This window comes from Enterobacter soli ATCC BAA-2102 (genome assembly GCF_001654845.1).
Lineage (GTDB): Bacteria > Pseudomonadota > Gammaproteobacteria > Enterobacterales > Enterobacteriaceae > Enterobacter > Enterobacter soli.
This window is the reverse complement of sequence record NZ_LXES01000048.1, coordinates 57,672-158,297: the sequence shown is the minus strand read 5'-3', so window position 1 is coordinate 158,297 and position 100,626 is coordinate 57,672. Positions and strand designations below refer to the sequence as shown.

Annotated in this window: 108 protein-coding genes, 3 tRNA genes and 1 pseudogene (1 of these 112 cut by a window edge); 74 read left to right on the top strand and 38 right to left on the bottom strand. The window is 50.6% G+C overall.

Translation table 11 applies throughout. The annotated features are described in order from the left end of the window. Window positions 1-102: 102 nt before the first annotated feature. From M987_RS19560 to M987_RS19480, 15 genes are all read left to right on the top strand, one after another. The gene (locus M987_RS19560) at window positions 103-483 is read left to right on the top strand and encodes a DUF7370 family protein (protein WP_014070796.1); all 381 of its coding nucleotides are present in this window, start codon (window positions 103-105) and stop codon (window positions 481-483) included. Beyond that, complete coding sequence (locus M987_RS19555; protein WP_014070795.1) at window positions 483-761, top strand: hypothetical protein; 279 nt, start codon at window positions 483-485, stop codon at window positions 759-761. Before M987_RS19560 ends, M987_RS19555 begins: the two co-directional genes overlap by 1 nt. A gap of 103 nt (window positions 762-864) precedes the next feature. Then, the gene (locus tag M987_RS19545) at window positions 865-1,260 is read left to right on the top strand and encodes a ubiquitination-like system serine protease family protein (protein ID WP_245551551.1); all 396 of its coding nucleotides are present in this window, start codon (window positions 865-867) and stop codon (window positions 1,258-1,260) included. Further along, window positions 1,253-1,600 carry a hypothetical protein gene (locus tag M987_RS19540; RefSeq protein ID WP_014070792.1) on the top strand — a complete coding sequence of 116 codons (348 nt, stop codon included), beginning with the start codon at window positions 1,253-1,255 and terminating at the stop codon, window positions 1,598-1,600. Before M987_RS19545 ends, M987_RS19540 begins: the two co-directional genes overlap by 8 nt. A 397-nt stretch (window positions 1,601-1,997) precedes the next feature. After that, on the top strand, window positions 1,998-2,366 hold the full coding sequence (locus M987_RS19530; protein WP_014070790.1) for a hypothetical protein: 369 nt from the start codon (window positions 1,998-2,000) through the stop codon (window positions 2,364-2,366). Beyond that, complete coding sequence (locus M987_RS19525; protein WP_014070789.1) at window positions 2,363-2,746, top strand: phage tail termination protein; 384 nt, start codon at window positions 2,363-2,365, stop codon at window positions 2,744-2,746. The genes M987_RS19530 and M987_RS19525 overlap by 4 nt, the downstream gene beginning before the upstream one ends. 59 nt (window positions 2,747-2,805) lie before the next feature. Continuing rightward, window positions 2,806-3,561 (top strand): Ig-like domain-containing protein, encoded by a 756-nt coding sequence (locus M987_RS19520; RefSeq protein WP_014070788.1) that lies wholly within the window; start codon window positions 2,806-2,808, stop codon window positions 3,559-3,561. A gap of 50 nt (window positions 3,562-3,611) precedes the next feature. Then, window positions 3,612-4,355, top strand: coding sequence for a DUF6246 family protein (locus M987_RS19515; RefSeq protein ID WP_014070787.1), 744 nt, complete (start codon window positions 3,612-3,614; stop codon window positions 4,353-4,355). A 72-nt stretch (window positions 4,356-4,427) separates the two neighbouring features. Next, window positions 4,428-4,802: a hypothetical protein gene (locus M987_RS19510; protein WP_014070786.1), complete on the top strand. Its 375-nt coding sequence runs from the start codon at window positions 4,428-4,430 to the stop codon at window positions 4,800-4,802. 57 nt (window positions 4,803-4,859) lie between these two features. After that, entirely contained in the window at window positions 4,860-7,193 is a 2,334-nt protein-coding gene (locus tag M987_RS19505; protein ID WP_014070785.1) for a tape measure protein, read from the top strand. Continuing rightward, window positions 7,193-7,690: a hypothetical protein gene (locus tag M987_RS19500; RefSeq protein ID WP_014070784.1), complete on the top strand. Its 498-nt coding sequence runs from the start codon at window positions 7,193-7,195 to the stop codon at window positions 7,688-7,690. Before M987_RS19505 ends, M987_RS19500 begins: the two co-directional genes overlap by 1 nt. Further along, complete coding sequence (locus tag M987_RS19495; protein ID WP_014070783.1) at window positions 7,690-8,160, top strand: hypothetical protein; 471 nt, start codon at window positions 7,690-7,692, stop codon at window positions 8,158-8,160. The genes M987_RS19500 and M987_RS19495 overlap by 1 nt, the downstream gene beginning before the upstream one ends. Next, window positions 8,123-8,539, top strand: a complete 417-nt coding sequence (locus tag M987_RS19490; RefSeq protein ID WP_014070782.1) for an NlpC/P60 family protein — start codon at window positions 8,123-8,125, stop codon at window positions 8,537-8,539. Before M987_RS19495 ends, M987_RS19490 begins: the two co-directional genes overlap by 38 nt. Beyond that, window positions 8,526-11,003, top strand: coding sequence for a host specificity factor TipJ family phage tail protein (locus M987_RS19485; protein ID WP_014070781.1), 2,478 nt, complete (start codon window positions 8,526-8,528; stop codon window positions 11,001-11,003). The genes M987_RS19490 and M987_RS19485 overlap by 14 nt, the downstream gene beginning before the upstream one ends. Window positions 11,004-11,061: 58 nt before the next feature. Next, entirely contained in the window at window positions 11,062-13,224 is a 2,163-nt protein-coding gene (locus tag M987_RS19480) for a tail fiber/spike domain-containing protein (protein WP_014070780.1), read from the top strand. Window positions 13,225-13,258: 34 nt separating this feature from the next. Here the strand turns inward: M987_RS19480 and M987_RS19475 are convergent, their stop codons facing one another. Then, complete coding sequence (locus M987_RS19475) at window positions 13,259-15,088, bottom strand: acyltransferase family protein (protein ID WP_014070779.1); 1,830 nt, start codon at window positions 15,086-15,088, stop codon at window positions 13,259-13,261. A 204-nt stretch (window positions 15,089-15,292) separates the two neighbouring features. On the opposite strand from M987_RS19475, the gene M987_RS19470 reads away from it, so the two are divergent. From M987_RS19470 to M987_RS25330, 3 genes and pseudogenes are all read left to right on the top strand, one after another. Beyond that, window positions 15,293-15,532 carry a hypothetical protein gene (locus M987_RS19470; protein WP_014070778.1) on the top strand — a complete coding sequence of 80 codons (240 nt, stop codon included), beginning with the start codon at window positions 15,293-15,295 and terminating at the stop codon, window positions 15,530-15,532. Further along, the gene (locus tag M987_RS19465; RefSeq protein WP_014070777.1) at window positions 15,532-15,849 is read left to right on the top strand and encodes a S24/S26 family peptidase; all 318 of its coding nucleotides are present in this window, start codon (window positions 15,532-15,534) and stop codon (window positions 15,847-15,849) included. The genes M987_RS19470 and M987_RS19465 overlap by 1 nt, the downstream gene beginning before the upstream one ends. Before the next feature lie 1,213 nt (window positions 15,850-17,062). Next, window positions 17,063-17,491, top strand: a pseudogene (locus tag M987_RS25330) (hypothetical protein); the annotation flags it as partial. A 916-nt stretch (window positions 17,492-18,407) separates the two neighbouring features. On the opposite strand, the gene M987_RS19460 reads toward M987_RS25330, so the two are convergent. The 5 genes from M987_RS19460 to M987_RS19440 form a co-directional block, all read right to left on the bottom strand. Next, the gene (locus tag M987_RS19460; protein WP_014070775.1) at window positions 18,408-19,511 is read right to left on the bottom strand and encodes an acyltransferase family protein; all 1,104 of its coding nucleotides are present in this window, start codon (window positions 19,509-19,511) and stop codon (window positions 18,408-18,410) included. A 416-nt stretch (window positions 19,512-19,927) separates the two neighbouring features. Further along, on the bottom strand, window positions 19,928-21,538 hold the full coding sequence (locus M987_RS19455) for a glycosyltransferase family protein (RefSeq protein WP_014070774.1): 1,611 nt from the start codon (window positions 21,536-21,538) through the stop codon (window positions 19,928-19,930). 183 nt (window positions 21,539-21,721) lie between these two features. After that, window positions 21,722-23,200 (bottom strand): glucosyltransferase domain-containing protein, encoded by a 1,479-nt coding sequence (locus M987_RS19450; protein ID WP_014070773.1) that lies wholly within the window; start codon window positions 23,198-23,200, stop codon window positions 21,722-21,724. Beyond that, window positions 23,193-24,116, bottom strand: a complete 924-nt coding sequence (locus M987_RS19445; protein WP_014070772.1) for a glycosyltransferase family 2 protein — start codon at window positions 24,114-24,116, stop codon at window positions 23,193-23,195. The genes M987_RS19450 and M987_RS19445 overlap by 8 nt, the downstream gene beginning before the upstream one ends. Beyond that, on the bottom strand, window positions 24,113-24,475 hold the full coding sequence (locus tag M987_RS19440; RefSeq protein ID WP_014070771.1) for a GtrA family protein: 363 nt from the start codon (window positions 24,473-24,475) through the stop codon (window positions 24,113-24,115). The genes M987_RS19445 and M987_RS19440 overlap by 4 nt, the downstream gene beginning before the upstream one ends. A 190-nt stretch (window positions 24,476-24,665) precedes the next feature. On the opposite strand from M987_RS19440, the gene yedD reads away from it, so the two are divergent. Continuing rightward, window positions 24,666-25,079 carry a lipoprotein YedD gene (yedD, locus tag M987_RS19435; protein WP_014070770.1) on the top strand — a complete coding sequence of 138 codons (414 nt, stop codon included), beginning with the start codon at window positions 24,666-24,668 and terminating at the stop codon, window positions 25,077-25,079. A 43-nt stretch (window positions 25,080-25,122) separates the two neighbouring features. Here yedD and amyA read toward each other — a convergent pair whose 3' ends face one another. The 4 genes from amyA to fliD form a co-directional block, all read right to left on the bottom strand. Then, window positions 25,123-26,610 (bottom strand): alpha-amylase, encoded by a 1,488-nt coding sequence (gene amyA / locus M987_RS19430; protein ID WP_014070769.1) that lies wholly within the window; start codon window positions 26,608-26,610, stop codon window positions 25,123-25,125. A 66-nt stretch (window positions 26,611-26,676) separates the two neighbouring features. Then, the gene (gene fliT, locus M987_RS19425) at window positions 26,677-27,039 is read right to left on the bottom strand and encodes a flagella biosynthesis regulatory protein FliT (protein ID WP_014070768.1); all 363 of its coding nucleotides are present in this window, start codon (window positions 27,037-27,039) and stop codon (window positions 26,677-26,679) included. Beyond that, window positions 27,039-27,449 (bottom strand): flagellar export chaperone FliS, encoded by a 411-nt coding sequence (fliS, locus tag M987_RS19420; protein ID WP_014070767.1) that lies wholly within the window; start codon window positions 27,447-27,449, stop codon window positions 27,039-27,041. Before fliS ends, fliT begins: the two co-directional genes overlap by 1 nt. A 9-nt stretch (window positions 27,450-27,458) precedes the next feature. Further along, window positions 27,459-28,895, bottom strand: a complete 1,437-nt coding sequence (gene fliD, locus M987_RS19415) for a flagellar filament capping protein FliD (protein WP_014070766.1) — start codon at window positions 28,893-28,895, stop codon at window positions 27,459-27,461. Between the two features lie 336 nt (window positions 28,896-29,231). Here fliD and M987_RS19410 point away from each other — a divergent pair, with 336 nt between their 5' ends. The 7 genes from M987_RS19410 to M987_RS19380 all read left to right on the top strand — a co-directional run bounded on the left by M987_RS19410 (window position 29,232) and on the right by M987_RS19380 (window position 38,474). Then, window positions 29,232-30,104, top strand: a complete 873-nt coding sequence (locus M987_RS19410) for a flagellin N-terminal helical domain-containing protein (protein WP_014070765.1) — start codon at window positions 29,232-29,234, stop codon at window positions 30,102-30,104. Window positions 30,105-30,303: 199 nt separating this feature from the next. Continuing rightward, window positions 30,304-31,008, top strand: a complete 705-nt coding sequence (locus M987_RS19405; protein ID WP_014070764.1) for a WbqC family protein — start codon at window positions 30,304-30,306, stop codon at window positions 31,006-31,008. Window positions 31,009-31,184: 176 nt separating this feature from the next. Next, window positions 31,185-32,003 carry a hypothetical protein gene (locus M987_RS19400; protein ID WP_162271227.1) on the top strand — a complete coding sequence of 273 codons (819 nt, stop codon included), beginning with the start codon at window positions 31,185-31,187 and terminating at the stop codon, window positions 32,001-32,003. Further along, window positions 31,991-33,277: an ATP-grasp domain-containing protein gene (locus tag M987_RS19395; RefSeq protein WP_014070762.1), complete on the top strand. Its 1,287-nt coding sequence runs from the start codon at window positions 31,991-31,993 to the stop codon at window positions 33,275-33,277. The genes M987_RS19400 and M987_RS19395 overlap by 13 nt, the downstream gene beginning before the upstream one ends. A gap of 193 nt (window positions 33,278-33,470) precedes the next feature. Continuing rightward, window positions 33,471-36,902, top strand: a complete 3,432-nt coding sequence (locus M987_RS19390; RefSeq protein WP_014070761.1) for an O-linked N-acetylglucosamine transferase family protein — start codon at window positions 33,471-33,473, stop codon at window positions 36,900-36,902. Window positions 36,903-36,913: 11 nt separating this feature from the next. After that, window positions 36,914-38,068 carry a DegT/DnrJ/EryC1/StrS family aminotransferase gene (locus M987_RS19385; protein ID WP_014070760.1) on the top strand — a complete coding sequence of 385 codons (1,155 nt, stop codon included), beginning with the start codon at window positions 36,914-36,916 and terminating at the stop codon, window positions 38,066-38,068. Window positions 38,069-38,081: 13 nt separating this feature from the next. Beyond that, window positions 38,082-38,474, top strand: a complete 393-nt coding sequence (locus M987_RS19380) for an FAD synthase family protein (protein ID WP_014070759.1) — start codon at window positions 38,082-38,084, stop codon at window positions 38,472-38,474. Between the two features lie 34 nt (window positions 38,475-38,508). Here M987_RS19380 and M987_RS19375 read toward each other — a convergent pair whose 3' ends face one another. After that, a complete protein-coding gene (locus M987_RS19375) occupies window positions 38,509-39,705 on the bottom strand; it encodes a sulfatase-like hydrolase/transferase (RefSeq protein WP_041162083.1) in 1,197 nt (398 codons plus the stop codon). Between the two features lie 268 nt (window positions 39,706-39,973). Here M987_RS19375 and M987_RS19370 point away from each other — a divergent pair, with 268 nt between their 5' ends. From M987_RS19370 to sdiA, 7 genes are all read left to right on the top strand, one after another. After that, a complete protein-coding gene (locus tag M987_RS19370; protein ID WP_014070758.1) occupies window positions 39,974-40,693 on the top strand; it encodes an RNA polymerase sigma factor FliA in 720 nt (239 codons plus the stop codon). 53 nt (window positions 40,694-40,746) lie between these two features. After that, window positions 40,747-41,298, top strand: a complete 552-nt coding sequence (gene fliZ, locus M987_RS19365; RefSeq protein WP_014070757.1) for a flagella biosynthesis regulatory protein FliZ — start codon at window positions 40,747-40,749, stop codon at window positions 41,296-41,298. A gap of 86 nt (window positions 41,299-41,384) precedes the next feature. Continuing rightward, the gene (tcyJ, locus tag M987_RS19360; protein WP_014070756.1) at window positions 41,385-42,185 is read left to right on the top strand and encodes a cystine ABC transporter substrate-binding protein; all 801 of its coding nucleotides are present in this window, start codon (window positions 41,385-41,387) and stop codon (window positions 42,183-42,185) included. Between the two features lie 107 nt (window positions 42,186-42,292). After that, window positions 42,293-43,279, top strand: coding sequence for a D-cysteine desulfhydrase (gene dcyD, locus M987_RS19355; RefSeq protein WP_014070755.1), 987 nt, complete (start codon window positions 42,293-42,295; stop codon window positions 43,277-43,279). Between the two features lie 21 nt (window positions 43,280-43,300). Then, on the top strand, window positions 43,301-43,969 hold the full coding sequence (tcyL, locus tag M987_RS19350) for a cystine ABC transporter permease (RefSeq protein WP_014070754.1): 669 nt from the start codon (window positions 43,301-43,303) through the stop codon (window positions 43,967-43,969). Then, window positions 43,966-44,718: an L-cystine ABC transporter ATP-binding protein TcyN gene (gene tcyN, locus M987_RS19345; protein ID WP_014070753.1), complete on the top strand. Its 753-nt coding sequence runs from the start codon at window positions 43,966-43,968 to the stop codon at window positions 44,716-44,718. Before tcyL ends, tcyN begins: the two co-directional genes overlap by 4 nt. 222 nt (window positions 44,719-44,940) lie before the next feature. Next, a complete protein-coding gene (sdiA, locus tag M987_RS19340; RefSeq protein WP_014070752.1) occupies window positions 44,941-45,663 on the top strand; it encodes a quorum-sensing transcriptional regulator SdiA in 723 nt (240 codons plus the stop codon). A gap of 66 nt (window positions 45,664-45,729) precedes the next feature. On the opposite strand, the gene M987_RS19335 is transcribed toward sdiA, so the two are convergent. Both M987_RS19335 and M987_RS25325 read right to left on the bottom strand, forming a co-directional pair. Next, window positions 45,730-45,954: a DUF2594 family protein gene (locus M987_RS19335; RefSeq protein ID WP_014070751.1), complete on the bottom strand. Its 225-nt coding sequence runs from the start codon at window positions 45,952-45,954 to the stop codon at window positions 45,730-45,732. Beyond that, complete coding sequence (locus M987_RS25325; RefSeq protein ID WP_420712946.1) at window positions 45,941-46,021, bottom strand: hypothetical protein; 81 nt, start codon at window positions 46,019-46,021, stop codon at window positions 45,941-45,943. The genes M987_RS19335 and M987_RS25325 overlap by 14 nt, the downstream gene beginning before the upstream one ends. A gap of 400 nt (window positions 46,022-46,421) precedes the next feature. Between M987_RS25325 and uvrY the strand changes: the two genes are divergently transcribed. From uvrY to M987_RS19305, 6 genes are all read left to right on the top strand, one after another. Next, complete coding sequence (uvrY, locus tag M987_RS19330) at window positions 46,422-47,078, top strand: UvrY/SirA/GacA family response regulator transcription factor (RefSeq protein WP_014070750.1); 657 nt, start codon at window positions 46,422-46,424, stop codon at window positions 47,076-47,078. Further along, window positions 47,075-48,907, top strand: a complete 1,833-nt coding sequence (gene uvrC / locus M987_RS19325) for an excinuclease ABC subunit UvrC (RefSeq protein WP_014070749.1) — start codon at window positions 47,075-47,077, stop codon at window positions 48,905-48,907. The genes uvrY and uvrC overlap by 4 nt, the downstream gene beginning before the upstream one ends. 56 nt (window positions 48,908-48,963) lie before the next feature. Continuing rightward, window positions 48,964-49,512, top strand: a complete 549-nt coding sequence (gene pgsA, locus M987_RS19320; RefSeq protein ID WP_014070748.1) for a CDP-diacylglycerol--glycerol-3-phosphate 3-phosphatidyltransferase — start codon at window positions 48,964-48,966, stop codon at window positions 49,510-49,512. 152 nt (window positions 49,513-49,664) lie between these two features. Next, a tRNA-Gly gene (locus M987_RS19315) sits at window positions 49,665-49,740 on the top strand. Between the two features lie 51 nt (window positions 49,741-49,791). Beyond that, window positions 49,792-49,865, top strand: a tRNA-Cys gene (locus M987_RS19310). A gap of 11 nt (window positions 49,866-49,876) precedes the next feature. Then, window positions 49,877-49,963, top strand: a tRNA-Leu gene (locus M987_RS19305). A gap of 120 nt (window positions 49,964-50,083) precedes the next feature. On the opposite strand, the gene M987_RS19300 is transcribed toward M987_RS19305, so the two are convergent. From M987_RS19300 to M987_RS19285, 4 genes are read right to left on the bottom strand one after another with little or no spacing between them, the layout of a single operon-like run. After that, window positions 50,084-51,091, bottom strand: a complete 1,008-nt coding sequence (locus M987_RS19300; protein ID WP_014072497.1) for a phage integrase — start codon at window positions 51,089-51,091, stop codon at window positions 50,084-50,086. After that, a complete protein-coding gene (locus M987_RS19295; protein WP_014072496.1) occupies window positions 51,088-51,954 on the bottom strand; it encodes a BRCT domain-containing protein in 867 nt (288 codons plus the stop codon). The genes M987_RS19300 and M987_RS19295 overlap by 4 nt, the downstream gene beginning before the upstream one ends. A 16-nt stretch (window positions 51,955-51,970) precedes the next feature. Beyond that, window positions 51,971-52,600, bottom strand: coding sequence for a membrane protein (locus M987_RS19290; RefSeq protein WP_014072495.1), 630 nt, complete (start codon window positions 52,598-52,600; stop codon window positions 51,971-51,973). A gap of 9 nt (window positions 52,601-52,609) precedes the next feature. Beyond that, a complete protein-coding gene (locus tag M987_RS19285) occupies window positions 52,610-52,993 on the bottom strand; it encodes a helix-turn-helix domain-containing protein (RefSeq protein ID WP_014072494.1) in 384 nt (127 codons plus the stop codon). 310 nt (window positions 52,994-53,303) lie between these two features. Here M987_RS19285 and M987_RS19280 point away from each other — a divergent pair, with 310 nt between their 5' ends. The 9 genes from M987_RS19280 to M987_RS19250 all read left to right on the top strand — a co-directional run bounded on the left by M987_RS19280 (window position 53,304) and on the right by M987_RS19250 (window position 60,712). Further along, window positions 53,304-53,507 carry a hypothetical protein gene (locus M987_RS19280; protein ID WP_014072492.1) on the top strand — a complete coding sequence of 68 codons (204 nt, stop codon included), beginning with the start codon at window positions 53,304-53,306 and terminating at the stop codon, window positions 53,505-53,507. After that, window positions 53,488-53,718 (top strand): DUF4761 family protein, encoded by a 231-nt coding sequence (locus M987_RS25225; protein WP_342626527.1) that lies wholly within the window; start codon window positions 53,488-53,490, stop codon window positions 53,716-53,718. Before M987_RS19280 ends, M987_RS25225 begins: the two co-directional genes overlap by 20 nt. Next, window positions 53,708-53,938 carry a phage filamentation protein Fil family protein gene (locus tag M987_RS19275; protein WP_041162342.1) on the top strand — a complete coding sequence of 77 codons (231 nt, stop codon included), beginning with the start codon at window positions 53,708-53,710 and terminating at the stop codon, window positions 53,936-53,938. The genes M987_RS25225 and M987_RS19275 overlap by 11 nt, the downstream gene beginning before the upstream one ends. An 85-nt stretch (window positions 53,939-54,023) precedes the next feature. After that, a complete protein-coding gene (locus M987_RS24170) occupies window positions 54,024-54,236 on the top strand; it encodes a hypothetical protein (RefSeq protein WP_014072489.1) in 213 nt (70 codons plus the stop codon). A gap of 1 nt (window position 54,237) precedes the next feature. Then, window positions 54,238-55,209: a DNA adenine methylase gene (locus M987_RS19270; protein ID WP_014072488.1), complete on the top strand. Its 972-nt coding sequence runs from the start codon at window positions 54,238-54,240 to the stop codon at window positions 55,207-55,209. After that, complete coding sequence (locus M987_RS19265; RefSeq protein ID WP_014072487.1) at window positions 55,209-56,510, top strand: phosphoadenosine phosphosulfate reductase family protein; 1,302 nt, start codon at window positions 55,209-55,211, stop codon at window positions 56,508-56,510. Before M987_RS19270 ends, M987_RS19265 begins: the two co-directional genes overlap by 1 nt. Window positions 56,511-56,513: 3 nt before the next feature. After that, window positions 56,514-58,913, top strand: coding sequence for a replication endonuclease (locus M987_RS19260; protein ID WP_014072486.1), 2,400 nt, complete (start codon window positions 56,514-56,516; stop codon window positions 58,911-58,913). Window positions 58,914-59,071: 158 nt separating this feature from the next. Further along, on the top strand, window positions 59,072-60,070 hold the full coding sequence (locus M987_RS19255) for an ImmA/IrrE family metallo-endopeptidase (RefSeq protein ID WP_014072485.1): 999 nt from the start codon (window positions 59,072-59,074) through the stop codon (window positions 60,068-60,070). A gap of 3 nt (window positions 60,071-60,073) precedes the next feature. Continuing rightward, window positions 60,074-60,712: a hypothetical protein gene (locus tag M987_RS19250; RefSeq protein ID WP_014072484.1), complete on the top strand. Its 639-nt coding sequence runs from the start codon at window positions 60,074-60,076 to the stop codon at window positions 60,710-60,712. A gap of 436 nt (window positions 60,713-61,148) precedes the next feature. On the opposite strand, the gene M987_RS19245 is transcribed toward M987_RS19250, so the two are convergent. Next, entirely contained in the window at window positions 61,149-62,207 is a 1,059-nt protein-coding gene (locus M987_RS19245) for a phage portal protein (RefSeq protein ID WP_014072483.1), read from the bottom strand. Further along, window positions 62,207-63,937 (bottom strand): terminase large subunit domain-containing protein, encoded by a 1,731-nt coding sequence (locus M987_RS19240; RefSeq protein WP_014072482.1) that lies wholly within the window; start codon window positions 63,935-63,937, stop codon window positions 62,207-62,209. The genes M987_RS19245 and M987_RS19240 overlap by 1 nt, the downstream gene beginning before the upstream one ends. Before the next feature lie 159 nt (window positions 63,938-64,096). Between M987_RS19240 and M987_RS19235 the strand changes: the two genes are divergently transcribed. The 16 genes from M987_RS19235 to M987_RS19160 all read left to right on the top strand — a co-directional run bounded on the left by M987_RS19235 (window position 64,097) and on the right by M987_RS19160 (window position 74,959). Next, window positions 64,097-64,933, top strand: coding sequence for a GPO family capsid scaffolding protein (locus M987_RS19235; RefSeq protein WP_014072481.1), 837 nt, complete (start codon window positions 64,097-64,099; stop codon window positions 64,931-64,933). A gap of 23 nt (window positions 64,934-64,956) precedes the next feature. Continuing rightward, window positions 64,957-66,006 (top strand): phage major capsid protein, P2 family, encoded by a 1,050-nt coding sequence (locus tag M987_RS19230; RefSeq protein WP_014072480.1) that lies wholly within the window; start codon window positions 64,957-64,959, stop codon window positions 66,004-66,006. Between the two features lie 45 nt (window positions 66,007-66,051). Further along, a complete protein-coding gene (gene gpM, locus M987_RS19225) occupies window positions 66,052-66,909 on the top strand; it encodes a phage terminase small subunit (RefSeq protein ID WP_014072479.1) in 858 nt (285 codons plus the stop codon). 98 nt (window positions 66,910-67,007) lie between these two features. Further along, the gene (locus M987_RS19220; protein WP_014072478.1) at window positions 67,008-67,532 is read left to right on the top strand and encodes a head completion/stabilization protein; all 525 of its coding nucleotides are present in this window, start codon (window positions 67,008-67,010) and stop codon (window positions 67,530-67,532) included. After that, window positions 67,532-67,732, top strand: coding sequence for a tail protein X (locus M987_RS19215; RefSeq protein ID WP_014072477.1), 201 nt, complete (start codon window positions 67,532-67,534; stop codon window positions 67,730-67,732). Before M987_RS19220 ends, M987_RS19215 begins: the two co-directional genes overlap by 1 nt. A 9-nt stretch (window positions 67,733-67,741) precedes the next feature. Then, window positions 67,742-68,074: a phage holin, lambda family gene (locus M987_RS19210; RefSeq protein ID WP_014072476.1), complete on the top strand. Its 333-nt coding sequence runs from the start codon at window positions 67,742-67,744 to the stop codon at window positions 68,072-68,074. Further along, on the top strand, window positions 68,061-68,501 hold the full coding sequence (locus M987_RS19205; protein ID WP_014072475.1) for a lysozyme: 441 nt from the start codon (window positions 68,061-68,063) through the stop codon (window positions 68,499-68,501). Before M987_RS19210 ends, M987_RS19205 begins: the two co-directional genes overlap by 14 nt. Next, window positions 68,498-69,034, top strand: a complete 537-nt coding sequence (locus tag M987_RS19200) for a DUF2514 family protein (protein ID WP_014072474.1) — start codon at window positions 68,498-68,500, stop codon at window positions 69,032-69,034. Before M987_RS19205 ends, M987_RS19200 begins: the two co-directional genes overlap by 4 nt. A 4-nt stretch (window positions 69,035-69,038) precedes the next feature. Further along, window positions 69,039-69,524 carry a phage tail protein gene (locus M987_RS19195; protein WP_014072473.1) on the top strand — a complete coding sequence of 162 codons (486 nt, stop codon included), beginning with the start codon at window positions 69,039-69,041 and terminating at the stop codon, window positions 69,522-69,524. After that, window positions 69,502-70,140 carry a phage virion morphogenesis protein gene (locus M987_RS19190; RefSeq protein WP_014072472.1) on the top strand — a complete coding sequence of 213 codons (639 nt, stop codon included), beginning with the start codon at window positions 69,502-69,504 and terminating at the stop codon, window positions 70,138-70,140. The genes M987_RS19195 and M987_RS19190 overlap by 23 nt, the downstream gene beginning before the upstream one ends. Continuing rightward, window positions 70,137-70,712 carry a phage baseplate assembly protein V gene (locus M987_RS19185; RefSeq protein ID WP_014072471.1) on the top strand — a complete coding sequence of 192 codons (576 nt, stop codon included), beginning with the start codon at window positions 70,137-70,139 and terminating at the stop codon, window positions 70,710-70,712. The genes M987_RS19190 and M987_RS19185 overlap by 4 nt, the downstream gene beginning before the upstream one ends. Then, entirely contained in the window at window positions 70,709-71,077 is a 369-nt protein-coding gene (locus M987_RS19180; RefSeq protein ID WP_014072470.1) for a GPW/gp25 family protein, read from the top strand. Before M987_RS19185 ends, M987_RS19180 begins: the two co-directional genes overlap by 4 nt. Next, window positions 71,064-71,960, top strand: coding sequence for a baseplate assembly protein (locus tag M987_RS19175; protein ID WP_014072469.1), 897 nt, complete (start codon window positions 71,064-71,066; stop codon window positions 71,958-71,960). The genes M987_RS19180 and M987_RS19175 overlap by 14 nt, the downstream gene beginning before the upstream one ends. Continuing rightward, window positions 71,953-72,480 (top strand): phage tail protein I, encoded by a 528-nt coding sequence (locus tag M987_RS19170; protein WP_014072468.1) that lies wholly within the window; start codon window positions 71,953-71,955, stop codon window positions 72,478-72,480. Before M987_RS19175 ends, M987_RS19170 begins: the two co-directional genes overlap by 8 nt. 11 nt (window positions 72,481-72,491) lie before the next feature. Further along, the gene (locus M987_RS19165) at window positions 72,492-74,543 is read left to right on the top strand and encodes a phage tail protein (protein ID WP_064555893.1); all 2,052 of its coding nucleotides are present in this window, start codon (window positions 72,492-72,494) and stop codon (window positions 74,541-74,543) included. 11 nt (window positions 74,544-74,554) lie between these two features. Beyond that, entirely contained in the window at window positions 74,555-74,959 is a 405-nt protein-coding gene (locus tag M987_RS19160) for a tail fiber assembly protein (protein WP_014072466.1), read from the top strand. Between the two features lie 153 nt (window positions 74,960-75,112). Here the strand turns inward: M987_RS19160 and M987_RS19155 are convergent, their stop codons facing one another. The 6 genes from M987_RS19155 to M987_RS19135 are packed head-to-tail and all read right to left on the bottom strand — an operon-like array spanning window position 75,113 to window position 80,794. Continuing rightward, window positions 75,113-75,601 carry a phage tail protein gene (locus tag M987_RS19155; RefSeq protein ID WP_014072465.1) on the bottom strand — a complete coding sequence of 163 codons (489 nt, stop codon included), beginning with the start codon at window positions 75,599-75,601 and terminating at the stop codon, window positions 75,113-75,115. Window positions 75,602-75,615: 14 nt separating this feature from the next. Continuing rightward, complete coding sequence (locus M987_RS19150; RefSeq protein WP_014072464.1) at window positions 75,616-78,582, bottom strand: phage tail tape measure protein; 2,967 nt, start codon at window positions 78,580-78,582, stop codon at window positions 75,616-75,618. Further along, the gene (locus tag M987_RS24160) at window positions 78,569-78,724 is read right to left on the bottom strand and encodes a GpE family phage tail protein (protein WP_032424037.1); all 156 of its coding nucleotides are present in this window, start codon (window positions 78,722-78,724) and stop codon (window positions 78,569-78,571) included. The genes M987_RS19150 and M987_RS24160 overlap by 14 nt, the downstream gene beginning before the upstream one ends. Before the next feature lie 5 nt (window positions 78,725-78,729). Further along, a complete protein-coding gene (locus M987_RS19145; RefSeq protein ID WP_014072463.1) occupies window positions 78,730-79,047 on the bottom strand; it encodes a phage tail assembly protein in 318 nt (105 codons plus the stop codon). 52 nt (window positions 79,048-79,099) lie between these two features. Continuing rightward, a complete protein-coding gene (locus M987_RS19140) occupies window positions 79,100-79,612 on the bottom strand; it encodes a phage major tail tube protein (RefSeq protein ID WP_014072462.1) in 513 nt (170 codons plus the stop codon). Next, a complete protein-coding gene (locus tag M987_RS19135; RefSeq protein ID WP_041162341.1) occupies window positions 79,613-80,794 on the bottom strand; it encodes a phage tail sheath subtilisin-like domain-containing protein in 1,182 nt (393 codons plus the stop codon). Between the two features lie 153 nt (window positions 80,795-80,947). Here M987_RS19135 and M987_RS19130 point away from each other — a divergent pair, with 153 nt between their 5' ends. Further along, the gene (locus M987_RS19130) at window positions 80,948-82,084 is read left to right on the top strand and encodes a phage late control D family protein (protein WP_014072460.1); all 1,137 of its coding nucleotides are present in this window, start codon (window positions 80,948-80,950) and stop codon (window positions 82,082-82,084) included. 39 nt (window positions 82,085-82,123) lie between these two features. Further along, window positions 82,124-82,378 carry an ogr/Delta-like zinc finger family protein gene (locus M987_RS24155; RefSeq protein ID WP_014072459.1) on the top strand — a complete coding sequence of 85 codons (255 nt, stop codon included), beginning with the start codon at window positions 82,124-82,126 and terminating at the stop codon, window positions 82,376-82,378. Between the two features lie 288 nt (window positions 82,379-82,666). Here M987_RS24155 and M987_RS19125 read toward each other — a convergent pair whose 3' ends face one another. The 7 genes from M987_RS19125 to M987_RS19095 form a co-directional block, all read right to left on the bottom strand. Next, window positions 82,667-83,545, bottom strand: coding sequence for an N-acetylmuramoyl-L-alanine amidase (locus M987_RS19125; RefSeq protein ID WP_014070747.1), 879 nt, complete (start codon window positions 83,543-83,545; stop codon window positions 82,667-82,669). Window positions 83,546-83,564: 19 nt separating this feature from the next. Further along, the gene (locus M987_RS19120; RefSeq protein WP_014070746.1) at window positions 83,565-84,590 is read right to left on the bottom strand and encodes a patatin-like phospholipase family protein; all 1,026 of its coding nucleotides are present in this window, start codon (window positions 84,588-84,590) and stop codon (window positions 83,565-83,567) included. Window positions 84,591-84,680: 90 nt separating this feature from the next. Then, window positions 84,681-85,400 (bottom strand): ABC transporter ATP-binding protein, encoded by a 720-nt coding sequence (locus tag M987_RS19115; protein WP_014070745.1) that lies wholly within the window; start codon window positions 85,398-85,400, stop codon window positions 84,681-84,683. After that, the gene (locus M987_RS19110) at window positions 85,397-86,272 is read right to left on the bottom strand and encodes an ATP-binding cassette domain-containing protein (RefSeq protein WP_014070744.1); all 876 of its coding nucleotides are present in this window, start codon (window positions 86,270-86,272) and stop codon (window positions 85,397-85,399) included. Before M987_RS19110 ends, M987_RS19115 begins: the two co-directional genes overlap by 4 nt. Further along, a complete protein-coding gene (livM, locus tag M987_RS19105; protein WP_014070743.1) occupies window positions 86,269-87,558 on the bottom strand; it encodes a high-affinity branched-chain amino acid ABC transporter permease LivM in 1,290 nt (429 codons plus the stop codon). The genes M987_RS19110 and livM overlap by 4 nt, the downstream gene beginning before the upstream one ends. A gap of 11 nt (window positions 87,559-87,569) precedes the next feature. After that, window positions 87,570-88,484, bottom strand: a complete 915-nt coding sequence (locus M987_RS19100) for an ABC transporter permease subunit (RefSeq protein ID WP_014070742.1) — start codon at window positions 88,482-88,484, stop codon at window positions 87,570-87,572. Between the two features lie 98 nt (window positions 88,485-88,582). Continuing rightward, window positions 88,583-89,704, bottom strand: coding sequence for a branched-chain amino acid ABC transporter substrate-binding protein (locus tag M987_RS19095; RefSeq protein WP_014070741.1), 1,122 nt, complete (start codon window positions 89,702-89,704; stop codon window positions 88,583-88,585). A gap of 418 nt (window positions 89,705-90,122) precedes the next feature. On the opposite strand from M987_RS19095, the gene M987_RS19090 reads away from it, so the two are divergent. After that, window positions 90,123-90,791 carry a YecA/YgfB family protein gene (locus M987_RS19090; RefSeq protein ID WP_014070740.1) on the top strand — a complete coding sequence of 223 codons (669 nt, stop codon included), beginning with the start codon at window positions 90,123-90,125 and terminating at the stop codon, window positions 90,789-90,791. A 34-nt stretch (window positions 90,792-90,825) separates the two neighbouring features. Here the strand turns inward: M987_RS19090 and tyrP are convergent, their stop codons facing one another. Next, on the bottom strand, window positions 90,826-92,037 hold the full coding sequence (tyrP, locus tag M987_RS19085; protein WP_014070739.1) for a tyrosine transporter TyrP: 1,212 nt from the start codon (window positions 92,035-92,037) through the stop codon (window positions 90,826-90,828). 248 nt (window positions 92,038-92,285) lie between these two features. Between tyrP and M987_RS19080 the strand changes: the two genes are divergently transcribed. Continuing rightward, the gene (locus M987_RS19080; protein ID WP_014070738.1) at window positions 92,286-92,627 is read left to right on the top strand and encodes a hypothetical protein; all 342 of its coding nucleotides are present in this window, start codon (window positions 92,286-92,288) and stop codon (window positions 92,625-92,627) included. Between the two features lie 71 nt (window positions 92,628-92,698). Then, window positions 92,699-92,935, top strand: coding sequence for a YecH family metal-binding protein (locus M987_RS19075; RefSeq protein WP_014070737.1), 237 nt, complete (start codon window positions 92,699-92,701; stop codon window positions 92,933-92,935). 37 nt (window positions 92,936-92,972) lie between these two features. On the opposite strand, the gene ftnA is transcribed toward M987_RS19075, so the two are convergent. Further along, window positions 92,973-93,470: a non-heme ferritin gene (ftnA, locus tag M987_RS19070; RefSeq protein ID WP_014070736.1), complete on the bottom strand. Its 498-nt coding sequence runs from the start codon at window positions 93,468-93,470 to the stop codon at window positions 92,973-92,975. 203 nt (window positions 93,471-93,673) lie between these two features. Further along, on the bottom strand, window positions 93,674-94,012 hold the full coding sequence (gene yecR, locus M987_RS19065; RefSeq protein ID WP_014070735.1) for a YecR family lipoprotein: 339 nt from the start codon (window positions 94,010-94,012) through the stop codon (window positions 93,674-93,676). Window positions 94,013-94,277: 265 nt separating this feature from the next. On the opposite strand from yecR, the gene M987_RS19060 reads away from it, so the two are divergent. Beyond that, entirely contained in the window at window positions 94,278-94,916 is a 639-nt protein-coding gene (locus tag M987_RS19060) for an RpiB/LacA/LacB family sugar-phosphate isomerase (protein ID WP_014070734.1), read from the top strand. Window positions 94,917-94,988: 72 nt separating this feature from the next. On the opposite strand, the gene M987_RS19055 is transcribed toward M987_RS19060, so the two are convergent. Then, window positions 94,989-96,407, bottom strand: a complete 1,419-nt coding sequence (locus tag M987_RS19055) for an MFS transporter (protein ID WP_014070733.1) — start codon at window positions 96,405-96,407, stop codon at window positions 94,989-94,991. Between the two features lie 214 nt (window positions 96,408-96,621). Between M987_RS19055 and azuC the strand changes: the two genes are divergently transcribed. Together azuC and M987_RS19050 are read left to right on the top strand one after the other, a co-directional pair. Beyond that, window positions 96,622-96,705 carry a stress response protein AzuC gene (azuC, locus tag M987_RS24745; protein WP_014832437.1) on the top strand — a complete coding sequence of 28 codons (84 nt, stop codon included), beginning with the start codon at window positions 96,622-96,624 and terminating at the stop codon, window positions 96,703-96,705. 107 nt (window positions 96,706-96,812) lie between these two features. Continuing rightward, entirely contained in the window at window positions 96,813-97,064 is a 252-nt protein-coding gene (locus M987_RS19050) for a DUF2766 family protein (RefSeq protein WP_014070732.1), read from the top strand. Window positions 97,065-97,143: 79 nt separating this feature from the next. On the opposite strand, the gene M987_RS19045 is transcribed toward M987_RS19050, so the two are convergent. Both M987_RS19045 and M987_RS19040 read right to left on the bottom strand, forming a co-directional pair. Continuing rightward, window positions 97,144-98,487: an anaerobic C4-dicarboxylate transporter gene (locus M987_RS19045; RefSeq protein WP_014070731.1), complete on the bottom strand. Its 1,344-nt coding sequence runs from the start codon at window positions 98,485-98,487 to the stop codon at window positions 97,144-97,146. A 157-nt stretch (window positions 98,488-98,644) separates the two neighbouring features. Continuing rightward, window positions 98,645-99,148 (bottom strand): non-heme ferritin-like protein, encoded by a 504-nt coding sequence (locus M987_RS19040; protein ID WP_014070730.1) that lies wholly within the window; start codon window positions 99,146-99,148, stop codon window positions 98,645-98,647. 550 nt (window positions 99,149-99,698) lie between these two features. Here M987_RS19040 and M987_RS19035 point away from each other — a divergent pair. Both M987_RS19035 and araF read left to right on the top strand, forming a co-directional pair. Continuing rightward, complete coding sequence (locus M987_RS19035) at window positions 99,699-100,256, top strand: DJ-1 family glyoxalase III (protein WP_014070729.1); 558 nt, start codon at window positions 99,699-99,701, stop codon at window positions 100,254-100,256. A 316-nt stretch (window positions 100,257-100,572) separates the two neighbouring features. After that, window positions 100,573-100,626, top strand: the beginning of a protein-coding gene (araF, locus tag M987_RS19030) for an arabinose ABC transporter substrate-binding protein AraF (RefSeq protein WP_014070728.1). It continues 939 nt past the right edge of the window; only the first 54 of its 993 coding nucleotides appear in the window; its start codon is at window positions 100,573-100,575; its stop codon lies beyond the right edge, outside the window.

Genomic DNA, 100,626 nt, shown 5'->3' with positions numbered 1-100,626 from the left:
GGCAGAGCAGGCAGAGCAGGCAGAGCAGGCAGAGCAGGCAGAGCAGGCAGAGCAGGCAGAGCAGGCAGACACCTCCGCTAAATCGAAAAAGGCGAAATAACCATGGCTGACCCAATCACAGCGGCAGATGTGCAACAGTATCTCGGTGAATTGGGATATTCCATCCCGGGCGCGTTGCTGGATCCGATCCTCTGCGCGGTAAACAAGATTATTCCGTGCCTCGATGGCGCGGGGTATGACGACTGCACCGCAAAGCTGATCATGATGTACGCCGCAGCGTTGATGGCCACGTCGTCCGGGGCTCGCCGAATCAAATCGCAGGGTGCGCCGTCCGGCGCGTCCCGTTCGTTCGATTACGATGCTGACAGCATCACCTGGCTGCGCGACTCGTTGGCCCGGCTTGATACCAGCGGGTGCACCAGTGAGTTGCCGATTAGCGTAGGTAACAGTGTGGGCCTATTCATGGTGGTAGGAGGTTGCTGATGCTTGAAGCAAAACAAATTGCCGAGCTACTGAACCAGTTATTCGCGATAGACCCTGCGGCGGCGGCTGACCTGGTCAATCACCGGGTGGTCTGCAACGACGCATTTCTCGGTAGTGACATCCCATTTGTCTACTCTCAGTCTCGCGATGGCATCATCACCATGGGTGTGGTCGGGTTCGTGAATGCCATGGCTAAACCAGGAACTGGCCGCGCAGCTGCTGTGTATGACGATGCTAACCAGCTTACTGGCTTCACCGTCGTGGGTGCTGAGCAATGACGTACAAATCAGTGACAGATGGCTTGCCTAAACCACTGGAACGAGTCTGGGTGATGACCGACACCGGGCGGGAGACTACCGGCTACGTGAAAACGGACGGCGAGTGGTTCATCAATTGCCCGCGCATCCGGGCGACTGGCGCGAAGGTGCTGAGGTGGAAAGAATGACAGAGCGAGTGAAGAAGGCGAGCGATAACCGTTTGTCGTTCATGTGCCCAGGGTGCGGTAGTCGCCATGTGGTGCAGGTTGGCAATGGCGATGGTCCGCGATGGGGATGGAATGGAAGCGTGGATAAACCAACGCTTACCCCCAGCGTTTTAGTGACTGGATTCATGCCAAGCGATGAACCCGAGGAGTTTAACGACGCCACGAAAGATAAGCCGTTTACCTGCCATTCATTTGTGACGGACGGGAAGATTCAATATCTGAATGACTGTACGCATAGCATGGCAGGCATGACGGTGCCGCTACCAGAGCTTAGAGGAGTGAGCGATGTCTAGCGTAGCGAACTGGTCATGTACCGCCACGGCGACCATCTGGCGCAGCCTTGGTAAGGATGAAACTGGCGATCCGCTGGGATATACCGAACCTGAGCAAATCCTCTGCGATTACGAGGGCGGCCTCAGCAAGAAGTTAGCCAGCCTGGGTGCAGAAATCGTCGTGAAGAACACCGTCTGGACGGAGTTCGCGCTGGCGGCCACTGGTGATTACCTGCTGATTGGCTCGTCGACAGAGCCAGATCCGGTTGTGGCCGGTGCCGATGAGGTGCGTCAGGTTATCCGCTACGGCGACACGTTCGAGCGAGTGGCGGATGATTACGCCATCCTTACTGGAATCTGATAAACCTGTGCAATAATAGGGTAAAAAATTATGTGGATTGAAAGGTAATGGGATTTCAATATTGGTTCACGGTTTGCGCGATATTTTTGGTTGGTCCAATCGCCCTTGTCCAATCGTTTGTCTACTGTCGTAGGGGTGTTTATACCAAAACATTCAAAGGAACGCTCCGAAAAGAGTACATTCACGTGGATGAAAAGCCTATTGAGTTCTGGTTCAGCATTATCTTTCACATGGTAATGGGCATGGCGATGATTGTTTTAGGTTTCTGGCTACTAGAGGACATCCCCGTGGTTAACCATTGGTACACTGAAATTCGCGCAATGCTCCCTTTTTGATTCACCTTTTAAATGACACCAGACCTCGCTCAGGCGGGGTTTTTTATTGCCTGGAGAAAGCCATGGGCATCAAAGTGCGTGGCGTTAGGCAGTCGAAAGCCGGACTCAACCGCATCATTAACGACGTGAAAGGGCGCAAGGTTGTCCGGGCGCTTCAGTCAGCAATGATAATTGGCAGCTCGCAGGCCGCGCTTTATACGCCGATCGACACCTCAACACTGTTGAATAGCCAGTATCGGGAGTTGATAAATAACGGCGTTCGTCTGACTGGTCGTGTGGGATATACGGCTAACTACGCTGTTTTCGTTCACGATCCGAACGTTCCTCAAACCTTCCGCCGCGCCACCGCGCAGAAAGAGTTCCTCACCAAAGGCTTTGAAGACACCCGCCGCCAGATTGATGCCGTAATGCGCAAGGAGCTTTCAGTATGACGCCAGCCATGTATGAGCGCGTGCGTAACTACTTCGTTGATGCCGGGCTTACCACTGGCTTCATCGTTCAGTTGCTGGCGTGGGAAGATACAAAGAAGTTAACCGACGCATTCATCGTGTTCCGGCCTAACGGCGGTACCGACATCAGAAATGACCTCGGATCTGACCACTACGTGCTGGTGGATGTCATCTCCGCCAAGGACAAGCGCCGCGCTGCCGCAGATAAAGCTCAGGAAATCATCAATCATGTCGAACTGAACGACATTACTGATGAGTGCCTTGGCCTGATTCAAAACCTCGGCAACATGCCTGCTCCTATCCTGACCGAAGAGGGCCGCCTGGTCTTCAGACTCCAGTTCATGTGCGTTTACGGCGAATAACCCCCATCACCAACCCATCAGGCTGCCATTCGGCGGCCTTTTTTATTTGAGAGGTACACATGCAAGGCTGTGCTAATGATTTTGGCAAGCTGATCGGGAAAGTAGCTGTGCTACGCATGGCCTTTGGCTGCCCCGACGCAGTGCCAGCGCTTTCTGAGTGGAAGCGTCTCGGCGCTATGACGACCAAGGGCATCGACTATTCGATGAACACCATCAACTCCGAGGCAGATGATGCTAAAGGGCTGGTGGAGAACCTGGTCAACAACATGGATCTGACGATCTCCGGTGAAGGGGAGTTTCGTAAGTCTGACAAAGATAACGAGATCGGCGCGTGGCGTCTGTCGAAGTACATCTTTGATGAAGTCCAGGCAGGCCGTCAGCCTAACCTGTGGGTGCGTTTCGACTTTGCGGGTGAGAACGCGGGCACTTATATCCAGGGCTACATGAACACCACCTCATGGTCTGGTGATTTTGGTACCAACGATATTTCCACCTTCTCTGGAGAGTGGAAGGTCTACGACGCTGACACCGTTGTATTTGAAGTCGCTGACTCCATCGCGGCCACTGGCGTTGATGTTACCCCTGCAACTGCATCTCTGGTCGTTGGCGCAACCCAGCAACTTAGCGGCGCAGTTCAGCCAACCGATGCGACTAACAAGGCGATCACGTGGACGACTTCGGCGCCATCTATTGCCACCGTCAGTTCAACCGGCCTGGTAACGGCCGTCGCCGCAGGAACCGCGACTATTACGGCTACCACTGCTGACGGTGATTTCACCGACACCTGTGCTGTTACCGTGACAGCCGCGCCGTAATCACTACAAAGGGCGGCGTGCTGCCCTTGATACTGGTTATGGAGAACGATATGACACCCTTGAAAGAGATTGGCGAGTGCCTGATTGGTGCTGGCGAGCGGGAATACTTCTTCCGGCCATCATTCCGTAACATGACGCGGATCGGCGAGCCAGAGCATATCGTCCGCACTTTCTATGCGCTGTTTAATGACGACGTGGCGAAGATGCTTGAGGCGGCGCGAGAAATTCACTGCGCTTTACCGGAACATCAGCGTAAATTCTACGCCCACTATTTCGGTGATGTTTCGCTTCCGCGCTGGGCGCTTGATGCTGCAGGCTCTGCCGCGTTTGTGCGTGAGGCGCTTCTCTCAGCGATAAACGTCATTCAGTCCTGCTGCGATGAGGATGTTTCCGAGTTAACAGGCTGGAGTGAACTCTCTCGCACAGGCCGGCGCACATTCGTATGGCACCGCGGCGCACTCCCGCCAGAAAACCTGATCCTTATAGCCCAGTCTCTCATTATGCATGGCATTATCGGCCGGGCCAGGGTTCGAAAACTTCAGAAGCATGAAGGAAAGGAGACGACTCCAGAATTCCATGCGACTGAATACATCATGGCGGCACGCAATCACTTCGGTATCAGCAAAGAAGAGGCGATGGAGCTTACCATGACCGAATTTGCCATGATGCTTAACGCCAAATATCCGGATCAGAAAGGGTTCACCAGAGAAGAATACGACGCTGTTATGGACGATGATGATCGGCGCTGGCAGGAAATGATTGAGCGCGAAAAATCAGCAAAGAAAGCGGCCTAAGTTAATAATGGATGTACCAGCCCAGCCTGACCCGGCGTATGATGGCTCGACAATAAAACTCAGGGGATAAGAGTGAAGAAAATACTTTTGGCTTTGGCGATACCACTGGTTCTGGCTGGCTGCAAGCCGGGCGAGGAAAAGGCAATTGCTCTGGCTCAATCTGAAGTTTCTGCCAACCTTCTTGATCCAGGTAGTGCGCAGTTCCGCAACGTGAAGGTAGCAAAAATGACTGATGCCGAAGACGGCCGTGTCATTGCTGTAGTTTGCGGGGAGATCAACGGCAAGAACGGTTTTGGGGCGTATGCTGGATTTCATCCTTTCTTCGTTGAGCTGAACATGAAATCGAAAGGGATGTTCTCAAAAGGTGTCGATTACACGCTTGGCGAACACTTCCTCAGCTCGAAAGATACGCCGCCGCCTCAGGCATACATAGACCGATGCCAATAAACGACACGAATAACTAACCCACCACTCGGTGGGTTTTTTTATGCCCGGAGAAAACTGATGTCTGAGAAAGCAGGCGAGATCTATTACGACATCGAGGCCGATGTTTCTGGCTTGCTGAAGGCGCAGGGAAAGGCCAATAAGTCACTCGACTCAATCGGCAACTCTGCCACTAACGCAGCCAAAAAGATGGATGAGCTGCAGACTAATATCAACCGCGTGGCTGGCGCTATTGCGGCGTCACTCGTTGTCGACTGGGGCAAGGCGTTTCTCGTTGCTGCTGACAACATGAGCCAGCTCAACGCGCGCATTGAGCGTCTGACAGGGAGCGCTGCAGCGGCATCGCAGACAATGCAGGCCTTAATGCGCATAAGCTCGGCAATGGGCGGCTCACTGCAGGACACCGCGAAGCTGTGGGAAACCCTCAGCACAGCGTTGCGCGATACCGGCGCGACGAACGGCCAGATCATTCAGCTCACCGAAACACTTCAGAAAATCGGGCGTATTGGTGGATCCTCATCCGAGGAAATGGCGAATGCGCTCCGTCAGTTCGGCCAGTCAATTTCCTCAGGCACTGTCCGGGCGGAGGAGTTCAACTCCATCCTCGAGCAGATGCCTGAACTGGCGCGGCAGATCGCCGCCGGGATGGGTGTAAGCATCGGTGAGCTGCGACAGCTGATGCTCGACGGGAAATTGACGGCGGAAGATGCCCTCAACGCCATTCAGAAACAGACCGGATCTGTAAACGCTGAGTTTGAGAAACTCCCTCGTACGCTTTCCCAGGCCAATACAGCGCTTACAAACTCATTTCTGTCGATGATTGACTCTGTTAACCAGGCAACAGGTGCAAGCACAGGCCTGGTTGCGGTTATCGACTCTATGACCGCTGCACTGGACAGGCTGGTGGGAAAAGCGGCATCGGCAGACGCTCAAATCTCTGATTTGAACAGCACCGCTGAAATGTTTACCCGCCGGGCTCGCACCTGGTCTTGGCTTGGGCTTGATGGCTGGGAGGCGCAAAACAAAGCCCTGGCTGGGCTGAGCAATAAAGCCGCCATGCTGGTTGGCGATCTGGCTGCTGTTTCCAAGGCATCACAGACCGCGGCTAACACAAAGCCGATCGAGATTAAAACGTCCGGCTCAGATGCCGGAAGCAAAGCGAAAGGCGGAAAGTCTGCAGCTCAGAAAGAAGCTGAGCAGTACGCTAAAGCGCAGGAGACGGTTAACCAAAAACTGGACGAGCTGAGGAAGAAGGCCGAGTTGTCAGCTGGCAGTGTTGGTGAGTTATCGCGAGCTCAGGCCGTGCTTAATGCACAGCAGTCTCTCGGTAATGATGCGACACAGGAACAGGTCATTCTGGCCGGGCAATACGCGGCTAAAGCCTGGGATAACGCCAACGCATTGCGCGCCCAGGCCAAGGCAGAAAAGGAACGTACTGATGCTGCCAATAAGTTCAGCACTATCCAGGGTAAAACCAGCAAAACTGCCGGACTGGATAGCCAGTATCAGAAAGACATCGCGGATATCCAACAATACGCCCAACTTTACCCGCAGAAGATCGGAGAGGCTGAGGCTGCGCGCGCTGCTATCGAACAGCAATACCGGGATCAACGTAATGCGGCGATGTGGGAAGAGTGGGCGCAACAGAACGCGGCCACTCAGGCAGCAGCGGCGGCTTTCGACTCACTCGGTTCGGTTGCCAGTAACGCGCTGACAGGAATCATCACAGGCAGCATGTCTGCCAGCGACGCAATGCGCAGTATCGGCATGACGGTGCTAAACAGCGTAGTTAACTCGTTCGTCCAGATGGGTATCGAGTGGGTTAAGTCCGCAATAACAGGACAGGCGGCACAAACGGCTGCTATCGGCACGGTGACGGCAGTACAGACGGCAGCAGTGGCCACGCAGACGGCTACCAGCACAGCAGCGGCAGCGACAACCGCTGCGGCGTGGACTCCGGCGGCTATCCTGTCCTCCATTGCCTCAATGGGTACGGCGGCGGCTATCGGTCTCGGCGCGGTAGCGGGCGTTATTGGTGCGAACCTGCTCGGTAAGCGTAAAAATGGTGGGCCTGTTTCTGCTGGTGGAATGTATCAGGTTGGCGAAGGCGGGATGCCAGAAATCTACCAGGCCAGCACCGGGAAGCAGTACATGATACCTGGTGATAATGGCAAGGTGATCAGCAACAAGGACATGACTGCAGGAGGTGGCGGCGGGGTGGTAATCAACATCCAGAACTACACGTCATCCTCTGTCGATGCTCAGGCCGGTACAGATGCAAACGGCGGGCTTACCGTTGATGTCGTCGTTGCAGACCTGAACAACGGCGGTCCAATCAGTAACGCCATTACCAGCAACATGAACGTTAAACGCACGCCAAGGGGGCAGGGCTGATGCCAATTATCGACTATCCCGACTGGCTGCCGCTGGCGCAGAAAGCCAGCAAAAACATGACGCTCGATACCGGGTTCCAGACTGACCAACCGGCGGTCGGCCCGGCTATCTTCGAGAATCAAACCGACGACCTGAAAGTGGCCTGGTCGCTGACGTGGATATTCACCCTGGCGCAGGAGCGCGCTTTTCAGCAGTGGCTGCGCAGCCCGAACTATCTCAACCGGGGCCTGAACTGGTTCCGGATGAATATCAATCTGGGCGGCAGTGGCCTGCAGCTGCAGGAGCTTCACTTCACGCAGATGCCGGTGCAAACCAGTATCGACGGCGGTGTGGTGACCTGGACGGGGACCGTTATTGCGAACCACCTCTACAACGCCGACGACGAATTCGACGACATCATTGTTGAACTGCCGCCGCCGTGGGATTCCTGGCTGGATATCGTTGTCACTGGCTATCCGGACGGACGCGATCCGGAATCACTGCCGAGGGTGCCGTAATGCCGAGCTTCAGGGAGTATAAGCAGCAGCGGCCGACGCGCGGGCTGTACGACACCATCACGTTCTACCATCCATCCTTTGGTTACGTCCGCATGGTCGACAAGCAGTTCTTCCCGAAGACGCTCGGCGGCCAGGCCTACACGCCAGCGCGCTTTGAAATCGAAGAGAGCCAGCAGAGCGGTACGCCGGTGATCGACGCGACGGTGAAGTTAGGGCGGTTGTCGTCGGATATCAAAGCGCTGATGAAGCAGTGGAAGGGGGCTGCAAGGCTAACGTCCATCACGGCCTCGCGGCAGTTCTTCGACAGCGGTGACGTTTCGGTGCCGATTAAATCATGGCAGTTGTACGTTAAAACGGTGGATATCGACGCCGACTCCGCATCGGTTACGCTGTCCGTCACCAACCCTCTGAACAACAACATAAGCCGCCTTTATGACCCAGTCGAATATACCGGTTTGCAGTACCTCTGATTTCCTCAGGAAGGTAATAGGCGTGCCGTGGGCTAACCGGGCCTGCTCATTCGATAAGGTCGACTGTTGGGGATTAGTAGTGCTGTATTACCGCCACGTTCTCGGCATCGAACTGCACCAGACACCGGACTACGAAGCCGGGGAAGACTTCTTCACCTGCTATCAGGGCGACGTCGTTTTCTGGCGCCAGGTTGAAAAGCCGGTCGAAGGCGGGATCTTCGTCGGGTATCGAGGAGTGCAACCGGCACACGTAGGCCTGGTACTTAACCGCCAGGCGTTGCATTCGCGCGGTGAGAGCGGGAGCGTGCGCATGGACTCGCTACTGGTCATTCAACGGGCATTCACCAAAGTGGAGTATTTCGAATATGGCGCTGGTTGAGATTTCGAATTTTCCAGGAACGCCAAAGATGCGTTGCAGGGTGCCAAACGGCACCCTTTTTTATGACTGGCTGGCAGCCAATGACGCAAACTTCCATCGCGACCTGCTGATCATCCGTAATGGCGTGAAGCTTACCGATGACGATGAGCTGGCGTTTGAGCTGAGCGAACTGGACACTGTCCAGATTTTCGACCAGCCCAAAGGCATCGTCAGCGATATCCTGAGCCCGATTTTTAAGGTAGTTGGTACTGTCTTTTCGTTTCTCGCGCCTAAGCCGGCGATCGCCAATACAGGCGGTAACACAGTCGATTCGCCAAACAATAGCCTGACCGGACAGACAAACACCGCCCGCGTCTATAAAGCCAAACCGGACATCTACGGGCAGGTGCGGTCGTTCCCTGATCTGATCCAGGAATCGCTTTTCGAGTACATCAGCACAGGCCCCAAAGACGGTGGCAAAAAGTATGTCACAGAGTGGATGTGCATCGGGATCGGCAAATACGATTACGAGTCTGTCCGCTACTCTGAATCGAGCCTGGGGAGCATGGCAGGGGCTGAATATCAGTTCATTCAGCCTGGCGAGGTCATTCCGACGATTAACGAGGGTTACAGCTTCGATGATGTTGACGGGCAGGAAGTGCCAGGGGCGAACCAGGGGGATTCTTTCCCGGTAGAGACTGCAACTGCAACCACTGTGGTTTCTGGCACATATTCTGGCGGCCAGATAGCGATGAAAATCGTGAAGCAGGCATCCTTCGATTACTTCATGGGTCTGGTGTTACCTCATGCCGTGACCTTTGATATCAACGTCACCTACGCCACTGCATCTGGTTCTGTAACCACAGATGCTACGTTCTCCGGGACGCTAGTATCAGCGGTTGAGACTAACGATGGCGCGGTCATCAACCCGGTACGCTGGTACACGTTCACCATGGGGGATCTTGATGGTCCGCCAGATATCCCGGCGAACGCCACCATCAACACGACTAAGTTTGTATTGAACGACAACGAGGCGCTTGTCGTTGGCCCGTTCTTCTCCCCGGTAGAATCGACTCAGTTGTGGATCCACACCCAGAGCAGTCTTGGCCCGAAAAAGCAGACAAACTGGAAAGTAGTGCTGTGGAAAATCGACGACGACTACAACATGGTGCCTGGCACGCAGCAAACACTGACATTCCAGCAGACAACGTGGCATAAGCAGGATAGTGAGACGTTCTACCGCACGGATAAAATCACCCCGATTGGTGGTTTCGGGAAGTACGCCATCAACCTGCAACGCACGGATAACTCCGGTGATTCATCAATCCTCAAACTGGAGGAGATCCACGCGGTAAACATCCGTACTAACGTTGTTCACCCGACGGACACGCTGGTGCGCGTGAAGGTGAGGGCAACAGAGAATGCCCTGGGCAGCCGTGACCGAAAATATAACGCCCTGGTCACACGCCATACCATCAGCTACAACCTCTCAACTCAGTCAGTAGATTACACCCTGCGGCCTTCACGTTCATTCGCTGATGCCGTAGCGCATACCTGGCTGATCATGGGTGAACAGCTGGTCAGTAGCATTGACCTGTACGGGCTTTACTCAATCGCAGAGAGCCTGCCTGACGACCGCCTGGGATATTTCGATTACACGTTTGATGACGAGAATGACTCGCTCGGCGACAGGGTGCAGGCTATTTGCAACGCAGCGTCCGTAGTCGCGTACTGGGACGATGGCGTGCTGACCTTCACCCGGGATCAGAAAGTTGATTACCCGGCGGCCGTATTCAACCGGGCCAACATGAAGACTGACGAGTACAAATTAACGTACGAAGCCACGCTGCCAGGCGGTTACGACGGCGTGCAGGTCTCCTATGTCCACCCGACCACGAACAACAAGACCTACATCAACTACCGCGTGCTGAACGGCGCCATCGTCGAGCAGGAAGCGGAGAACCCGAACAAACTTGAAATCGTTGGCTTCCGCAATGAGTACCAGGCACGCGAGCGCGCGCTGCGCGAAACGAAGCGTCTGATTTACTCGCGGGTGAAAATGAACGCCAAAGTGTTCGAGGACGGCATTATCCAGGTTGGAAGCGTCATTCAGATGCCTGACATATACGACAGCAACCAGCAGCAGGGTTACATCACGGGGCGCTCTGGGAATAACTTTGATACCAGCGAGCCGATCACGTTTACCGGTTCTATGTATGTACTGGTGACCGACAGCCTGGGTAACCCGACGTTACGCTATCCGGCAACCGCACGCAGCGATACGAAGTACGGATTTACCGCAGCAATACCCAGCATCCAACTCAACATCTGGAATGGCGATACGGTCCAGCTACCTTCTCGCTACCTTATTGCGACAGTGGAAGAGCTGGATAGCCAGCTATGGAAGGTCAACAGCATCAAGCCAAATACAGACAATACCGTTTCATTGACGGTCGCAGAGTACAGCGACGCTATCTACCAGTAAGACCCTCTACCGACCATCTCAACCCGGACACTGCGCCGGGTTTTTTTATGGAATATATATGACCACGCAACCGACTCAAGACGCAGTTCCGAGCGAATTACCACGCGACCTCAAGTTCAACGCGGGTAAATTTGATGAGTTCATAACCTCTATGGGCTGGACCTATACCGATCGCTTTGGTGAGAAGCATTACACCATCGAGGGCATCAATTACCTCGCGCAGCAGGCCATGAACGCCTTCGGTTACGTGATCCTTACCGGGAAAACGTTCACCACTGGCGCGACCATCAATAACCCGAATGAAGTCCTGCTCAACACCGCAGACGGCGAATACTACAAGTGGACTGGGTCATTCGCATCAGGCCCTAAAGTGGTTCCTGCGAGCTCGACACCGGCGGGTACTGGAGGGATTGGGCCAGGGGCATGGATCGGGGTGGGGGACGCATCATTACGCGCTGCGTTTGCCGCGCTGACTGGGGCAGGGCTTATGGGCCTTTCTGTTGGCACAACTTATCCACCTAATACAGTTGGATCAGCAATACAGTACAGAACCCCGCAGATGTACGGTGTTGAGCCAAGCGCCACCACCGCTATAGGTTCCGGACTCGACGCCATGTTTGCAGCTGGCGGCGAAATTCGCTTTGAGAAGCCTGGCATTTATCTTACAAGCAAGACATGGGTACTGCGCTCAGGAACGCGACTTTATATTGGGCCAGGTGTGATCATCAGGCTGGCCAATCAGTCAAACGTTAACATTTTCCAGAACTTTGCCTATAACACCAGCGCTACAACGGCAGATGACAGCATTGAGATCTGGGGCGCTGGAACGATAGATTTCAATGGTACAAACCAGACCACCGGCGGTTTGAGTTCAATGGCAACGATCTTAAAGAACATCACTAATTTAAAAATTGGCGGTGGCATTAAGGTCATGAATGCAAATAAGTACGCATGGCTGGTTTGCAAAATTTCCAACTTCACTGCTGATGGTTTGTTATTCGACACATTATCTGATGGCCTGCATTGCCAGCCACCTATCAGACACTCATACATCAGGAACCTAAAGGGAAAAACTGGTGATGATATGCTGGCGTTCACCATCGGTGATTATGCTCAATATAATATTAGTGAGGCTGGTGATTTCTCTAACGTAGACGTAGAAGGGTTGTTCTGTGAAAGTGCATTATGCGCTTTAAAAATCACAGGTAATAACACCGGAGTTTTCGTAAGATTCAGAGTGTCAGGGATATATGGCAACACGACTGGTGCTGTGGTCAGAATTTGGGGAGATACTAACCTCACATACACAAAGGTAAATCATCTTACGATAGAGGATGTGTTTGCTGCCCCAGGGGCAGCGCTCCCAACAGTTGAAATTAACGACAGGGGATTCGGTAATTCAGGCTCTACCTACAGTGTCGAAATGGATACCTTAAGAATTGCGAGAATTTATACCCCTAATACAACAGCGCAGACGGTATATATATCAGGTACTTTTGGCACACGAATTCGAGATCTTGATTTTATCAACCCGCCTCGCGATGCACTGACTCTGGTTGGTCTTAACAATGCAACGACGGTTCAGGTGGATAAGTTATCCATAAGAGGTGGGAACGTAAATTTAGTATCTGATGCGAATGCAGCTGTTGTTCTTAATCGCGGTATTTTAACAAAGCTATCAATATCGGATATGTATGTGAATTTTTCCGACACAGCAAATGGAAATCTGGTAAGGCTGATTGGAGCTTGTACGGTAGGGAATGCCTCAATTACGGATGTTTACCAGAAAAATGGTGCCAGAGGATGGAACCATGTGAATGCGCCAGCAAACACACCGATAGTGAACCTCATCAACTATACAATTGATGCAGGGGCAAGAATTGCACAGACGACTGGATCCAATCTGACGGTACATCTTAAAAACTGTGCTGCCATTAACATCGGAACCGCCAATATGTTTTTTGCTGCCGGGGGAACGCTGACACTGTCCGGTGATATTGATAACTCAGTCAACAACATTGGTCTAAATAGTGGTGGTGTAGTTACCTGCCCACCAGGTATGCATGGGATAATGCTTAACATCGATCTGCTCACATCACAGGACGGCGCCAGTGTTCACAACCTAAACTCGGCACTATCATGCGGAGCAGGCCGTGTTCTTGTGCAGTCTAAAACGTGGAAGCACCTTTACAGCGGCGCAACATATACAAGCAGCATTTAAAAAAAAGGCCATCAAATGATGGCCTCGTCACTCTTTAATTTAGATCATCTTTCATCTTATTTATAAACCATTTCGAGCCAGAGCTCGTCAGGTGTGCATTGTCCCATTGCATAGGGATGACTGGATTTTTTCCCACTGTCGCTTTACATGTAGCCTTGCTGCACAGGATGCCGATAGCAGATATATAGGATGGATTTGCTGAGGAACTCACTATTTTTTCAATAAGCTTGTCATTATCCAGAACATTCATGGATGAATAAAAGAGAGAAACAGGAAGTGTTCCTTGCGGATTTAAGCCATTTTCCTCAATGAGTTTAGGCACGTGATCACGCCAGTAAGGGAAAGGACCAATCACAACTGTGCGGATACCAGCAACATTTAACATATCCAACGTATCAGTAAGGTACTCTTTAAACGGATATTGAGACCAGAAAGCCGCCAAAACCACCAGTTTAGGTTTAACGCGCAATAATTCGGCTGTTATATTTTTATTGATGTCTTTACAGAAAGGTCGTTGGATATTTTCTGCACCATACAACGGAGCGCACAGACTTGATGTTCGTTGCGTTAAATTCTCATTTTTAAATACTGATCTAAACCCAGGCATAAGTTGCGCAGCGTGGGAATCCCCCCAGATAACAATTGAATCTGAGGTCATTTTGTCCTCGCACTTTGAAAACTCTGAATAATCCTGTCGAGGATTCAGAAAGCAAGTGTCAGGTCGCCACTCTTTATTATTGAACCGATAGGTGATGACATCGTTCATATCACCTTTGAACCTGAACGTTGCCCCATGGGTCTGTACAACTACAAAAGCACAAATGGTGATGACGCTGGCACTGACAAAATCAGTACGTAGCCAGCTTCGTTTTCGGAATGGCGTCTCGATAATGTAATAAGAAATGACGGCCAGAATGAATGACAAGGCAATACCTGAGCCGATGCTAATGACATTCATATCCACTCTGTAGTAGCGCATTACCACAATAACGGGCCAATGCCAGAGATACCAGGAGTAGGAAATAGTCCCGATAAACTGGGCAGCTTTGTTTTTAATGAGATACGCGTTTTGATTATTCGCAAGGATAACCAGCACTGCACCTGCTACCGGAATCAACGTTGCCAGGCCCGGCCACGCCTGCGATCCTTCGGCAGTAAAGAGTGAAAACAGAATAAGCAGCAGGCCGAGAATATTGAGCTTAGACAGGTGCTTGAAGGTCGTAAGTGCACCACAGCTGCTGATGATATATACCAAAGCTCCCGCCAACATTTCCCAGGCTCTGGTTGGTAGCAGGTAGAAAAGATCCTCTTTAGTCCCTGACAACCCAAAGGCAACATACAAAAGAGATAAACAAAATAGTGTCAGTATGGTGAGTGATACTGGAAGTCGGCATTTCTTGATGGCTAAAACAATCAGCGGATAGATCAAATAAAACTGCCATTCAACAGACAATGACCACGTATGCAACAAGAAATTGAGGTCTGAAGAAGGGTCGAAGTAACTTGAATGAGCAGCGTAATAGTTATTCGAATAGAACAGCAATGATGCGGTTGCATTTCTGGCAAGCAACTCGAATTCACTGGTGCTTAACGAGAAATAGCCATATATCAACAACGCTAATATGGTTGCGACCAACGCAGGTACTATGCGTAAAAAACGAGCAACGTAGAAATCGAAGATCCCCTTATGGTCAACTTTCTCAAGTACGATACCCGTCATCAGGAAGCCGGATATTACGAAAAATACATCAACTCCTGTGAATCCTCCAGAAACGTAGGGAACACCAAAGTGATATAGCACGACACTCAGGACAGCAAAAGCCCGCAGCCCATTGATATCGAGCCTGAATTTTTTGTAGCTCATTTTGTAATCATCATTCCGAAAAGCCAAACTTGGCAAAAAATAAGATAATGATGATAGACGTTTTGATAAAGTTCGTCATCAATACTTATCTAGTAACATCAATCATATGGATATAGATCACCAAATTTTACCTATCAAGATATTGATCATCGCTGCGTATAAGTAATGCTGTATGCATATACAGTATTTATTGTGAGGTACATGATGCCAAGGCAGTATGAGATACGGGCTGCATTCGTTGAGGCTATTCAGCTAAACCCAAAGGGCTATCGCTATCTCAGCACGAACGCCTTCATCGATAAGCTGAGAGAGAAGAACTGGCACTTCAGCATGGCTGATGCAAACCAGTGGATAGAACGTTATCAACCGGACTTCGCTGACAAGACGACCGACGACAGCGAAAACCGCTACTGGATCCTGCGCAACATGGGGAGGGTATTCTGATGGGCTTTGTTTCGCCGGCTACTGACTATGTTGAACAGCGACTGACCATCGATTCTCTGTGTTGTATCGACGGAAACTGCCGGGTGATTGAAACTTCATGCGGATGGGCCGTTATTAACGTAGCCATAAAAGCGAGCCCTGGCGACACGCTGCTGGTTACCATGGATGGCAGAAATCAGTTTGTAAAACTGCATGGCCAGGCACTTATTACGGAAGATGGTGAGCCTATAGAGGGAGATGCCCTGGATGATGTGACGTTGCATGGTGTACTGACGCACACACTGAATCGGGCAAGTGATGACAGGGAAATTGTTTGATGGGGCATGGGTGGGGCATAAAACATCACTCGCTCTAAGGTGAACTTAGACGACTGGTGTTTTCGACGACTCTAACCATCTGTTATTTGGTGCGCTCTTGGACGATCTTTGTCTATTATGAAAAATGCATCCTCATATGATGGGGATGCAGGTTTAGGTGATCTGATACTGTACAATTAATGCATTTCAAGAAAAGTACGGAAGATAAACTCTTTGCGCGTCGGTGCTGCCCATTTGCTTCACTATGAGGTCTGGGGGCACTGACTGCTAGTGAGCAACACGTGTAATGAGTTTTACATCACCAAGGACTGCGTAACCAGGTGTGTCTTTTAGGTCTCTGTCCGTTCAATGCTGAACATCTTTGTCAAACTTTATTGAGAGACCTCATAATGATGATGCAGCGGGAATCCGTGTTCTGGGGGCTATGCTTCGAATCATGCCCGCTTTCAGCTGACGCCCCTAAGGTACCGTATATATTTCAGACCCACATTTCGACAGTGTTAATTGATTGCTTCCTTTATTAGGCGTCCCAGGATACGAACCATTTCTCATCAACTTTCATGTGCTCACCTGTACTTCTGAAGCGATATAAATCCCACAAAATTATAAGGTCACGTATTAATCATAGTGCTGCAGAAGATGCTATTGCTTTAACGGACGCAGCATTTCTAACCACTGAAGCAAATGATTGTGAACCTCATTTTCTATATGTAGTGCTAAAAGTGGCATCATATGGGTTTGGGTAAAATATAATCCTGATTTAATAGTTTAGGCTTTAAATATATCGAATGTTAATTATTCAATGCTGGCATCTATACAATTAGCGTAACGGCATGAATTACAAAAACAGCGTAGACAGGGCTTGTCGCGAGTATAAGAAATGTGCCGATACTAACTTTGCACTGTAATTTGCTGGATTATGGTTAACTGCCAAATATATGAGCTGCGCTCTACACTGACAAAATATGTCAGCGTTGTTGATGATCTTCACAAATTAGTGATAGCTAATTGATTTGAAGCAAAAAGATTTTTACTATGCGCCGCAAAATTAGGAATCCTCTCATGGTGTAGAATTATGCGTAACAACGCATTGGATGCGGCAAAGCTTCTGGCTTGTTTTTTTATTATTTTTGTTCATGTTGGTAGATTTCCTGAACTGGTTGCCCCATGGGGTGAAACGTTGAGGGTAATGGCTCGCTAGGCTGTACCTTTTTTCTTTCTGGCGTCTGGTTTTACAATCACAAGAATAGATGCTGAATCTATCCTTAGAAGAGTTACAAAGCTAATAGCAGTATTATTCTATGGGTCTATTATCTATATTCCAATATTATATATGCAGTCAAGAGATAGCATTATGATATTAATTGATAAATTTATTTCTTTAAATACATTGCATAATGGGGCGTTCGGACACCTTTGGTTCATTGGATCACTGATCTCAGGAATTATTCTATTTTGGTATGCCAGAAAAAATTTATCTCATAAAGTGTCGCTAACCATATCCATAACTATTGTTATTATGTGCTGGATGGGGGATGTTGTTATATCTTTTGGTTATGAACTTTGGTTCTTCTTTACATTTAGGTATTTGCTTGGTTTTGCTCTTGATTACATAGCTGGTGTGTCGGTACAGGGAAGTTAAAATTCATACTTGCCTATAAACCTGCCTGGCTTGTGTTCTTTTTATGCATATTCCTAATGGGTTTTGAGTATTATATTCTTCTTACCAAATTTGGTGCTACACACTCGGAGAGACAATTCCCGCTAGCTTGCATACCCACGGCTTTTGCTTTGATATGTATATGTAAAAACTCCAGCATGAAGAGCAATATAATTTCAGGATGGGGTGTTAACTACTCACTTGGAATATACATTATTCACCTATTTAGTCTTTACTTCATCAGCCTATTTCTTGATCTATATAGATTAAATAAATATTCCTCTCTTAGGCTTGTAGCTACGTTCGCCGTGTCTCTAATTATTCTTATGGCCATGAAAAAATGCACACCTTATGCTTACAACAAGATTAATGGCATTTTGGTAAAATAGAGATAATCAAGGCTGCATAATTCAGCCTTGATCAACTTCTTGTCACCTTCAATAAAACTTTATAACTGACTACTTGCATGGCCGGTAACTGAGAATATGCTTCAACCATATGATACTTAGACTACTATATAGTAAGCAATGCAAATACAGCCGTAAGTTCATAAATGACTCTTTCCCCATGCCCTATTAAAAGAACTGACACTTTAGTCAGCCTGCAGGTGTGAACTGCGATAGGAAGCAGGTTACTGCTGATCAGGAAAGGCGTGATTCGAATTGCAGATGCAGAACAGTCGTCGATTTTCTTTGGGGTATCCATGGTAACTAACGTATATAAGTTAATTGATTTTCTGACGGTTCTTATCGCGCATAAATTTCATTTTTAATCTTTTCGGGTATACTGGTTGAGTGTGCAGAGGCTGACAATATTCCGTCATCGGGTTATAAGAAACCCAGCGCTTGGCTGGGTTTTCTGAAAAGAGGTATGAGTTTAATAATTTTATGGTTGTTTGTTATGCTGTTTCTAATTTATTACATGCCCTCGAGGAAATTGAACTTTCTATTTTCTTACCAATTGCTATGAATGGTTTTTCAACATAGAAGTGTAATATTGTCCCTGCCGTTATAGTTATTGTAGTCATCATAAAAAATCTACCCCAGCCTACTGTGTGTATATAAAAATCAGGCTTGTAGTAATTTAACATGTTAATGAATACATAATGTGAAATATATATGGAGAATGAAATATCTCCAAGGAAGTTTAACGTTTTGTTCTCTTTAAAACCGATGAATTTATCATAGGTTAAAAAACCAAAGAATAGCACAGCTGAAATCAGACCTGATTTATCAAGGCCAAAGCCTGTTAAATTACCGCTTGAGTAATATGTTATGAAGAAACCGCAGCATACGAAGAATGTAAAAACAGCAACTTCTCTCTTAATGATAAATTGAACTCTACTATACAATTCATAAAAAATCATGCCCACTATAAATTCGACAAGGATCGGTGAGGACATGAAACGTAATAAGCTAAAGGTCGGGTTATCCAGCGGAATATTCGCAGATGCAGTACCTGCCAAAGATAACTCGCCGTTATAATATAACTGTAAAGTTATTATTGGACTGAGAAGCAGAATTGAAGTTAAAAAAGTTCTAAATCGATGGGTAAAACACATTGCAAGAACAAAAATAGAATAAAAATAAATCTCGTATGTTAATGTCCATGCTGGGCCCAGAACGTTATAACCAAAACCAGGGGAACCAACAGAATAATCCCTGTGAATAAAAAACATTCCTCTTAAAATATTTTCAGAGGGATCAAATCTGTATACGGTTAATGCACCTAAGACAAATGTGACTATAAATGCTGGATAGATTCTAAAAAAACGCCGGACAGCAAAAATTGCTTTTGACGTAAGATTCCGGGTTGACAGTGCGATTATAAAACCGCTGATCATAAAGAAGAGATCTACACCAAAAGAACCTGAGTTGAACAGCATTGAACCAAGGTCTTTTTGAGCGTAGACACCATTTAAATATCCCCTAAAGTGGAAAAAAACTACTATTAGAGCTGCAATTCCGCGTAAATGATGTATGGAAAGTATTTTATTATTCATATGTAACCATTGCTTCTGTAAGTGCTACAAGGTGCTTAGAAACGAGTAAGAGCTCCAGTTTACCATTCAATTTTAGGACGATCGACAATTGACATGTACAAATTTAATGTTTTTGTGCTTTATGTCTCTTTACAGATTTAAAACCAAAAAAAACAAGACAAAACATGTTAGTCAGGCTTTTGGCTCAGGTTTTATGCAGTCACAAAAAGGTAGGGAATTAATCAAGGAATTCGAAGAAGAATAGAATTAAACAGAATGTGTGATTATTTACTATGCGTTACAAATTTAATTTGAAGTTAACACGTTTCATTGCGTCAGATATATCCTCTATCTCTACATAATGATGGTTTGCCGGCAGCAATTTAAACCGCCGGCGACTGAATTTCAAAATTGTTATAAATAATTAAAAATTCACTTTATGTCTCTTGGTTGTTTTTGCTATTTTTTCCTTTATAAAAAACCAGGAAAAGAAAGAAAATGATTGAAAGTACACTCAATAAAATGCCCAAAATTAAAGAGTAAAGAAAATGCTTCGTGTATTCAGTTTGAATAAGATTGTCGCCAACTTTTGTTTTGTATGTTAAATATCCATCAACTACATCTCTATTTCCTTCAATGGATAATGCAGTGTAGGCCATTACAGGCAGTCTGCACCTCATTTCTTTGTCGGTATGAATTGAGAAATAGGGTAGGCCATACTTCCCGCGAGAAGTAGAATATGGGATGTTCTGGTATTTCATATCAGTTAATGATATACATACTAATTCCTTTTTATACTCTGTTAACTTTTTCGTATTTTCTAAAGTATAGTCTGTAAATACTGTATTCTTTGAACCTCGGAAATTTGACTCAGTGATGTCGAAATTATTAACACTTTTCACCGACATCCATGTAGTCATAAGGCTAATTGTCAAAACGGATGCCACTAAATGAATAGACTTAACTTTTCTATTATGAGATATAATAATAAGCACGAGGAAAATTAAGAACGGAATTAATCGCCATGTATACTGTATTTTGTTAATGGAGTACAGGATCTCTGGCAGGAATGAATAATTGGCAGCGCAGGTTATTAACACGGCCAATGTAGCAATGACATAAATTATTTTCTTGTTCACTGTCTCTTTGAGTGAATACAGAAACATTATAAATAACGGCCAGCCAACCCCGAGTGCCATATTTGATAATTTGCCGCTGCTAATTTTCTCTCCTGAAATTAAATCGTAGAAACCAATGCTTTTTTCACTCATATTTTGGAACCAATTTGTTGCCATGATCGGGAAAACTTGGTTGTGAATAGAGTATGCCAAAGGCAGGAAAAAGAACGCGCTTAATAGAATTGCAAAGGTAAAGGACTTTACTAGCAGCAGAATTTTTTTAGGTACTAGTAAGAAATAGATAAAGCCGACGATTCCGCTGCATAAGAACAATGGAATGTTTGATAACAATATTCCGGCTACTGCGTAAGACATCATCAATACTGTTTTCTTGCCATTATCTTCTTTGGCCAAACTTGCAATAAACAGTGGAATAAAGCTAATGGCTACGGATTCTGGTAAGGCACCCCGAACAAATATATTGTCAATTTGATATATTGAACATGAGAAGAGAACGGCGAGCAATATTGCTTTTTCTTTATTTACGTTCAGATAAGTAAAAGCAATATAAGAATGTATAAATGAAATGGTTATTATAAAAAGCGTCAATAGCTTTAGCGAGATATTCAAGTCATTTGATATAAAATACAATCCGCTGTAAATGAAGTTTTCCAAAGGCGGATAGAATAAATTCCATGAGTAACCGGGAAAGAAAGGATAAGAGAAATCAAAGAATGCGAGGAATTGCCCATTTCTTATTTCATTGGCTGTAGATATGGCACGGTCGGTATGCGCTATGAGATCGAAAGTCATCCAGGCTCCACCGGAACTAAACACTGGAAGCCAGGACATATAGATACAAATACAAATAATAACAAAGGCTATCAATCTATTTGGCGAAATCATTCTTATAAATCCTAACTGTGTCATCTGTCACTTCCTAAATAGCCGAAGATAATAACAAACATGGTACTTTGCAGATGCTTCACGAAACTGTTAATCAGAGTAAAACAAAAATGCTACTGCTTAAGCTGAATGTACCAAAAAGTGTACTGCAACATATCAATTGCTAAATGATGGAGATTGTTATCTCCATCATCGTTTCGAGATGCATTACTTACAGTTGCTGTTGCCTAAATATATTAATAAGTCATCGCCAACTGAATAAATAGAATATTGTGGCGTTGAATAAACTTTATTTGCTTCTCCGCTACATGCCTTTTTCGCGAGATCTGTTGAGGTAGATCTTGCTTTAGATGAGAACTGTACGTTTTTTACTCCATTATTCGTCAGTGCCTGGCTCAGTGTCATGTCATAGTAGTTATTTTTGACATAATTGATGACGGGAAATGCTTTCATCGCTGTTTTAGAAGACAGAGAGTGCTCTGTAGCACCAAAGATGTATACATTTTTATTTTCAGATGAGGATACTAAGTATTGGCTCAACGAAAATAAAATATAAGAATCATATCTCTGCTGCTGATATAATGAGGATGCCGTTGCATAGCTTGTTGAAATTGCGACAAACAACAGGCATGCTGCCAGCGCGGAAGCGATGTTATGGAGTATGATGTTTTCATCTGAAGGTAATGAGAGCATCAGGAAAATAATAAAAGCTATAGGGAAGAGAACCCGCAAAGGATAGTATCCATTGCTTAGGACTAAGTTTACTCCGATAGTGCAAATTAGAATCGCAAGAGGAGATAACAGAAGGAGCAAAATCCTTAAGTTTTTTTGTGGAATGTGTTTATTCCATACACTCGTGGTCAGTGTTTTGAGGTAGCAGAATATAAAAATAAAAGAGACGCAAAGTAAAATAATGCTGCCAATTTTACCGTAAGAATTAAATGCAATCTCAGTAGAGTTTTTTATACCTGTGAGTGTGTGCTGAATGAGGCTATTGCCTAATGAATTTATTGCACCTCTGCTTTCCGTGCTTTTAATTGTGAGCTTCACGACACAGATGAAATAGACGAGGCAAGAAATGATCGCAACAAAAAGCGATTTAAGGATATAACCTGACATTCCCTCTTTGTGCGTGATTTTTTTTAGGTAAGTGTATACAACCAGTAAGGGGAAAATGGCGATCGCTGGCTGATAAAAACAAAGACAGCCGACAAGTAAAGTTAGTGTCAGAGCTATTTTACCGTTGTTAAATTTTTCCCACGCCAACACTGAGAACATGATAGAGAACACCATCGACAAAGAATCGAATCGATAAAGCATATTCCCCAATACAAGCGGGTTAATAACGGCTGTTGTAGATATTAAAACAGTAGCAATAGACACCCTACTAAATGCATTCCTGATCAGAATCAGGACGGTGCAACTGAGGACAAAGATACTCAAAAGCTGGGGCAATGGCGTGATATCTGCGAGTATCCCGGAGTTGATGGTCATCAACATTGCCAGCCATTCAGTAAGCGGCCGTCCTAACTCGGTCCAGCCGAAGTATCCTTTAATAGAACGCGTTATATCATCTACGAAATAGATACGGTCATTTAATAGCGGGAAATATGCAAACAGTATCAGGGCGAAGGAAAGTAACCCTGCATTACGTAGTGATATTTCTTTGTTTATTGATTTAAACATCTTTCTTCCTGCTGAGGATATAACGTGGACGGTTTTTCACCTCGACATAAATTCTACCAATATATTCTCCGAGGACACCAATTCCAATTAATTGAACTCCACCCAGGAATAAGATTGAAACAAGCATCGACGGGTAACCACGAACTGGGTTTCCGAAAGCAAGTGTGTCTACAATCATCCACGCGCCATACAGGAATGCAATCCCGGCCACGAGTAACCCAATGTAAGTCCACATGCGCAGTGGGAAGGTAGAGAAACTGGTAATGCCTTCAAGCGCCAGGTTCCACAGTTTCCATCCATTAAATTTTGTACTACCCGCCACGCGCTCCGCACGGGCATATTCAACCACATCTGTCGTGCCGCCCACCCAGCTCAAAACACCTTTCATGAAAAGATTACGTTCAGGCATTTTTTTGATGTTATCGACAACTTCACGCGACATTAAGCGGAAATCACCCACGTTTTCTTCTATTTGCGGGTTACTGATTTTATTGTGAAGTTTGTAAAACCACTCGGCCGTTTTGCGCTTTAATCTGCCATCAGTAGAACGGTCTGTGCGTTTGGCCAGCACCATATCCGCACCTGCTTGCCATTTTTCAATCAAGTGAGGAATGACCTCTATTGGATCTTGTAAATCAACATCGATTGGGATTACTGCATCCCCGGTCGCATGGTCTAAACCTGCAAAAAGAGCTGGCTCTTTTCCAAAGTTGCGGGTAAATGAGAGCGGTACAACCAGAGGATCTGCAACTGCCAGTGTTCTGATGATTGATTCTGTGGCATCTTTGCTACCGTCATTAATAAAGACGATCTCTATTGCGTACTGCTTTAGCGCTTCAAATTCCCGCACGGCTTTATAAAAAAGGGGAATGGCATCTTCTTCATTGAAGACTGGAACAACCAGAGAAATTTTCATTTCGCATCCCTAAAGACAATGAATTTTGAATAGATGAAACCGCAAATGAGGCTGATGGCGGAAAACTCAATCAAAGTGATGATCGGGTTGATGTTGTAATGATCCGAAATCTTGCCTGATACAAAACTGAGCAAACCCATAAAGCCGACAAACAGAAGGTAGCCTTTACCCGTCGCTCTCGCTTTGAAGGTAAATCTGGCATTGGCGAAGAAGGAGAACGTGACAGCAATAAGGAACGCAATGACGTTACTGATCGCCTGTCCATATCCAAAAACGGATACGAGAAGACCAAATATTACCCAGTGTATCCCTGTGTTAATAACACCTACGGAAATGTAGCGCGAAAAAAGTTTAATCATTATCGGAATCAGTAAAATCTCAAAGTGTGGAAGTTTACCACTTACTATTTTTCTGATCGAGTCTCATAGTTAGCAGTTACGCCATTGGTATAAGTGTGTGTCAGAAAAGCCTTAGTTAACTTTTATCTTCCACTGGCAGCCTCAACGCTTTAATGCCACAATCTTTTTTTCTTCGCACGCAGGAAAGATGATGAAAAAAATAGCAATTGCTGGCGCGCTGCTGGCATTGACCGGGTGTGTTCAGGTTGATAACTATCAGGATGTCATTAAGCATCCGGTTCCGCAGCATCTGGCGGGGTACTGGCAGTCGAAAGGGCCGCAAAGCAAAATGGTGAGCCCGGAGGCGATTGCCACGCTGGTGGTAACGGAAGAGGGCGATACGCTGGATTGCCGTCAGTGGCAGCGCGTTTTGGCTGTGCCGGGGAAAATCATGTTGCGTTCTGACAGCTATTACAACGTGACCAGCAAGCTGGATATCTATCCGCTTGATCGCGAAGGTTCAACGCTGGAGTATGATGGTATGGAGCTGCAAAAGGTTGACCGTCCTACTGTGGAATGCGCAGATTACCTGAGCAAAAATCCGCTGGCGAGCAAGCTTCCGTAACCGTTTTTTGCCGGGTGGCGGCTTCGCCTTACCCGGCATCGCTTTACAGAACATCCTCCATTACCCACACGCTGACGCTTCCGCCGTTGCAGGTGAAGATCCCTTCACCGTCTGCTGCCGTGGTGACGGTTTCTTCGCGATTACCCAAAAAGTCACGCCAGGTTTTATTCCCGTAGTTCTCGCCCAGACACAGGGTTTTCTCCCCGTCATCACCGTTAGATAACACCACCACACAGCCTGGGTATTCTTCCGTCCCACTACGGCTAAACGCAATACAGTTTGGATGATCAAAGAACAGCGTCTGAATGCCGTGGGCAAAACGCTGGCGCGCCAGAATAAGTTCGTGAAGCTGTTCGATAACCGGCATGTCGATATGATAAGTCTCGCCGTCACCGCCCACGTCGTCATAACTTGCGCCGAATAAATCCGGGTAAAACACGCTCGGTACGCCGTTTTCACGCAGCAATATCAGGGCGTAGGCCAGCGGTTTAAACCAGGACTCCACCGGTGCTTCAAGGGCCTGCAAGGGCTGGGTGTCGTGGTTTGCCACCAGGGTGACGGCGTGGAAAGGGTCACTCTCAACCAGCGTGTCGGTAAAAATCTGGCTCATGTCGTAATCACGCCCCTGGCGCGAAGCTTCGTGGAATTTCATTTGCAGGGGGGCATCAAACAGCATGGTTTTGCCGTCAACCTGGTTGATGTAGTTCTGCAATTTATCCACTTCATGCGACCAGTATTCCGCCACGATAAAGAGGGGCTGGGTGGCAACCTCCTGAACGTGCTCAATCCACTCTTTGTAAAACCAGGCCGGAATATGTTTTACCGCATCCAGACGAAAACCATCGCACTGGGTTTGCTCCATGACCCAGCGTGCCCAGTATTTTATCTCTTCGGTCACGGCATGATTACGAAAGTCGATGTTCTCGCCCATCAGGTAATCAAAATTCCCCATCTCATCATCAACCTGGTCATTCCAGCCTTCACCGCTGTAGTCATTAACGATCTTAAAGATGCCGTCCAGGTCGGGATTTTCAATATGATCGATGCCACTGAAACATTTAAAATCCCAGACAAATTGCGAATACTGACCCGCGCGGGCGGGGAAGGTGTAGCGGGTCCAGGCTTCGCAGCTAATGACTTCATCGTCAATTTGCGTGCGGTCCTGCTCGTTTACACGCTGGACATGAATAGATTCTTTCTCATCTGCCCCCATTTTATGATTCACCACCACGTCCAGCAGCACGGCGATATCGTTGCTTTTTAACGCGGCAATGGCTTCCAGAAGTTGGGCCTTATCACCGTATTTGGTGGCGACGCTGCCTTTCTGATCAAACTCACCGAGATCGAACAGGTCGTAAGAGTCATATCCAACGGAATAGCCGCCCGATGCGCCTTTATACGCGGGAGGGAGCCAGACCATATTGATGCCGATTTCGTTGAGATTGGGGGCAAGTGCCGTGACCTCTCTCCACAATTCACCGCCAGCAGGGTAATACCAGTGAAAGCATTGTAACAGGGTGGGGTTTTTCATCGTCCGTGCTCCAGAAGCCATTTGGCTGACTTCTGGAGTATGGATTAAAAACGACGGAGTGGGGGGCTATTGGGTCAGATTGTCCGGGAAGAGCACTTTGCCGGACATGCTGCCGTACGCGGTGGTGACGGAGTGTTGTTTACCGGTGGTATCGATAAGGCCGCGCAACTCTTCCATTCGTACCTGCAGCAATCCTTTTAATTCCGCTTCGTTGACGAGTACGCGCTTCAGTAAATCTTTGGCCTGCTCGCTCTGTAGCGTGTTAATCGGACTAATAGGATTTTGTGCAATGCGTTCGACAAGCTGCACATAATTCACTTCTTGTTCAATCAATTCATCCCATTTGCCTGAATGGGCGAGGTTTAGCATGGAAACGCTGAGAGCATGTAACGCATGCCAGTCAGTCAGTGATGGGATGAAATTTGTCATCAACGCATATCCTGATGGGTAGAAGCCGTTTCGCCAATTTGTTTCCACGCATCGGCGATGTTATTCAGCAGTCCCTCAACTTCAATAATGGTTTCAACGTCGTTATGCATGTTAGCCAGTAACAAGCGGCGCACCATATAGTCGTAGAGCGATGCCAGATTATTGGAAAGGTCACCTTCTGCATTCATATCCAGTCCTGCTTTAAGGCCGCTATCAATAATGCCGATTGCTTTTGACAGCGCCTCGCCTTTAGATACCAGGTCCCCCTGCTCCAGGAACAGTCTCGCTCTGACCAGGGCGCTTAGCGCCCCGTCAAAAAGCATCACAATCAGCTGATGAGGGCTAGCACTCATTACCGCGCTTTCCACGCCCACCTTCTGATATGAAAGTGCACCACTTTGGCTATACATATTAAATCCTTAACTGCTGGACTTACTAAACTGCGACGTCAGGTACGTTGAAGTACTGTTCATCTTGGTTACCAGGCTATCCAGCGCAGTGAATTGCGCTTTGTAGCGAGCCATAGTGGCTTCGATGCTGGCTTCCGTTGCGGTGTAGCGTTTGTCCAGGGTTTTAATCGTGGCATTGATACCGTCCTGCGCACTCTGGATCACCCCTTCGCTGCCGGCTGATGTATTCAGCATGTTGGTCAGAGAGGTCCCCATCGTGGTCGCCAGACCGGTCGTTTTACCATCACCAATGAAATAGGCCTGAACGGCTTCCGGATTTTTGGTCAATGCGGCGCTCAGTTTATCAGTGTCAACTTTCAGGTTGCCGGTTGAACCATCTGAGCCCACTTTAGGATCCTGAGTGATCCCGAACTGCGCCATAATGGCATAAGAACCCGACTGTACCTGCGTCAGCTGGCTGCGCAGCTGTGCCTGCACGCTGCGAACGGTACCGTCCCCCATCAGCGCGCCGTTAGAGGTTGATTGACTGTCTGCACCAGCATCAACGGACACATATTTCGTGACGCTGGCAATGGTCGATTGCAGCGCGTTGTAAGCTGTCACCCAGTCGTTAACTGCTTTCGTCGTTGCGTCTGTTGAGCGCGTAACGTCCAGTGATTCATCAGCTGAGCTTTTGGCTTTCAGCGTAAGCGTGACGCCTGTTAATGCATCGTCAATTTTATTGCTGGAACGCTCAATCATAATGCCGTTAATGGAGACGCGGGCATTTTGTGATGACGTCTGTACGCTCATTGCGCTTGAGGTACTGTCATGACCGATCAGCTGCTGAAGCGTGTCATCGCCATCAACGGTGACCGTCATGTCTCCATCCGTTCCCGTTGATTTGGAGGTCAGAAACAGACGATATTCACCGTCATCCGCTTTCATGACGGTAGCCGAGACGTTGCCGCCCGCTTTATTAATCTCACTGGCGATACTTGTCAGAGAGGTTTGCGAGTCTGACAGCGTAATTTTAAGCGGCTCTTTCGTGCCTGGTTGCGTGATGGTTAAAGTACGCGTGCCGTCAGTGGTCGTCTCGCCCAGCTGTTTAGTGCTGCTGTCGATATTACCGGACATCAACACCTGAGCTTTAGCAATCTGGTCCACGTTAACCGTATACGACCCTATCGTAGCATCGGTAGAGGTTGTAGCAGAAAACGCAGTATTAGAGCTAGTAACGGAAGTTGCATTCCAGGTTGAAGCTTTACCTAACGCGGTCGTTGCCGTTTGCAGGTTGGTCAGGGCGCTTTGCAGCTTACCGTATGCACTTAACTGTGCGGTATAGGTCGTTTTCTGGTTGGTAATCGCCGTAAGCTTAGTATTTTCAGCCGTTTCAAGGTTGTTATAGAGCGTGGCCAGCGGCAAACCAGAACCCACACCCAAATTACTCAAATCAACAGTAGCCATGTCAGAATTCCTTGCGTCTTTGATTTAACTTGACTCTGTATCGGCATCAATGAGGAAAAGTTTACACACGCAGTGAAAAAATAATCGATAGAAAAGGGCGACCGGTTGGTGGTAAATAAGCCGATTGTCTGGTTGAAACATAACCGATATGGCCAGCTTGCAAACACTTTAGTCAGACTTGAGTAAATTTAAACATAATAAAATCAATGACATGAAAGTTTTTAATGGATTGATTCTAAAGTCCCTTGAAGTTGGGTCGATACCCTTTTTGACGGTGAGAGACGCCGTGAGTGTTAGGCACCGAACCTAAACCCAATTTTTGAAGGAAAGAAAATTATGGCAGTTATCAATACTAACCTGTTGTCCCTGACTACTCAGAACAACCTGAACAAATCTCAGTCTTCTCTGGGCACTGCGATCGAGCGTCTGTCCTCCGGTCTGCGTATCAACAGCGCAAAAGACGATGCTGCTGGTCAGGCGATTTCTAACCGCTTCACCTCTAACATCAAAGGCCTGACTCAGGCTGCGCGTAACGCAAACGACGGTATCTCAATCGCTCAGACTGCTGAAGGTTCTCTGAACGAAATCAACAACAACTTGCAGCGTATCCGTGAACTGTCCGTACAGGCTCAGAACGGTACTAACTCCGGTTCCGATATCGACTCCATCCAGTCTGAAGTTAACCAGCGTCTGGACGAAATCAACCGTGTTGCAAGCCAGAGCCAGTTCAACGGCATCAAAATCCTTGCTTCTTCTAACTCTGACACCACCATCAAAATCCAGGTCGGTGCTAACGATGATGAGAAAATTTCTATCAGCATCACTGGCAACAGCGGCTGGAACAAATACAACGCAACAGGTACTACCGGTGTTACTACTGGTCTGGCAACCGGCGAAAGCCGTAGCGTTACCACCAAAGGCTTCGACGTACTGGCAACCAACGTACTGTCAGCTATCGATGATGCACTGAAAGCTGTTGATACTCAGCGTTCAGACCTGGGTGCGATTCAGAACCGTTTCGAATCTACCATTTCTAACCTGAACAACACGGTCACCAACCTGACCGCTGCACAGTCTCGTATCCAGGATGCTGACTATGCAACTGAAGTATCCAACATGTCTCGCGCGCAGATCCTGCAGCAGGCTGGTACTTCTGTACTGTCTCAGGCAAACCAGGTTCCACAGACCGTTCTGTCTCTGCTGCGTTAATCGGTTTACTCTCCGATATACAGACTACCGCCTTTATGGCGGTAGTTTTTTTGTTATGCGCTTCTATCTTCTGAACAGAAAGCGATTCCTTATTTTCTTCCGCCATTCAGCATCAGCCCGCTTTGCTACGATAACCTCATATCCTGGAAACTAGCCGTGTGGATCTGGGGAACGTCGCGCTATCAGCAGGAGTACCTCCGTGAAAGTATCCATCATGCAGCCCTATATCTTTCCGTGGATTGGTTATTTTCAACTTATATCGCAGTCAGATATTTTTGTGCTCTACGACGACGCGAATTATATCAAGCAGGGGTACATCAACCGTAATAGTCTGCTCTGTAACGGGCAGGTACAGCGATTTACCTTGCAGGTGCCTGGTGCCTCCTCTTTTAAACGGATCGGCGAACTGACGTTTAGCGATCAAATGACAAAAATCGTAAAAACGATCGCTCAGAACTATCGCAAAGCGCCTTATTTCTCATCGGTTATGCCCCTGGTCGAAAAGGTTTTATTACACCCCAATCGCGATATTACGTTTTGCTGCCAATTAGCGATTGAGTCTATTTTTGATTATCTTGGACATAACCTGACGATTTTGCGCTCTTCTTCCCTTTCCTACGATCGCCATGAGAGTGCAGAGAATAAAGTCATTGGCATGTGCCACGATCTCGGTGCCAGCGTGTATGTCAATAATATTGGCGGGCAGCATTTATACAATGCAAACCACTTCGCACAGCGCGGGATAGCGCTACGTTTTCTGGAGGGGAGGAATATGCCGTATTATCAAGGGATAGACACCTTTGTGCCGAATCTGTCCATTATCGATGTGTTAATGCACTGTGCGCCTGAGCAAGTTAGACGCGCGCTTGAGACGTATTTCTGTTCAACCCCCATTGCAGAATGAAAAATCAAACCTTTGGCGGTTATCTGCCGTTAGAATTATACGCTAACGATGAAATGTACTATCCCGAGGCATTGCGCTATCGCTCAGCAAGAAATGCCTTGTCCCATCTTCTTTTCATCATTAAACCAGCGAGACTGTGGCTGCCCCGACTTATCTGCAACAGTGTTGTTGATGCTGTGACAGCATCGGACACGGAAATCCGCTGGTATTCCCTGGATGAGCATTTTCTGCCTGAAGATTGCGGATCGTTTAATCAGCAGGACATCTTCCTGTACGTGAATTACTTCGGGCAATGTGACGAGCAGGAGGCGCGGCTGGCCGCGTTCATCCCACCTGAACGCACGCTGTTCGATCATTCTCAGGCGTTTTATTCCCGGCGTGAACGCGCGCTGGGCAATCTCTACTCTCCGCGCAAATTCTTTGGTGTCCCCGATGGTGGGATCCTGGATACCTGCTGCGATCTTCCCGCACCGCACAGCAGCGATAACACGTCACACCTGCGGTGCTTGCACCTGCTTTTACAACATGAGCAGGGCACCTCAGCGGGATACGCTGCCTTCTTGCAGGCCGAAGAGACGTTAGATGAATATGGTCCGTGCTCGATGTCCGCGCTGACTGAAAGAATGCTGCATAGCGTTGATTATCTTCAGGTTAAAGTGCAGCGGGAAAGAAATTATGCCCTGATGCACTCCCTGCTAGGCGATCTGAATGGGTGGCGATTCTCCCCTCTCAGCGCAGAGGGACCCTTCTGTTATCCCTTCTTTATGCCGGGACGACAATTACATCAGGCGCTTATCAATAAAAATGTCTTTGTGGCAACGTACTGGCGTGAGGTGCTGCAACGGGTTGAACCCGACAGCGTAGAGGCTCGCTTTGTGAATAACGTAGTGCCGTTACCTTGCGATCAGCGTTATAGCGAAAACGATATTCGCGAGCTTTGCGCGCGTGTCAGAACGGTTGTGGAAGAGGGAAGGGAACAAGCATGCAAGCAATGAAAAAACTCAACGTACTGGTCTTTCCCTGCGGATCGGAGAATGCGGGGGAAATTGCACAATCGCTTCGCTATTCTCTGCATGTTAATCGGCTGATTGGCGCCTCCAGCTGCGAGGATCATGGTCGCCTCCATTTTGCCGACTACATTGGGGACGTTCCCTATATCTCTGCACCGGAGTTTGATACCTACTTTGCCGCGCTGCTCGAACAGAATCAGGTTGACGTCATTTTTGCCACACATGATTCCGTTTGCGAAAAGCTCGCCAGTCTGGCGCTCCCGGCCGCGTGCTATCTGGTTAACGGGGATAAAACCACCACGCACATTGCCCGCAGAAAAAGTGCAACCTACGCACATTTCGCCGGTGCTGATTGGCTTGCGCACGTTTACCCCGAGGGGGTCGTGCCCGACTGCTGGCCGGTCATTGTGAAGCCTGACTGCGGGCAGGGTGGTAATAGTGTCGGCCTGGCTCACGATCGTGGTGAGCTTGAACACCTGCTTCGAACCGTTGAAGCACCCGTTGTCGTTGAATATCTTCCCGGTGATGAACTGACGGTAGATTGCTTTACCGATCGCCACGGCAGGTTAATCTGGACCGGGCCCCGAACGCGCGAGCGCGTCAGGGCAGGGATTGCAATGCGTTCCCGGTTTGCCCCGCTGGAGCAAGAGATAGCGACTATTGCCGAGAGTATAAACGCCCGGCTGGCCTTGCGCGGCCCCTGGTTTTTCCAGATAAAACAATCCCGTACAGGGCAGTGGAAATTGCTGGAAATTTCTTGCCGCATCGCCGGAACGATGGTTGCTCAGCGGGCGAAGGGGGTTAACCTCCCTTTGATGGCGCTGCATGACTATATGGGCCGAGACGTCACTCCGCTTCCGACCCCTCATGTTACGGAGATTGAACGGTCGATAAAGACACGGGCCGTGCCGACACTTGAATATGGCCGCATTTATGTTGATCTCGACGATACCCTGATTGTTAACGATTGGCCTAACCCGGTGGTGCTTGCCTTTTTATACCAGAGCCGGGCAAGCGGAAAACGCCTCTTTCTCATCACCCGCCACGCCTGTGAGCCGCTTGAAACCTTAAACAAGGCGGCCATTTCGCCTTTGCTGTTTGATGAAATTATTCATCTGCGGGAAGGCGAGCAAAAATCTTCACGCATCACGGGCCCGGCGATGTTTATCGATAATTATTTCCCGGAAAGGGTCGATGTTGCCCGGCTTGAAAACATCCTGGTGCTTGATGTCGATGCCGTCGAGTTTTACCTGCGCTAAGGCGAGGCTGACGGTGAAACCTTACGCCGGTGTTTGGCAAAATTTACGCTGATGCTGTAGGGGGACGCCCTGTAAACTCAGCGTTATCCGATAGAAAGAATTAACTCCATAATTAGCGTTTACTCTACCAATGGTTACTACAGCGCGCTGCTAGGATGAGGAAAATGACTTCAAGATCCTAAAGGATAGCGCTGTGTTCTCATTAGATTTACCGCAAAGTTTTAGTCTCGCTTCCGTCTCATCCGCGATCCCTAAGTCTGATTCGGTGGCTCCCTATCTCTGCGTAAATAGAATTCAGGCCAGCGCCTGGCTTTACGGTGCCGAGGGGGTCGATCCTCATTCGGCGCGCGTGCTCGATCTGGGGTGCGGTGATGCCTCCCACCTCTTACCTTTTGCGCTCTCTTATCCGCAGGCAACGATTATTGGTATTGATTTGTCCCCGGACAAAATCGAGGCGGGCCAGCTACAGATGAGGCTGGCGGGCGTCGACAATATCCAGCTTTTCTGCGCCGATCTGGCGACGATTTTAGGTGGAATCGACCAGACGTTTGATTACATCTTCATCCATAACGTATTTTCTCTTCTCGATGCGGAGTCCAGAAAGGCATTGTTTGCTTTTTGCCGCCAGCATCTCAGCGTAAAGGGCGTTATCGCCGCAGAGTGGCTGACGCAGCCGGGCACCGGCCTCGCTCAGATCATCAGGGATGCGATTGCCCTGCATACGCGTGATGCGAGCAATGAAGAGGTGCAGATTGAAAGCGCCAGGGCTGCATTAACCTGGCTCTCGCTGGGAATGAGCAACCATCCGGCCCGCGAAGCCTTAGCCGAGCTGATTAAAGAAGCAGAGGCGATGGAAGATGACATCTTTGCGCTGCGCTATCTGCACGGAATGGAAAATGCGACCTATTTTGTCGACTTCCACCAGTCAGTTGAACAATCGGGTCTGCAATATCTGGGGGATTTGTTCCCCTGGAGAGAGTGTCCCCAGCATTATGGCGAAAATGTCGCGTCGCTTTCAGAAGCCGTCTGCCCAGGCCAGGAGCACCTTTTACAGCAGCAATACCTTGATTTTTCGGTTAACCGCCGCTCGCGCTTTAGTCTTTTGAGCGGGGATACTGAGAATCAGGCGCGTTCAGCTTCTCCTGATTTAACGCGTTTGCGCGATCTTCACTGGGCCGGCAGTTTCCGTCGCGTGGTTGACGGTGAGGGACATGTTCAGAACCGCCTGCGTTCCGAGTCCGGTCATTTTGTGGCAACGGATGATGTGGTCACGCTCTCAGTACTGGACGTGGTGGGTAATGCCTGGCCGCTTAGCCTCAGCTTCGAGCAAATCGTTTTCCATACTCATTCTCCTGAGGACGATCTCCAGGAGCATGAGAATAACGTGCTCCTTTCGTTGGGCGCCTTGTTTATGCAGGATACCGTTGGGCTTCACTTCCAGCGCGTTACCTCAGCGTATAACACCAAACGTTCCACGCACCTTGAAACCATTTTTGGCCGCGCTTTCCACCAGATCAAAGCGGGGTTCAACCTGTGGGGAGAACCGGTTGAACTGACGGCGCAGGAAGTCTCGATTCTGGAGAAAGGTGACCTTATCCATGCTGACGTTAAACGCATTGATGAGCTGCGCCGTAAAGGGATCATGATCGGAAGCCCGGCCTGCTGGCGGGCACATTTCCAGCGCTTAATTACGCAGGTATATCCGCACGAACTTGCCGACAGCTTATTGCCGCTGATCCTCTTCTCTTCGCCACCGCATGCCGGTGGCTTTGAGGATGCGCTCTCAGACAGCGTGAATAAAACGCTGGATAAGAAAGATACTCAGCCGGTCGATCAGAAATTGATTGATCGTATGCATGCCCTCATTGCGCGAGAAGAGTTTGCTAAAGCCCGTGAACTGGCCCGCGAGTTAACGCAAAAATCAGAAAATAATCCTAACGCGTGGCTGGAGCTGTCCCGCGTCTACAGCCGTACGATGGAATATGCTGCCGCGGTCCGGGCGATCTGCCGCACCCTTAGCATTACCTCGATTAACTGGGATATCTATTTTGAGCTTTCAATTGCGCTCTGGAATCTTGAGAAAGGCTGGCTCACGGGCAGGGTGGTCAGAGCCATACTGCGTGCGAATCTGAATAACGGGCTTGCCTGGAACTCGCTGGCACATATGTATGCTGAGTTTAAAATAGTAGATAAAGCGGAAGTCTGTTTTGAAAAAGCGTTGAAGATCATGCCTGAGAACAGCGGCGTGCTCTCAAATTATTCGGCGCTCATTTCAGAAAAACTGCGCATGGATGAAGCCATTGCGATGATGCGCAAAGCCATCCGGCTGTCACCTTCAGATATGAACCTTTACAGCCGCCTCAATTTTGAGCTCTCCCACAGCGGTGAATGCTCCCCGGCGGAACTGTACGAACAGCATCGGGTGTACGGTCGCCAGGTTGAAAAATGGGCGAAAGGGCAGAAAACGGCGTTTACATGGTCTGCGGATAAAACCCCTGAGCGCCGTCTGCGCATTGGTTTTGTTTCGGGCGATCTGTGTCGCCATCCGGTGACCTGGTTCCTGAAACCCTACTGGGTCAATATTGACCGCGATCTCTACGAACTCTACGTCTACAACACCTCGCCAATTTATGACGAGGTTAGCGAAACCTTTGCGAAAACGGCGGTGAAGTGGCGCAACGTCTTCTCCGAGAGTTCAGTGGAGCTCGCACGCATCATCAATAGTGATGAAATTGATATTCTGATCGATCTGTCCGGACATACCGGATATAACCGGCTACCAACCTTCGCACTGAAACCCGCCCCCGTGTCAATCGGGTGGATTGGCTATCCATGCACCTCCGGGCTGAAGGAGATGGATTACCATATCTGCGGGACCGGTATGGCCACGCCGGGGGAGCTGGACGATCAATTCTCAGAAAAGCTGATCTTTATGTCGATGCCGGTGCAGTACGAGCCGCCAGCAAATTCTCCGGACATCAACCCTCTGCCGGCGCTGTCGTCAGGAGTCTTTACCTTTGGTAGCCTGAACAGACCGAAGAAGATCAGCGATAAAGTTATTGAAGTGTGGGGCCGGCTGCTCGCCGCTGCACCACAAACGCGCCTGTTGATTGGCTATATGCCTTCTGAAGATGTTATTCAGACCTTACGGACCAAACTGGAGGCTCATGGGGCAAGGCCAGACCAGCTGACTTTCCGCATGAAGATGCACTTCGACGAATATATGCGCATGCACCACGAAATCGACCTGATGCTCGATACCTTCCCTTATGACGGCGGCACGACCAGCAACAACGCCGTATGGATGGGCGTGCCGATGGTTACCCTCAACGATAAAACGATGGCCGGCCGACAGGGCAATGAAATTATTAAGGCATACCAGCTAGAACAGTTCCTGGCCGCAGACGAGGACGCTTATTTTGAACAGGCCCTGGCCTGGACCGAGAAACGGGAAGAACTCAACACGATCCGACTGACCATGCGAGAGCGTTTCGAGAAAAAGAGAAATCAGGTTACTGAGCCTGCCCGTACCTTCGAGGCAACCCTCCGCACCGTCTGGGAAAATTACTGCTCAGGCCATAAACCAAAAAGTTTTGTCGTAGACGGCGACGACCATAACGCTTAAGAGAGTTAACCATGCGTGAGAATATTTTTGTCACCAGTCCGTTGTTGCCGCCTTTAGAAGAGTTCATTCCGTATCTTGAACAAATCTGGCAAAGCAAACAGCTCACTAACTCGGGGCCTTTTCATCAGCAGCTGGAAAAGGCACTGGCGGAATATCTTGGGGTGAAGCATTTATCGTTGTTCTCGAACGGTACGCTGGCGTTGCTTACGGCGCTTCAGGCATTAAGAATAAAAGGTGAGGTCATCACCACACCTTATTCATTTGTGGCAACGGCGCATACGATCTTGTGGAATTCGCTGACGCCGGTCTTTGTTGATATTGATCCCGTAACCTGCAACATGGATCCTAAAAAAATCGAAGCGGCGATCACCCCAGAGACGACGGCGATTTTGCCAGTCCATTGCTATGGAATCCCCTGCAATGTGCAGGAGATCCAACGCATTGCAGATATGTATGACTTACGCGTGATTTACGATGCGGCACATGCTTTTGGCGTCAAAGAGCAGGGCGAAAGTATCCTCAATCATGGGGATCTCTCGGTGCTGAGTTTCCATGCGACTAAAGTATTCAACACCGTTGAAGGCGGGGCAATTATCTGTCAAGACGCGAAGATGAAAAAGCGCATTGACGATCTTAAAAACTTTGGTTTTGCAAATGAAACCACGGTTGTTGCCACGGGTATCAACGGCAAAATGAATGAAGTTCAGGCAGCCTTTGGAATACTACAGCTTCAGCATATTGATGAGGCTTTAGAGAAACGGAAAATTATCTATGATTATTATCGTGAGAGCATCGCAGATATTCCGGGGATCACCCTTCTTGAAAAGCCGACTGGAATTGAGTGGAACTATGCTTATGCGCCTGTCTTTGTTGAACCATCGTCGCCGTGCACGCGTGATGAACTTTATGAAAGCCTGAAGCCACACGGTATTTTCACCCGGCGTTACTTCTATCCGTTAATTTCTGAGTTTCCAATGTACAGGGGATTGCCAAGTGCGCAACCTGGCATGATGCCGGTCGCTGAAAGTATTTCCGCGAGCGTATTGTGTCTGCCTGTTTTTCCAACCTTAACGCTTGATGAGGTTGAAAGAATTGTTGGGTTAATTCGTGCGCAGATTGAAAGCCATCAGTTTTCAATTGAGCCTCCGCTCTGTAAAACGGCTTGAGCAGGTAAAATAGATGAAGCGAGTTATCACCTTTGGTACGTACGATGTTTTTCATATCGGACATATTAATATTCTTGAGCGTGCCGCGCAGTTGGGGGAGTACCTTATTGTGGGGATCTCCTCTGACAATCTGAGTTATAAAAAAAAGCAGCGCTATCCGCTTTATTCTCAGGATGACAGGATAAAAATAATCAGTTCAATGCGTTGCGTTGATGAAGTCTTTATTGAGGAGTCGCTTGAGGATAAAGCCCGCTATATCCAGGAAAAAAATGCAGACTTACTGGTCATGGGGAATGACTGGGAAGGGCGATTTGACTGGGTAAAGCCCTGGTGCGACGTGGTTTATCTTCCTCGTACACCGTCAATATCGACAACAGAAATTATCGAAATTGCCCGGGCCCGTTAGAAAAAAACCCATCATTATGATGGGTTTTATACATTCAGAGCAGGCTGTCTTTCCTGGCAATATAATCCTGTAGCAGTTTCGACATCTCTTCGTACGCCGTCATGATAATCTCCTCGCAGCCCGGAGATAAAAAGTTTTGAATATGCGGGTGGGCTCCGGCAGAGCGACCAATGCCCAGTCGTTCATAGTCGATCGTCATTTTACCCTTCACGTTTTTCATATAGTCGAGCAGATTGAACTGGTTAGCGCTATCGGCTTGCCAGGCATACATTTTGTACTCGCCCTTAACATACAGCAGATGAAAAAGCTCAGACGTGATGGAATAGCCCTTGCGGAGCGGGGTATGAGGTGAATCACCCGACTGTGCGGCAAAGAGGTTTCGGCTGTAGCAATACTTGCGTTCGCCAGAGAGGGCGGACCAGGTTGTCGGCGTTTTTTCCGTCATGACAGGGAGATCCAGCATGTCGAACACCGTTTTCTGTAGATCAATCATGCTCACAAGATGATTAATATCGCGAGCTTTATGGTGGCTATTATAAATGAAGGCAGGCGTGTGGACTAACGATGTATAAGGCTCAATCGCATGGGCAAAGCCACCATTTAAGCCGTGATTCCAGAAATCGTCACCGTGATCGCCAAAAATCACCAGAACGGTGTTTTCCATCTGTTTGTAATTCATCAGCAAACGCAGAATATCGCCGACGGTGCTATCCATACTCTCGTATCCGCGCTGCCAGCGAACAAAACTGTTTTCACCGGCGGACTTATAGCTATCCTGATAGCAGAGGTGGCTGCTGAGGTTCCAGATATAGAGTGCGAAAGGTTGTGAGCGGTCGGAAATGATACTTTCCGCGTTATGCACCATTTCATTAGCCGTTGAGAACCATTTGAATTTATCGCTTTCACTCCAGATCTCATCGAAGTTAGCCCAGTTGATGGGATAACCTAATCCTGCGGTGCGATATCCTGCCTGGCGAAGCTGGTCAAACATGGCGGGTGCTTTACGATTTGGCGTCAATCCCACTTCAAAATTCACATTGTGCTCAAGAACATTATCATCGCCATGCAGCAAGTCACTTACCGCCATGAAAGAAGATGTCGCCGATGAGATGAAATTATTCAGTCGTAATGAATGAGGAACAAGGCTATTGAGGCAGGGAAACCACTGCCGGTGGCTGTAAATTGCCTGATTGAGACTTTCAAGATGAATGAATACAACGTTCTTTTTCATGGATATTCCTTGGCCTGGCTACGATACGATTGACAAAAGACGATGCCGTAGAGGCAGAATGTCGATGACGCTGCCTTGATTTAGCGATGAATAAAGTAGAATGAGCATAAGTAATCAAAAGATCCGTTGCTCCCAAATACAGTATGAAATGATGTTCAGACCACAACAGTTTAAATAACCCCTCATTTCACCCACTATTCACCCAATTAAAACCCCTCCAGAATCGGATAATCATGCCGATAACTCAACTAACGCAGGGCTGTTTATCGTGAATTCACTCTATACCGCTGATGGTGTAATGGATAAACACTCGCTGTGGCAGCGTTATGTTCCGCTGGTGCGTCACGAAGCATTGCGCCTCCAGGTGCGTTTGCCGGCGAGCGTGGAACTGGACGATCTGCTACAGGCGGGCGGTATCGGGTTATTGAATGCAGTTGACCGATACGACGCTCTGCAAGGAACGGCATTTACTACTTACGCAGTACAGCGTATTCGTGGTGCGATGCTGGACGAGCTGCGCAGCCGTGACTGGGTGCCGCGCAGTGTTCGCCGCAACGCACGCGAAGTGGCACATGCGATGGGGCAGCTGGAACAGGAACTGGGACGCAACGCAACGGAAACTGAAGTGGCGGAGCGTCTTGGCATTGCTGTTGAAGAGTATCGTCAGATGTTGCTCGATACCAATAATAGCCAACTCTTCTCTTATGATGAGTGGCGTGAAGAGCATGGCGATAGCATCGAGCTGGTAACAGATGAACACCAGCAAGAAAACCCGTTACACCATTTAATGGAAGGTAATTTACGCCATCGCGTAATGGAAGCTATTGAAGCTTTACCAGAACGTGAACAACTGGTGTTGACCCTCTATTACCAGGAAGAGCTCAACCTCAAAGAGATTGGCGCTGTTCTTGAAGTGGGCGAGTCGCGGGTCAGCCAGTTGCACAGCCAGGCCATTAAGCGCTTACGTACCAAGCTGGGTAAGTTATAGGTGATTGATTCACCTAAAAATGCCGCACAACGTATTGACAACCAGGAGTTATCATGACGGTGCAGCAATCAAAAAGACGGCCTCTAAGCCGCTACCTGAAAGACTTTAAACACAGCCAGACGCATTGCGCCCACTGTAATAAATTACTCGACCGTATCACGCTGGTTCGTCGTGGCGAAATCGTGAATAAAATTGCGATCTCTCGCCTCGACACGTTAATGGATGAATCAGCATGGTTTGAAGAGCAAAAAGAGTGGGTGGCGCTTTGCCGTTTCTGTGGCGATTTACACTGCAAAGAGCAAAGCGACTTCTTCGACATTATCGGCTTCAAACAATTCCTGTTTGAACAAACGGAGATGAGTCACGGCACTGTGCGCGAATATGTGGTTCGCCTGCGTCGCCTTGGCCAGCATCTGACCGTGCATAACATTTCTCGCGATCTGCTTAAGACCGGTTATCTGGATGAAAATCTGGAGCCGTGGTTGCCTGCAACCAGCACCAATAACTACCGCATTGCACTGCGCAAGTACGCGCAATATAAGGTACAAATGCCGGGTGTGGTGAAGCAGAAAGTCCACGCAGAGACAACTTCTGATATATATTAAAAAAGAATAAGATGTAGCGCAGCCGCCTTTGACGTTGCAGGCGATTTCACTACACTACTCAAAAATTCCACTATATCGGGGTACTTATGAAATTAGCACTTCTGGGTCGTCAGGCGCTGATGGGTGTAATGGCTGTTGCGCTGGTCGCTGGCATGAGCGTGAAAACGTTCGCGGCGGAAAATCTGCTGAATAAAGTCAAAGAACGCGGCACGCTGCTGGTTGGGCTGGAAGGAACCTATCCTCCGTTCAGCTTCCAGGGTGATGACGGAAAACTGACCGGTTTCGAAGTGGAATTTGCCGAAGAGCTGGCGAAACATCTTGGCGTAAAAGCCTCGCTCAAACCGACCAAATGGGATGGGATGCTGGCATCACTGGATTCTAAACGTATCGACGTGGTGATTAACCAGGTAACCATTTCTGATGAGCGTAAGAAGAAGTATGACTTCTCTACGCCATACACCGTGTCGGGTATTCAGGCGCTGGTGAAGAAAGGCAACGAAGGCACCATCAAAACCGCTGCTGACCTGAAAGGCAAAAAAGTGGGTGTCGGTCTGGGGACTAACTACGAAGAGTGGTTGCGCCAGAACGTGCAGGGTGTTGACATCCGTACCTATGATGATGACCCAACCAAATACCAGGATCTCCGCGTTGGTCGTATCGATGCCATTCTGGTTGACCGTCTGGCAGCGCTGGATCTGGTGAAGAAAACCAATGACACCCTGGCTGTAGCGGGTGATGCGTTCTCTCGTCAGGAGTCTGGTGTTGCAGTGCGTAAAGGCAACGAAGATCTGGTGAAAGCCATTGATGCGGCCATCGCCGATATGCAAAAAGATGGCAGCCTGAAGGCGCTCTCCGAGAAGTGGTTCGGGGCTGACGTCACGAAGTAAGCCGTTGGCTGTAAAAAAAGGCGCTTTTAAAAGCGCCTTTTTTATTTCTTACGCGTCTGCGTGCATAATAAAAAGTATCTAATAAAGACAGCGTTACCGGAGGATCCATGTCACTGCAAAATTTAACGCGCTTCCCACGCCTCGAGTTTATTGGCGCACCCACGCCGCTGGAGTATTTACCGCGATTTTCTGATTATTTAGGGCGCGATATTTTTATTAAACGTGACGATGTGACGCCAATGGCGATGGGCGGCAATAAGCTGCGCAAGCTGGAGTTTTTGGCCGCAGATGCGTTGCGCGAAGGGGCAGATACGCTGGTGACCGCCGGGGCGATTCAGTCCAACCATGTACGCCAGACGGCAGCCGTGGCGGCAAAGTTGGGCCTGCACTGTGTGGCTCTGCTGGAAAACCCGATTGGCACGCGCGCGGAAAATTACCTGACCAACGGTAACCGCCTGCTGCTGGACTTGTTTAATACCCAGGTCGAAATGTGTGACGCTCTGACCGACCCGACGGCACAGCTTGATGAGCTGGCCACACGTCTGGAAGCACAGGGCTTTCGTCCGTATGTTATTCCTGTGGGGGGCTCGAATGAGCTGGGTGCGCTGGGCTATGTGGAAAGCGCGCTGGAAATTGCTCAGCAGTGTGAGGGTGCAGTTAATTTGTCTTCTGTCGTTGTCGCTTCCGGCAGCGCAGGGACTCACGCCGGGCTGGCAGTAGGTCTGGAGCAACTGATGCCCGAGGCGGAGCTGATTGGTATGACGGTTTCCCGAAGCGTTGCCGATCAAAAACCAAAAGTGGTGACCTTGCAACAGGCGGTGGCAGAGCAGCTCGAACTTCAGGCGAAGGCCGATATTATTCTCTGGGATGACTACTTTGCTCCGGGCTACGGCACACCAAATGAAGAAGGCATGGAAGCGGTAAAATTGCTGGCCCGTCTGGAAGGTATCCTGCTTGACCCGGTTTATACCGGCAAGGCGATGGCAGGGCTTATCGACGGTATTGCGCAGAAACGCTTTAAGGATGAAGGCCCGATTTTATTTGTCCACACTGGCGGGGCACCCGCGCTGTTTGCCTACCATCCTCATGTCTAAACATCAGGTAGAAAAATAATAATGCAAGAAAGTATTCAACTGGTTATTGATTCGTTGCCGTTCCTGCTAAAAGGTGCGGTATTTACGTTACAGCTCAGTATCGGCGGGATGTTCTTTGGCCTGGTGCTGGGGTTTGTGCTGGCATTGATGCGGATGTCGCCGGTGCTGCCGGTACGCTGGCTGGCGCGTTTTTATATCTCTGTCTTTCGTGGCACACCGCTTATCGCCCAGCTCTTTATGATCTACTACGGTTTACCGCAGTTTGGTATTGAGCTTGATCCGGTCCCGGCGGCGATGATCGGCTTGTCGCTGAATACCGCGGCCTATACCTCGGAAACCCTGCGCGCGGCGATTTCCTCTATTGATAAGGGCCAGTGGGAAGCGGCGGCCAGTATCGGTATGACGCCATGGCAGACGCTGCGCAGGGCAATTCTGCCGCAGGCAGCCCGTGTGGCGCTTCCGCCGCTCAGCAACAGCTTTATCAGCCTGGTGAAAGACACCTCGCTGGCGGCAACGATTCAGGTGCCAGAGTTGTTCCGCCAGGCGCAGCTTATTACCTCGCGTACGCTCGAAGTCTTCACCATGTATCTGGCGGCCTCGCTGATCTACTGGGTGATGGCGACGGTACTGTCTGCGCTGCAAAACTATTTTGAAAACCAGCTTAACCGCCAGGAGCGTGATCCGAAATGAGTGCTATCGACGTCAAAAACCTGGTGAAAAAATTCCACGGACAGACGGTACTGCACGGTATCGATCTTGAAGTTGAGCAAGGAGAAGTGGTGGCGATTATCGGGCCAAGCGGCTCCGGGAAAACCACGCTGCTGCGCAGTATTAATTTGCTGGAGCAACCGGAAGGCGGAACCATTCGCGTGGGTGATATCACCATCGACACCGGGAAGTCTATCAACCAGCAGAAAGGGCTGATCCGCCGTCTGCGTCAGCATGTCGGGTTTGTCTTTCAGAACTTTAATCTTTTCCCGCACCGGACCGTGCTGGAAAACATTATTGAAGGGCCGGTCATCGTAAAAGGCGAGCCTAAAGACGAAGCCACCGCCCGGGCCCGCGAGCTGCTGACGAAAGTGGGGCTTGCCGGTAAAGAGACCAGCTACCCACGGCGTTTATCTGGCGGCCAACAGCAGCGTGTGGCCATTGCCCGCGCACTGGCTATGCGTCCTGATGTGATCCTGTTCGATGAACCCACCTCTGCGCTTGATCCTGAGCTGGTGGGGGAGGTGCTGAACACTATCCGCCAGCTGGCGCAGGAGAAACGTACAATGGTGATTGTGACGCACGAGATGAGCTTCGCCAGAGATGTCGCCGACCGGGCGATATTCATGGATCAGGGGCGAATTGTAGAGCAGGGGCCGGCAAAAAGCTTATTTGCTAACCCACAACAGCCGCGTACCCGCCAGTTCCTCGAAAAATTCCTTATGCAGTAGCATTTATGCACTAATTTGCTCCAGATTTTTCCCCTGGAGCAAATTATTCTCCCCTGAGCCCTTTCGTATTGTTTTTTTATTCCGCACAGTTCGGATTAACCGTATTAAAACTGAAGTTAATAGTCATATAGCCGATATTTTGTATATCTAAATAAGTTTTATGTGTTAGTTTATATTCACCATAATAATGATTATCTTTATCAGAGGCTTCATTCAGTCAGTATGAAGGAAACAGACTTTTTCACATGGCGTCGGGAATGCTTTCTCCGGTTTCAGGAAATGACAACCGCCGACGAGGTTTATCTCGAACTTCAGAGACAAACTCAGGAACTGGAATTTGATTATTTCGCTCTCTGCGTTCGTCATCCAGTGCCTTTTACACGCCCTAAGATTTCTGTGCATACCACTTACCCCGCACAGTGGTTAGCGCAATATCAGTCAGAGAATTATTTCACCATCGACCCGGTGCTGAAACCTGAGAATTTCGTTCAGGGGCATTTACCCTGGACTGATGAATTATTCACTGACGCTCAGGCATTATGGGACGGAGCGCGTGACCACGGCTTACGCAAAGGAATAACGCAGTGCCTGATGTTACCCAATCATGCGCTGGGTTTCCTTTCCGTATCGCGTACTAGCCTGGTGGATAATACCTTCGACGTCGAAGAAATAGAGTTGCGCTTACAAATGCTGGTGCAAATGGCTCTAACGTCTTTACTGCGATTTGAACACGAGACGGTAATGCCGCCTGAAATGAAATTCAGCAAACGTGAGCGGGAAATTCTGAAGTGGACGGCTGAAGGAAAAACCTCAGCAGAAATAGCAATCATTCTCTCAATCTCAGAGAATACGGTTAACTTCCATCAGAAGAATATGCAGAAGAAATTCAACGCACCCAACAAAACGCAGATTGCCTGCTATGCGGCGGCGACCGGGCTTATCTGAAGCAAAAGACGTTCTGCGTGGCAGACGAGGACAACGGCTGAATGCAACGCATCCAGCCGTTTTTTTTTACTGGCGGTAAGCTTGTTTAATTTGCTTAACCGTATTGGCAAATACCGCTGATTCAGCCTGGTCTTCCATTTGCGCGATTTGTTTTTCCATCTTAATGATCACACGACCGGCGTCAGCCTGACCCATTGCCTGCAGCATCAGCGTCAGCAGCGATTTCAGGCAGGATACTTCCTGTGCCAGTTCTTGGTTATTCTCCGCAGTGGCGAATTCAGGTGTGCTCATTTATTTTCCTCATTATAAAACAGCGCTTGAGCGCGACGATGAAAGTTAAGGCCGCGGAGTATACCACAAGCCGCGTCAAAAAATGCAGTGGTTGTTTTTCGTACTTTTACGCTTTTTGTTTATTCGCGTAAACAACAAACGGCGGTAATCTGTACGCCAGTTTATCTGCAATTAATTGTTTAACGCCGGTACTGCCACCGTTAATTATTGTTACAAAAATTTGAGTTCTGTTTTTTCTTAGGTTTTTTTAGGGTTGTTTTGTAACCTTTTGAATACAGATGCTTAAAAATAGCCTCAAAAGCCCTGGCGCTGCTGCGTTTCTTTCCACCAGGTGTACAGGCTAATTTCCAAAAACGAGAGCAAAATCGAATAGCCGGTTTTTTAACGTTTTAATCTTGAGAGGAAAACCGTTAATATAAACCAAATTAGCAGTCAGTAGCGTTATCCCTATTCTGGAGACATTTCCTTTGATCAACGTCCTTCTTGTTGATGACCACGAACTGGTGCGCGCAGGGATACGACGCATTCTTGAAGATATAAAAGGTATCAAAGTTGCCGGTGAAGTCTGCTGTGGTGAAGATGCTGTTAAATGGTGTCGCACTAACTCGGCGGACGTTGTGTTGATGGATATGAACATGCCCGGCATTGGCGGGCTGGAAGCCACACGTAAAATCGCCCGTACCTTCATTGATACAAAAGTCATCATGCTGACAGTGCACACCGAAAATCCGCTGCCCGCCAAAGTGATGCAGGCAGGTGCTGCCGGGTATCTCAGCAAGGGCGCTGCCCCGCAGGAAGTGGTTAATGCTATCCGTTCAGTGTTTGCCGGTCAGCGCTATATCGCGTCGGATATCGCTCAACAAATGGCGTTGAGCCAGATTGAACCTGACAAAACAGAATCGCCATTCGCCAGTTTGTCTGAGCGCGAATTGCAGATTATGCTGATGATCACCAAAGGCCAGAAAGTGAATGAGATTTCAGAGCAGCTGAATCTCAGTCCGAAAACGGTGAACAGCTACCGCTATCGTATGTTCAGTAAACTGAACATTCACGGCGATGTCGAACTGACTCACCTGGCGATTCGCCATGGTCTGTGTAATGCGGAAACCTTAACCAGCCAGTGAGTGATGTGTTCGATTCAAAAGCATTTCTGAAAACCGTTACCAGCCAGCCAGGCGTTTATCGGATGTATGACGCTGGCGGTACGGTTATCTATGTAGGGAAGGCGAAAGATCTTAAAAAGCGCCTCTCCAGCTATTTTCGCAACAATCTTGCTTCCCGTAAGACCGAAGCCCTGGTCGCGCTTATCAACAGCATTGATGTCACCGTGACCCACACCGAGACAGAAGCGCTGCTGCTCGAACATAACTACATCAAGCTTTATCAGCCGCGCTACAACGTGTTGTTGCGTGATGACAAGTCATACCCGTTTATTTTTCTCAGCGGTGATACCCATCCACGCCTGGCCATGCACCGTGGCGCAAAACATGCGAAGGGTGAATATTTTGGCCCGTTCCCGAACGGTTACGCCGTGCGTGAAACCCTGGCGCTGCTGCAAAAAATCTTCCCGGTCCGTCAATGCGAGAACAGCGTTTATCGCAACCGCTCACGTCCCTGCCTGCAATACCAGATTGGGCGTTGTCTGGGACCCTGCGTTGCCGGCCTGGTGACGGAAGAAGAGTATGCTCAGCAGGTGGAGTATGTGCGCCTGTTTTTAGCCGGAAAAGACGATCAGGTGCTGACGCAGCTGATTGCCCGCATGGAAAAAGCCAGCAGCGCGCTGGAGTTTGAAGAAGCCGCGCGCATTCGCGATCAGATCCAGGCCGTGCGCAGGGTGACCGAGAAGCAGTTTGTTTCTAATACGGGTGACGATCTTGATGTCATCGGCGTTGCCTTTGATGCCGGGCTGGCGTGTGTCCACGTGCTGTTTATTCGCCAGGGCAAAGTGCTCGGCAGCCGTAGCTATTTCCCGAAAGTGCCAGGTGGTACCGAGCTAGGTGAGGTTGTTGAAACCTTTGTGGGACAGTTCTATCTCCAGGGCAGCCAGATGCGCACGCTGCCTTCTGAGATCCTGCTCGATTTCAATCTTGATGATAAAACCCTGCTGGCCGATTCACTTTCTGAGCTGGCAGGGCGGCGCGTTAATGTCCAGACCAAACCGCGCGGCGATCGCGCCCGCTATCTGAAGCTGGCGCGCACTAATGCTGCCACGGCATTGACCACCAAACTTTCGCAGCAGTCGACGGTCAGCCAGCGTTTGACCGCTCTGGCAACGCTCCTGAAATTACCTGAAGTGAAGCGGATGGAGTGTTTTGACATCAGCCATACGATGGGTGAACAGACGGTGGCATCCTGTGTGGTGTTTGATGCCAACGGCCCGCTACGCGCGGAGTATCGGCGCTATAACATCACCGGCATCACGCCAGGCGATGATTATGCGGCCATGAATCAGGTGCTGCGTCGTCGCTATGGCAAAGCGATAGAAGAGAGTAAGATCCCGGATGTGATCCTGATTGACGGCGGCAAAGGGCAGCTTGGTCAGGCGAAAGCTGTTTTTGAATCGCTGGACGTGACCTGGGACAAAGAGCACCCGTTGCTGTTAGGTGTCGCAAAAGGGGCAGATCGTAAAGCGGGGCTGGAAACCTTGTTCTTCGAGCCAGAAGGTGAGGGATTCAGTTTGCCGCCGGATTCCCCTGCATTGCACGTGATCCAGCACATTCGTGATGAGTCCCACGATCACGCGATCAGCGGACACCGTAAAAAACGGGCAAAAGTGAAGAACACCAGTACACTTGAAACCATTGATGGCGTGGGTCCGAAACGCCGCCAGATGCTGTTGAAGTATATGGGCGGATTGCAAGGATTACTCAATGCGAGCATTGAAGAAATTGCAAAAGTGCCGGGTATTTCGCAAGCACTGGCAGAAAAGATCTACTACTCGTTGAAACATTGAGGGCTCTGTAGCAACATAGAGCTAAATTTTACTGACAACAGACAGTTACCGTCATTATGCGATTTAATATCCCTACGTTGCTCACTCTCTTTCGCGTCGTGCTCATCCCGTTCTTTGTATTGGCGTTTTACCTGCCGGTTGTCTGGTCGCCCTTCGCGTGTGCACTGATTTTCCTTATTGCTGCCGTCACCGACTGGTTCGATGGTTATCTGGCTCGTCGCTGGAACCAAAGCACCCGTTTTGGCGCGTTCCTTGATCCGGTTGCCGATAAAGTGATGGTGGCCATCGCCATGGTGCTGGTGGCCGAACACTATCACACCTGGTGGGTGACACTGCCTGCGGCGACGATGATTGGTCGTGAAATTATTATCTCTGCGCTGCGCGAGTGGATGGCGGAGCTGGGTAAACGCAGCAGCGTGGCTGTGTCATGGATCGGTAAAGTCAAAACAACGGCGCAAATGGCGGCGCTGGTCTGGATGCTGTGGCGTCCAAACGCGTGGGTCGAGTGGGCGGGTATTGGTTTACTGTGGGTCGCTGCGGTTCTGACATTGTGGTCAATGTTGCAATATTTGAACGCTGCACGCGGGGATTTGCTTGAACAGTGATCGTTTCGCCGTAAATTTCAGCAAACGATCCAGGGATGCAAAAAATAACGTTGACTCAAAACGTCATATAAGTAGAATGCAACGCATCGAACGGCGGCACAGTTAGCCAGACGATAATGAAATCAAGTGATTAGATAATTACCTGATGACATGCGGGAATAGCTCAGTTGGTAGAGCACGACCTTGCCAAGGTCGGGGTCGCGAGTTCGAGTCTCGTTTCCCGCTCCAGATTAAACGCATCGGCAATTGCGGGTGTGAGTCGAGAGACAAAAGATTTAAGGCGCGTTAGCAAAGCGGTTATGTAGCGGATTGCAAATCCGTCTAGTCCGGTTCGACTCCGGAACGCGCCTCCACTTTCTTCCCTGGCCGGATGGTGGAATCGGTAGACACAAGGGATTTAAAATCCCTCGGCGTTCGCGCTGTGTGGGTTCAAGTCCCACTCCGGCTACCATGGGAAAAGTAGAATAAAATCAATGATAAGCAGTGTCGTATAAACCACCGAAAGGTGGTTTTTTTATACCTCCAATTTGGGGTAGTGGCAGCAAAATGGCAGCAGCATGGCAGCGCACCTTTAAATTTTCTTAGCCCGATTATCAAAGGGATTGAGTGCCACGGCTGCATCAAGATGATTTGGAGCGAAGTGAGCGTATCTCATCGTCATCATGATCGTGCTGTGCCCGAGAATTTGCTGCAATACCAGAATGTTTCCTCCACGCATCATAAAGTGGCTGGCAAAGGTATGCCTAAGCACATGGGTGCGTTGACCTTTAGGCAGCTCTATCCCGGCCCTCGTAAGTGCTGATTTGAATGCCTCATATGCAGGGGAGAAGAGTGAACCGCGTTTTTTGGGAAGCATTTCTTGTAACTGCGGTGAAATGGGTACTGTTCGGTTCTTTTTGCTTTTGGTCTGCGTAAAGGTCAGACGTCCGGGAAGAATTTGAGATTGTTTTAAATCCTGCGCTTCACTCCAGCGTGCACCAGTGGCTAGGCAAATACGCACGATAATTCCCAAATCTTTGTTTGCTGACTGGTCACAAGCTTCAAGTAGCTGATCAATCTCCTCCTCGTAAAGAAAAGCTAGCTCCTGATCCCCTTCCTTAAACTGCCTGATACCTGAAAGCGGATTATCTCCCTCCCACTCACCCAGTCGTTTCATTTCCGAGAATACGGCATGTAGATACGACTGCTCGCGGTTAACTGTCGCCTCACTCAGCTTTTTCTTGCCTTTCGGATTCCATTCCCCGCTTAAACGCCGTTCCCGGTATACAGCGAAGCTGTTTTTATCGAAGTGGGAGGCAAGGGGATCACCAAGTCGCTCACAAATAGCCAACAGTTTCACTTTTCGCTCATCACCTGAAGAGAGCGTTTTGCCATGCATTTCGTACCAGCGTTCAACAAATGCCGAAAGAGTGACAGCACTGTCATTTACAGGCTGGTTTGTGGCGTTATTCATTAAACGGCGCTCATAGGAGAGCGCCTCGCCTTTGGTGGCGAATTGCTTACGTATGCGTTTCCCATCACGTCCGTATGGGAAACACTGCAACAGCCATTTGCCTGAGGGAAGTTTACGAACAGTCAATTATGCACCTCGGCATCATCATCAGACCCTGCATACGCGAGTGAAATGAACATTTCCGCAGCGTTATCAAGATGTGCATAGGTTGAAGTAAATTCGATATCTCGACACCTACAGACGAAGGGCCGCGTTTGATTTTCTGGCTGGAATGATAAACTTACAACGGGAGTTTTACGTGGTTTACCATTTTTGAAAAAGTCGCAAACATCCAAACGATTGCAAAGGCCTGCATCATCTTGGTAAGTAGCAACATGCCACCCCATACCATGAAGTGTATCGGCAAATGCTAAATGTACTTCTTCGATATTTTTATATAAGCCAACGGAGTATTGCTTTTTCTTACTCTTCTTACGTTCGCTTGGCAGGGATGGGAGCCTTTCTACACCAGGTATTTCAATTTTTTCCAAGCTGAAAGTTTTTACCGGATGAGTAGGAGATGATAGGTCTGCTGCCCGTAGCGTAAAGTTATCAAGCAATGTCAGGGGAAGGATATCTCTTGCAACTCCGGATCGTTCACCTCCGTGATAAATGATTGATAAATTATTTTTGGTATCAATTGACGACCAAATCAGGTCCAGAAGAGGGTGCTCATCATGAATTGTAAGTGTTGGTGCATTGCCCTCTTCACTTTCAGCATATTGTGCATCCGACAAAGGCGATAGGTTTAGAAATTGCTCGGCCGACAGCACCTCAGAGCCTTGTTGGGATGCCTTTTTCATTTTGCTCGGGCCAGCATTTTCACCGCAACAGAGATAGTTAAGATCCTTGGTTACATCACTTCTTACGACATAACCACGAGCTTTAGCAATTTCAATCAGCTCGTTTTTATCTTTTTTCCCAAAACCTGTAAAACAAATAGTCTTCATACAAAACCCCACGAAGTCAGAAAAATATTGAACCTAATAGGAAGCCAATTAAGAAAATGACAATGAATTCTTTCGGGTGAGTTCGCAGCAATTTGGTGACTTCCACTGAAGAGTGATTCTCTTTCGGGGGAGGGGGCGGAATATCTTGTGTTTGCTGGTCCAGCCACGATATACACATTTGAAGTTGGTTGCGTGTTAGGTCATTCAATCGACCAGTGCCGAAGTTAACATGGCAATAACGAATCAGCTTCTGCCTCAATTCGCTATCTTCACTATTTCGAAGGAGAAGGCTAACAAGTGCTTTACTTGCATCTTTGTCCTTAGCGCGTTCGACCATAGACTGCAAAAAGCTAATTGCAGTCTGATATTGGTTGACGGTCATTTCTTCGATACTTGAGACGCCAATTTCTGCATGCAGCTTTTGCCAGATCTCATACGCTTCTCTGCTGTAGGAATCAGAAACAATCGCTACCAGGGCATTAAGTTCTTTTCTCTGCGCCCTAACCAATGGACGCTCATCGTGAGTATCTGAGGGAATCGCGATGTTGATGGTGTGACGACCATCAAATTTATCTATTTGAACGCGGTTTTCCGTAAAGTCCCGTCCAGCTGTTCTATTCTGTTCTCCAGATGAATTCACTTCCATACTGCTTCCCTATTTATTGTTTTCGTTGTAATCCCTGCCAGCCACTCGGTTGCCACGACCAGACACATTTATTGAATCTGAAGCGGCATTGCCTGCATTTAACGCTGCTAACGCTGCTGCTTTGACCGCTAAAGGTGCTTGTCTAAATAGATTGATCAGCTCCTTCTCATCTGGAGAAAGGCTCTCGGCAGACCTTATCCCTGTAACGATGTACTGGATATCTGCACCAAATTTCGCTATCGCGGAAAGGTATGCGGAATCAGGGTTTCGCTCACCTTTTTCATAATTGAGCTGAGCTTGTTTTCTAACACCACCTATCTCGCCAAGCGCAGCCTGGCTAAGTCCCAAGCGCACGCGCTCTTCTTTGAGGCGTTCTCCTGTACTCGTTTGCATTCAATAATCCTTGACAGGTACTCGTTTGAGTACCAGAATGTAAATCACAGACACTTAGCAGATCACAATATACCACTATGACACAAGTACAAAACACACAGCGGGCACGTACGCCCAAAAACAGCGTAGCTGGCGGTTCTTTGCCACTGCGTTTGTCCCCTGATGAGCGTTCGGAGATCGAGGCCATGGCAGAGGCTGAATGTCGTTCAGCATCTAATATGGTCCGCATTGTCTTTTTGCGTGGCCTTGAATCCATGAAGTCTGAGCCGCAACAGCATTCTGGTAATTAACAGCGGAAACTGAGGTAAAAATGACGGGCGTAACCATCAATATGAATGTTGCTGCTCCTTATGTATCTCTGAAGGAGTATTCCAGAATAACCGGGATTCCATTCGAAACATGCCGGTTAATGGTTCGCGATGGAAGAATAATTGTCAGGCCTAAAGAACTGGCAGGGGGCAAGGTGGAAGTGAACATGATAGCCATGCTCAAGGATGCTATCGCAAACAGTTGACAGGAAAATTATGAATCAACTCATTCAACTTAGTCAGCATAGTTATATCTATCGCGGGTTCACAATTCATATGTGCCCGAGAAACTCAACCACTATGCAGCGCGCGTATAGCGTTTTAAATAACGGTAACTATTTCGGCAGAGACTTTGCACTAGCAGAGGCAATGCAGACAATTGATAAATTAAGAAATGGTAGAAGAAATGAAAGATAACATTCCATCTCTTGCAAGCCTTCTGAAAAATGGATGCCAGGTTACGCACTTCAAGAACTCTCGCGGCTGGCTGGAAACGCCGGACGGAAGATTTTTTAAGCCCGAACCGGTGAAGGTTCAATTTATCAAAGGTAAAGATAAACCGTTTATTTATACCCGAAGAATAAATAAAGGATTTCTGCATACTCTCGCTGAATTGTTCAAAAAGATAATTAAGTAATTCGGTTTTAAAAAATCAACTCTGTTTTCTCCGCCCCTTTATTAAGTGGCGGTGGTTCAACTCATTCTTTTTTTAGGAAGAGATTATGACCAGACGTGATCAATATAGCTTCATTTTGCATGTTCTTTTACCAGCTATCGAGAATGAAGGGTTAACAATTAAAACACGCCGTGATGGCGAGCTAACCCTTTCAGCCAGTGGGTCAGTAACCACCAATTTTATAAGCAATCTGCGCCAGCACTGCATTGAAGAATTGCAGCGCAATTCTGTTCCCGCTTCCCATTACGGAGTTTTTTAAAATGATCCGCCCGTTCATCAAATGGGCAGGGGGCAAATCACGTGTCCTTCCTGACCTGCTACCTCACCTTCCAAAAGCCGACTGCCTAATCGAACCGTTCGTTGGCGGCGCATCGGTATTTCTGGCGACTGAATATCGCCGCTATGTGCTGGCTGATATCAACCCTGATCTTATTAACCTGTATCGGGAAGTCACCCGTTACCCGGACTTAGTGATCGATGCGGCCCGCGAACTGTTCAACAGTAAGAACAGCCCGCAGGGGTACAACGAAGTCCGCGCCGTATTCAATAAGCAGGTGGGTACGGTAGAAAGCGGCGGGTTGCGTTATGGCGTCGAAATGGCGTGCATCATGCGCGCCGCTCAATTCCTGTATTTGAATCGCCACGGTTATAACGGCTTATGCCGATACAGCCGTAAGACCGGCTTTAACGTGCCGTTTGGCAAGTATAAGCGCGTCTACTTTCCTGAAAATGAAATCCGCCTGTTTGCCGAAAAGGCCAACGATACAAAGGCAATATTTCTTTGCGCGCCGTTCCAGCGTTCTCTACAGGTCGTCACGGGTGGCGATGTTCTCGTTTACTGCGATCCGCCTTACCTGCCTGAAAGCAAAACAGCCGATTTTACCCAGTACCACACCGAACCATTCACGGAAGACAACCACCGCCAGTTAGTCCTGGCACTGCTGGAAGTTAACCGTAAGCATGGCGTGAAGGTCGTCATTTCCAACAGCGACACCGAAGCCACCCGTGCGATTTATCAGCCCTTCAAGATGCACGAAATCAGCGTGCAACGTTCCGTTAGCACTGACAAAGACAACCGACAGAAGGCCAAAGAAGTGATCGGCGTGCTGCCAGTCTGCGATTGCTGCGGGCGTTACGGCGGCGGTTGCCCTGATTGTGGCGCCGTGATGGGTGAAGCGACTTACAACGCGATGGTTGCGGCGGGCACGTTTGACGATCTGGAGGCTTTTTAATGACTACTTTCTCAGCACCATCAGTAATTGTTCCAACTGATATCAGCGCAAAAGTTCGTGAAATTGAAACGGCCTATAAGCGCTTCCTTTCTGAATTTCACATACCTGACGATCACAAAATCGTCGTGAATTACAGCGGCGGTAAAGATTCAACGGTAACACTTGCCGTAGCTCACGCTCTTTTTGGTGATCGTGTGCAAGGTGTTATGGCCGACACTGATAATGAGCATGAACTGACGATCGAATACGGGCAAACCATTCATCAGCAAATAGGTTGTAAGCCTGTTCAGGTTGTTAAGCGGAACTATACGGAAGAAGACTTTGCCCGCCGCCGCGCTTATTTACAGAAAAATTGGCCGAAGCGTCAGACTATCCGTATGGGGGCGTATCGTGGTGTAGTGATGCCTTCGCTGGCCCGCAAAGATACGAAGTTTGCAAAAGCATGGATGCAAACAGCGAAGCGCTGGGGAATTGAGTTTGAGACAGCTTTAGATGCTGCATTGTTAGTTCTGGGCCAGCCGTCTGGAAATAGTTTTCTGGATGCTGCATTGCTTCATGGCAAATTCCCAATGCTGCGCGATCGTTTTTGTACCGACGAACTGAAAATACAGATTGCCTTTGATGCGGTGATGAAACCTTTGTTAGATGAAGGTGAAGTCATAGTGCAGTGGTCAGGTGTCAGGGCTGATGAGTCATCAAAGCGGGCTGGCTATGAGCGCTTCTCAACAGACCAGCGTGATCCCCAATTCCTTTACAACTTCCTGCCTATCCACCAGTGGACGGCGAAAGACGTTTTTGCCCTTCATAAACATTTTGGTATCAAGCCTAACCCTCTTTATACGCAAGGTGCCGCCCGTGTTGGCTGCATGAACTGTGTGCTTTGCAACAAAGAAGAGATAGCCGAAACAGCAGCGCGCTGGCCTGAACATATTGATAAACATCGCCAGTGGGAATTGCAGGTCAGGTTGGGGAGTCGCTGGGTTCACTGGATGAGTGTCGGCGAGGTTAGCCAGCGCTGGATGTCGTCTGTTCTGGGCTTCCGTGAAATCACTGATCGGCACGGAAAGAAAGTGAAGGTTCGAAACAACCTGGGCAAAGAAGTGATGCTTCAGGGGCTTACGCCGGAAGTGCAGCATATTGACTGGTCCGGATTTTATGGGCCACGCGGCAACCTCAATTCGCCGGGTGTTGATGAGGTTCTCGAGTGGGCCAAATCTGGGCGCGGTGAGCAGGTATATGAACTGGCTTTAGCAGGTCTTGAAGCCAGCGTCTGTTCATCTCGTTATGGATTATGTGAATAAGCAATGACCACGGCAACCCGTGGCCGTCGCGCCCCTTCTCCACCTCCACCGTATCCGGGTAGCACTGATAATGCTATCCCTTACGCTTATGGGGGGAACAAACCATACCAGCCGATTGGCGTTGATGTAGCGCCGGGGCTGGATGGTTTCGACTATCTCACGCCAGACGGCACGCGTAAGCATATTGCGTTTAGTGAACTGGTAGCGGAAGACGAAAAGCCGGAACGCAGTAAGCTGCTGCGTCGCCGTTTGGCTTCTCTTCCGCAGTATGTTCGCCGTCACTTTGCCGCGAAGCTTGATGTGCTGGACGCGAAAGACCGCAAAGCGGCAGATCACTGGCTGCTTAACACCTTTGAGCGCCACGTATTAACGCGTATTGATGGCGTGAACAGTGTTTATCAGCCTGATACTGTGATGCCCGACATTCTGCTGCCAATACGCGATCAGCTTTTCCGTATGCTCTGGGCAGGGAAAAAAGAGTTAAAAAGACTGGCTTATACGCTTGCCGATATCTTTACGAGCGAGTTTATACGCGAGTCCGATCACCAGTTGGCGCGCACCGGCGATCCTGAGTTCGCGGCGCTTTCTGGCTATGGCCGTATTGCATCGCTGGCGGTGCATCTGAAAACGCCGATCCCCGGTTGGACAGCTTATTGCAATGAAGAACTTGAAGCAGAGGACGCGTTACGCGCGGTTCTCCGTCTTGAGTCACCGCAGTGGTGGTTAAACCGCCTGCGCCGTATCCATGCCCGGTGGCGTGAGCATTTGATGATCGCAGCGGGATACGTCCAGAAAAAATCCTCCCCATACAGTAGCGCCCCGTGCCTTACGGAATGGCTGGCCCAGAAAAAGGCTAACCGTGAATACCTCAAGGCTATGGAACTGGAAGACCAGGAGACGGGTGAGCGCATTTCGCTGATCGATAAAGTCGCTGGTAGTGTTGCCAATCCGGCCAACCGCCGCCGCGAGCTCATGACGAGAATGCGCGGATTTGAAGAATTGGCGAAGCTGGAAGGGTTGGCCGGTGACTTCTACACGCTGACAGCGCCTTCCCGTTACCACTCCATGCAGCATAACGGGTGCCGCAATAATAAATACTGTGGCGCGTCGCCGCGCGAGACGCAGCAATATCTTTGCAAAGTTTGGGCGAGAACTCGCGCCGCGTGGAAGCGTGCCGGAATACGCGTCTTTGGTTTTCGTGTCGTTGAGCCGCACCATGATGCAACGCCGCACTGGCACTTACTGCTGTTTATGCATCCATGCGATATCGATCAGGCCCGCGATATTTTTTGCTATCACGCCAGACGTGAAGATTCAGCAGAATTAAAAGGCTCGGAGGCCATGAACCGGGCGCGTTTTCACGTTGAACCGATTGATCCGGCGAAAGGGTCTGCAACGGGATACATCGCGAAATACATTTCGAAGAATATCGACGGCTTCGCGCTGGATGGAGAAAAGGACGACGAAACCGGGGAAGAGCTGAAAGAAATGTCCAGGCGCGTTAGTGCGTGGGCGTCGCGCTGGTCTATTCGCCAGTTTCAGCAGATCGGTGGCGCGCCGGTAACGGTATATCGCGAACTTCGCCGCCTCGGCAATCGTGAACTTGTTTTACACCCTGAACTGGAAACCGCACGGCAGGCTGCTGATGCAGGTGAATGGGATAACTATGTATTAGTCCAGGGTGGCCCTTTGGTAGAGCGCGATAATTTGCGCATTCGCCTGAACTATGAAACCACCGTAAACGGCAACGCCTACGGCGATGACGTCCAGCGAATCACCGGTATCTATTGTCCGATTACGGGCAATGACTCTTTGATCTTCACCCGCACCACGCAATACAAAATCGTGCCGAAGCGCCAGAGCGCTGACGGTGTGGCCGTTGACGTTGGTTTTTCAGGCGGCAACGCCGCCCCTCGGAGTTCTGTCAATAACTGTACGCGGGATCCCGCGGCAGGTGCTGACGGTGTTGAACATGCCGCCAGAGAAGCTACAGGACAGTCAGAAATGACTGTGCCAACTGAGGGCGTGACGGTGAATTTTGATGCGCTTTCACGGCAGGAAAAGCGAGAACTGGCGCAGCGGCTTAGTGACGATGTGCGAAGTAAGCGTAAAAAGCGACCACCGGAACGGAAAAACGGGACCGGGCTATCCGTGAAAGAGCAGCAGATAAGTGAACTGCTGGCGCTCCGTGGGATTGATGTCAGTACCGGAATGGTCAGATCGATGATGGCCGGTGCGTCAGTGGCGTGCGGTGATCTCATTATGACCGTGCAGGACGGACGGCTGGTATCGCGCAACCGCGCCGCATCCGGGCTGGATAAGCTGCCGTCACAGGTGATGGCGGCGAAGCAAAAAACAAGCGACCTTGTGAAAAGGATGAAAGCAGCTTTTTCGCGGAACTAAGCCGCTATAAGCAGATCTAAGGAGCTATTACCCACTTTTCACACAACCGAAATAGTTATGACTTTCGCCGTTTTCTGCTTATAGTGTGCGCGCTTTTGTGTCATAACTAAGCTAATAATAAATGGCATTTCGCTTACACACGCAGTTAGGAGGCTCTTATGACGAACCATAATCAGATGAGTCAGATTTATTCTAAATTCGGCCGGGCCGGGTTTAACCTCTCGTACATCCGCAGGTTGTTACCTGATTGGTGGGATGAGAAGCTTGCTGAGACCCCATCAGGGCGCCAGTATGCGTACCTGCACCTCGCGCGTATGTTTAGCATTCTCCCGGATAGCCTAAAAGATGGCAGTGAAGGAGTGTGCTTTAATTTTGGTGGCAACCATAAATATAAGCATCGCCAGAATGTAGCCGAGAACGATTTAGATATTGCTACTGCTGTTGCCTATACTGCGGCAGGTATTGTCGCATCTAATTTCAAAATTCCTTACGATGCCAGAGCAGTGCTGGATCCTTTGGCGATAAGAACCCAGATCCTTACTAAGGAATCATGGGTATCGCTCGATAGCTTGGTAACATACTGTCATTCAATTGGCATCCCTGTTGTTTATTTAAAATCCTTCCCTCAAGCTGCAAAAAAAATGGCTGGGCTAGCGTTGATGAGTAATGGACGCCCGGTGATTGTTCTTACTCAGCCTCAGAAGCACGGCTATATGCTGTTTGATCTCGCGCATGAGTTAGGGCATATCGCCAGAGGGCATCTGAACGCAGAAAACGGGCAGTGCCATATTGATGCAAAAATTGAGAATGCTTCGACGGACAACGTAGAGAAAGAAGCCAACGAATTCGCCTTCCAGGTCATTTCGGGGCAGAAGTCTTTACGTATCGTACCTACTGCTGGCAGATTGAACGGGCCTAGCTTGGCTCGTGCGGCTCAAAAGTATGGTAGTGACAATCACATTGATCCTACTCACATCGCTTTAAATTATGGTTTCGCGCAGAATTGCTGGGGCGCTGCTGTGAATGCGGTTAAATCACTCTGTGCTGGTGAAGACTCGGATCAGGATTTTGTGAGGACCATGATGAAAAGCGGAATGGATTTAGAAAATATCCACGAAGATGATCTCAAGGTTTTAGAAAATCTAATCGGGGAGTAATCAGTGATTGTTCTTTCTGACAATGATGTCATTTTGAAGCTGGCCCAGTGCAATCTATTATCTCAACTGCCAGTGGTTTTTAACCAACCCCCCGACCAGATCTTCATTAACCCTGCTGCTCGTTTTCAGCTTCTACCGAAAAACCCTGACAAAGCGATCAGGAAGTGTGGTAGTCAGGTTGTTTACGAGCAGGTGGGAGCTTTCATCGAATCTGTACAGGATATCCCAGAAGTTCAAGATTCCCAGCTTATTGAGCTTTTGGGGAGTGTGCCTGGAATTGATGTAGGCGAACAGCTATTGCTTGCCTCGTGCATAGAGAACCCGGAAGCCATTTTCATGACAGGTGATCGCCGTTGCTTGACTGCAATTGTTGCAAATCAACCAGCCCTTGCCGTGGTGCATCAGCGTTTATTGGATGCTGTCGTTACATTTGAGTCGTCGCTTTTGTTATGCGTCCACGGTACAGATCAGGCTCAAGTTTATGAAAATTTGGTGAGTAATCCTAAGCCTGACGGTATGTTGAAATTGGCTCTTTCAAACGCTGGCGCGTCAATGTGCGAATGTATTTTTTCCCATACACGTGAGTTTTATGATTACCTTGCCTTCAAGGATCGGCTTCCGGAACGGGAGTGGGGAATGTAAAAATCAAGGGCTAACAAAGCCCTTTTTTATTGTTCTTCCCACTGCACAATAGTGCACAAATTTGCACAATTTTTTTGATGCTGTTTATGCCCTTTCCGCCATGTGGTGGCACGGCCTCGTTCAGGATCGGGAAATGCACAAAAAACGAAGCAAATGTCGCGCGCAGGTGACGGGGGAACAGCCCACGCGACAGGGGTAAGGGAGGGGTTGCCTTTAAATGCCATTCTTCGGCCTTTTCCGCCTTCTCAGCGTGCTTTCTCTCTTCTGGCTGCGTGCGGGGTCGATTGCAGTTTGCGCCTGCCAGAATGGCGCTCGTGCGCTCTGAGTGAGGGGCGTTAAAGGTTGTACCGAGGTAGTGCTCAGGTGGTGGCCGGTCGGGCGAAGATTGAAAATTACTGAAGGAAACCGCCGCAGGTTGTGCGGCGGGTGCATCGGGTTACTCGTCTTTGAGCAGAGCGTAGGGATTAAAGCGGATCACTTCCTGACCGAGCCAGTCATTGACGCCTTTCATGGCTTCCATCACGGGCAACATTTCGTTGATGGCGAAGACGCGCGCGGCCTTCTCAACATCACCCAGCGAGCCGTTGCCTTCCGGCATTGCGCCCATCAGTTGCGGCGGGATGCGGTGAGCGTCGCGTAGATCGTTGCGCGTTGCTGATTTGATGTTAAGAAACTCATCCTTTGCCGATATTTGGCTGAACGGCAACAGTTGCACGCCGTCTTTGCCGCCGCCCGGCGCGTGGATCAGCACGTTTTTGAAGGAGCCTTTCCCTCTGGCCTGTGACAGCGTCTTTTGCACCACCTTTATGCTTTCCTGATCCACCTTCTCCGACCCGACATAGAGAATGCATCCGGCATGGGATCCGTTGTCGTAATAGAGTTTGCGGAACTTATCAGCGGAATGTGACAGGCTGGCGGACAGCAGCGCCCCCATGTATTCCGGCATACCGTAGATTTCCTGATGAATATCCGGGTTCATGATGTGGCAGACCTGACCCGGCTTAAACTCGTATTCATCTTTCCACTGCCGGATAAACCAGTACGTATCAAGGTCGCTACCCCGTCGCGTGTTCAGCGCCGGAACATGCTGGAGTTTGAGCGGGGCACCCAGAAGGTTAGAGCGTCGTTCAAGATAGGCATTACCAAAGACAAACCAGTCCAGTGCAAAGGCAGAGAAGGCCTGACGTGACAGTAAGGGGTGAGGGATATAGCACCCGGTCAGCACATTGCGCTTGAAGTAAAGCGCCGACTGATGCAGCGGGGATTGTGCAAACGCACGGGTTAGCCCTTTCCAGTCTATTGGCGTTTCATAGTACCGGCCGTTATCGACGCAGCACATGCTGTCCAGCAGATCATAGCCGTCTGTTACGGAATATGGCCCGTCAAACGTGAAGGCGCTGAGCGCCGGATCGCTTTTGAGCGCATCAGAGATATCAGGCTGCCCGGTGCTGCCACTGCTGGCGGGGTGATTGTTTTTGTATGTGCGCTTCTTCATCAGAACTCCATAGCAAACCCGCCGCTGCCACTCTCCTGGCCCAGCGGTTCGTTAATAATGGCGAGCATTGTCGCCCATGCGAGATCGCCGTGACTGATACCGCGAGATCGGTCTGTGTCATAGGTGATGAAACCACCTGGAGTTTTAACTTTTCTCACAGCATTAAACGCCGTCACCAGTGCTCGTTCGCTGCGATCATATTCCCAGCGACCCGCGCGGATAATCTGAAGCATTTTCAGTACAAGGGCGCGTTTCGAGGCCAGGTTAAAGGTGTACGGCACCGCCATCGGGAAGAATTTTTTAACCAGTTGATAGACGGCTTCACCGTTCCCTCCTGTCACGTCAATGCCGATATGCTGAACGTTATATTTAAACGTCAGGTCAGCGATAACCTTCGCCTGTTCTTCGAACTCAAGCCCCTGTACCTGTATGGTTTCAATGGTGCGGAATTTACCGCCAGGTACAGCTGGCGGCACGTTGACGGAGACTCCGCCGCTGTCGCCATTGCCGCTGCTGCCGTTGGCGTCATAGCCTATCCATACCGGGCGATTCCCCATCGGCCTGGACGCGAAAGGCTTCCAGTCCGGCCATTCGTCGTAACCATCTGCGCCGCAGCCAATCAGGGCGTTAAGGTTGAAGGCGGACTCACCATCACGAACGAACTCGCACATGTACAGGTTGCGGAATTCATCCTCACTGTTTTCATCCTGAATTTCTTCAAGGTCGGTGTACTCCCAGCCGTGGTTTATCACGTCCTTCAGGGTGACAATCTGACGCCAGGTTTTATCCGGGCATAACAAGCCACTGTTCAGCGTTTTCCAGCCCACATCAAACGCTTTGCGCTGTGCTTTCGGGCGTTTCTCATTCCAGCGATCGCCCGTCCAGAAAGGGTAAGCCTCATGGGTTTCACCTGACGGCGTGGAAAAGTAGGTACGTGTCAGTCCCTTCAGTGTTGCCATCGCACCTGCAACCTTTCGCAGGTTGGTGAAGTTGCTGACCCAGAAGAATTCGTCAAACTTCAGATTGCCCGTATATGACTGTGCGGTTGCAGCGGACGTGCCGAGAAAATGCAGCTCTGCGCCGTTACTCAGTACGATTTTGTCACCGCCCTTAAGCTCAACGTCCACCTCTTCCGCCATCTTCTGAATGAATCCCCTGAACTGGTGCGCCTGACGGCGGGATGCAGACAGAAATATCTGGTTGCGCTGGTACGGATATTTCACATCATCGCGCAGCGCATCTAACAGCGCCTCACGTGCAAAGTACCAGGTTGCGCCAATCTGGCGGGACTTCAGTATCATGCGGTTTCGGTGGTGACGTTGCTCATACCAGCCGCGTTGGTGCCACGACAGGGAATCAAGTATTTTCTCCCGCAGCGCGACGACCTGTTCTTCGGTGAAGTGGTTTTTTAGCTTGCGCTTGCGCGGCTTTTTGCCCGTGCCAGCCCCTGCTGGTTGTCCATCAGACAGCTTTTTCAGTTGCCGGGTCAGCAGATCAATCTCCTTGAAGTCTCCCCCTGTCTTGTCTTTCTTGTCCGTCAGTTGGATGAGGCGGGCATCCATAGACTGGCTGACGCGCTGGACGGGGGGTGTTTCATCCCATCCATCACGTTTCTTCCAGGCGTAAATTGTGTTCTGATTGATCCCCATCAGACGCGCGATCTCCGCTGGCGGATAGCCCTGCCAGTAAAGTTGTTTTGCCCTCTGACGTACAAAAGCGTCCTGTATCATCTGCCCTCCACCGTTTATGGAGTGAAGATTACCCCGCGCGCGATCCCGCTATCGCCCCCTTTATGGTCTGGCCTTCCTCCGACAACAAAACCTCGTTGAGACAGCAAGTTACGCTCTGCCATCATGGCCGAACAGAAACCACTCAACAGGATTATCGACATGGCTAGCGCAGCTAAACCAGCCCGTAAGAAATTCCGCGTTGCTGTCTCCGGTGCCACCGTTGACGGGCGTGAAATTCGCCCTGAGCACCTTCGTGATGCAGCAGCAAACTACAGCCAGGACGTGTACGGCGCACGCGTCAACGTGGAGCACTATCTTTCGCCGTTCCCCGGCAGTGATTTCGGCGCGATGGGGGATGTGACGGCACTGAGTGCTGAAGATATCAGCGAAGGCCCGCTCGCCGGACGCACTGCGCTTTACGCCGAGATTGAACCTTCTGAGCGCATGAAGAAGCTGACGGAAGAAGGTAAGAAAATTTACTCCAGCATTGAGCTGCACCCGCAGTTTGCGCTTAACGGTAAGGCGTATGTGATGGGGCTGGCGATGACCGATACCCCGGCGAGCCTCGGCACCGAGCGCCTGAAGTTTGCCGCGCAGCAGCGTCAGCAGGTTATGTCCTTCAACAATCAGCAGGGTGAAGCCCCGTTGTTTACCGATGCCATTGAGGCAGAAATTATCGAACTGGCTGAGCAGCGCAGCGATGAAGGTAAACAGTGGTTCGGGCGTGTCATGGGGATTATCGGTAAAGGCCGTAAATCGGACGGCGAACAGTTCAGTCAGGTGCGTGACGCTGTGGAGAATGTCGCTCAGTCCCATGCCGATCTGCTGGACAGTTTTAACGACCTGAGCCGCGCCCGCGAACAGGACAGCCAGGCCATCCAGAAGCTGACCTCTGAACTTGCCACGCTGACCAGCAAGCTGGGAACCACTGACGCCAACTTCAGCCAGCGGGAACCCGCGAGCGGCGGCACAAACGCGCAGCTTGCTGAATACTGATATCCACAACGAGAGCAAAGAATATGGAAAACACTACCCGCCAGCTGTTTGATCAGTACGTCGCCCGGCAGGCACAGCTCAACGGCGTTTCCACCGCCGCGATTGCTGCAAAATTCGCTGTTGATCCGACGCGTCAGCAGCGTCTTGAGCAGGCTGCACAGCAGGATGATTCTTTCCTGAGCAAAATTAACGTGTTTGGCGTCAACCAGCAGATCGGCCAGAAAGTCCTGATCGGCAGCAAAGGCCCGATGGCTGGCGTAAACAACGGCGTCACCAGCCGTCGTAACCCAGGCTCTAATCATTCAATGGAGCCGTTCGACTACATGTGCCGCAAGGTCAACTATGACTACGGCATCAGCTATGAACAGCTTGATGCGTGGGCGCACATGCCGGAGTTCCAGCCGCTGATCAGCAAGGCAATGGCCCGCCAGATGTCGCTTGACCGCATCATGATTGGTTTTAACGGCGTGAAGTACAGCGACCCGTCTGACCGTGCCGCCAACCCGCTGTTGCAGGACTGTGGCATTGGCTGGCTCGAAAAAATCCGTCAGGAAGCGCCGCACCGCGTCATTTCCAATGTGACGATCACCTCGCGCGATGAGGATAACAAGATTGTTGCTAAGGGCACTTACGGCAACATTGGCGCTGCGGTGTATGACGCCAAAAACAGCCTGATGGATGAATGGCACAAGCGTAACCCGGATAACGTGGTGATTCTGGCGGGCGACCTGCTGACGAGCAGCAATTTCTCGGCCATCAACGCCTTAAGCCAGACCAACCCGAATACCGAAATGCTGGCCGGTCAGCTGATTGTTGCACAGGAACGTGTAGGCAACATGCCGACCTTCATCGCGCCTTACTTCCCGGTGAATGGCGTGCTGATCACTCCGTTCAAAAACCTGTCGGTTTACTACCAGCGTGGCGGTCTGCGCCGGACGATCAAGGAAGAGCCGCAATACAACCGTATCGCAACGTATCAGTCTTCGAACGATGACTTCGTCATTGAAGACTACGGCAATGTTGCGTTCATTGACGGCATTCAGTTCGCCCAGGCCGAACAGGTAGGCGAGTGACAGAAGCGGCGGGGCATTGCCCCGCCATGACGGGGAGAAGTGACGATGCTAACACCGGCACAACGACATTTTCAGAAGGTCATGGCAGAACGCCGGGGCCAGGCGGATGAAGAATCCGATATCCAGCGTACCGCGCATGAGCAAATTCTGCATCGCCTGCGTATGGACTTGTCCCGCCTGAGTGGCGTGCAGTCCGAAGAAACCAAAGCCGAAATGAAAAAATCCATGCTGCCTGAATACGAGGGATGGATTGAAGGTACGCTCGACGGCGACAGTGGGCGGCAGGATGAAGTCATTACCCGGCTGATGGTCTGGGCGATTGACTGCCGTGATTATGCGCTTGCGATGAGGCTGGGGCGTTATGTGGTGCGCCACGGGCTGACGCTGCCGGATAACTTCAACCGCACGGCAGCAACCTTCCTGACCGAAGAAATGAGCAAACCACTGTTGACGCTCGCAGCCGCTGATGCCGACGCTGATTTATCAGCTGGTGTCGCAGTGCTTGACGAAGTGGCGGAGATTGTCGCCGACAGTGATATGCCGGATGTGGTGCGCGCCAAATTATGCAAAGCCCGTGCGCTTGCCCGTCGTGGTGCCACCGATATCACAGCCAAAGCGGAAGCGCTGGCACTCTTCCGTGAAGCGCTGACGCGTAACCCTAATGCCGGGGTGAAAAAAGAGATCGCCACGCTTGCCCGTGAAGTTAAGAAGCTGTCTGCGGATGGCGGTACGGGTGAAGGCGATGCGGCCAGCACCGATAAAACTGACGGTATTGCTGATCCTGCTCCTGAAAAGAGCGCCACTGTCAGTGCTGCGCCCAAAACAACGTCGCGTAAAACCGCGACCAGGGCGGCAACGGGTAAAGCGACAAAGCGTAAGCCTGCCAGCCAGAAAAAGAATTAACGACTTCGGCCCCGTCCGACAGGCGGCGCGGATGGATATCTGCCCGTTGACGGTCTTTTAACCATCCGCCCACCGCCTGATTTATGGGAGATAAGTGCATGAGCAGCCTTGTGGCAAATAAGCGCGTGTTGTCTGCCGACAGTGACACCACCGATGTTGATGATGGTGATGCCACTGTCAGCGCCGGGGATTTCTGGCCGGTGATTAAACTGGCCGATCTCCGTCTGGCCGCGCGCATCACAGGTGGTATCACAACGTCCAGACTGATGCACGTCACTACGGAGGCGGTAGCCCATGTCACTGCGCAGTTGCTGGACTGGCGTACCGGTCAGGTCAAAGCAGGCTTTCACACGCTGGAAGATGTGCCTTCAGTCCTGCCATCAGGTGAGTCGGAAAAGCTGATGATCAACGGTGAAAACGTGAAGGTGTACCGTTTCCGCCGCGCAGTTTACTCGATTGCCAGGGCGCTGGTACTTGAAGGCTATCGCGATGTCGATACCACGGCGAAAGGCGACAAAGACGCTGCAGCGCTTGACCTGCAACGGGATGATCTCTGGCGGGATGCCCGCTGGAGTATTGCCGACATTCGCGACACGCCGCGCCTCTATGCGGAGCTTTGCTGATGAAAGTGAAGGCATTGCAGGGGGATACGGTGGATTTGCTTTGCTGGCGTCACTACGGCACCACGCAGGGTGTGACCGAAAAAGTGTTATCCGCCAATCCCGGGCTGAGCCAGCAGGTTTTTCTTGAAGCCGGTCAGGAGATAGAACTGCCGGAAATCGCGAGCAAAGCGCAGCGGGAGATGGTGCAGCTTTGGGGTTGAGAGGTTGCCATGAGCGACGTAGCTACGGGGATGCTGGAACAAACAATGAAATGGATTGCTACATATCTGCCGACGCTCTACGCGGCAGGTGCAGCGTTGAGCATATCGGCGCTGATGAGTCTGTATGACGGCCAGTCAATGCTGAAAACCGCCACCGGTTCACTGGTCTGCGGGATTGTCACGCTGGCAGTTGCCGGATCGCTTGAGTATCTGGGCCTGCCATCCAATGCCGTTACCTTCGTTGGGGCGTCAATAGGATTCATGGGTGCTGACAAGGTACGCAACAAAGTGACCGGCTTTATTGAAACCCGTATCGGAGGGGCAAAAAGTGGAAATGAGTAAAAACGGACTGGCCCTGCTGAAACGCTTTGAGGGCTGTGAGCTTACCGCCTATCAGGATGCAGCAGGTGTCTGGACTATTGGCTATGGCTGGACGCAACCCGTCAACGGCGTGCCGGTCGGTAAGGGTATGACCATCACTCAGGCAACCGCCGACAACCTGCTGAGCAGCGGTGTGGTGCAGTATGAAAAAGGCGTTACAGGTCTGGTGAAGGTCGCTGTTAATCAAAACCAGTTTGATGCTCTCGTTGATTTTGCCTACAACCTGGGCGTTAACGCTCTGGCGGGATCCACGCTGCTGAAAAAACTGAATGCCGGGGATTATACGGGCGCAGCGGATGAGTTTCCGAAGTGGAACAAAGCGGGCGGTAAGGTTCTCAACGGTCTGGTTAAGCGCCGTGCCGCTGAGCGGTCACTGTTTCTGTCATGAGCTGGCTACTGTCCCGCTGGAAATCTGTGCTGATCGCGGGGCTCTGTGGTCTGGCTGTCTGGTGGTTCAGCCATCAGCGTTATACAGCCGGGTACAGTGATGCCAGCGCAGAGTGGGCGCTGAAATGGAAGCAGCGTGATGCTGACGATGCCACGGCACTGGCTAAGCGGCAGGCAGAAGCCAGGGAAGAAGAACAACGCCGACAGGGTGAAGTAGATGAAATCAGAAAGCAAGCCAGCCAGCAGCTTGCTGGCGTCAAGGCTGATGCCGATCGTGCCCGTGCTGCTTCTCGTGGGCTGCACGACAGGGCCGATAAACTCGCCGGGCAACTGGCAGAACGTGAGCACGCCTGCGGTGCCGGTACTCCCGGTAGAGGCGAGGCAGAACCCAGCGGAGCCGTATTGCTCGCCGACCTGTTCCGCCGCGCTGACGAGCGAGCGGGAGAGCTGGCAAGAGAGGCTGATGAGGCAAGAGCCAGAGGGCTGGCTTGTGAAGCCGCATACGATTCAATAGCGACTCCATCACAGAGGTAACGCCATGCTAAAAGCTGACTCACTCCGCGAGACTCTGACCAGCGCAAACAAATGGTGCAGGGCCAATCCCGAAGCCTTCACCGTTTTTGTGGAAGAAGGGAACATCGAAACGACCGGCGAAACGCCGTCGTTTATGTACCGCTATACCCTGGTGCTGTTTGTGATGAGTTTCGCCGGTGATATTGATGATTTCACGCTGCCGTTAATGGCATGGATCTGGCACAACCAGCCCAATCTGCTGCTGAACCCGGAGAAGAACCGGGACATTAAATTTACGACCCTCATTAACAACGACGATACCGCCGACATTCTGTTCGAAATGCCGCTGCTCGAACGCGTGAAGGTCTCTCTGGATGAAAACGGCATTCCCCGCGCTGAGCATTTGCCGGAACCAAGACCGCGTATTCCGTCAGCGGACGGCGACTGGAGCGCCATCTTTGAGGATATGACGTGGGGGGCTGACGCGCATGAGTCACGATCTCTTCCGTGAACTGGATCAGGTCTTCAGCGACATACTGGCGGGCACCTCGCAGGCCGGGCGTGTTCGCACCGCCCGCGCCGTTGGTCAGGCACTACGAAAGAGCCAGCAACAGCGCATCAAAGCGCAGCAAAGCCCTGAAGGCTCGCCATATCCTGCCCGCCGTCGTCGGGTGCTGCGCTCTCAGCAGGGTATTGTTTTTGTCTGGCAGGGTGAGATCCGTCGCCTTAAAAACTGGCACGGTGGCCGGGGAAAATACGGGCGCACCATTACCGGCTTTGACGAAGAGAGAAATGATATTCGCACGTTTTACCGCAGCGATATCGAACGCTACATCGAGATCAATACTCGCTCAGTGCGCCGCAATACCACTAAGAAGGTGCCAATGTTTCAGCGTCTGCGTGGCTATCGCTTTCTCAAAATGCGCGCTGATGCAGGAGGCGCTTCCGTGGGTTATGACGGCGTGGCGGCACGCATTGCACGTGTACACCAGTACGGCCAGCGTGATCAGGTTGGGCCGGGTGCTTTTGCTAAATATCCGGTGCGTGAGTTGCTGGGCTTTACCGTTGGCGATGAGCAGATGATTACGGAACAGGTGGTTAACAGTCTGGGGAGTGCCGCACGATGAATGCTGAACTGATCCGCCTGCTGGAAAATATCCTCCGTGTAGGCGTCGTTATTGCCGTTGATGAAGAGCGCTGGTGCGTGCGCGTGCAAAGCGGCGAACTTCAGACCGACTGGCTGCGCTGGAATACCACGCGCGCAGGGGCATTCAGTATCTGGGTGCCGCCTTCAGTCGGTGAACAGGTCTGGCTGGGCTGTATTGGTGGCAATCCTGAAACGGCGGTCATTATCGGCAGTCTCTACAGCAACGATCATCCAGCACCGGGCAGCAGCCTGAAAGAGATTGTGCTGACAGCGCCAGACGGTGCCTCTTTTCGCTATGACGCTGAAGCCAGCGAGCTGGAAGCACAGGGCATGAAAACTGCACATATCAAAGCCTCTGCCAGCGTCACGCTTGATACGCCGGTGGTGGAATGCACCGATCATCTGAAAGCGCGGACGTTTGAACTGACGGAAGGCGGCACAATGAAGGGCAATGTTACCCATTCTGGCGGGTCTCTTTCGTCTAACGGCAAAGTCCTGCATACGCACAAACACCCTGGTGACAGCGGCGGCACTACAGGGGCACCGCTATGACTGTTCGTTATACCGGCATGAACCCGGACGACACGGGGCTGATTACCGATACCGATCAGCTGTGGAATTCTGTACGCGACATACTGACCACGCCACTGGCAAGCCGGGTGATGCGACGGGATTACGGCAGCATGATCCCCGATCTGCTGGATGAACCACAGAACGAAGTGACGCGCCTGCAATGTATGAGTGCGGCGGTGATTGCCCTGACAATGTGGGAACCGCGTATTGCCCTGAACGGCATCAATATCAGTTTTTCAAAGAGTGGCGCTGTTACCGCTGAACTGGTCGGCATTATCACCGAAACCATGCAGACGGCAGGCACCGCGCTGACGCTCAGGAGTGGCAGCAATGGCAACAGTTGATTTATCGCAGCTACCGCAGCCGCAAATTATCGAAGTTCTGGACTTTGAGGTCATTCTCAGCGAGGTCAAAGCTGTCATGCTTGCGGCCTTCCCGCAGGAACAGCAGACGTCTGTTGCCGCCGCGCTGGAGCTGGAATCCGAACCGCTGAACGTGATCGCCCAGGTGGTTGCCTACCGTGAAATGACGCTTCGCCAGCGCATCAATGAGGGCGCAGCGGCATGTATGCTGAGTCATGCCGTATCGACCGATCTTGATAACCTCGCGGCCAATCTGAATACCGAACGTCTGATCATCACCCCGGAAACGACAACGGCTGACGCGGAAACCGAAAGTGATACCGCGCTGCGCCTGCGCGCTCAAGCTGCATTCGAAGGCCTGAGCGTGGCCGGGCCTACCGGGGCATATGAATATTTTGCAAAAAGCGTCAGCGGAAAAGTGGCGGACGCGAGAGCAACCAGCCCGTCGCCCGCTGTCGTGATCGTTTCTGTGCTTTCCACAGAAGGTGACGGTACGGCATCGGCAGAATTATTGAGTAGCGTCAGAAATGCCCTCAATGACGAAAACATACGGCCAGTCGGCGACAGGCTTACGGTACAAAGTGCTGCAATTATTGATTATCAAATCAGGGCGCAGCTTTATTTTTATCCCGGCCCTGAGTCTGAGCCGATCCTTACCGCTGCGCAAAATGCCCTTCAGTCATGGCTTAGTCAGCAGGGCAAGATTGGCCGCGATGTCGCCCGCTCGGCCATCATGGCTGCTTTGCATGTTCAGGGTGTGCAGCGGGTGGAGTTGCAGGAGCCTGCCAGCGATCTTGTGATTGATGATACGCAGTCGGCGCGCTGCACGTCCTTCGCTATCAGCAAAGGGGGAACCGATGAGTAACAGCCTGCTGCCTCCATCGGCAAGTGATTTCATGCGAAACGCGGAGAAGGTGACGGAGAAGATTACTGATATTCCGGTGATGCTTCGCACCTTGTGGAACGCTGATACCTGCCCGGTGAGCCTTCTTCCCTATCTGGCATGGGCGCTTTCAGTCGACCGGTGGGATAAGGACTGGCCGGAGCAGACCAAACGGCAATCTATTCGTGACGCCTGGCTGATTCACCGACACAAAGGCACCATCGGCGCATTACGCCGTGTTGTGGAACCGCTCGGATACATCATCAATGTTACAGAATGGTGGGAAACCAACGATCCACCCGGCACATTTCGCCTTGATATCGGTGTATTAGAGTCTGGTATCACAGAGGAAATGTATTACGAAATGGAGCGGCTTATTGCAGATGCAAAGCCTGCCAGCCGCCATCTGATCGGACTTAATATTATTCAGGACATTCCCGGATACCTTTACACCGGTGCCCTGACCTATGACGGCGATATCATCACGGTTTACCCGGGATAAGTGAGAACATAATGGCAGTGAAATTCAAAACAGTTATCACCAAAGCGGGTGCGATTAAACTGGCGGCGGCCACCATTCCGAACGGGAAAAAGGTTAACCTCACCTTGATGGCGGTGGGTGATGGTGGGGGTGCGCTGCCGACGCCTGATCCGAATCAGACGAAGCTGGTCAGGGAAGTCTGGCGTAATACGCTGAACAAAATCAGCCAGGACAATAAAAACAAAAACTATGTCGTGGCGGAGCTGGTTATCCCTCCTGAGACCGGTGGTTTCTGGATGCGTGAAATGGGGCTTTATGATGATACCGGCACGCTGATAGCGGTCGGCAATATGGCCGAAAGCTACAAGCCCGCGCTGGCGGAGGGGTCAGGCCGTGCGCAAACCGTGCGTATGGTCATCATGGTAAGCGACATCGAGTCGGTCGAGCTGACGATTGACACCACAACGGTGATGGCAACGCAGGATTATGTCGATGATAAGCTCGCGGAGCATGAGCAGTCCCGTCGCCATCCCGACGCTTCGCTTACCGCAAAGGGTTTCACTCAGTTAAGCAATGCGACCGACAGCACCTCTGAGGTGCTCGCAGCGACGCCGAAAGCAGTCAAGGTGGCATATGATCTTGCAAAAGCGAAATACACGGCTCAGGACGCTACCACAGCGCAGAAAGGCATTGTTCAGCTCAGTAGCGCAACCGACAGCACCTCTGAGGTGCTGGCTGCAACACCAAAAGCCGTAAAAACGGCCAACGATAACGCGAAAGCGGCCAATGATAATGCGAATACCCGTTTACCGCTTGCGGGCGGCTGGCTGACGGGCGGGTTTGGAATCAAAACCACGATTGGCAACGTGTCTTTTGGGGTGGGCAACTCAGATGTGTATATCGCTAACGGTGCGTCTAATAAGTTTCTGCAACTGAAGCACACAGGCGAGCTGAAGTATGACGACAAGGCTGTTTACCATGAGGGATATAAGCCCACGGCTGACGATGTGGGGGCGCTGCCAGTAAAGGGTACTGCCGAAGCGGCCAGGAAGCTTGCCACCGCGCGGAAAATTGCCGGAGTGTCTTTTGATGGTGCGTCCGATATCAGCCTGAAAACCTCAAATCTGGATGATGCGGGTACAGCGGCCACTAAAGATGCAACCACCTCCAGCACAGACACCACTGCCGGGCGAGTTTTACGGGTAGGTGATTTTGGTCTCGGTGCTATTGCCGGTGTTAACGTGTCTGATGCCAATAACATCAATTACAACGGCTTTTTCAATTTGAGTGCCGAGGGTATTCATGGCCCGGTCGCGAATCAGGTCTCTGAGCTGATTCATTGTCAGTACAACCAGAATACTGGCCGTCAGATTGGCTGGCGCGCAGGTCGCCCCGATGAGCCATTGCGCCACCGCACAAAAATGAACGGCGAGTGGCAGGGATGGATTAAGCTCTACGATTCAAATAACCCGCCCACAGCCGATGAAGTCGATGCCGTTTCAGCGTCAAAGGGTGGCACTTACCAGAAAGAAGTTACGTTCTCGGAAGGCGTAAAAATCAGGAACAGCACGGGGATTTATCAGGGCGAGGATAACGTAGGTTTTTCCAGTAATAACCTGATGCTGAAATCATGGAACGGTATTGGATTTTATTGCACCCTCACCGGGAGTGAAGGGGTCACGGTCTTTGTCGATACCCGTGGCGGACATCTGGAAGCAAAAGGCCAGATTAAGCCGGGTGATTTCACCAACTTCGACAACCGATTTTATACCAAGACGCTGGCTAACAGCACCTTCCAGAAGGTCAATACCGCATCGAGAGGGTCGCGCGGATGGTTTAAAGATTCCAACACGGGAATGATATTTCAGTGGGGGATTGAGAGCGTTAGCGGGGCAACCACGCGGACATTCAGTTTCCCGGTTTCGTTTCCGACTGGTTGCGCATCGCTGACGGTATCAAACAACATCGAGCGAACGGCTGGCGAAAACTCAATGACGGGATTTATTAAATCGGCTTCACAATATTCCCTGTCAAATACTGCCGCAACAGACCGCCAGTTATGCTGGTTTGCAGTTGGTTATTAGGACGATAAACGATGAATTATTATTTTTCGAAAGCGGAACTGGGGTTCTATTGCGATGAGGTTAACGAATCCATTCCGGCTGATGCAGTGGAAATAAGTGAAGAATTATATTTTTCTCTGCTGGAGGGACAATCAACGGGAAAAGTGATCGCCGCAAATTTGGCGGGCACCCCGGTTTTAACTGACCCACCGGAGCCCACCGCCGAAGAGTTAGTTGCGCAGGCAGAAGAAACGCGAACGGTGCTGATGAAGGAGGCTAACGCCAGAATACTTCCCCTACAGGATGCATTCGATTTGGGGCTGGAAACTGATGAAGAAAAACAGCTTTTGCTCGCGTGGAAAAAATACCGCGTGTTGTTGAACCGTGTTATAGCCAGCAATGCGCCGGATATCATCTGGCCGGATAAGCCGGAATAAGTTTTCATTCTGGCACGAACTGTCGATTCTTACCGTGCCGGACATATGTATCGAGCATGGTCATTTTTAACGGTGCTTCAGCACTATCGGTTTTGGCAGTGCCGCCAGGAGAAGAAGCGGGCAAATGCCCGCTTTAGTTTTATGTGGTTGCCGTCAGAACAGGCCTGACAGCGTGCTACTTGCCGAGTTATAGGCAGAGGTGGCTTTATCCTTCAGACCTGAAAGCAGATCACCAACTGACGAGGCTTGCAGGCGTTCGCGCAGGTCTTCATCACAGCGCTGGAAGCTTATCGAAAATTCTATTTTTTTTGCCTTACCGTATCGGTCGAACTCTGTGTGCGTGGCCTGTAGCCCTGTCAGTACATACATTCCGTAAATCTGTCCCGCGCCGCTGATTAAAGGCCAGGGACGCCCGGTATATGCCTGCGTTGCCAGAACGGTAAGAGACACGTCGCCGCCCGTAATTTCAGGGTAAAGCACCCCATCAAGGTTGATCTGCGTTTCCCCCGCGCCGATGTACTGCCATTTTGCCGATCGGTTGATGCGGTCATTTTTTACGTGCCGCCAGTTAAGCGAATGGCGTAGCTGCTGGTAAGGCAGCGTTTTCAGTTCAAAAACGAACATCCCGTATATCATCATCATAATGTTGCGTCCCCTTAATCTCTGTCTTTGAAGCTGCCACGGTTTAGCCGTTCACGGCGGGCGAGTTCGGCACTGACGGCGTCGGCGGCAATCCGGCCAATTTCGCGCGCGTCCTGCCGGTCAACGCCATGCAGATGTACGTGGATTTCGCCCGTAAAGCCGCCTGTGGTAACAGGTATATTGCTGGCGCTACGGCTGACTGGGAGAAGTTCAGCCTGTTTAACGGGAAGCGATGCTGCCACCACTGCGGGATGTGCGCTTAACCCGTTGTTCCTGACCGTGCTGGCAAGCTGCGATTCCTTCCACTCCCCACGAACGGCCAGCGCACGGGGCAGGTTTTTAAACACGATATCGCCGGGGCCGATTTTCTTCGTGTTGTCGGCTGTCGCTTTGGTGTTGCTGTCGATACTCTGCAACCTGCGCATAGTGCCGTTATCACCGGTCAGAGGTGATGAGGGTTGCGGTGCTCCGGGCGGAACGTTATTCACCTCAACTTTTTTCGGCGCAACCTTAGCGATATCTCCCTGAAGAAGGGCGACCTTGTCCTGAAGAACGGCCATGCGCTGTGCGTCTTCGATCTTCTTCCTGGCTTTTTCGGCCTCATCTGGCAGAACGCCGAGCTTTTCAAGGATCCAGGCTAATGTATCCAGCAGCATTTTTGCGGGAGCCAGGACAAGCTGGAGTGCACCGCCCAGAACGTTGCCGAATACCTCACCGGCGCTGGCGCATTTATCCAGTGTTTCCTTGCTGGACTCCATTGGGGAAAGCAGAGATTTGAACCAGTTAAAGACCTGGCTGACAGCGCTGCCTATCGCGTCAAAGATGGGGCTGAACTGCGCGAAGGTCTCGCGTAATGGAGCGAGTCTTTCCATGATGCCGGTGAAGACACCTGCAAAAAATGCTTTAAGAGGCTCCCAATACCGCCAGATGAGCACTCCGGCAGCAACAAACGCTGCCACTACCAGGCCAATCGGACTAAACAGCAGCGACAGTGCTGTACCCAGCATCGACACCGCCACAGTGATCATGCTCCATATGACCGGTAAACCTGTCAGGCGAAAGGCGAGCATCCCGATGTTTTTAGTCAGTGCACCCAGCACGGCACCAGGTGCAAGAAATGCCCCCATCAGCGCGCCGCGCATAGCGGGTATGATGGTTGAAACTCCACGCATTTTCCCTGCTAACGAGCCGAGAACTGGCCCCCATCCGCGCACGCTTGCCATTGCCGGGCCGGAAGCTGTGCCGAGTGTGCGCAGAGCGGAAATCGTTCCGGTTATGCCTCTGCCCCCCGTCAGCAGGGTAAAACCTAACTGGAGTTTAGCCAGCGGCCCCATCAGCAGGCCGATCGCCAGCGATGTGCCGCCTATGGCGGCGGTCAGTGCCAGAACGCTACCGCCGACAATCAGCAGGGACTGGGCGAGCTTCGGATTTTCTTTCGCCCACTGCGTCATATTCCCCACAACGTCACTCAGTCCCTGAGTCAGGGCGCGCAGCTGATTATCGACGAGATCGTTAATCTGGATGCGGAAGCCTTCCCAGGCGCTGTCCAGATTCTTGAGATCGCCATCAAGGTTATCCGCCATTATTTTGGCGGCTTTCTGCGCCTCACCTTTGGCGTTTTTCAGTGCCTCCAGTAACTTCTGGAGTTCTCCGCTCCCGGCTGACATAACCAGTGCCTGCAATGACTTTGACGCCTCTTCACCGGCAATATCTTTGAAGAATGAGAGCTTATCGGTATCCCCGTATTTACTGATCTTTTTATAGAGTTCAGTGAGAACTTCTTCAGCAGGGCGCATTTTCCCCGTGGCGTCAGCAACGTCTACGCCCAGCTCTTTAAGCGCAGTCTTGGCCCTGCCGGTTGGTGCGGCAAGGCGTGAAAACGCGGCCTGCAAACCTGTACCCGCGATACTCCCGCGCAAGCCCACGTTAGCCATCACGCCGATCATGGCCGTGGTCTGCTCGACGCTGACGCCCAGACTGGAAAGACCTGTCCCGGCGTATTTCATCGCCTCACCGATATTTTGCAGATCGGTGTTGGTGCGGGTGAATGCGCCGGTTAATACGTCACTGACGCGATCCATTTCTTTGGGATCGAGGCGGAACTGAGACAGGATGTTTGAGCTGATATCGGCGCTTTCACCTAAATCCATGCCACCGGCCAGTGCCATATTGAGCACGCCAGGCAGTGCGGCCTGAATAGCCTTCGGAGTGAAACCGGCCATAGCGAGAAACGCCTGACCGCTGGCAGCGTCCGTCGTGGTGAACTGCGTTTCAGCGCCCAGCTTTTTGGCCTGATCGCGGAGTGCCGAAAAGTCTGCTGAGCTTTTATCTATACGGGTCAGCGCCTGCACGCGGGACATTTCCCGGTCAAACCCAACGGCAGGGGATAAGAAACGCCCCGCTACGTAACCGGCAGCAGTGGCCCCGGCAACGGCCATTGTGCCACCACCGCGAAGTTTGCTCGCCGTTTGCTGCATCCGGTCATAGCGCGCACGTGCCTGCGTGACCGCAGCAAGCTGTCGCCGTTCCCGCTCAAGCGTCTGGTTGTACTGTTCTGTTCGGCGTATGGCACTCTGAATGGTGCGATCGCTGCCGACCAGCGAAACACCGTGGCTGCGCAGCGCCTGTGATGCAGCGCGCAGCTTAACCATTTCCTGCGTGCGTGCAGAGTTGAGGCGTTCCAGCTTTGCGGCCAGCGCTGCCATATGGGCTTTTTGCTTGTCTGTAAGTTGTGTACCTTCCCGCTGCGCCTGATTAAGACCTTCAAGCGCCCGGCTGGCGTCGTCGATTTTGCGGGAGGTCTTTTGCACGCTGTCACGCAGGCGGTTGAACGTGCGGGACTGACTGTCCAGGTCTTTAATGCTGGACTGCGTTTTTTTGAGGGATTCAGACAAACCGCCCGCACTCTGGCGGGCGGCATTGACCGGGCGGGTAAGTTTATCGATCGCGCTGAACGCAACCCGGATATTAAGGCTTTTCACTGTCACTGGCTCCACTTCGGACAGCCGCCCGCTCACGCCAGGCTATGACTTCGCCCAGCTCCATCGTGAAGACTTCAGAGGGCGGCCAGTTGAAAACTACCGCGATATCAGCAACCAGATCGTCGATCAGGTCGAACCGCAGGAGTGTTACTGATTCTCCGTCTCCGCCTCGCTCGACGCTCCAGACCCCGCAGGTGTCAAAAAAGGGACGAGCGCTTCAGACAGGCTGACAAAATCGCGCGTGTCCATTTCGTTGATTTCGGACTGTTTGAGGCGTGGTGACGTGACGCGGGTCAGCAGCACCGCCACCGAATCCACATCCATATTCATCACGTTGACCAGCTTCAGCCCGCGCAGGGAGCCAGCCTGTCTGATCTCATCCGTAATCGTTACCTGAGTGATCTTCTCATCGCCGCGAATAACGGGTTTTGCCAGCGTAATGGCGTTATCGGTTTTCTTGCTCATTCTTGAATGCTCCGGGCGGCGCGGGTGCGCCGCCACTTATCAGGTTAATCAGTTACCCCATTCCCAGCGCAGACGTGATGCGGTCAGGGTAGATGTTTTTGCCATCTTTCTTGTAGATGAAGTTCAGCAGATCAAACTCAAACAGCGGCTTGTCGTCGATGCTGAGCCTGTAATAGGTATTCTTCATCGTGTAGCTGACAGAGGTATCTTCTCCCTGCTTGCTTTCACCGCCGTCCATTTCGGTGATGCGGCCGCGCAGCTCGACCTCAACCAGCAGACTTTCACCATCGGTGTAATATTCACCAGCGAAGCGGAAGCGGGTTTCGTCGATATCGCCGCAGTAGTTCAGCAAAAGCGACTGAACCAGACCACCAACCACCATCGTGGTGTCCAGTGCGCCACTGTCCAGACCGAGATCCACCGCAGCAGAGCCAATCATCCCGCCACCCTGAAAGTCTTCAGTTTTACGGGTCAGTTTTGGCAGCGTCACAGAAGAGACTTTACCGATGCAGTTGCTGCCGTTCACAAAGCAGGTGAACAGGCGCAGTTTGTGAGGAACCGCCATTTATGCACCTCCCAGCGAAGAGAACGCCGACTCGAAATACTCATCCGTGAAGGTCTGGTAGAGCGTCAGATCTTCCATTGGCGGAACCGGCGTATATTTATAGCGAATGCGTACCTGACCCTGACGGAGACCGGGTGTCGGGTTATCCAGGATATCAAACCAGCATTCCGCACCGATCAGCCGCCCCTGTGTCACCAGCGAATTGAGTTTGCCGCTGATACCGCTGACCACGTCCTTAACGTTGGCCGGGGTTAACGGTTCGTCCACTGATTCAAATTGCGCCTCAGCGATACTGTCAGCCAGAATCTGTGCCGTACGGGTATAAACCTCAAAGATATAATCTTTGGTGTCCGTAACACGGTTGCCCCAGAACCGGAAACCGTTACGCTTGATGAGCGTCGTGATCTCCTTGTTGTTGAGTTCGTTCGCGTCGCTGTCTTCGGCCTGTAGAGACCAGAAAACATCCTGCGAAATGCCCAGCACGTTCTTGACCGACACGTTGGAAAGCGATTTGTGCCAGCCCTGATTGTTGTCAATCAACGCACGCAGGCCGCAGGCATACGCCGGAGCCGGGAAGACTTCATTTTCTCCGGTCTGCGGGTTGTAGGCGATGAAGTCAGGCCAGATAAGCATTAGCTCACGATAGGCGAAGGTTGCGCGGTAGGCGATAGCTTCTGCCATCGTCGTGCAGCCGTAGCAACTGGCATAAACAAACGCACGCAGATTCTGCGCAATGACGCACAGCGCAGAGGTCACTTCTTCCGTGTCGTAATCCGGCACGGCCAGAATGCGCGGGCGATAACCCACCTTCTGTTCAGCCGTCAGAAGCGCGTACATGCCGGTATAGCTACCGTCTTCTGCCGTGCCACCCATGATGAGCTGCGACTGCGTTTTACCGCCTTCTTCTTCGGTCGCTGCTGCCACGCGCACAACGATGACCTTCGGGCTGGTCTGGTCAGCGATGGCTTTAAGCGTTTTGTACAGGGAGCCGGTTTTACCCGCCTTACCCAGCACGCTGTTAACCCGTGTCAGCAACACGGGGGTATTCAGGGGAAAGGTTTCCGCGTCGGCATCATCCGCCACGGCAATGACCCCAATGACACTGGATTCAATGTCATTGATGGCCGTTACCAGGTCGGTATTTTCCCGGACGCGTACACCGTGGAAACGTGTCTCTGACATGTTAGCCACCATTACGTTATTGAGTTCGCAGTGATAATCCCTCATGTCTGAACGCCACTCACGCTATTGCGGGTCTGGCCGGACGGTGACAACAAAAACCGATTTAGTCTCTCCCGCGCGCGTGGGATCCTTCGCCGGAATAAGGGGGGAAGCATGGCACTTACAGACCTGACAAAATCACTTAGCGATGCCGTCAGCAGCTATAACGATTCACTGACCGAGACGGTAAAAAGTCCGGGATTCAGCATTACGATGGGTGGCAAGGTGCTGACGCAGCTTGATGACCGGATCATGTCGTTTTCACTGACGGACAACAGGGGATTTGATGCCGATCAGCTGTCCATTTCCATTGATGACAGTGACGGTATGGTTGCCCTGCCGCCGCGCGGGGCTGAGCTTGCCGTATCAATTGGCTGGCTGGGTGAGCCGCTGATCTACAAGGGGCTGTACACTGTTGATGAGGTGTCCCATGAAGGCCCGGCAGACACGATTGGCATTACTGCCCGCAGTGCTGATTTTCGTGAAGAGTTTAACGTAAAACGTGAAGTCTCATGGCATGACGTGACCGTTGAGCGCGTTGTGTCGGCCATTGCGCACCGCTACGGACTGAAGGCGCAGATCAGTGAAATGCTCATGGATATTGAGATTGATCACGCCGACCAGACGCAGGAGAGCGATATGTCATTCCTTACCCGCATGGCGGAAATGCTGGGCGCAATTGCCACCGTCAAGAACGGCAATCTGCTGTTTATCCTGCCTGGCGGCGGTGTTACTGCTGAAGGGAAGGCGCTACCCTCTGCCAGCATTGACCGCACAAGCGGCGACCGTCACCGCTTTCGTATTGCCGATCGGGATGCGTATACCGGCGTCCGGGCTTACTGGCTGGATCTCAATTTTGGCAAAAAGAAAAAGGTCAGCGTTAAGCGCCGCAAGCCTGCAAAGCCCAAAAAAGATAAGAGCAGCAGCCGTGAGGGCGATTACATGGAGGGCGCAGACGGTAACGTTTATGTGCTGCGCAAGACCTACCAGAATGAAGAAGCGGCAAAACGCGCGGCGGCGGCTAAGTGGCAACAGCTTCAGCGTGGCGCGGCAGAGTTTTCGATCACCCTGGCGCGTGGCCGCGCTGAGCTATACCCCGAAATGCACGTCACGGTTAGCGGCTTCAAGGATGAAATAGACAATCAGGACTGGATCATTGCGCGTGCTGAGCACGTGATTGACGACAGCGGCTTTACCACCCGGCTGGAACTGGAAGCAAAAATACCTGACTGGATAGCGGAAACTGAATAAAATGAAATGGAGTTCAACTCCCACAGGGGAGCCATCATTATGTTCAGATGTCCATTTTGCGGCGCTATGGCCCGCACCCGTACCAGCCGTCACCTCAATGAAGAGCACACCATCTATCGGCAATACCACCAGTGTCAGAATCTGGAGTGTAGCCGGTCGTTCACAACGCTTAACAGTGTGGAAAGGGAAGTAACCCAGCGCGCAGGTACTGCGCAGTTACCGCCTGATTTCATACCCCGCGATGCTTTCCCTGCTTCGCATTATGGGAGGGATCAGCTTAATTTGGCTCTCTAATAGTGGCAGCAGGAGAGCAGCGATTACCTGTAATTACTAGCGATTACCAGAAAAGAGAGTCTTATTTATCATAACGTTATGATTTTTAAGACTCTCTGATAGTTTTTAAAATCCCTCGGCGTTCGCGCTGTGTGGGTTCAAGTCCCACTCCGGCTACCATGGGAAAAAGCAGAATAATCAAAGCAATAAGCAGTGTCGTTAAACCGCCCCGCAAGGCGGTTTTTTTATGCCTGTAATTTACTCCTCTCACGTGGTCGTAAACTAATGACACGTCAGGTTTTGCGACAGCTAGTATTTGTTATTCACATATCGGGCATCCCACTCTTTCGGGATAGTTAACCCCGTACCCACTTTAAAATTAGCACCACCGTCTGAAAGATTAAGCGTCTCCTGGGCCCATATTCCCAATGTCTGCCAGATCAACGATCCCGGGTCGGACTGCCGCTCGTCGCTGGCCTGGCGGTGGGGGTGGATATGCGTGATTTTGCCGTTATTAGCGGCCACGTAGCCTATTATCAATGTGATCGCCTTCTTAACGGCATCAGCCTGAACGGTAGGCAGATTCATCGGCGTTCGGGTTGGATTTTTTTTATTGGGCTGCCAGAGCGTGTTGGGTTTCCCTTCAATGCCCGCGTACCAGCCGTCAATCTCTATTCCAACACTTCTGCTGTTGAGGCCATTCGCATGGTTGCAAATCTCCGTCAGGGAGTAGAGCTGAATAATTTTCCCGTTCCGGGTCACGCCCAAATGAGCATGAACGTCATGCCAGTCTGCCGCTTTTTCACCAAAGCTGGCGGCAGTTTGATGTAACACAATCGCGGTAACGTCAGACCATTTTCGATAGGGTTTAGACACCGAACGGCCAGCATGAGGGTGATTATTCCGCTCGTCGATAACGTCCCCGCCCCCTGTTTCTTTTGACAAAGCATTAAACGCCGATTCAAGCGCAGCGGTACCGCTTGGGGTGATGGACTTCGGTAGCTCATCAGTTGGGGCTCGTAGCCCCTGCGAGATTAAAAAGGCACCGTAGGCAGTCAGCGTTTCGTCACCTAATACGCCATCAGCACCAAAACGGGGGAGGGGAAACCCCAAAGCAATAAGCTGATGCTGGACGTCGATAACATAAGGATCCTGAGATCCCTTTTTCAGTGTGGAGGTAAGTGGCATGGTGTTCTCCGAATAACGGTTATTTATTGGCTTTTGCTGACTTGTTGTTAAACCATTTAAAATAATCCTGAGAGCATTTTTCTCCTGACGCGACGAGTTCTTTCTTTTTGGTATCAGTCAAATCAAAGTCGGTTGTTTTGACGCCAAGCGTATCGATATAAATGGTTCGCATCCAGTCATCACTGTGAAGATGCTGGCTTTGCTGGGCCTCCAGCAATGTATTAATCAATGCCCAGCTATAATCAAAGAAATTATTAATTTCGTGATGAACGGGCTCAGCATGATCTCTGAACATCGAGATTTCATTTGCCGTATCCAGTCTAAATCCAAGCGTCTCCTTGTTATAGACGTAATCGGAAATTGGCCGCTCGATATTCGGGTAGTTAGCATTTATTCGTTTGTAGTAATCTGGAATACTGAAGTTATCAGAGTTAATATATTTTTTTCTGTCGAATAATTTAATGGGATAGTTATCCAACACCCCACCATCAACATACACATCATTTCTGTAGTTTCTTTTTACTGCAAAAAACAGCGGAATTGACATTGAAATGCGCACTGCGTCGGCGATACAGGTTCGAGGGGTGTGCTCTGCAGAAAACACTTCTGAAAATGATGTGGACAGGTTTGTTCCCATGAAAAACAGCGATTTAAAGTTATACTTCCCCTTCATTGCTTCAACATCAGCAAAGGTAGCCTCACTGTTTCCGGTTTTTTCTTTGATCAGTTGACCAATCCACTTACGAAAATAGTCGCCCTTATACCAGCCATATTCATGCAGCAGGCGCTCGGTATCTCTGACAATCCCCCAGGAGTCATCCATAAACTTATGAAAGTCGAGGGACCACAAAATATCTTTTGTTTCCTCTTTCGTAAAATTTAATCCAACCAGAATGGCATTAATTGCCCCGGCTGAAGTGCCGCCGACTCTTTCAATGTTCTGTAGAATTTTGAGATCATCCAGCGTTTCCAGTGCGCCAATATAGGCAATACCTTTGACGCCGCCGCCTTCGAAAACTAAATTCTTGAAATTATATGAACTCATATTTACCCCACGTTTTGCATGAATGGTAAGAGCGTGTCATTTCTTTATATTGTATTTTAATTAATCACCTTGTTGATCTGGAACTTTTCATTACGACTTACCGCCCAGATACGCTTTCCTGACCTCCTGATTACCCAATAATTCTTCACCCGTTCCGCTCAGCCTGATTTGCCCGTTGACCATCACGTACCCGCGGTCAGAAAGCTTCAGGGCGTGATGCGCATTTTGCTCCACCAGGAAAATGGTCATCCCATTGCGGGCCAGCTCGCGCAGGGTCTGGAAGATCTGTTTCACCACAATAGGTGCCAGACCGAGGCTCGGTTCATCCAGCAATAACAGTTTTGGTCGGCTCATCAGCGCCCTGGCGATGGCCAGCATTTGTTGCTCCCCGCCGGACATGGTCATCGCGCGCTGTTTGCGGCGCTCCTTCAGGCGCGGGAACAGATCGAACATGCTTTGCATATCCTGCGCGGCATACTGATTGCCAATGGGGATCGTCCCCATCAACAAATTTTCTTCCACCGTCATATCCGGGAAAATACGCCGACCTTCCGGTGCCTGCGCAATGCCGCCGGAAGCAACAAAGTGCGTTGACTGGTGGCTAATATCATCCCCGCAAAACAGGATTTGCCCCTTGCGAATGCGCGGCTGCCCGAATATGGACATCAGCAACGTGGATTTCCCCGCGCCGTTCGCGCCAATCAGCGCCACGGTTTCCCCTTGGTTAACCTGCAAGGAGACCTGTTTTAACGCCTGGATCACGCCGTAGAACACATCCACTTCACGAAACTCCAGCATTGCCTCGCTCATATATTGACCTCGCTCTCATCGGTGCCCAGATAAGCGGCAATCACTTTTTCATCGTGCTGGATCTGCTCGGGTTTTCCCTGAGCAATGACATCACCGTGGTCGAGCACAATAATGTCGTCCGAAATCTCCATCACCATCCCCATATCATGTTCAATCAGCAACACCGTTATCTGGTGATGATCGCGCAGGAAGCGGATGATTTTACTGAGCGTGCGGGTTTCTACCGGGTTTAGCCCGGCGGCAGGTTCGTCCAGGCAAATCATCTCTGGCCCGGTACACATGGCACGTGCAATTTCCAGGCGGCGCTGCTGCCCGTAAGACATCTCGCCCGCCAGCCGGTTGGCGCAATCCACCAGATCCACCACCTCCAGCCAGTAAAAGGCCCGGTCCAGAGCTGCACTTTCCGCCCGGCGATAGGCGGGGGTATTCAGCACCCCGGCTATCAGATTACGGTTTACCTGCATATGCTGCGCCACCAGCAGGTTCTCCACCACCGACATCTCCCGAAATAGTCGAATATTCTGAAAGGTGCGGGCAAGCCCGGCGCGGTTCACCAGATGCGTCCCACCGAACATCTTGTAAAAAAGACGCTGCCCTAGCTGCGCCGGGTTAATCCAGTCGCCTGGCTGGAATTTTTGCCCCAGCACCTGAATCACATTGGTGGTTTTACTGCGGGTGTTGAACATAATGTTGCCGCCGGATGCCTTATAGAACCCGGTCAGGCAGTTAAAGACTGTGGTTTTCCCCGCACCGTTCGGCCCAATCAGGGCGGTTATCGAACCGCGTTGTACCTCCAGATTGACATCGTTCAACGCCTTAATACCGCCAAAATGCATCATCAGATGTTCAACGCTTAAGATCGTTCCGTTCATGGCGCGACTCCCTTACGCACGGCAAAACCGCTGCGGTTAATACGGATCAGGCCGCGCGGTCGCCAGATCATCATGACCACCATCAACATGCCAAACAGCAGAACGCGATACTCCGCAAAGCTGCGCAACAGTTCCGGCGTAACGGTAAGCACAAAGGCAGCAAGCACCACGCCCACGGTCGAGCCCATACCGCCCAGCACCACAATGGCGAGGATCAGTGCCGACTCAAAAAAGGTAAACGATGTGGGATTGACAAAGCCCTGATACGTTGCGAAGAACACCCCGGCAATCCCGGCGGTGGATGCACCCAGAGTAAAGGCCGAGAGCTTCACCAGCACATGATTTAGCCCCATTGAACGGCAGGCAATTTCGTCTTCGCGCAACGCTTCCCATGCCCGGCCGATCGGCATCCGCGTCAGACGATGCTTGATGTACAGCACCAGCAGCACCACCAGGAAGAGGACGGCGTAGATAAAAATAAACTTCAGGTTCGGGTTATAGGTCAGGTGGAAAAATTCATGGAAGGGGATACCTCCCTCTTTGGCGCGCCGCCCAAATTCCAGACCAAAGAAGGTCGGCGGCGGGGCGGAGATTCCATTTGGGCCGCCGGTGAACGACAGCCAGTTGTTGAGGATCAGGCGAATGATCTCGCCGAAGCCCAGCGTCACAATCGCCAGGTAATCCCCGTGCATTCGCAACACCGGGAAGCCCAGCAAGGCGCCTGCGGCGGCTGCCATCAGCGCGGCAAGCGGCAGCATGGACCAGAAACCCAATCCCAGATACTGATACCCCAGCGCCAGGCCGTAAGCGCCAATGGCATAAAAGGCGACATACCCCAAATCCAGCAACCCCGCCAGGCCCACCACAATGTTCAGCCCAAGACCGAGTAACACGTAAATCAGTCCCAGAATGGCGACCGTTAACACGTACTTAGTGGCGACAAAGGGGAAACACACGGCAAGTGCGATGACCAGCGGGATAATCCAGCGCATCCGGCTTTTATAATCAGCCGGGCGAACATAAACGCCCGCGTTATCTGCTTCAAAACGGGACAAGAAACGCATCCCGGTATGAGTACCTAAAAAGGCGCTGAGCATAAACCGCCCGATCATGACGATGGCGACAATCCACGCCAGCCGGGATCCGGCAAAGTTAAAGCTGTAGCCATCCAGAACAACGCCTACAATCGGGCCGAAAATGATGAGGGCAACCATGCCTGAGAAAATCGCGTCCAGGATGCAACGCTTCAGTGAGAAACCGTCAGACGAAACAGCGTGTGATGTCATGCCATTCTCCCTCACACTTTGGCCACAACAGGGCGGCCAAGCAGTCCCTGTGGGCGGAAAATCAGGATAACCACCAGTAACCCAAACGAGAACACGTCTTTATAATCCGAGTTCACCATCCCGGAGAACTGCGCTTCGGCCACGCCGAGAATCAACCCGCCGAGCATGGCGCCCGGTAATGAGCCGATTCCCCCCAGTACCGCAGCGGTAAAAGCCTTAATACCGATCACGAACCCGGCGTAAAAATCAAACGTGCCGTAGTTCATGGTGATCAACACCCCGGCAAGACCGGCCATCGCCGCGCCAATCACAAATACCAGGGAGATGATCCTGTCGGTGTTGATCCCGAGGATTGAGGCCATTTTGCGATCCTGCTGTACCGCGCGGCACATGCGCCCTAAGCGGGTATTGCCAATTATCCAGGTCAGCAGCAGCATCCCCAGGAACGAGGCGACCAGGATAAAGACTTTGGTATAGGTTATCTGGACAAAGCCTTCACCCAGATGGAAACGGAGAACGCCATCAAGCATGGTTGGAACCCCTTGCTGGCGCGGCCCCTGGCTGATTTGCGCGTAGTTTTGCAGGATAAGTGACATCCCGATGGCGGAAATCAGCGGTGCTAAACGGGTGGAGTTGCGTAGGGGTTTATACGCAATACGCTCTATCGTCCAGCCATACACGCCCGTCACCACAATGGTAAAGACCAGTGTGCCGAGAATGAGCAGGGGGAATGACTGCAAACCGAAGAACGACAGCAGCGCCAGGCCGATGGCGCAGAGATAGGCAGAGATCATATACACCTCGCCATGAGCGAAGTTAATCATGCCGATAATGCCATAAACCATGGTGTAACCAATGGCGATCAATCCATAGACAGAACCGAGCGTTAAGCCATTGATCAATTGTTGCAGGAAGAATGTACTCATCTTAGCGCGCTCTTTATAACGGCCGCGCGAGCCGCGCAGCCTGATGTTTATTTCGCGCCGGCAGAAGACCTGCCGGCGTTGAGCGTGACTCCGTCCTGTTACTGTACTTCCTTATATTTCCCTTTGTCGTCCCACTGATAGACAACGTAGTCAGACACTTTCAGGTCGCCTTTGCTGTCCCAGGCTTTTTTGCCCATCACGGTTTCAACCGGGTTGGCTTTCAGCCATTCGCTGGCTTTGGCTGAATCCGTACCCCCAGTCGCTTTAAATGCCGCAGCAATGGCCTGTACAGAGGCATACGAGTAAAGGGTGTAACCTTCCGGTTCAAACTTGCCAGCACGGAATTTCTCGATAACGGCTTTGCCATCCGGGATCAGGCGAGGATCTTTGCCGAAGGTCATATAAATACCGTTGGTGTATTGCGGCCCACCTGCGGCGGTCACCATCTCTTCATTGACGATACAGTCGCCAGAGAAGAATTTGGCCTGTACCCCTTGCTCACGCATCTGGCGCACCAGCGGGCCGGCTTCCGGGTGACAGCCGCCGAAGAACACCACGTCTGGCTTCTGCGCGCCAATTTTGGTGACCAGGGCGTTAAAGTCTTTCTCACCACGCGATAAGCCTTCGTACATCACGTCCTGGACGCCGCGTTTCGCCAGCGCGGCTTTGGTGGCATCCGCCAGCCCCTGACCGTAGGTGTCTTTATCGTGAATGATGACGACCCGTTTGGCTTTCAGTTTGTCGATGATGAAATCGCTGGCAACCTGGCCCTGCTGATCATCGCGTCCGCACATGCGGAACATATCGCTCATACCGCGTTCAGTGATCAGCGGGTTAGTCGAGCCCGGGGTGATGGCGATAATTCCCGCATCGCTATACACCTCTGAGGCGGGCATGGTTGAGGAAGAGCAGAAATGGCCAATAACAGCTTTGACTTTATCCTGATCGACTAAACGGTTAGCAACCGCAACGGCCTGTTTAGGCTCGCAGGCATCATCGCCCTGAACCAGTTTAATTTTCTCACCGTTGATCCCACCTGCGGCGTTAATGTCTTCTGCTGCCTGTGTGGCACCATGCCAGTACTGATCGCCATACGTGGCATTAGGGCCTGTGAACGGCCCGGCGACACCAATAACAATATCCGCCTGGGCGGAGAATGCGGTCACCAGACAACCTGCCAGCACAAGAGAAAGAGGACTTCTGATAAATTTCAGCGACATTATTATGTTCCTTAGCGAAGAGGTTTTTGCACGAGGTTAAAGCCCGAACGCCCGACGGCGTTGCCAATCCAAAAACAAAAACGAGAACAAAATGCACTAAACCCGACAACATCCTGCTTATTACGGCGAGGGTTCCTTGCGCAAAATTCGCGCGCAAAACAATAAGCAAAATAGTTGCCAGAATTGTTAACCCATTGACCGGGTTGCGACATGTTTGAGTATAGAGTGCCGTTTTACGCCGCCTTGCGGGACGCAATGAAATTACAGCGGAGATCACATCTCGTTAACAAGAATGCCCATAAGTTGTGCAAGGGTCACGATTTGTACTTTTTTGCACCAATAAAGACCTAAACTTGAGATAGGCATGGCGTGCGATATGTGTCAGGATCTTTTCCTTTTTTTATCAGGAGTGTCAGCGATGACGGAAGGCCCATTAAATGAAGGCGAAATGGCGTGGCTGGAAGAGACATTAATCTCTTATGGGCATGAAGATGCGTCAGTTATCGACGTGTCTGAACTGGACGGTATGCTCACCGCAGTCCTTTCTGGCCCTGTTGTGGTTGAACCCGATACATGGCTGGTGGCGGTCTGGGGTGGAGAAAAATATATTCCGCGCTGGAAAAACGATCGCGAAATGAATCGCTTTATCGACCTTTGCTTCAAGCATATGAACGATATTGCCGAGCGCCTGAGCGAATACCCGGATCAGTTTGAACCGATGTTTGGTTACAACGATGTGGATGGGCAGAGCTACACGGTGGTTGAAGAGTGGTGCTACGGCTATATGCGTGGTGTGGCGCTGACCGACTGGTCATCTTTGCCGGAAGAGTTGAAGGCGGATCTGGATCTGATTGCCCTGCACGGTACAGAAGAGAACAGCGATAAGCTGGATGAACTGACCGAAGAAGAATACACCGCCAGTATTGAAGGCATCCAGCCTGCGGCGTTGCGCCTGTACAACTACTGGGTCGAGAATCCGCAGCAACCTGTCGCACAAAAACCGGTCGTGAATGGCGCGAAAGTTGGGCGTAACGATCCGTGTCCGTGCGGTAGCGGTAAGAAGTTTAAGAGCTGCTGTCTGCACTGATAAAAAAAAGGGGCTACGAGTAGCCCCTTTTTTATTAACCCACTTCCGGCAGCAACCCCGCTGCAATCAAAAACTGCACCAGAATAATCACCACGCCGCAGGCAAACACAATACACAGCAGCGGTTTACCGCCTGCAACCCGGTAGCCTTGTTCAGGATGCTGCTGACGGCTTTTCCATGCCAGCAGGGAAGGCAGCAGCAGGGCAAGGACGGATAACGCCACGCCGGCATAACCCAGTGCCATCACAAAACCACGCGGATAAAACAGCGCAAACGCCAGCGGTGGCAGGAAGGTGATCGCCCCTGTCTGCAAACGCCCGCCAGCGGTGTTACGACGTTGGAACAGATCGGCCAGGTAGTCAAACAGGCCCAGCGCCACGCCGAGGAACGATGTCGCCAGCGCCAGGTCAGCAAACAGATGCACTGCCAGCTCAACGTGGGAAGAGGTCACCACGTCGCGCAATGCTACCAGGAAACCATTCAGACCCGAATGCTCGGCCATCAGGCCCACAAAGGTTGAAGAATCAATACTGCCCAGCGTCACCAGCTGCCAGAAAATATAGGCAATCAGCGGAATGGCGCTACCAATCATAAAGACGCGGCGCAGCTTGCGGATATCACCATTCATATAGCTGACGATACTTGGCACGCTACCGTGGAAGCCAAACGAGGTGAAAATCACCGGAATAGCGGAAAGCGCCAGCCCTTTTTCCAACGGCAGCGTCAGCAGGTTAACCTTGTGAACATGCGGTGCCAGTAAAACCAGCATTACGATCAGAAACAGAATTTTGGCGCTGAACAGAAAACGGTTGAACAGATCGACCAGCGATGTGCCCACACAAACAACGCCGCCGCCGATAAGCGCAAAGCAAATAGCCCCGGTAGCCGGCGTGATGCCTGTGCCGAACCAGTCGTTGACGCTGGAGGCGATAAGCTCCCCGGCACCGCTGATGTAGGCCGCGGTCAGGGCATACATCAGGAACATCATGCTAAACCCGGTTATCCACTGGCCGTAGCGCCCCAGGTAGCGTGCCGCAAGTGACCCCAGGCCGGTATCAGCAGGAACGTGCTGATACACTTCAAGCAGTAATAACGCGGTGTAGCACATCAATGCCCACAGGCAGACCAGCAATATCAGCGTAACGCTGAATCCGACACCTGCCGCCGCCAGCGGCATGGCCAGCATTCCTGCGCCAATTGTGGTGCCAGCGACGATAAAAATACTTCCCAGGGTTCTGTTTTTCACGCTTTCCTCTACAACGAACTTACATCGCGACAAAATCTGCGGCGCAGAGTAAGGGAAAAGTGCTATCTCGTCAAATCACCGTTACAAGTGGTGTAATGATTAATTTACGCTTTGGCCGGTGGGCTCAATCCTGTGCAACTCACTGATCCTTTTTGGGGTTTTGCCTACTTCATAAGGGCAATGTTATCGCGCGAAAATCAGGCGTACCTTAAACAGTAAAGATAAATTATCAAAAAAAGTGAGGGGCAATGGCGGGGACAAATCCATTCACGGCAGCCTGGAGTCGCGGAGGTAATTTACTCTGCCACGGACACTGGATCATCAGCTGGCAGGATAAAGCGCTGAAGCTCCCTGAGTCCCGGCAGGACAAAGACATGGGCACCTGGGCAATCTATTCCATTATTGACCCGGAAGATGAAACCTTTGCTCAGGGACTGACGGAAGACGACTGGATCATCGAAAACGTTGAGTGGCTGACCGATCTCTTCTTCGATGCCGGTGTCCCGCTGGAAACGGCGAATTATCGTTACTTTTACCAGGCCGTTAATCCACATGACTGGCGATGTACCAGCTGCGCGGGGTGCATGTAAACCTGCGCCAGCGCAAGGCGCATTTCCCCTTGAGCGTATAGTCTGCTGACTTCTTTTCAGAGGGGATAAGAATGTCGATCCACGGACATGAAGTGCTCAATATGATGATTGAGTCTGGCGAGCAGTACACAGAGCAAAGCCTGGTAGCGGCTATTCAGGCGCGTTTTGGCGCAGCAGAACGTTTTCATACCTGTTCGGCAGAAGAGATGACGGCGGGTGAGTTGGTGGCATTTCTGGCGGCGCGCGGCAAGTTTATTCCGGCTGCTGAAGGGTTTTCAACGCACGAAAGTAAAATTTGCCGTCATTAAAACAGTGCGGAGCTGAATATTCAGCTCCGCAAGTTCATTAATTCTGGGTATCGAGAGTGGAAAGCTCTTTATCGATAAAGTAAAGACCTTCACCGGATTTACCCGCCAGAGATAATTTATCCAGCACGGATTTAAACAGCTTCTCTTCTTCGTGTTGCTCGGCAACATACCATTGCAGGAAATTAAAGGTTGGATAATCCTGGTTGGTCATTGCTGAGTGCGCCAGTTCGTTAATTTTCTGGGTGATCAGCTGCTCGTGTTCGTAGGTAGCACGGAACAGTTCATCCAGAGAAGCGTACTCCGCAAACGGTGACTCTACGGTGGCAATGCGCGGCAGGCTGCCCGTATCTGTCAGATAATCAAACAGACGCTGCATGTGCGTCATCTCTTCCTGAGCATGACGGCGCAGAAACGCAGCCGCACCTTCAAAGCTGTGATAGCTGCACCAGGCGCTCATCTGTTGATAGAGCAGGGATGAGTACAGTTCAAGGTTCATTTGAGCATTGAGCTTGTCGATCATTTCAGTTTTCAGCATGGTGCAGCTCCGGTTTATTATTTCTGGTTCACGATGAGCGACACTATAATTTGTTATTTAATTATTTGCAAAAAGTAAAATAAATAACTTTTTATTAAAAATACGAATGGGAATAAAACGCATTGGCGCTCATTTATATATATTAATGAGAATTGTTTTTGTTCTTAATTGAATATACTGCCAGTCAGCGCTGGCAGTAAGGGTTAATACCAGGGATTTGCGCTATTTGGATTAACGGCATAACCCATGCACTTGTACTGGATGGTGACGGTTTCGTTCAGGCACAGTGAACCACTGATCAGGGTACAGGTTTTAATCGGCTGGCCGTAGGCCGAGGCAGTTGCATAACCCATGCCTTGACAGGCTTTTGCCGCGGTGCCGTTGGTGACGTAGTCATCATAATGGGCGTTCTGGAGCATTGCCTGGCCGTAGTCGAGACGGACTATCCCGTTTGGTGCATCCAGGTTACTCACTTCTGCCTTGCGGGTGACGGAACAGCCCGCAAGTAACAGGAGCGTAGCGGCAACGAATACTCTTTTCATATATCGCTCTGAATAGATGGAGATACGTTATCCTAACCGCAGATGCCTGGCGCAATGCCAGGAATAGCCAGACAAACTGCCCCTTCTCTTTGCAACGGCGTGCCACAGACGCGCGTTTCGCGCTGAATCATCACAAATCTGTGAGCGTTATTCTGTTTTTTAAAACAAGTTTTCACTTAATTTGAAAGCGCGTTTATTTGATAGTAAGGTGATGTTTTCAGGTATCCACGGCGGGCTTCCCCGCAACGCATTCAGGAGAGTAAAGATGAAAATTGCACTGATGATGGAAAACAGCCAGGCAGGTAAAAATGCCATCATCCTTAACGAGTTGAACGCTGTTGCCGATGAGAAAGGCTTCCCGGTGTATAACGTCGGGATGAGTGATGAAAACGATCATCATCTGACCTACATCCATCTGGGGATTATGGCGAGCATTCTGCTGAATTCCAAAGCCGTGGATTTCGTTGTGACCGGCTGCGGCACAGGGCAGGGCGCGTTGATGTCCCTGAACATTCACCCTGGTGTTATCTGCGGGTATTGCATTGACCCGGCTGACGCATTCCTGTTTTCACAGATCAACAACGGTAACGCGCTGTCACTGCCATTTGCCAAAGGCTTTGGCTGGGGTGCCGAACTGAACGTGCGCTTCATCTTCGAAAAAGCTTTTACTGGCCGTAAAGGAGAAGGTTATCCGCCAGAGCGTAAAGAGCCACAGGTGCGTAACGCCGGGATCCTGAATCAGGTGAAAGCGGCTGTGGTGAAAGAAAACTATCTGGATACCCTGCGTGCTATCGATCCTGAGCTGGTGAAAACCGCCGTAACCGGCCAGCGTTTCCAGCAGTGCTTCTTCGAAAACTGCCAGGACAAAGAGATTGAAGCCTTTGTTCGTGGGATTGTTGGCTAATCCCGTGTCGGCCGGATGACCCGGCCGACAAACAGTGTGCATCACAGGCCCGATAAGCAATATCGGGCTTTTTTATTTCTTCACCGACACTGCACTGCCTGCATCTTTGGTCAGGCGTAAAGTATCAAACATTCCTACCAGGCAAATAAGCGCGATAACCACAAACGCCAGCCGGAAGCTGATGCCGGGGAGCGCCGCCATCCCGATGGCATCACTGACCTTTTCTCCAATACGGATACCAATTGCACCAAGCGTAATGCCCAGCCCAACGGCAAGCTGCGTAGCGGTGGAAAACAGTGTGTTGGCATAGCTCATCTGAGCTGACGGAACATCGGCAAAAGCCAGCGTGCTTACGGCGGTAAACTGAATCGAACGGAACACCCCACCCAGATAGAGGATCAGCATAATCAGCCAGACGGGTGTGTATGGGGTCAGAAACGCACAGGCCAGCAGCGCCAGCACATTTAATGCGCCATTGATCAGTAGCAGGCGCTTAAACCCTAAACGGCGGATGAGTGGCGTGGTTGCCGGTTTAATCGTCAGGTTCCCCACAAATACCGCCAGCACCAGCAGGCCGGAATGAAACGCATCCATGCCAAACCCGACCTGGAACATCAGCGGCAACAGGAAAGGGACGGCACTTATTGATGCGCGAAACAGCGAACCCCCGTACATCGTGACCCGAAAGGTCGGCACCTGCATCGCATCGAGGCGGATCATCGGCCACTGCACGCGCTGGAAATGGCGCAGGGCGAAGATCAGAGCGGCGGAGCCGATGGCTAACAGCAGCAGCGTCAGCCCTTCCTGCATATGTTGCCCGCCCATGGATTCCATCGCGTACACCAGGCTCACCATGGCCACCGTTGTGGCGACAAAACCCGGTAAATCAAAGGGCCGACGGGCATCTTCATGAAGGTCGGGAATGATCTTCAGCGCCAGAATAATGGCCGCGATGCCCAGCGGGACATTAATGAAAAAGATCCAGCGCCAGTCGGCATAGCTGGTAATAAAACCGCCGAGCGGCGGGCCGATAATTGGGGCGACCAGTGCGGGCCAGGTCAGCGTGGCGATAGCGGTAATAAGCTGGTGTTTTGGTGTGGTACGTAATACAGCCAGGCGGCCGACAGGTACCATTAGTGCGCCGCCCATCCCCTGAAGTACACGCATGGCAACGAACTGATCAACCGTCGTCGACAGGCCACAAAATACTGATGCCAGAGTGAAGATGGCCAGTGCAAGGGCGAATACCTTGCGTGCGCCGAAGCGGTCGGCAATCCAGCCGCTGGCGGGGATCAGCACGGCGAGCGTAATCAGATACGCACTGATGCCAATGTTAAGATCAACCGCCTGCACACCAAAACTTTTTGCCATGTCCGGCAACGCCGTGGCGATAACCGTACCATCAAGAAACTCCATAAAGAAAGCACCGGCAACCAACAGCGCCGCAGGCGACAAGCCCCGACTCTCTTTGCCGGTTATGTTTTCACTCATTTTCTTCCTGCCGTATCAAAAAAAATTATAAAAATTTACTGGAATTTATAGGCTCGTAACTTACGGATTTACCGCGATTTTTCTTAACAAACTGGTAGCACTGGTGGATTTATAATCGTGACATGGGTCACAAAAATATTGATTTTTGTGATGGTGGTCATATTATAAGCGCATTGACGATAACACCTGCATAACAAATTACCGGAGCATCACAATGAAACTGCGCAAAATCCTGAAAAGCATGTGGGCTAACTACTGCAACACATTTAAAGACGTACCACCGGGTGCTATGTTCTGATGGAAAAACCTGCTTCGGCAGGTTTTTTTATGCCTGTAAACGACGAGAGGGAGATGAAAGGGCCCTCGTTTTGCTACTATGGCTGCCTTTAAATAAGGAGAAAGCCTATGTCTCAAAACCTGAGCGCCGATCAGGAACTGGTGTCTGACGTCGTTGCATGTCAGTTGGTTATCAAACAAATCCTTGATGTGCTGGACGTGATTGCGCCGGTTGAAGTGCGCGAAAAAATGTCCAGCCAACTGAAAACCATCGATTTCACCAGCCATCCTGCTGCGGCAGACCCGGTTACGCTCCGTGCTATCCAGAAAGCCATTGCACTAATCGAGTTACGATTCACACCGCAGGGTGAGTCTCACTAAAATAAACCGATGTTTTGAAATTAGAAACACTTTTCTGAAAAACGTCGAAGGGCGACAGAACTGTCGCCCGGAGAGGCTTTTAAAAGAACGTCTGCACCAGTAAATAACTCGCCGCACACGCACAACTCACACCAATCAGCCCCGGTAGTATGAAGCTGTGGTTAAGGATAAACCGGCCAATACGCGTGGTTCCTGAACGGTCAAATCCGATACAGGCCAGATCGCTTGGATAGGTGGGCAGGACAAAATAGCCGTAAGAGGCCGGGAAGAAAGCGATCAGCATTTTTGGATCGATACCCAGCATTAACCCCATCGGTGCCACTGCCGTAAGCGCGGCGGCCTGGCTGTTGACCAGTTTAGAAACCAGAAACAGCACGATGGCATACGTCCAGGGGTGACTTTTCACTACGCCTTCAAGCGCCATTTTTAGCTCTTCCAGGTGCGCCTGGAAGAAAGTATCGCTCATCCATGCCACGCCAAATACCGAGAAAATCGCGACCATCCCGGCTTTGAATACGGCACCGTTTGAGATGGTGGCAGCATTGACCTTACAGGCGACCAGCATCACGGCCCCGGCAATCAGCATCATCATCTGGATGACCAGGTTCATGGAAAGGGCGGTCATTTTCCCTTTCACATCGAAGGCTGGCCGCAACTCTGGTAACGCCCCCAGCAGCACGACTACGGCAATCCCGGCAAAGAAGATCCACGTGGACCAGTACGCCTGTTTCGGAAAGCGCTGGTTCATCAGCGTTTCCGTGCCGCCATAAATAAACTCGCGCTGTTTAGGATCGTTGATCCTCTCCTGAAACTCCGCGTCATCGGCCAGGTCTTTGCCGCGCCGCAGGCTCCACAGCGCCGCGATAGCTACGCCAAAGAGAGAGGCGGGAACTGATACTGCCAGGATTTCGAGGATCCCCCAGGCGTGCCCAATTCCATGCTGCGCACCCAGAATAGACACCAGAGAAACCACCGCCACGGACACCGGGGACGCGGTGATTGCCATTTGTGAGGCCACAGAGGCCACCGCCATAGGGCGTTCAGGACGAATGCCTTTTTTCAGCGCGATATCGGCAATGATGGGAAACATGGTGTAAACCACATGTCCGGTCCCGCATAAAAACGTCAGCATCCAGGTGGTAAAAGGAGCCAGGAGCGTGATGTGCTGCGGGTGTTTACGCAACAGCCGCTCGGCGAATTGCATCATCACATTCAGGCCGCCCGCGGTCTGCAACGTGGCCGCACAGCCAATAACGGCGAGGATCGTCAGCATTACGTCAACCGGAGGTTTACCCGGTTGCAGGCCAAAGACAAAACACAAAATGAACAGACCGATGCCGCTTATCAGGCCAAGACCCATGCCGCCGAACCGCGTTCCCGCCAGCAGGCAGAGGATAATGACAATAAACTCGATGGTAATCATGAAGCTCCCTCGTCAATGATAATGAAATTACGCAAATCATTACATGATGTGGGGATATTCATTGGGAGCGAGATCTGATTTGTTAAATGTCAGAAAAAGCAGGGAGTTGATAAGAAAGAAGGGCGCCTGCACCGGGAAGAAGATGCAGGCTGCCGGATCAGTGGTGCTGATAATTCACAATATCGAGTAAATGGCGGTCAGTCTGTTCCGGGCATAATCCGGCACGTTTCGCATTATGGATCTCAGCCGCGAGGGTTTTCAGCAACACACCATCTTGCTGCTGCTCTTTGCCCATATCCTGCAAGAAATGCAGCGTAGTGCTGTCTTTCTGTGCTTTGGCTTCATCTGCCAGGCGGTTTAGCGTGGTGCAACGCTGTTCATACTCTTCCAGCGTTTTCTGGAAAAGCTCTTCCAGGCAGGAGTAATCGTCTTCCATCATGTCAATGGCTTTAACGATAGGGTTAGCCCCAACATGTTTCATAAAATCAAAGACACGCATCATATGGGTGACATTACTTTGCGCCTGCGAGCGAAAGAAGGTGGCGGTACCGTTGAGACTGTTCTCAGAGCACCAGTCGCTCAAATACAAATGCAGATTAGAGGCGTAAAACTCAAGATTCATCTGGGCATTAAGTTTCTGAATCATCGCTTGGGTAGCCATACTAATATCCTTATTTACTGTGGACACGAATGCCCGCTGCTTAACCTGGCTCGGCAGGTTGTAGATGCTTACCGCACAACGTAATCAGCGCACGATAACGGAGAGCAGAATAGAGATATTCTGCATTTACTGAATGTTCTCGAATATTCACATCCTGTGTTCGATACAAATAAGCATACCCTTGTCAGGTGATTAAGAAAACTCTTAAGACCGTTTGTTTTACGTTACATTACAAATTTTAATATAGTTTAAATACCTAAACAGGAGTACACATTCATTTGTTTATTAACTTATTGAAATTAAACGTTTTAATTATTTATTATATAGATTATCACAATGAGAAAATAACAGGCGGATGGATGTGATGTGCAACGCGATAATCAATGGAGAAACAATATATCTTTCCGGAAATATATGATGTTATCGAAAAATTGCGCCAGATCATTTTTCTTCCTTGTGCCCGTTTCTGTGATCTGAACGGAAGTTTGCTCTCGCGCATTATGAAAAAATGAAACATCGTTTTATGTTTTTATTCAATGGCGAGGTGAAAATGGTTAAGGTTGCGGTGCTGCTGGCACCAGGGTTTGAAGAAGCGGAAGCAATTATTACGATTGATATTCTGCGTCGTATGAATATTGAAGTGGAAACGCTTGCCTGTGCGGAGTCTCGTGCTGTGGTGAGCTACCACAATATCCCCATGGTGGCAGACAGCACGTTGCTGGAACGCATTGATACGCTGTATGACGCCATCGTGTTGCCTGGTGGGCCGCAGGGGAGCGTAAATCTGGCGGCCAACCGGGATGTCCTGCGCTTTGTCGCGGCGCATGATGAAAGCGGCAAATTTATCTGCCCGATCTGCTCTGCCGCCGCCCGGGTGCTCGGCGCGAATGGCCTGCTGAAGGGACGTCGTTACGTTTGCTCTGGTGATTTATGGCAGCAGGTCAGTGACGGCGTCTATGTCGATGCGCCAGTGGTGGAGGACCAAAATCTTATCAGTGGTAAAGGGCTTGGACACGCCTTTGATTTTGCGCTGACCCTTTCTGCGCGTCTGCTGGGTGATGAAATTCCGGTGCGCGATCACGCCGATCACATCTATTACGCCTGGTAATTTTCTGGCCGGGCGTTATGGCGTCCGGCTTACAGGGATTTCTTAGCTGACCTTATGGATAATTCTGCTTAGCTGCCTTTCATTTGTCCGACAATATCTGCCGTTTTTATGTCATTTTCCGCTGAATTTATGTACGCAATTACTGTAATTCTGCGGTGTGATGGCGCTCTCTTATGGATGATTAATTTCCCGCTAAAACTATCACCAGCACTAACGCTTATGACGAGGTAAGCGCTAATGCCTTGTTTTAAGTCCGATTAAATAAGAAGCACGCAAATATTCCCTACAGAAAAGAATGCTAAAGCTGGAGTTTACCATGCACAAATTTACTAAAGCTCTGGCGGCCGTTGGACTGGCTGCTGTTATGTCA

Bases quoted from the DNA above. Each gene is read 5' to 3' on its own strand.
- M987_RS19560 (WP_014070796.1), top strand. From the start codon at position 103: ATGGCTGACCCAATCACAGCGGCAGATGTGCAACAGTATCTCGGTGAA.
- M987_RS19555 (WP_014070795.1), top strand. From the start codon at position 483: ATGCTTGAAGCAAAACAAATTGCCGAGCTACTGAACCAGTTATTCGCG.
- M987_RS19540 (WP_014070792.1), top strand. From the start codon at position 1,253: ATGTCTAGCGTAGCGAACTGGTCATGTACCGCCACGGCGACCATCTGG.
- M987_RS19530 (WP_014070790.1), top strand. From the start codon at position 1,998: ATGGGCATCAAAGTGCGTGGCGTTAGGCAGTCGAAAGCCGGACTCAAC.
- M987_RS19525 (WP_014070789.1), top strand. From the start codon at position 2,363: ATGACGCCAGCCATGTATGAGCGCGTGCGTAACTACTTCGTTGATGCC.
- M987_RS19520 (WP_014070788.1), top strand. From the start codon at position 2,806: ATGCAAGGCTGTGCTAATGATTTTGGCAAGCTGATCGGGAAAGTAGCT.
- M987_RS19515 (WP_014070787.1), top strand. From the start codon at position 3,612: ATGACACCCTTGAAAGAGATTGGCGAGTGCCTGATTGGTGCTGGCGAG.
- M987_RS19505 (WP_014070785.1), top strand. From the start codon at position 4,860: ATGTCTGAGAAAGCAGGCGAGATCTATTACGACATCGAGGCCGATGTT.
- M987_RS19500 (WP_014070784.1), top strand. From the start codon at position 7,193: ATGCCAATTATCGACTATCCCGACTGGCTGCCGCTGGCGCAGAAAGCC.
- M987_RS19495 (WP_014070783.1), top strand. From the start codon at position 7,690: ATGCCGAGCTTCAGGGAGTATAAGCAGCAGCGGCCGACGCGCGGGCTG.
- M987_RS19490 (WP_014070782.1), top strand. From the start codon at position 8,123: ATGACCCAGTCGAATATACCGGTTTGCAGTACCTCTGATTTCCTCAGG.
- M987_RS19485 (WP_014070781.1), top strand. From the start codon at position 8,526: ATGGCGCTGGTTGAGATTTCGAATTTTCCAGGAACGCCAAAGATGCGT.
- M987_RS19480 (WP_014070780.1), top strand. From the start codon at position 11,062: ATGACCACGCAACCGACTCAAGACGCAGTTCCGAGCGAATTACCACGC.
- M987_RS19475 (WP_014070779.1), bottom strand. From the start codon at position 15,088: ATGAGCTACAAAAAATTCAGGCTCGATATCAATGGGCTGCGGGCTTTT.
- M987_RS19470 (WP_014070778.1), top strand. From the start codon at position 15,293: ATGCCAAGGCAGTATGAGATACGGGCTGCATTCGTTGAGGCTATTCAG.
- M987_RS19465 (WP_014070777.1), top strand. From the start codon at position 15,532: ATGGGCTTTGTTTCGCCGGCTACTGACTATGTTGAACAGCGACTGACC.
- M987_RS19460 (WP_014070775.1), bottom strand. From the start codon at position 19,511: ATGAATAATAAAATACTTTCCATACATCATTTACGCGGAATTGCAGCT.
- M987_RS19455 (WP_014070774.1), bottom strand. From the start codon at position 21,538: ATGACACAGTTAGGATTTATAAGAATGATTTCGCCAAATAGATTGATA.
- M987_RS19450 (WP_014070773.1), bottom strand. From the start codon at position 23,200: ATGTTTAAATCAATAAACAAAGAAATATCACTACGTAATGCAGGGTTA.
- M987_RS19445 (WP_014070772.1), bottom strand. From the start codon at position 24,116: ATGAAAATTTCTCTGGTTGTTCCAGTCTTCAATGAAGAAGATGCCATT.
- M987_RS19440 (WP_014070771.1), bottom strand. From the start codon at position 24,475: ATGATTAAACTTTTTTCGCGCTACATTTCCGTAGGTGTTATTAACACA.
- yedD (WP_014070770.1), top strand. From the start codon at position 24,666: ATGAAAAAAATAGCAATTGCTGGCGCGCTGCTGGCATTGACCGGGTGT.
- amyA (WP_014070769.1), bottom strand. From the start codon at position 26,610: ATGAAAAACCCCACCCTGTTACAATGCTTTCACTGGTATTACCCTGCT.
- fliT (WP_014070768.1), bottom strand. From the start codon at position 27,039: ATGACAAATTTCATCCCATCACTGACTGACTGGCATGCGTTACATGCT.
- fliS (WP_014070767.1), bottom strand. From the start codon at position 27,449: ATGTATAGCCAAAGTGGTGCACTTTCATATCAGAAGGTGGGCGTGGAA.
- fliD (WP_014070766.1), bottom strand. From the start codon at position 28,895: ATGGCTACTGTTGATTTGAGTAATTTGGGTGTGGGTTCTGGTTTGCCG.
- M987_RS19410 (WP_014070765.1), top strand. From the start codon at position 29,232: ATGGCAGTTATCAATACTAACCTGTTGTCCCTGACTACTCAGAACAAC.
- M987_RS19395 (WP_014070762.1), top strand. From the start codon at position 31,991: ATGCAAGCAATGAAAAAACTCAACGTACTGGTCTTTCCCTGCGGATCG.
- M987_RS19385 (WP_014070760.1), top strand. From the start codon at position 36,914: ATGCGTGAGAATATTTTTGTCACCAGTCCGTTGTTGCCGCCTTTAGAA.
- M987_RS19380 (WP_014070759.1), top strand. From the start codon at position 38,082: ATGAAGCGAGTTATCACCTTTGGTACGTACGATGTTTTTCATATCGGA.
- M987_RS19375 (WP_041162083.1), bottom strand. From the start codon at position 39,705: ATGAAAAAGAACGTTGTATTCATTCATCTTGAAAGTCTCAATCAGGCA.
- fliZ (WP_014070757.1), top strand. From the start codon at position 40,747: ATGACGGTGCAGCAATCAAAAAGACGGCCTCTAAGCCGCTACCTGAAA.
- tcyJ (WP_014070756.1), top strand. From the start codon at position 41,385: ATGAAATTAGCACTTCTGGGTCGTCAGGCGCTGATGGGTGTAATGGCT.
- dcyD (WP_014070755.1), top strand. From the start codon at position 42,293: ATGTCACTGCAAAATTTAACGCGCTTCCCACGCCTCGAGTTTATTGGC.
- tcyL (WP_014070754.1), top strand. From the start codon at position 43,301: ATGCAAGAAAGTATTCAACTGGTTATTGATTCGTTGCCGTTCCTGCTA.
- tcyN (WP_014070753.1), top strand. From the start codon at position 43,966: ATGAGTGCTATCGACGTCAAAAACCTGGTGAAAAAATTCCACGGACAG.
- sdiA (WP_014070752.1), top strand. From the start codon at position 44,941: ATGAAGGAAACAGACTTTTTCACATGGCGTCGGGAATGCTTTCTCCGG.
- M987_RS19335 (WP_014070751.1), bottom strand. From the start codon at position 45,954: ATGAGCACACCTGAATTCGCCACTGCGGAGAATAACCAAGAACTGGCA.
- pgsA (WP_014070748.1), top strand. From the start codon at position 48,964: ATGCGATTTAATATCCCTACGTTGCTCACTCTCTTTCGCGTCGTGCTC.
- M987_RS19295 (WP_014072496.1), bottom strand. From the start codon at position 51,954: ATGAAGACTATTTGTTTTACAGGTTTTGGGAAAAAAGATAAAAACGAG.
- M987_RS19290 (WP_014072495.1), bottom strand. From the start codon at position 52,600: ATGGAAGTGAATTCATCTGGAGAACAGAATAGAACAGCTGGACGGGAC.
- M987_RS19285 (WP_014072494.1), bottom strand. From the start codon at position 52,993: ATGCAAACGAGTACAGGAGAACGCCTCAAAGAAGAGCGCGTGCGCTTG.
- M987_RS19280 (WP_014072492.1), top strand. From the start codon at position 53,304: ATGACGGGCGTAACCATCAATATGAATGTTGCTGCTCCTTATGTATCT.
- M987_RS25225 (WP_342626527.1), top strand. From the start codon at position 53,488: ATGCTATCGCAAACAGTTGACAGGAAAATTATGAATCAACTCATTCAA.
- M987_RS19275 (WP_041162342.1), top strand. From the start codon at position 53,708: ATGAAAGATAACATTCCATCTCTTGCAAGCCTTCTGAAAAATGGATGC.
- M987_RS24170 (WP_014072489.1), top strand. From the start codon at position 54,024: ATGACCAGACGTGATCAATATAGCTTCATTTTGCATGTTCTTTTACCA.
- M987_RS19270 (WP_014072488.1), top strand. From the start codon at position 54,238: ATGATCCGCCCGTTCATCAAATGGGCAGGGGGCAAATCACGTGTCCTT.
- M987_RS19265 (WP_014072487.1), top strand. From the start codon at position 55,209: ATGACTACTTTCTCAGCACCATCAGTAATTGTTCCAACTGATATCAGC.
- M987_RS19260 (WP_014072486.1), top strand. From the start codon at position 56,514: ATGACCACGGCAACCCGTGGCCGTCGCGCCCCTTCTCCACCTCCACCG.
- M987_RS19255 (WP_014072485.1), top strand. From the start codon at position 59,072: ATGACGAACCATAATCAGATGAGTCAGATTTATTCTAAATTCGGCCGG.
- M987_RS19245 (WP_014072483.1), bottom strand. From the start codon at position 62,207: ATGAAGAAGCGCACATACAAAAACAATCACCCCGCCAGCAGTGGCAGC.
- M987_RS19240 (WP_014072482.1), bottom strand. From the start codon at position 63,937: ATGATACAGGACGCTTTTGTACGTCAGAGGGCAAAACAACTTTACTGG.
- M987_RS19235 (WP_014072481.1), top strand. From the start codon at position 64,097: ATGGCTAGCGCAGCTAAACCAGCCCGTAAGAAATTCCGCGTTGCTGTC.
- M987_RS19230 (WP_014072480.1), top strand. From the start codon at position 64,957: ATGGAAAACACTACCCGCCAGCTGTTTGATCAGTACGTCGCCCGGCAG.
- gpM (WP_014072479.1), top strand. From the start codon at position 66,052: ATGCTAACACCGGCACAACGACATTTTCAGAAGGTCATGGCAGAACGC.
- M987_RS19220 (WP_014072478.1), top strand. From the start codon at position 67,008: ATGAGCAGCCTTGTGGCAAATAAGCGCGTGTTGTCTGCCGACAGTGAC.
- M987_RS19215 (WP_014072477.1), top strand. From the start codon at position 67,532: ATGAAAGTGAAGGCATTGCAGGGGGATACGGTGGATTTGCTTTGCTGG.
- M987_RS19210 (WP_014072476.1), top strand. From the start codon at position 67,742: ATGAGCGACGTAGCTACGGGGATGCTGGAACAAACAATGAAATGGATT.
- M987_RS19200 (WP_014072474.1), top strand. From the start codon at position 68,498: ATGAGCTGGCTACTGTCCCGCTGGAAATCTGTGCTGATCGCGGGGCTC.
- M987_RS19195 (WP_014072473.1), top strand. From the start codon at position 69,039: ATGCTAAAAGCTGACTCACTCCGCGAGACTCTGACCAGCGCAAACAAA.
- M987_RS19190 (WP_014072472.1), top strand. From the start codon at position 69,502: ATGAGTCACGATCTCTTCCGTGAACTGGATCAGGTCTTCAGCGACATA.
- M987_RS19185 (WP_014072471.1), top strand. From the start codon at position 70,137: ATGAATGCTGAACTGATCCGCCTGCTGGAAAATATCCTCCGTGTAGGC.
- M987_RS19180 (WP_014072470.1), top strand. From the start codon at position 70,709: ATGACTGTTCGTTATACCGGCATGAACCCGGACGACACGGGGCTGATT.
- M987_RS19175 (WP_014072469.1), top strand. From the start codon at position 71,064: ATGGCAACAGTTGATTTATCGCAGCTACCGCAGCCGCAAATTATCGAA.
- M987_RS19170 (WP_014072468.1), top strand. From the start codon at position 71,953: ATGAGTAACAGCCTGCTGCCTCCATCGGCAAGTGATTTCATGCGAAAC.
- M987_RS19165 (WP_064555893.1), top strand. From the start codon at position 72,492: ATGGCAGTGAAATTCAAAACAGTTATCACCAAAGCGGGTGCGATTAAA.
- M987_RS19160 (WP_014072466.1), top strand. From the start codon at position 74,555: ATGAATTATTATTTTTCGAAAGCGGAACTGGGGTTCTATTGCGATGAG.
- M987_RS19155 (WP_014072465.1), bottom strand. From the start codon at position 75,601: ATGATGATGATATACGGGATGTTCGTTTTTGAACTGAAAACGCTGCCT.
- M987_RS19145 (WP_014072463.1), bottom strand. From the start codon at position 79,047: ATGAGCAAGAAAACCGATAACGCCATTACGCTGGCAAAACCCGTTATT.
- M987_RS19140 (WP_014072462.1), bottom strand. From the start codon at position 79,612: ATGGCGGTTCCTCACAAACTGCGCCTGTTCACCTGCTTTGTGAACGGC.
- M987_RS19135 (WP_041162341.1), bottom strand. From the start codon at position 80,794: ATGTCAGAGACACGTTTCCACGGTGTACGCGTCCGGGAAAATACCGAC.
- M987_RS19130 (WP_014072460.1), top strand. From the start codon at position 80,948: ATGGCACTTACAGACCTGACAAAATCACTTAGCGATGCCGTCAGCAGC.
- M987_RS24155 (WP_014072459.1), top strand. From the start codon at position 82,124: ATGTTCAGATGTCCATTTTGCGGCGCTATGGCCCGCACCCGTACCAGC.
- M987_RS19125 (WP_014070747.1), bottom strand. From the start codon at position 83,545: ATGCCACTTACCTCCACACTGAAAAAGGGATCTCAGGATCCTTATGTT.
- M987_RS19120 (WP_014070746.1), bottom strand. From the start codon at position 84,590: ATGAGTTCATATAATTTCAAGAATTTAGTTTTCGAAGGCGGCGGCGTC.
- M987_RS19115 (WP_014070745.1), bottom strand. From the start codon at position 85,400: ATGAGCGAGGCAATGCTGGAGTTTCGTGAAGTGGATGTGTTCTACGGC.
- M987_RS19110 (WP_014070744.1), bottom strand. From the start codon at position 86,272: ATGAACGGAACGATCTTAAGCGTTGAACATCTGATGATGCATTTTGGC.
- livM (WP_014070743.1), bottom strand. From the start codon at position 87,558: ATGACATCACACGCTGTTTCGTCTGACGGTTTCTCACTGAAGCGTTGC.
- M987_RS19100 (WP_014070742.1), bottom strand. From the start codon at position 88,484: ATGAGTACATTCTTCCTGCAACAATTGATCAATGGCTTAACGCTCGGT.
- M987_RS19095 (WP_014070741.1), bottom strand. From the start codon at position 89,704: ATGTCGCTGAAATTTATCAGAAGTCCTCTTTCTCTTGTGCTGGCAGGT.
- M987_RS19090 (WP_014070740.1), top strand. From the start codon at position 90,123: ATGACGGAAGGCCCATTAAATGAAGGCGAAATGGCGTGGCTGGAAGAG.
- M987_RS19080 (WP_014070738.1), top strand. From the start codon at position 92,286: ATGGCGGGGACAAATCCATTCACGGCAGCCTGGAGTCGCGGAGGTAAT.
- M987_RS19075 (WP_014070737.1), top strand. From the start codon at position 92,699: ATGTCGATCCACGGACATGAAGTGCTCAATATGATGATTGAGTCTGGC.
- ftnA (WP_014070736.1), bottom strand. From the start codon at position 93,470: ATGCTGAAAACTGAAATGATCGACAAGCTCAATGCTCAAATGAACCTT.
- yecR (WP_014070735.1), bottom strand. From the start codon at position 94,012: ATGAAAAGAGTATTCGTTGCCGCTACGCTCCTGTTACTTGCGGGCTGT.
- M987_RS19060 (WP_014070734.1), top strand. From the start codon at position 94,278: ATGAAAATTGCACTGATGATGGAAAACAGCCAGGCAGGTAAAAATGCC.
- M987_RS19055 (WP_014070733.1), bottom strand. From the start codon at position 96,407: ATGAGTGAAAACATAACCGGCAAAGAGAGTCGGGGCTTGTCGCCTGCG.
- azuC (WP_014832437.1), top strand. From the start codon at position 96,622: ATGAAACTGCGCAAAATCCTGAAAAGCATGTGGGCTAACTACTGCAAC.
- M987_RS19050 (WP_014070732.1), top strand. From the start codon at position 96,813: ATGTCTCAAAACCTGAGCGCCGATCAGGAACTGGTGTCTGACGTCGTT.
- M987_RS19045 (WP_014070731.1), bottom strand. From the start codon at position 98,487: ATGATTACCATCGAGTTTATTGTCATTATCCTCTGCCTGCTGGCGGGA.
- M987_RS19040 (WP_014070730.1), bottom strand. From the start codon at position 99,148: ATGGCTACCCAAGCGATGATTCAGAAACTTAATGCCCAGATGAATCTT.
- M987_RS19035 (WP_014070729.1), top strand. From the start codon at position 99,699: ATGGTTAAGGTTGCGGTGCTGCTGGCACCAGGGTTTGAAGAAGCGGAA.